Genomic DNA, 113,905 nt, shown 5'->3' with positions numbered 1-113,905 from the left:
TGAGGAGGGCGAGGTCGGCCAGGCGATGGCCCGGCAGTCCAGCTGCAAGGCGGCGACGGCGCCGGCGACCCAGAGCTGAGCGAGGAGTACTTCCGGGGCATGCGGGACCGCTGAGCCGGCAGTGACTGTGGAGCCGGGACGCGAGCCGCGCGCGATGCCTGTGCCGGGAGCGCGGAGGCACGCCCGATAACCGTGCCGGGAGCACGGACGCGCGCCCGATAACCGTGCCGGGAGCGCGGAGGCGCGCCCGATAACCGTGCCGGCGGCGCAGAGACGCGCCCGCTACCCGTGTCGGGGGCGCGGAGGCGCGGCATGCCCGAGCCGGTCGGCGGAGGCGGGCGATATCCGTGCCGGGGCGTGGAGCGGCGGGCGCTGGCCCGGAGCTGGGGTGTGGACGCGCGCGGTGTCCGAGCGGGTCTGCGGAGGCGGGTGATACGCGATCAGGGGTGCGGAGCTGTGCGAGATGCCCGAGCCGCGGTGAGGAGCCGCGCGGTGCCCGAGTCGTGGGGTGGAGCGGCGGGCGATACGTGAGCAGGAGCGCGGAGCCGCGTGATAGCCGAGCCCGAGCCGGAGCGCGGGCCGCGCGAGATGCCCGAGCCGCGGCGAGGAGCCGCGCGGTGCCCGAGTGGTGGGGTGGAGCGGCGGGCGATACGTGAGCAGGGGAGCGGAGCCGCGTGATCAGCCGAGCCCGAATCGGAGCGCGCAGCCGTGCGAGATACTGAACCGCGGCGAGGCGGTGCCCCTGCCAGTTTTGAGAGGGCGCGGTATCCGAGCCGGGGCGCGGAGGCACGCCATACCGTGCGTGATACCCGGCACGGGCGCGTGCGATACCGGTGTCGGCGGCCACAATGGGGGCGTGAGTAACGCCAGCCAGTCACCCCTGTCCCCGCTGCCCTTCTCCGACCGTCCCGATGTGGCCGCCCGGCTCCGGGACGCCCTGCTCGGAGCCTCCTTCACCGCCGACGGGCTGCTCGAACTGCTCGGCGCCCCCGCGTACGCGGCCCTGGCCCGGAGCGAGACCGTGCCCGCGCTCCGGGCGACCCGAGGGGACACGCCGCTGGAGTTGCTCGTCCGGCTGTTCCTCCTTCAGCAGCCCGTGCCGCACACGCGCGTGGCGGACGTCCTGCCCGTCGAGGCCTGCCTGGAGAGCGGCTGGCTGACGCGTGCCGGCGGCGACGGGCTCGCCGCCACCGTGGACGTACGGCCGTACGGCGGGCCCGGCGGCGAGGACTGGTTCATCGTGTCGGACCTGGGCTGCGCGGTCGGTGGCGCCGGCGGGATCGGCCGGCGTGACGAGGGAGTCGTCCTGGGCGTCGGGGGCGCCTCCACGACACTCGCCGGCATCACGGTCCGTACGCCCGTCGCCGCCGCGCTCGACCTCGGCACCGGCTCCGGCATCCAGGCGCTGCACGCCGCCCATCACGCCACGCGCGTGACGGCCACCGACCTCAACCCGCGCGCGCTGCACATCACCGCCCTCACCCTGGCGCTGTCCGGCACTCCGGCCGCCGATCTGCGCGAGGGCTCCCTCTTCGAGCCGGTGCGGGACGACGAGAAGTACGACCTGATCGTCTCGAACCCGCCGTTCGTGATCTCTCCCGGCGCCCGGCTCACCTACCGCGACGGCGGGATGGGCGGGGACGATCTGTGCCGCACGCTCGTTCAGGAGGCGGGGCAGCGGCTGAACGAGGGCGGGTTCGCGCAGTTCCTCGCCAACTGGCAGCACGTGGAAGGGGAGGACTGGCAGGACCGGCTCAGGGCGTGGGTGCCTCGGGGCTGCGACGCGTGGATCGTGCAGCGCGAGGTGCAGGACGTCAATCAGTACGCCGAGCTGTGGCTGCGGGACGCGGGCGACCACCGCGAGGACGTGGCGGAGTACCAGGCGCGGTACGACGCATGGCTCGACGAGTTCGAGGCGCGCAAAGTGAAGGCCGTCGGCTTCGGCTGGATCACCCTGCGCAGGACGGGCGCCGCCGTGCCCTCGGTCACGGTGGAGGAGTGGCCGCATCCGGTGGAGCAGCCGCTCGGGGACACCATCCGGGCCCACTTCGACCGGCTCGACTACCTGCGCGACCACGACGACGCCGCCCTGCTCGAAGGACACTTCCGGCTCGGCGCCGAGGTCGTGCAGGAACAGGTCGGGCTGCCCGGCGCGGAGGACCCCGAGCATGTCGTGCTGCGCCAGAACCGCGGCATGCGGAGGGCGACCCGGGTGGACACGGTCGGCGCGGGCTTCGCGGGCGTGTGCGACGGCACGATGAGCGCCGGTCGCATCCTCGACGCCATCGCCCAGCTGATCGGCGAGGACCCGGTGCTGCTGCGCGACCGTACTCCGGCGCAGATCCGGCTGCTCGTCGAGCAGGGATTTCTGGAGCCGGTCCGCTGAGGGACGCGGCAGGCACCCCTGTCCTGGTCGCCTCGGCAGGCACTCCTGCCGAGGGCGCCACCAGCGCCCCACGCCACCAGCGCCCCACGGCGCACGCTGCGGGCTCACGCCTCACGTCCCACCGGCCCCGTGCACCCCACCACGGGGCCTTCCTCGAGGGGACTCGCCAACAAATTCGAGTCGATTTGAACACCTCGCCCGAAACGGTCCGTGGGGGTCGGAAGTCCCCGATCCGCTGCTGTGTCGCCCCGGCGTTCACCTCCGGTTCGCCTGCCCGCCGCCCGCGCGTGTCAGCCTCCCGTGGCTGGGAAGACGCGGACCGGAGAAAAGGGGCACGGCGAGCCATGGAGAGCGAACCGGCGATCTTCGCGGGAGCGGTGTTCTCCCTGTTCGGAGGCGGACTGCTGGCGTGGACCGTGGCATGCGTCCGCCGGCATCGGCCCGTCGCCCAGGGCGTGAGCCCGGTCGCCTCGGCGACCCTCGCGAGCGTCGCCGCGGTGCTGGCCCTGGCGGCCGGAACCTGGTGCTTCACCCGCCTCTGAGGCCCGTGTCGGCGCCGCGCCTGTGGGTGACCGAGAGGTTGCCCTCCGCATGGGCCCGGGCCGGCTCCGGGCACTCCGGGCGGCAGGAATGGTGGTAGTCGGGTTACCGTTCGAGTGGCCGTTGCGGGCTTTTCCCGTTTGACACGGGGGCGGGATGTACCGTCACACTCCGCAGCGTCACCACGACCCGACCCCGGGAGACGAACCCTGGGGAGGCCCCAGCGTCGACCGGAGAGAAGAGCGAAGTTGTCCCCGACCAGCGAGACCGCACAGGGCGGCCGCCGACTCGTCATCGTCGAGTCGCCTGCCAAGGCGAAGACGATCAAGGGCTACCTGGGCCCCGGCTACGTAGTCGAGGCGAGCGTCGGGCACATCCGCGACCTTCCCAACGGCGCTGCCGAGGTGCCCGAGAAGTACACCGGTGAGGTCCGCCGCCTCGGTGTGGACGTCGAACACGACTTCCAGCCGATCTATGTGGTCAACGCCGATAAGAAGGCGCAGGTCAAGAAGCTCAAGGACCTGCTGAAGGACTCCGACGAGCTCTTCCTCGCCACCGATGAGGACCGCGAGGGCGAGGCCATCGCCTGGCACCTCCAGGAGGTGCTCAAGCCCAAGGTCCCGGTCAAGCGGATGGTCTTCCACGAGATCACCAAGGCCGCGATCCAGGCCGCCGTGGCCAACCCGCGCCAGCTCAACCAGAAGCTCGTCGACGCCCAGGAGACGCGCCGCATCCTCGACCGTCTCTACGGTTACGAGGTCTCGCCGGTCCTGTGGAAGAAGGTCATGCCGCGGCTGTCCGCGGGCCGTGTCCAGTCGGTCGCCACGCGGCTCGTCGTCGAGCGGGAACGCGAGCGCATCGCCTTTCGTTCGGCTGAGTACTGGGACCTGACGGGCACCTTCGCGACCGGCCGCGCGGGAGACCAGTCGGACCCGTCGTCGCTGGTCGCACGCCTGCAGACCGTCGACGGCAGGCGGGTCGCGCAGGGCCGCGACTTCGACTCCCTGGGACAGCTGAAGAGCGCGAACACCCTCCACCTCGACGAGGCGAACGCCCGCGCCCTGGCCGCCGCCCTGGAGAACACGAGCTTCGCGGTCCGGTCCGTCGAATCCAAGCCGTACCGCCGCTCGCCGTACGCCCCGTTCCGTACGACGACGCTGCAGCAGGAGGCCAGCCGCAAGCTCGGCTTCGGCGCGAAGGCGACGATGCAGATCGCCCAGAAGCTGTACGAGAACGGCTACATCACGTACATGCGTACGGACTCCACGACCCTGAGCGACACGGCGGTCGCCGCCGCCCGCGCCCAGGTCACGCAGCTGTACGGCGCCGACTATCTGCCGCCGCAGCCGAGGACGTACGCCGGGAAGGTCAAGAACGCACAGGAGGCCCACGAGGCGATCCGCCCCTCGGGTGATCGTTTCCGCACTCCTGCCGAGACCGGACTGACCGGCGACCAGTTCAAGCTGTACGAGCTGATCTGGAAGCGGACCGTCGCCTCCCAGATGAAGGACGCGACCGGCAACAGCGTCACGGTGAAGATCGGCGGCACGGCGGCCGACGGCCGGGACGTCGAGTTCAGCGCGTCCGGCAAGACGATCACCTTCCACGGCTTCCTCAAGGCCTACGTCGAGGGCGCCGACGACCCGAACGCCGAGCTCGACGACCGCGAGCGCCGGCTGCCGCAGGTCTCCGAGGGCGACGCCCTGAGCGCCGAGGAGATCACGGTCGACGGGCACGCCACCAAGCCCCCGGCCCGCTACACCGAGGCCTCCCTGGTCAAGGAGCTGGAAGAGCGCGAGATCGGCCGCCCGTCGACGTACGCGTCGATCATCGGCACGATCCTGGACCGCGGCTACGTGTTCAAGAAGGGCACGGCGCTGGTGCCGTCCTTCCTGTCCTTCGCCGTGGTCAACCTCCTGGAGAAGCACTTCGGGCGGCTCGTCGACTACGACTTCACCGCCAAGATGGAGGACGACCTCGACCGCATCGCCCGCGGTGAGGCGCAGTCCGTGCCGTGGCTGAAGCGGTTCTACTTCGGTGAGGGCACCGGCGGGGGCGGTGCCGCCGACGCCGGAAACGGCGACGGGGACCACCTCGGCGGCCTCAAGGAACTGGTGACCGACCTGGGCGCGATCGACGCGCGCGAGGTGTCGTCGTTCCCGGTGGGCAACGAGATCGTGCTGCGGGTCGGCCGCTACGGGCCGTACATCGAGCGCGGCGAGAAGGACACCGAGCAGCACCAGCGCGCCGACATCCCGGACGACCTGGCGCCGGACGAGCTGACCGTCGACCTCGCGGAGGAGCTGCTCGCCAAGCCGAGCGGCGACTACGAGCTGGGCACGGACCCGGCCACCGGCCACGCGATCGTCGCCAAGGACGGCCGCTACGGCCCGTACGTCACGGAGATCCTCCCCGAGGGCACCCCGAAGACGGGCAAGAACGCGGTCAAGCCGCGCACGGCGTCCCTGTTCAAGTCGATGTCCCTGGACACGGTGACCCTCGACGACGCCCTGAAGCTGATGTCGCTGCCGCGTGTCGTCGGCACCGACGCCGAGGGCCAGGAGATCACCGCGCAGAACGGCCGCTACGGCCCGTATCTGAAGAAGGGCACGGACTCGCGCTCGCTCCAGTCCGAGGAGCAGCTCTTCACGATCACGCTGGACGAGGCGCTGGCGATCTACGCCCAGCCGAAGCAGCGTGGCCGGGCGGCCGCCAAGCCGCCGCTGAAGGAGCTGGGCACCGACCCGGTGAGCGAGAAGCCGGTCGTCGTGAAGGACGGCCGCTTCGGGCCGTACGTCACCGACGGCGAGACCAATGCGACCCTGCGCTCCGGCGACAGCGTCGAGACGATCACCCCGGAGCGCGGTTTCGAGCTGCTCGCCGAGAAGCGCGCGAAGGGGCCGGCGAAGAAGACCGCGAAGAAGGCGGCCAAGAAGGCTCCGGCGAAGAAGACGACGGCGGCCAAGAAGACCGCGGCGAAGAAGACCACGACCGCGAAGAAGACGACGGCCAAGAAGACCACCACCGCGAAGAAGGCGGCCGCCAAGACGGCGACCGCCTCGGAGCCGGCGGAGGACTGAGGCCCGTTCCGGACCCGTTCGGAATCCGGACTCTCAAGGTCCGGATCTTCGCCCAGGGTTCGGAAAGCGAACGCCCCGGCAACACTTCGGTGTCGGGGCGTGCGCATGCCAGGCCGGGCATCCCGGGGTGTCGGTGGCTCCCGATAGGCTGAACGCATGACGCGAGCCGAGCATCCAACGGCCTCTCAGCCGGCCCCTGACGACGCCCTTGTCGCGGATTCCCGCGAGCGTGCCGTCCGCGCCCTGCTGCGCCGTCCGCAGTTGAAGCGGTTGTGGAGCGCGCAGCTCGTGGGCGGCGTGGGCGACACCCTCGCCCTTCTCGTGCTGGTCGTCCTCGCCCTCCAAGCGGCTGTCGCCGAGGGCTCGTTCGGGGGCGGCTACCGCGGCGTGGCGTTCGCAGTGGCGACCGTTTTCGGAGTGCGCATCCTGGCGACGCTCCTGTTCGGCGCCGTGCTCCTCGGCCCGCTCACCGCGCTCACCTCCCAGGACGGCCCGCTGGACCGCCGCTGGACCATGGTGGGCGCGGACGGGCTGCGCGCGGCGCTGCTCATCGTCGCGCCGCTGTGGATCGACTGGACGCCCGAGGACGCGCTGGCCGTCCTCCTCGTCACGGCCTTCGTGACCGGAGTCGCCGAGCGGTTCTGGACGGTGTGCCGCGAGAGCGCGGCCCCCGCGCTGCTGCCGCCCCCGCCACCGGAAGGCGCGACGGTCCGGCCGCTGCCGGACCACATGGACGCGCTGCGCCGCCTGTCGCTGCGCACCGGCTTCATCGCGATCCCGCTCGCGGCCGTCGCGCTCGTCGTAGCGTCCCTGTTCAACAACCTGCTGGGCGCCGGCATCGACTGGTTCGGGCAGCACCAGGCGGCCCTCGCCTCCTACGTGGCGGCAGGGCTGTTCGCCGCTTCCCTGTCCGTGCTGACCTTCCTGGAACTGCCCGCCACCCGCACCCCGCGCGCGCGGTCGCCGCTCGAGGGGCTGCGCCGCCCGAAGACGACCACCGGCGCCGACAAGGGACGCACCGGCGTGATGCCGCTGCTGGTGCTGGCCTGCGCGGCCGTCGCCGCCGCGGTGTCCGCCGCCGTCGCCGTGGCCGTGCTGCACGCCAAGGACCTGGGCGGCGGCCCCGTGCTCTACGGGCTGTTCGTGGGCGCGCTGACCGGCGGTGTCGTCGTCGGCATCCGTACGGCGCCCTCGCTGCTGCCCGCCCTGTCACGCCGCCGGCTGCTCGCGCTGGCCATCGCCTTCACCGGTGTCGCGCTGCTGGCCGCCGGGCTCGTCCCGGACGTCACCAGCGTGCTGCTGATCCTCGCGCTGGCCGGCGTCGGCGCGGGCATGTCCGCCAACATCGGCCACACCCTGCTCGACCAGGAGACCGAGGAGTACCGGCGGTCCCGTACGACGGAGCACCTGCATGCGGTGGTCCGGGTGTGCGTGGCGCTCGGCGCGGTGATCGCCCCGGTCGTGGCGGCGGGGATCGGGCCACACCGGCTGGAGAGCGGCAAGTTCGTCTTCGCGCACGGCGGCGCGGCCTTCACGCTGATGCTGGCCGGCGCCCTGCTGCTGCCGGTGGCCGCGCTGGTGCTGGCCAAGGTCGACGACCGGTCCGGAGTGCCGCTGCGCCAGGACCTGCGCGACGCGCTGCTCCGCGGCGACGACCCGGACCAGGCACCCGCCGCCTCCGGTTTCTTCATCGCCCTGGAAGGCGGCGACGGAGCCGGGAAGTCCACGCAGGCCGAGGCGCTCGCCGAGTGGATCCGCGGCAAGGGCCACGAGGTCGTGCTGACGCGCGAGCCGGGGGCCACGCCGGTGGGCAAGCGGCTGCGGTCGATCCTGCTGGACGTGTCGAGCGAGGGGCTGTCGCACCGCGCGGAGGCGCTGCTGTACGCCGCCGACCGGGCCGAGCACATCGACACCGTCGTACGACCCGCCCTGGAGCGCGGCGCTGTCGTCATCTCCGACCGGTACATCGACTCCTCCGTTGCCTACCAGGGGGCGGGCCGTGACCTGTCGCCGACCGAGATCGCCCGGATCAACCGCTGGGCCACGAACGGACTGGTGCCGCATCTGACCGTCCTGCTGGACGTCGCGCCGGAGACCGCGCGCGAGCGGTTCACCGAGGCGCCGGACCGGCTGGAGTCGGAGCCGGCCGAGTTCCACGCGCGCGTGCGGGCCGGTTTCCTGACCCTGGCCGCGGCCGACGCCGGGCGGTACCTGGTGGTGGACGCCGGCCAGGAGCCCGAGGCCGTCACGACCGTCATCCGGCACCGGCTCGACCAGGTGCTGCCGCTGTCCGAGGCCGAGATCAAGGCCCAGGAGGAGGCTCGGAAGAAGGCCGAGGAGGAGGCCCGCCGGAAGGCCGAGGAAGAGGCTGCCCGCAAGGCGGAGGAGGAGCGCCTGGAGCGCGAGCGCCAGGAGCAGCTCGCCCGGCTGCGTGCCGAGGAGGAGGAGCGCAAGCGGCGCGAGCTGGAGGAGGCGCAGCGGCGCGAGGCCGAACGGCAGGCGGAGGAGGCCCGGCGGCGGGCCGAGGAAGCGCGGAAGAAGGCCGAGGAGGAGCGGGCCCGGCTCCTCGCGGAGGAGAAGGCCCGCGCCGAGGAGGAAGCCCGGCGCAAGGCCGAGGAGGAGCGGCGCCGCAAGCAGGCCGAGGAAGAGGCACGGCTGCGCGCCGAGGCCGAGGCGCTCCGCCTGGAGAAGCAGCGCAAGGCCGAGGAGGCCCTGCTGCGGGCCGAGGAGGCCCGGCGCCTGGCGGAGGCGGCAGCCGCTGCCGCGGAGGCCGGGCCGAAGAATGCTGCCCCGCGTGGTGCCTCCGGTCCGACGGCCGCTCAGGACGCGGCGACGGTGCCCACGCCCGTGGTGACACCGGGCGGCTCGGCGGACGACACGACTGTGCTGCGCCCGGTGCGGGACGAGGAGCAGGGCCGGGGCGGGACCTCCGGTGGGTCCGACGCCGAGGTGACGGCCGAGCTGCCCAAGCCGCCGGTTCCGCCGGGGGCGGGGGAGGAGACGGAGGTACTGCCGCCGGTTCGCCCCGGCTCCGGGTCCTGGTCCGGATCCGGCTCCGGGGACGAGACCGAGGTGCTGCCCCAGGTGCCCTCCGGGGCGGGCGACGAGACGGCTGTGCTGCCTCCGGTCCGGCCGGGGGACGCGGACGAGACGGCTGTGCTGCCGCCCGTCCGGCCCGGGGACGCCGAGGAGACGGCCGTGCTGCCGCCCGTACGCGGGGACGAACCCGCGGACCGGGTTCCGCCCGGGTACTTCCGGAAGGACGCCCCGGCCGCCCGGCCCGACGGGACCGAGGACCGTACGCGCGAGCTGCCCCAGCTCGACGCCGAGGGCCGACCTCGCCGCCCGCGGTCCGACTGGGCCGAGGAGACGCCGCTGGACGACCTGCCGTCGCTGGCGGACGAGCTGCTCGGACCGCACGAGGACGAGCCCGACGAGGGGCGGGGGCGCCGGGGCAAGGGCGGCCGGGGCCGCTGAGGCCTCCGGCTCCTCCGCCGGGGGAGCCCGGGCCGGCGCAGGAGACGGGCCCCGGGCCGGGCCCGGGGGAGCGGGAGGCGGCAGGCGTTGTCAGTGGTCACCCCCACAATGGATCCCGCACCGTGGAACGTGACGAAAGGGCGGCGTGACCCATGACCGTGTGGGACGACCTCGTCGGGCAGGAGAGGGTGAGCGAGCAGCTGGACGCCGCCGCCCGGGACGCCGACGCCCTGGTCACCGCGGCCGCGGCCGACGCTCCCCCGCCCGAGACCTCGAAGATGACGCACGCGTGGCTGTTCACGGGCCCGCCGGGGGCCGGGCGGAACCAGGCGGCGCGGGCGTTCGCGGCGGCCCTGCAGTGCGTCAGCCCGGACCGTGCCCTCGGCGGCTCCCCGGGCTGCGGCTTCTGCGACGGATGTCACACGGCCCTGATCGGCACGCACGCCGACGTCACCACCGTCGCCGCGGTCGGCACGCAGATCCTCGCCGACGACATGCGCGACACCGTCCGCAAGTCGTTCACCTCGCCGGCGACCGGCCGCTGGCAGGTCATCCTCGTCGAGGACGCCGAGCGGCTGAACGAGAAGTCGGCCAACGCCGTCCTCAAGGCCGTGGAGGAGCCCGCGCCGCGCACGGTCTGGCTGCTGTGCGCCCCCTCCATCGAGGACGTCCTGCCGACCATCCGCTCCCGCTGCCGCCACCTGAACCTGAGCACGCCGTCGGTGGACGCCGTCGCCGACATGCTCGTACGCCGGGAGGGCATCGAGCCCGGCGTCGCCGCCGCGGCGGCCCGCGCGACCCAGGGCCATGTCGACCGGGCCCGCCGCCTGGCCACCGACCCGGCCGCGCGCGAGCGCCGCGCCGCCGTCCTCAGGCTGCCGTTGCGGGTCGAGGACATCGGCGGCGCGCTCAAGGCCGCCCAGGAGCTCGTCGACGCGGCCGCCGAGGACGCCAAGCAGCTCGCGGAGGAGACGGACGCCAAGGAGACCGAGGAGCTGAGGGCCGCCCTCGGCGCGGCCCAGGGCGGCCGGATGCCGCGCGGCACGGCGGGCGTGATCAAGGACCTGGAGGACAAGCAGAAGCGCCGCAGAACACGCACGCAGCGTGACAGCCTCGACCTCGCCCTGACCGACCTCACGGCCTTCTACCGCGACGTCCTCGCCCTCCAGCTCGGCTCCCGCGTGGCCATCGCCAACGCCGACGCCGAGGACGCCCTGGAGCGCCTCGCCCGCGGCAGCTCTCCGGAGTCCACGCTCCGCCGCATCGAGGCGATCGCCGCCTGCCGCGACGCCCTCGACCGCAACGTGGCCCCGCTGCTCGCGGTGGAGGCCATGACGATGGCACTCAGAGCGGGCTGAGCCGACAGAGCTGCCACCGCACGGCACCGCACGGCACCGCGCACGAGTCGCACGAGGCGGACGAGGAATTGACGCCGTAACTCGTACGAGGCACGACACGCACGCTGGGCATCCATTTCGTCGCCCAGAGTTACGCTCGCAGGATGGACACAAGGCGCACCCTCCGCTCCGCCGACCGCTCTGTCTCCCGGTCCGGCGGCCTGCACCGCCGGACCCGTGGCGGAGCCAGGACCGCGGCCGGCCTCCTCGCCACGGCCGCGCTGCTCGTCTCCGCCTGCTCCTCCGGGAGCTCGACGACGTCCGCCACGGCCGCGGCGGAGCAAGCGGCACTGGTCGCGCTGCCACGGGCCACCCCGGCGGCCCTCACTCCGTACTACGGACAGAAGCCGGCTTGGCGCGGCTGCGGCGTCCCCGGCTTCGAGTGCGCCACGATCAAGGCGCCGCTCGACTACTCCAAGCCGGCCGCCGGAGACGTCCGGCTCGCCGTCGCCCGCAAGAAGGCCACGGGCCCGGGGAAGCGGCTGGGCTCGCTGCTGGTGAACCCCGGCGGGCCGGGCGGCTCGGCGATCGGCTACGTCCAGGCGTACGCAGGCATCGGCTACCCGGCCGAGGTCCGTGCCCGCTACGACATGGTGGCGGTCGACCCGCGCGGCGTGGCCCGCAGCGAGCCCGTCAGGTGTCTGAACGGGCCGGAGATGGACGCATACACGCAGACGGACAACACACCCGACGACGCCAGGGAGACCGACGGACTGGTCAGGGCGTTCCGGACGTTCTCCGAGGGCTGCGGCGCGGACTCGCCCCGGCTGCTGCGCCATGTGTCCACCGTCGAGGCGGCCCGGGACATGGACATCGTGCGGGCAGCGCTCGGCGACAAGAAGCTGAACTACGTCGGCGCCTCCTACGGCACCTTCCTCGGGGCGACGTACGCCGGGCTCTTCCCGGAGCGGGCGGGCCGGCTGGTGCTGGACGGCGCGATGGACCCGTCGCTGCCCGCGCGGCGGCTGAACCTCGAACAGACGGCGGGCTTCGAGACGGCGTTCCGGTCGTTCGCGCGGGACTGCGTACGGCACAAGGACTGCCCGCTGGGCGGCGCGGGCACCTCGCCCGAGCAGGTCGGCGAGAACCTCAAGGCGTTCTTCGAGAAGCTGGACGCGCGGCCGGCCACCACCGGCGCCCCCGACGGCCGCCGCCTCACCGAGTCGCTCGCCACGACGGGCGTGATCGCGGCCATGTACGACGAGGGCGCCTGGCAGCAGTTGCGCGAGGCGCTGACCTCCGCGATGAGGAAGAACGACGGCTCCGGGCTCCTCGTCCTCTCCGACGGCTACTACGAGCGGGACGCCGACGGCGGCTACAGCAACCTGATGTTCGCCAACGCGGCCGTGAACTGCCTCGACCTGCCACCGGCCTTCGACACCCCCGACGAGGTGCGCAGGGCGCTGCCCACGTTCGAGAAGGCGTCCCCGGTCTTCGGCGAGGGCCTGGCGTGGGCCTCCCTGAACTGCGCGTACTGGCCCGTGCATGCCACGGGCGAGCCGCACCGCATCGAGGCGAAGGGCGCCGCCCCCATCGTCGTGGTCGGCACCACCCGCGACCCCGCGACCCCGTACCGCTGGGCGAAGGCCCTGGCCGGCCAGCTCTCCTCGGCCCGCCTCCTCACCTACGAGGGCGACGGGCACACCGCGTACGGCCGCGGCAGCTCCTGCATCGACCGCACGATCAACGCGTACCTCCTGCGCGGCACCCCACCCACGGACGGCAAGCGCTGCTCATGACCCCTGCGCCGGCCCGGAGACCCTGCCTCCGGGGCTGGTACGGAGCACCCTCGGAAACTGTGTAGACTTACCGTCGTTGCTGATCGCACCATAGTGCGGACAGCGCGCCGCCTTAGCTCAGATGGCCAGAGCAACGCACTCGTAATGCGTAGGTCTCGGGTTCGAATCCCGAAGGCGGCTCTTCTCAAGGGCCAGGTCAGATGATTTCTGACCTGGCTTTTTGTGTTGGAGGCGACGATCATGGATCCGGCCGCAGTGTCTCCCGCCGCAGCGAGCATCGACCTGCGTCAGTTGCTGATGGCGCTGGGCGACTCGTTGGTGGAGGTGCAGGCCGCTCCCGCCGGGCTGGATGTCGAGGTCCGTGCGGTGTCGCTGCTCGATCCCGAGGACTTGCCGACCGCGCAGCCGGGCGAACTGGTTCTCGTGATCGGTGCCCGTGGCCGGGCCGCTCTTCCCGCGCTGCGGGCCGCCGGGCGGGACGGAGCCGCCGCCGTCGTGGTCAAGCTGGACGCGCCCGGCCAGGCCGCGGCGCTGAGTGAGGCCGCCGCGCAGGCCGGGGTCGCCCTGCTGTCGCTGCGCAGCGAAGCACGCTGGGAGCAAGTGCACGCGCTGGCCCGGGCCGCTCTCGACGACGCACCGCCGGGGGAGCCCGGCATGGGGGCGGAGGAGGGCGACCTGTTCTCGCTCGCCCAGACCACGGCCATCCTCACCAGCGGCATCGTCAGCATCGAGGACGCCGCGAACCGGGTGCTCGCCTACTCCCGCACCACCGACTCCGACGAGGCGGACGACCTGCGGCGGCGCTCCATCCTCGGCTGGCAGGGACCGGAGGGGTATCTGGCGAAGCTGCGCGAGTGGGGCGTGTTCCAGCATCTGCACTCCAGCGACGAGGTGATCGGCATCGACAGCCACCCCGAGCTGGGCATCCGCCGTCGGCTCGCGGTGGCGATCCGGTCCGGGGACCGGCAGCTGGGCACCATCTGGGTGCAGGAGGGCTCGATTCCGCTGTCCGAACGCTCGCGCCAGGCGCTGCTCGGCGCCGCCCGGGTCGCGGCGCTCCATCTCGTACGCCGTCGCCGGGAGCTGTCGGACGATGTGACGCTCACCCGGACCCTGCTGGCCGGACTACTGGACGGGAGCACCGGACCGCAGCCGCTGGCCACTCACCTGGGCTTCGACGCCACCCGCCCGGCCGCCGTGCTGGGATTCTCGTACGGGGCCACAGAGGCGTACGAGTCCGCGGAGGGCGTCGCCGCACCGGAGCTGACCCACTCCGAGGTCACCAACCTGGTCTCCGTGCACATCGCCGCCCGGCACCGCAGCGCCCTGGTCACCCAGGTCGAGTCCCGCATCTATGTGCTGCTGCCCCAGCTGCCCCGCGGGATCGACACGGACACGCTGCGCGGCTGGACCCAGGAGATCACCGAAGCCGCACGCCGCCACCTGGGCCTGCCCCTGCGCGGCTCGGTCGGTTGCCTGGTGCCGGGGCTCGGGGACGTCCCCGAGTCGCGCCGGGAGGCCGACCGCATACTCGACGCCATGGTGAGCGCCGGAGTGACCGTCGCGGTCGCCGCGCTGCCGGACATCCAGGCGGAGGTGCTGATCAGCGAGATACTCACGCTGCTCTCCGCCCACCCCGAGATACGGGATCCCCGGCTGACCGCCCTGGCCGCGCACGACAGCCGGCACCAGGGCCGGCTCGCCGAGACCCTCCTGACGTACCTGAACTGCTTCGGTGACATCCGGGCGGCGGCCGCACAGCTCCATGTGCACCCCAACACGCTGCGGTACCGCCTGCGCCGGACCGAGGAGCTGACCGGCCTCGATCTCAGCCGTCCCGACCAGCGTCTGCTGGCCATGCTCCAGCTGCGGCTGCCGCCCACCGGCTGAACCGGTTCCGCATTGGCCGGTCGTACAGCCATCAAGGGCGAGTTTGTTCAGCCTTCACAAACATTTGGCCCCATGACCCCCCATACGCTTGCGCAAATCCATTTCCGCAAGTGATGCGGCCCACCTCCCACGAGGAGACGGAGCGAAACGCGGACGTGCGGTGACGACCCCGTCACCAGTACGGCATCCGGATTCCGCGAACCGCACCGTGAACGCTTCCGGGAATCGTCAGTGCCCCGAACGTCCCTCCTGACGCCCAGCACGGCACTCCCAACGACCCCATGGATGTCGACATGACTACACGTCCCCCTGGTTCACTGGCCCATGACACCGCTCCCGCCGCCCATGGTCAGCCGCCGGAGCAGCAGGCAGGTCTGCAGGCCGGTCTCAAGAACCGCCATCTTTCCATGATCGCCATCGGCGGAGTGATCGGTGCCGGTCTCTTCGTGGGCTCCGCCTCCGGTGTCGCCGCCGCCGGCCCCGGCATTCTGGTGTCCTACGCACTGGTCGGCGCCCTCGTCGTCTTTGTGATGCGGATGCTCGGCGAGATGGCCGCGGCCAACCCGACCTCCGGGTCCTTCTCGGCCTACGCCGACCGGGCGCTGGGCCGCTGGGCCGGGTTCTCGATCGGCTGGCTGTACTGGTTCTTCTGGGTCGTCGTCCTCGCCGTGGAGGCGACCGCGGGCGCCGTCATCCTGGAAGGGTGGGTGCCGGCCGTACCGCAGTGGGCCTGGGCCCTGATCGTGATGACGGTCCTCACCGCCACGAACCTGGCCTCGGTCGGCTCCTTCGGCGAGTTCGAGTTCTGGTTCGCCGGCATCAAGGTCGTCGCCATCGCGGGCTTCATCGTTCTCGGCGGACTGGCGATCTTCGGTGTGCTGCCCGGTTCCGACCATGCCGCGACAGGATTCGCAAACCTCACCGAGCACGGCGGCTTCCTGCCGAACGGGCCGGGCGCGATCCTCACCGGCATCCTGCTGGTCGTCTTCTCCTTCATGGGCAGCGAGATCGTCACCCTCGCCGCCGGTGAGTCCTCGGACGCACAGCGGGCGGTGGCCAAGGCCACCCGGAGCGTGATCTGGCGGGTCGGCGTCTTCTACGTCGGCTCGATCCTCGTCGTGGTCGCCCTGCTGCCGTGGAACGACCCCGCGATCGTGAAGAAGGGCTCGTACGTCGCGGCCCTCGACTCCATCGGCATCCCGCACGCCGGCGAGATCATGAACTTCATCGTGCTGACCGCCGTGCTGTCCTGTCTCAACTCGGGCCTCTACACCGCCTCCCGGATGGCCTTCTCCCTCGGCCAGCGCGGCGACGCGCCCCGGTCCTTCGTACGGACGAACACGCGAGGTGTCCCGCAGGCCGCGATCCTGGCCTCCGTGGTCTTCGGCTTCGTGGCGGTCGCCTTCAACTACCTGTGGCCGGACACGGTCTTCCAGTTCCTGCTGAACTCCTCGGGCGCGGTCGCGCTCTTCGTGTGGCTGGTCATCTGCTTCTCGCAGCTGCGGATGCGGGGGATCATCCTGCGCGAGAGCCCGGAGAAGCTCGTCGTCCGGATGTGGCTCTTCCCCTATCTGACGTGGGCGACGATCGCGATGATCGCGTTCGTGCTCCTCTACATGCTCACCGACGGCAAGGAGGGCGGCGGCCGGAGCCAGGTGCTGCTCTCGGTGCTCGTCGCCGCGGTGGTGATCGCGATCTCCTTCGTCCGGGAGCGGTCCCGCCGGAAGGAGGCCGTGGAGACGGCCGCGCCGCGGTAGCCACCGCCAAGAGCCCCGGGTCGGACTGAAGTCGGCCCGGGGCTCTCGGCGTTCAGCGGCCGGTCTCCCGTTCCACCGGCAGCCACAGCTCGGCGTCCGCTGTCGTCCCGTCCGCCGAGAGGTCGGTCCGCAGGATCTCCGGGCCGGGGCGGCTGCGGTACGGGTTGGACGGGAACCACTCGGTGAACACGTCCCGCCACAGCTCCTGGATGGCCCGGGGAGCCGGGCCGGAGGTGGTGAAGACCGCCCAGGTGCCGGGCGGGACGGGCAGGGTGGTGGTGCCCGCGGGAGCGTCCGTCGGGGCCGACGCCGCGCTGATCACCGCCTGGTAGTAGTCGAGTTCGGTGCCCTCGGCGCGGCTCGGGTCCAGGTCGTCGCAGACCGCGACGATGCCGTGCGGCTCCTGGTCCGAGAGCTTGCCGAGGCGCTCCAGGGCCTGCTTGTCGATGCCCCGGACGAAGTCGACGATCGCCTGGTTCGGGCCCGAGTGCACGAGCGGGACCCGGGTCTTGAAGCCGACGACGGTGAAGGCCGGGCGGTCCACTATGCGGTACTGCATGCTGCTGCTCCCTTCGATGGTGAGGCGGAAGGTCAGCCGGGGCTGGGAGACGAGCGCGGCGCCGGTGCGCCGGGCCTCGCCCGGTCCTACGCCGTGCATCGCGCGGAACGCCCGTGCGAACGCCTCGCCCGAGCCGTAGCCGTAGCGCACCGCGATCTCCAGCAGCGTCTCGCGGCCCGCGAGCACTTCCGCGCCCGCGACCGTCAGCCGTCGGCGGCGGATGTACTCCGACAGGGGCATACCTGCCAGCGCGGAGAACATCCGGCGCAGGTGGTACTCCGACGTGGTCATGATCCGCGCCAGTTCGGCGCCGTCCACGGACTCGTCGAGGTGGCGCTCGATGTGCTCCATCGCCTGGTTGAGCCGGTCCAGCACGCCCGGTTCCTTCCTCTTCGGTGATCACCACGCTAGGCAGCGCGCACCCCGCCGCACCCGACATCCTGTGCCCGATCGGGTCGGGTGCCGCATCCGCCGAACGGCGTAGGCGCACCGCCGTCCGGCAGGCGTACTTAAAGGGTCTTTACCGTGAACGGCTAGCATCGCCCGGCAACCCGTCAGTTGCCGACCGGGACGAGGTGAGGACATGGGGGCGCCCAGGATCGCCGTCGCCGTGGTGACGATGGGCAATCGGCCCGAGGAGGTCGACGCGCTGCTGCGGTCCGTGGCCAAGCAGGACGTGCCGCCCGAGCGGATCGTGATCGTCGGCAACGGCTGCCCGCTGCCCGAGTTCGCCCGGCGGTTGTCGCTGCCCGGCGAGGTCACCCCGATCGAGCTCGACGAGAACCTCGGCTGCCCCGGCGGGCGGAACGCGGCCCTCGCGCGGCTGCGGGAGTTCGGCGACATCGACGTCGTCGTGGATCTGGACGACGACGGGCTGCTCGTCGACGCCGATGTGCTGCGCCGTGTGCGGGACTTGTACGCCGCCGACGAACGGCTCGGCATCGTCGGCTTCCGTATCGCCGACGAGCTGGGCGAGACGCAGCAGCGGCACGTGCCCCGGATCGGCAACTCGGACCCCCTGCGGGGCGGGTACGTCACCGGGTTCCTCGGCGGCGGGCACGCGCTGCGGATGGCCATGCTCGACGAAGTCGGCGACTGGCCGGCCCGGTTCTTCTTCGCGCACGAGGAGACCGACCTGGCCTGGCGCGCGGCCGACGCGGGCTGGCGCATCCTGTACGCGCCCGAACTGCTGCTCCAGCACCCGAAGACCTCGCCCGCCCGGCACGCCATCTACTTCCGTGTGAACGCCCGCAACCGGGTCTGGCTGGCCCGCCGCCGGCTGCCGTTCGCGCTCGTCCCCGTCCACCTGGGCGTCTGGGTGCTGCTCACCCTCGTACGGAACCGGTCGCGTGCGGGGCTGCGGGCATGGTTCGGCGGGTTCGTGGAAGGTGTACGGGAGTCGGCGGGTGAGCGGCGGCCCATGCGCTGGCGGACGGTGTGGCGGCTCACGCGGCTGGGGCGGCCGCCGGTCATCTGACGCCGAGGACTCCACCAGGCGGCGGGAAGTTGGTGGGGCCCCGGCCGTTCACCTCCGCCGACCGGGACCCGGACCCGGCCGCAGCGGCGACACTCCCCCGAGTTGCGCGTCCAGACGCGCGCGCCGCCGGGCCAGATCCGACGTAGTGATCACATCAGGGTTTGCCAACGGATCGCTAACATGTGGCCAACGGTTCTCCGTTGCGTCGTCTGCCGATTGGCGTGAAGTCGCCGAACCAGGACGGACGACGGCCTGTGGGCGGGGCTGTTCCGGTGGAGAACGTGAGGACGAAGGTGGCGGAAAACCGCTGCACCGGGGGCGGAAACTCGTCAAGGGCGGTGGCGCGGGGAGACGGGGGCGCGAGATGGGGGCATCTGCCTGTTCGGGCAGCGAGGACGGTTCCGGCGAGCGGTGCGGTCTGCGCTTCGGGCTGCTCGGGTCACCGGCGCTGTACTACGACGTCAGCGGGCGCGGCCGGAGTGAGGCGCGGGACGTCGCGAGTCCCAAGTCCCGGGTGCTGCTGGCCGCGTTGCTGCTCGACGCCGGACGGGTCGTCTCCGTCGAGTCGCTCAAGGACGCGCTGTGGGGCGGGGCGTCGCCCGTTTCCGCCCAGGCCTCGCTGCACAACCACATAGCCCGGTTGCGACGGTTGCTCGACGATCCCGAGCGGCTGCGGACCGTGCCGTCCGGGTATGTGCTGCGGGTCGGCGAGGGTGAGCTGGACGTCCACGTGTTCGAGGCCCATGTCGCCGCGGCGCGGGCCGCGCACGCCGGGCAGGAGTGGGAGCGCGTCGTGCGTGAGTGCGCCGCCGCGCTCGCGCTGTGGCGGGGTGCGCCGCTCGCCGGGCTGCCGTCCGAGGTGGGCGGGTACGCCCTCGCACGGCGGTTGCGCGAGGCACGGCTGCTGCTCCTGGAGTGGCGCCACGACGCCGACTTGGCGCTGGGAGGCCCGCGTCTGAACGGGCTCGTGCCGGAGCTGGCGGCGTTGACCGACGAGTACCCGCTGCGGGAGGTGTACCACCGCCAGCTCATGCTCGCCCTGCACCGGACCGGCCGACAGGCCGAAGCCCTGGCCGTCCACCGCGACCTGCGCACCCGACTGGTCGACCAGCTCGGCATCGAGCCGGGGCCGGGGGTGCGGGAGGCGCATGTGGAGGTGTTGCGGGGGGCCGTGGGGAGGTCGCCCTCGCCCGCTCAGCCGCCGCCTGCTCAGCTTCCCCCGTCGCCGGCGCATTTCACGGGGCGTGCCGCCGTACGCGACTCCCTGCGCCGCACCCTCACGACACCGGGACCGCCGTCCCCGAGCGTCCCGGCTGCCCCCAGTGCCCCGAACACCCCGGCTGTTCCGGCCGCCGCCGTCATCAGCGGCATGCCCGGCGTCGGCAAGAGCGCACTCGCGCTGCACGTCGCGCACCAGTTGGCGGAACGTTTCTCCGATGGGCAGCTCTACCTCGACCTGCACGGTGCGACCCCGGGCATGGCCCCTCTCACCCCAGGTCAGGCGCTCACCGCCCTGCTGCGTGACCTCGGGGCCGAGCCCTGCCGCATCCCCGAACGCCCCGACGCGGCATCCGCTCTGCTGCGCTCGCTGCTCGCGCCGACCCGCACGCTCCTGGTGCTGGACGACGCCGCGAGCGCCGCGCAGGTACGGCCGCTGCTGCCGGGCGGCGCCGGGTGCGCGGTGATCGTCACCAGCCGTTCGCCGCTCACCGCCCTCGACGGCGTCGCCCGCTTTCCGCTCGGCCCGCTGTCGGACGAGGAGAGCGCGGCGCTCCTGGTCGCGGCCTCGGGGCGGGACGGACTGGACGGTTCGGAGGCCGCCCGCCGTCTCGTCGAACTCACCGGCCGCCTGCCCCTGGCCCTGCGTGTCGTCGCCGCGCGGCTCGCCGCCCGGCAGGCCCTCACGCCGGAGGTCCTCGCCGGGCAACTGTCCGAAACGGAAGGGCGGTTGCGCCACCTCGAGTACGACGACCTGAGCGTGCGCCGCTCCCTGGCCGTCGCGCACGACGCGCTCGCCGGATCCGAGCGCGAGGCCGACCGGGACGCGGCCCTCACCCTCCGCCGCATCGGGGCGCTCGATCTGCCCACGTACGGCGCACCCCTGCTCGCCCGCCTCACCGGCACGGGCGAACGCCGCACCGAGGCCGCCCTGGACCGACTCGTCGACGTGGCCCTGCTCCAGGAGCCGGCGTACGGCCGCTACGCGCCGCACGACCTCGTCCGCGACTTCGCCCGTGAGCTGGAGGGGGAGGGGGAGGTGGAGGGCACCGACGCCTGCGAAACCGCCCTGAGCTGGTACGCCGCTGTGGCCGAGCGGGTGCTCGTCGCGATCGTCGAGCCCGGCCCCGACCAGGACGACCGTCGCCGCCCCACCGCGGCCCAGCCGCCCGGGCACGCGGCGCACGTCGAGACCATCGCCCCCTTCGGCAGCCCCGAGGAGGCCTTCGCCTGGGGCGACGGGGAGCTGGCGAACATCGTCACCCTGGTCGAGCGGTACGCGGACGACCCGTGCCGGCGGCGCGCGGGCCTCGTCTCCACTCTCGTACGGCTGATCCTGCCCTACGCGCACCGCAGGGGCCGCGTCGCCGAGATGGAGGTGCTCGGCCGGGCCGGTCTGGGCGTGGCGCGGCGGCTCGGGGACGAGGCCGCGGAGGCGTACGCGCTGGTCGACCTCGCCGGCCTGCACTTCCTGACCGGCCGCCGGAGCGACGCCCTCGACCTCAACGACCGCGCGCTGGCCGGCTGGCGACGGCTCGACGACCCGGCCTGGATCCGCCGCTGCCTCAACAACCGCGGCCTGCTGCTCGACGGGCTCGGTCGGCACGCCGAGGCGAGCGAGGCGCTGACCCGGAGCCTGGAGTACGCACGGCAGCTGAACGACCCGTACGGCGAGGCCGTCACCCACAGCCACCTCGGCAACCTCTACGAGCACACCGACCCGCGGGCCGCCATCGAGCAGCACCGGCGTTCGCTCGCCATCGGGGACGAGATCGGCGCCGTGATCGTGCGGCACACCGCGCACTGCAACATCGGCTACGCCCATCTGCGGCTCGGCGAACCGGCCGCCGCCCTCCCGCACTTCGAGGAGAGCCTGCGCATCCTGGGCGGTCACGGCGACTGGCACGGCGAGTCCCAGACCCGGCTCGGACTGGTGCGCGCACTGCGACTGCTGGGCCGCACCGGGCGGGCCGCCCGCGAGTGCGCCGAGCTGCTGGACCGGGCCGACGCCCGCGCCGACCGCTACACCGGCGGTCTCGCCCGCCACCAGCGCGGGCTGCTGCTGCGGGAACGCGGGCAGGCCGCAGCGGCACGCGAGGAGTGGCGCTCGGCTCTCGCGGCACTGGAGGGGACCGACGCGCACGCGGTGGTCACCGAACTCCGCGAGCTGCTCGCTCCCACCGACTGACACCGTGAGCCCGGCTATTGGGCTGTCCGGCTATTTGGCGTCCGCGTAACACTCCACCACCGCCGTCGTGAACGGGAAGCGCACCGGCGTCTCCCCGAAGGTCAGCCGGCCGGCCAGGGCCGCCGCCTCGCGGATCGCCGCGACGACCGTCTCCGTCTCCTCCTCGGGGCAGTGCACGATCACCTCGTCGTGCTGGAAGAAGACCAGCTCGGCCGCCAGGCCCGCGCAGGATCTGCGCAGCGCGGCGAGCAGCAGCAGGGCCCAGTCGGCGGCGCTGCCCTGGACGACGAAGTTGCGGGCGAAGCGGCCGCGGGCGCGGGCGTTGGTGGAGGCGTACCCGGGCACCCACTGTCCGCTGTCGGGCTGCTCCTCGTCGGTGGCCGGAATGCCGGCCTCCTCCGTCGCGTCGTCCGTCCCCCGGGCCGCCGGCGGGCAGGTCCGGCCGAGCCACGTCCGCACGAGCCGGCCCTCCTCGCCGGCCCGGGCCGCCTCGTCGACGTACGCCACCGCCTTGGGGAAGCGGCGTCTGAGCGCGGCGAGGTTCTTCAGGCCGTCGCCGGAGGTCTGGCCGTAGACCGCGCCGAGCACGGCGAGTTTGGCCTGGTCGCGGTCGCCGGAGAAGGCGCGGTCGGAGACGGACTGGTACAGGTCGCTCTCCCGGCCGGCCACCTCCATGAGCCCGGGGTCGCGGGAGATGGCCGCCAGTACGCGCGGCTCCATCTGGTCGGCGTCGGCGACGACGAGCCGCCAGCCGGGATCGGCGACCACGGCCCGCCGGATCACCTTGGGGATCTGGAGCCCGCCCCCGCCGTTGGTCACCCAGCGTCCGGTCACCGTCCCGCCCGCGAGGAACTCGGGCCGGAACCGTCCGTCGCGCACCCAGTCCTGGAGCCAGGACCAGCCGTGGGCGACCCAGATGCGGTACAGCTTCTTGTACTCCAGCAGGGGCTTCACGGCCGGGTGGTCGACGGACTCGATCTCCCAGCGGCGGGTCGAGGCGACCTTGATCCCGGCCTGCGCGAAGGCCTTGACCACGTCGGCGGGCAGATCGGGCCGCACCCGGCGGCCGAACGCCGCGGACACCTCGTCGGCCAGCTCGGCCAGGCGGCGCGGCTCGCCACCGCCCGCGTACCGCTCGCCCAGCAGGTCGTGCAGCACCGCGCGGTGGACCTCGGCCCGCCAGGGCAGCCCGGCGCGGTTCATCTCGGCGGCCACCAGCATGCCTGCCGACTCGGAGGCCGTCAGCAGGCGCATCCGCTCGGGGTGCTCGGCCCGCTCGTGCCGCTTCTGCTGCTCGGCGTATACCGCGAGGAGGTCCGCCAGGGGCAGGTGGACGCCCTGGGGTTCGAACAGGGAGGACTGGGAGCCCGGTTCGGCGGAACGCTGGGGCGGATCGGGCGGTACGGGGCCGCCGCGCAGCCGGGCCAGGGCGGCCGCGGCCGAGCGGGGTTCCCCGTACCGCCCCTCGTGGCCGAGGAGGAGCGTCTCGGCGGCCTCGACGTCGTAGCACCGCTCGACTCGCACCCCCGTGGCGAGCAGGCGCGGGTAGACCTCGGGGGTGGACCGCCACACCCACCGCGTGACGCCGGGACGGCTCCGTACGGCCTCGGCGGGATCCGCCTCCCGCCGCACCGGCCCGGCGGGCAACCCGTCCGGACCGAGGGGGGCGACGTCCACGCCACCGTCCTCGGCCGGAGCGAGCGCCCACCGGTCGGCCATGCTGTGAGTGTGACAGGGGGGTCTGACAACGCCCCCCTGGCGGCCGTCCCGGCCCTGGCGGCCGTCCCGGCCGGGGTCGCCGTCAGCCGCGACGACCGGTCCCGGCCCCTGCGACTGCCCGCAGCTCGGCGGGCCCGTCACGCACCGTCCGTCGTCTCCTTCTGCGCCTGCACGATCTTCTCCAGGACCTCCGCCACGTACCGCTCGGTCCGCTCCTTGCCGATGCCCAGGCCGCTGAGGACGCCCTCGCCGTTCTCGTGCTCCAGCAGGGCGAGCAGGATGTGCTCGGTGCCGATGTAGTTGTGGCCGAGGCGCAGGGCCTCGCGGAACGTGAGCTCAAGGACCTTCTTCGCGGCCTGGCCGTACGGCACGAGCTCGGGGGCCTCCTCGACGGCCGGCGGCAGTGCGGCCGTCGCCGCCTCGCGGACCGTGTCGAGGGAGACGCCCTGCTCGACGAGCGCCTTCGCGGCGAGGCCGTCGGGCTCGGCCAGCAGACCGAGGACGAGGTGCTCGGGCACGCCCTCGGCGTTGCGCGCGGACTTGGCCGCGTTGTGCGCGGCCATCACGGTGTTGCGGGCGCGCGGCGTGTAGCGGTTGAAGCCCTGGCTCGGGTCGAGGTCGGCCGACTCCTTCGGCACGAAGCGCTTCTGCGCGGCCTGCCGGGTGACCCCCATGCTCTTGCCGATGTCCGTCCAGGAGGCGCCCGAACGCCGGGCCTGGTCCACGAAGTGGCCGATCAGGTGGTCGGCCACCTCGCCGAGGTGATCGGCGGCGAGCACCGCGTCCTGGAGCTGTTCGAGGGGTTCCTGGTGCACCTTCTTGATCGCCGAGATGAGGTCGTCGAGGCGTACGGATGACGTGATGTCGGGGTTCGTCGTCATGGTGTCAACCGTAGGTTGCGCCCCGCCGGGTGTCAACCGCGAGTTGACGCCCGGTCCCGCATGCCGGGCTGCCCGTGCCGGCATGGCACCATCGGCCCCGTGAGTACGCCCACCACCGTCGACCGCGCGTTCGAGGCCGCCCTGTACGACACCGGCGAGACGGCCCTCGACACCGGCGCGTCCCTGCTCGCGTCCGACCCGGCGGCCGATGACGAACTCGCCCGGCGCGGTGCGGAGTTCGTGGCGGCGGCCTGGCGGCGCGGCTGGCAGCCGGCCGACGTCCTACGCATCGTGCGGCGCGAACTGGACGACGTACACGTACTCCTTGTGGCGGCACTGATCCGCGCGCAGGCGCCGCACGACCGCCCGCGCGGCCGCCGCTGGAACGCGCAGCTCGCGGAACTCCCCGCCGAGGCCCCGCCCCGCACCGACCGCTTCTCGTACGCCACCGCCGTGCTGGAGCTGTACCGCCTGCTGCTGCGCCTGCCCGTGCTCGAGTCCCTCGACGACTCGCCCGGGGAGCCGAGGACCGAGTCCCGGATGCTCGGCCGGATCCGCGCCTTGCTCGCCAAGGCGGAGGCCACCGGGTTCCCGGAGGAGGCGGAGGCGCTCAGCGCCAAGGCGCAGGAGCTGATGGCCCGGCACAGTGTCGACGAGGCGCTGCTCGCGGCCCGGGCACCCTCGCCCGAGACGCCCGGGGCCTGCCGAATCGGTGTCGAACCGCCGTACGAGCAGGCCAAGGCCGTGCTGCTGGACGCCGTCGCCGCCGCCAACCACTGCCGGGCGGTGTGGAACGAGCCCCTCGGCTTCTCCACCGTCGTCGGCTTCGAAACCGACCTGGAAGCGGTCGAACTCCTCTACACCTCACTCCTCGTGCAGGCCACGACCGCGATGACGAAGGCGGAGGCCGCCCAGCGGGCGGGTGGCCGCAAGCGCACCAAGACGTTCCGGCAGTCCTTCCTCGCGGCCTACGCCCACCGCATCGGCACCCGTCTGGCGGCTGCCGCCGAGACCCAGGTGACACAGGACCTGCTCCCGGTCCTCGCCTCCCGCGACGTGGCGGTCACCGGCCGACTGGACCGGATGTTCCCGGAGACGACCACGACCCGCCTGCGCGGCGTGCGCGACGCGGCGGGCTGGACGGAGGGCGCGCAGGCGGCGGACCGCGCCCAGGTCGACCACCGCCCGCCGCTGCGCTGACCTGCCGTCAGTCGCCCGAGGACTCGAAGCCGCTCACGGAGGCCTGCGCCGCGCCGCCGCTCCCGTCCCGCCTGGCGACCTCGCCGTACGACCACGGCAGGTCGCGTGCGTCCGCGGTGGCGCCCGGCAGGGCGAAGGACGCCTTCCGCACGGGAAGGCTCTTCGGGGAGCCCTTCTCGCCCCGGACGTAGGTGATCGTGAAGGACGTGGTGCCGCCCTTCCCGAGGGTGAGCGTCTGGGCCTTCGCGGTCTGCTCCGGGGATACCGATGTCGTGCTGTCCTCCGCCAAGAGGTCGACGGCGGGGAAGCCCTTCAGGACGCACGCGCCGCCCTGGTTGGTGAGGGTGACGGTGACGTTGCCCGTGTCCCCGGCGGCGGGGGCGGCACCGGCCCCGACCTCCACACCCAAGTCGCCGATCGCGCAGGCCGTACCTCCCGGCCGGTCCGCGTTCTTGGCGTCGTCGCCACCGGTCTTGTCGTCGTCGCAGGCGGTCAGCAGGAGTGTCGCTGCGAGAGCGGCGGCCAGGGCGAGGGGAGGAAAGGTGCGCATGGGGTCCTCTGGTGCGTGATGGCGATGAGCGGTTCCGACGCACGGATCATCTCGGACGCAGGGACCGTCACGCACCTGGGCAGGCCGCCCGCCGGGGCGGCCTCACAAAACCTCCGCCCGGCGAGACCCCGCGCTCCTACCCCAGGCCTCCCGTCGGCAGCCCGGTCGGCAGCTTCCCGCCCTCCGCCTTCTGATACGTCTCCGCGCCGAGACCGCCCTCCCAGGTGACCTTCAGGCTTCTGCCGTTCACGGAGTCGACCATGCCGGTCGCCCGGTCCTTGGAGCCGTCCGTGCACTTCAGGCGGATCATCCGCATCCCGGACTGCTCGCCCGCGGTGCCGGTGCACACGCTGCCGCCGGTGGCGAAGAGCGCGGCCTGCTTTCCGGTGATCACCAGGGCCACGGCCTTGCCGTCGGTCGTGGCGAGCCAGCTGCCCGCGAGCTCGCCCCCGGCCGACCCGTCGGAACCGGAACCGGAGCCCGAGCCGGAGTCGCCGCCCGTTCCGGCGGACGCCGTGGCGGACGGGGCCGGGGTGGACGCCGAGTCGTCCCCGGAGCCGCCGTCACCGCTGCACGCGGACAGGACGAGCGCGCCGGCCAGTCCCGCGGCCGCCGCCGCGACCCGCACCCGCACCCGCCGACTCGCTCCCGGGCGACGCGAGAAGATCACCGAAGTCACTGCAAGCCCCCAAGCTGTAGCCGGCCGACCGGCCCCGGCGGAGCCCGCCGGCCCATGCCGGAACCCGCAGCAAGCTACCAGGGCGGGTCAAGAGGCCCCGGGGCGAACCCCCGAGGGCCTCTTACCGGCAAGCCCCCGGCTCACCAGGACGACTTGCGCACCCCCGGCAGATACCCCGCGTGCGCCTGCCCCCGCAGACTCACCCGGGACAGCCCGAACGCCCGGAAGTAACCGCGCGGGCGCCCGTCCACCGAGTCCCGGTTGCGCACCCGCGTGGCGCTGGCGTCGCGCGGCTGGCTGCGCAGTTCGGCCTGCGCGGCGAGCCGTTCGGCGTCCGTGGACGACGGCCGCCGGATGATCTCCTTCAGCTCGGCCCGCCGGGCGGCGTACCGCGCGACGACCTCCTGCCGCTTGTCGTTCTTCGCGATCTTGCTCTTCTTCGCCATCAGACCTTCACTCCCCGGGCGCGGATCCGGGCGACGGCCGCCTCGACCCCGATCGTGTCGACGGTCTTGATCGCCCTGGCGCTCAGTCGCAGGCGTACGTACCGGCCCTCGCTCGGCAGCCAGTAGCGCTTGGACTGGATGTTGGGGTCGAACCGGCGTGACGTGCGCCGGTGGGAGTGCGAGATGCGGTTGCCGAAGCCGGGCTGGGTGCCGGTCAGCATGCAGTGCGCGGACATGGTGGTGACGTACCTCTCTGACTCAGGAGATGTAAATGGAATTCATTTTCAGTAGCATAGCGGCATGGCACGCAATGAACTCCGGCCGGTCATCAAGCTCCGGTCCACCGCCGGGACCGGCTACACCTACGTGACCCGCAAGAACCGTCGCAACGACCCGGACCGACTGACCCTGCGCAAGTTCGATCCGGTCGTCGGCCGCCACGTCGACTTCCGAGAGGAGCGCTGACCATGCGCAAGGGAATCCACCCGGACTACGGTCCCGTCGTCTTCCGCGACCGTGCCGCGAACTACGCCTTCCTCACCCGCTCGACCATGACGAGCGAGAAGACGATCGAGTGGGAGGACGGCAACACCTACCCGGTCGTCGACGTCGAGATCTCCGACGTCAGCCACCCCTTCTACACCGGCACCGCCCGCGTCCTGGACACCGCGGGACGCGTCGAGCGCTTCGAGCGCCGGTACGGAAAGAAGGGCTGACCCCGTGGCTGTCCCTCCTGGGCTCCCCGTCGTGATCGTCGGCGGGCTGCACGCCGACGCCCGCAGGGCGGCCGTGGCCCGGCTGCTCGCAGACGTGCCCGGCAGCGTCGCGCTCCACCACGACCTGGCGACGGCCGCGGCCGGCACGGTCGTACGGACCATCAGGGACGCCACCGGCGTCCTGGACACGGGGGAGGCGCCGCTCGTCAACGACTGTGCCTGCTGCGCCCTGCGCGAGGACCTGGTCCCGGAGCTGGAGCGACTCGCGGATGCCGGGCGGACGCCCCTGGCCGTCGTCGAGCTGTGGGACTCCGTCGAGCCCAAGGCCATGGCCGAGGTCGTCACCGCCGGCGGGCTCACCGTCACCGGCGTGATCACCGCCGTCGACCCGGCCCTGCTCCTGCCGTACCTCGGCAACGGCGACGACCTGGCCGACGGCGGTCTCGCCGCCGCTGCCACCGACCAGCGCACGGTCGCCGACACCTTCGCCCGCCAGCTGGAGTACGCGCCCGTCCTCGCGATCGCCGAGTCGCCCGAGGCGGACGACGAGGACCGCGAGCTGCTCGCGCAGCTGCACCCGACGGCCCGCCAGGTTCCGATCGGCCACGGTGACCTGGCGGGCGCACCCGCGCCCGGCGCCTTCGCGGCGGATACGGCCGACGGCCTGACCGTGCCGGCCCCGCGCCGCCGCCCGCTCCCGCCGCTGGCCGAGGCCGCCCTGGCCGGCTTCGACGTGGAGTCGGCGGCGGCCGCCCAGCACCCGGCCTGCGCCCTGCTCCCCGCCGAGGCCGACGCGCACGGCGTCTCCACCCTGGTCTGGCAGCAGCGCCGCCCCTTCCACCCGGAGCGGCTCTACGCCGCCCTGGAGGACCTGACCTGCGCGGCGGCCCGCAGCCGGGGCCGGTTCTGGCTCGCCGACAAGCCCGACACGCTGTTCCACTGGGACGCGGCGGGTGGGGCCCTGTGCGTGGAGAGCGTGGGGCCGTGGCTCGCCTCCCTGCCGGACGCGGCCTGGGAGATGGTCCCGCCGGTGCGCCGCGCCGCCGCCGCGCTGGACTGGCACCCCGAGCACGGTGACCGCTGCCAGCACCTGGTCTTCACCTCGCCCGGCCTCGACCGGGACGGCCTGGAGCGGCTGCTGGAGTCCTGCCTGCTGACCGACGCCGAGTACGCGGCCGGGCGTGACGCCTGGCAGCGGCTGCCGCACGCCTTCGACACGCTCCTGGAGGTCTGAACCGACATGCCCCGCAAGATCGACCGCAAGCCCGTCAAGAACCGTCCCAATCCGCTGGACCAGGCCGGGATCGAGTACATCGACTACAAGGACACCGACCTGCTGCGGAAGTTCATCTCCGACCGCGGCAAGATCCGCAGCCGCCGGGTCACCCGCGTGTCGGCCCAGCAGCAGCGGCAGCTGGCCCGGGCGATCAAGAACGCCCGCGAGATGGCGCTGCTGCCCTACGCCGGCCGCTGATGCCGTACGCCGGCCGCTGACCGTCCCAACCCGGGTGAGGTTCCCCACGCTTGACGGGTGGGGAACCTCATGTATCTGTCGCGAGGCCGCACGGGGCGCACGCCGGGCGGTCCGTCAGGGCCTGTCGGCCGACCGCCTGTCCGGCGATGGTCCGACCCCGGCACCGGCCCCGAGGGGGACGTCACGGTCATCCGTGCGGCCCATTTCTCCCTGCTCCCGCAAGCGGCGGTCGTCTTCCGCATGGAGGCCCGCCGGCACTGCCGCAGCCCTCGCCCCCGCGTCCCCAGCTCCCGTTTCTCCCGCAGGCCCCCGCGCCGTTCCTCGCGCCCGCAGCCGAGCGGATGCTCCGCCTCCATCAGACCTCCGCCGAACCCGCCGACTTCGTCGCCGGTGGCCGGGAACGCGCGGCCGGGCAGTCCCGTCAAACAGGCAAGAGCTTTCGGTAAAGCAGTCGTCAAAGCTGTAACCGGAGGACCACCCCGCGTGCACGTGCATCTGCCCATGCATCTGCACATGAACACAGCTATGATCCGGGTCAGTTGACCACTGCATCAATGGCCACACCAGCCAGTGCACCACCGGGGAGCGACCTGTGGACCACGACGTGTACAACGGTATGGCGGCCGCCGGGCTGCGTGGTGTGGCCTGGCAGAAGAGCCGGCACAGCAACTCGCAGGGCTCGTGCGTGGAGTTCGCCCGGCTGCCGGGCGGTGACGTGGCCGTCCGCAACTCGCGCTTCCCCGACGGTCCCGCGCTGGTCTATACCCGTGCGGAGATCGAGGCCATGCTGCTGGGCGTGAAGGACGGCGAGTTCGACCACCTGGTGGGGGGCTGACGCCCCGGCATCCCCTTCGCGAAACGGGGCAATCAGTACTCAACGCGCGGCGACGCGCGTAGAACCGCGGCGCAAGGAAGCGCCGCGGTTTCTCATTCCGCGTGCGGCTCCGAACCGGGCCGCGGCAGCCGGAACAGCGCCCAGACCACCTTGCCGCTGAGCGCGCCCGCGAGCGGATGCCAGCCCCAGCTGTCGCTGAAGGAGTCGACGAGGAACAGCCCCCGGCCCGACTCGGCCGAGAAGTCGTCGGTCTCCCGCGCGACGGGACTGTCGTGACTGGGGTCGCGCACCGCGCACACCAGGCGCTCGGTCCAGCGCATCAGGTGCAGCCGTACGGGAGGCTCCTGGCCGGTGGTGGCGCACCGGGTGCTCGCCGGCAGGCCGTGCCGCAGGGCGTTGGTGACCAGTTCCGAGACCACCAGGCAGACGTCGTCGAAACGGTCGCCCATGTCCCACTGGTCGAGCGTTCTGCGGGTGAACCGCCGTGCTTCGCGCACCGCTTCGTAGCGGGCGGGCAGAGCGCAGGAGGCGGCGTCGGACACGGCCGCGGGGTCCAGCGGCGGAAGGCCCTGCCGTAACGGCTCGAGCATGGTCGATCCATTCGTCCCCATGCGAGGCACTCCCGGGAATTCGCGGTCGGTGCGATGCGGCGGTGGTGCGGGACCATGGTTTCGGATGCGTACAGCAGATGCAAGGGCAGATGCACGTGCACGTGACCGGAATGAGTCATCCCGTACCGCTTGTTGGTCAATTTTTCCGTCATCTTCACGGCCCTGTCTGCCCGTTCGCTTGCCTCTTTCTTGAACCCGCGCGCGTGCGTTCCCTGTCTCGATTCCGTTTCCGTAACCGGACGAGTACTGCTCGGAGTGTTTTAGTGGCAGACTTCGGCCCCTGAAGACGTTGGGGAGGCTGGCGAACGTGAGCGCGGGAGAGCCGGGATCGGTGGTGCGGCGCATGCTGCTCGGATCACAACTCAGGCGACTGCGTGAGGCTCGGGGCATCACGCGCGAGGCGGCGGGCTACTCGATCCGCGCCTCCGAGTCGAAGATCAGCCGGATGGAGCTGGGCCGGGTGAGCTTCAAGACCCGGGACGTCGAGGACCTGCTCACGCTGTACGGCATCACGGACGAGCAGGAGCGCGCCTCCCTGCTGTCCCTGGCGAAGGAGGCCAACGTCGCGGGCTGGTGGCACAGTTACTCGGACGTGCTGCCGAGCTGGTTCCCCACCTACGTCGGTCTGGAAGGCGCCGCCTCGCTGATCCGGGCCTACGAGGTGCAGTTCGTGCACGGCCTGCTCCAGACGGAGGCGTACGCGCACGCGGTGGTCCGGCGGGGCATGCAGGGCGCGAGCGAGGCCGATGTCGAGCGGCGCGTGGCGCTGCGCCTGGAGCGGCAGAAGTACCTCGTCGACGAGCGGGCGCCCGACTTCCACATCATCCTGGACGAGGCCGCCCTGCGCCGCCCCTACGGCGACCGTGAGGTCATGCGCGGCCAGCTCCAGCACCTCATCGAGATCTCCGAGCGGCCCAACGTACGCCTCCAGGTCATGCCGTTCAGCCTCGGCGGCCACTCCGGTGAAAGTGGCGCGTTCACGATCCTCAGCTTCCCGGAGTCCGACCTCTCGGACGTCGTCTACCTGGAGCAGCTCACCAGCGCGCTGTACCTGGACAAGCCCGAGGACGTCGCCCAGTACGAGAAGGCGCTCAAGGAGCTGCAGAGCGACAGCCCGGGCCCTTCGGAGAGCCGGGATCTTCTGCGGGGCCTCCTCCAGCTCTCCTGAAGTACTCCTCCAACTGTCCTGAAACACAAGTACGATGACGTGTGATCAGATCGTGAAGGCGCGATCAGAGGTCTGCCAGGGATCGAGGGATCACACATGTCGTCGTCCTACTTCACCGACCTTGCACAGCAGTACATCGACGGTGAGTGGCGCCCGGGTACCGGCTCCTGGGACATCATCGACTTCAACCCGTACGACGACGAGAAGCTGGCGTCGATCACGATAGCCACGGTCGACGAGGTCGATCAGGCGTACCGGGCGGCGGCCCGCGCCCAGAAGCAGTGGGCCGCGACCAACCCCTACGCCCGGCGTGCCGTCTTCGAGAAGGCCCTGAGGCTCATAGAGGAGCGCGAGGCCGAGATATCCGAGGCGATCATCGCCGAGCTCGGCGGGACGCGCCTGAAGGCCGCCTTCGAACTGCACCTCGCCAAGGAGTTCCTGCGCGAGGCGGTGCAGCTGGCGCTGCGTCCCGAGGGCCGGATCCTGCCCTCGCCGGTGGACGGCAAGGAGAACCGCGTCTACCGCGTGCCGGTCGGTGTCGTGGGCGTGATCAGCCCCTTCAACTTCCCGTTCCTGCTGTCGATCAAGTCCGTCGCCCCGGCGCTCGCGCTCGGCAACGCCGTGGTGCTCAAGCCGCACCAGAACACGCCGGTCGTCGGCGGCTCCCTGGTCGCGAAGATCTTCGAGGACGCGGGGCTGCCCGGCGGTCTGCTGAACGTCCTCATCACCGACATCGCGGAGATCGGCGACGCCTTCCTGGAGCACCCGGTTCCCAAGGTCATCTCCTTCACCGGCTCCGACCAGGTCGGCCGACACGTGGCGACCGTCTGCGCACGGCAGTTCAAGCGCTCGGTCCTCGAACTGGGCGGCAACAGCGCGCTGGTGGTCCTCGACGACGCCGACATCGACTACGCGGTCGACGCGGCCGTCTTCAGCCGCTACGTCCATCAGGGCCAGGTCTGCATGGCCGCCAACCGCGTCCTGGTCGACCGGTCCGTCGCCGACGAGTTCACCGAGAAGTTCGTCGCCAAGGTGAAGACCCTCAAGGCGGGCGACCCGCGCGACCCGGAGACCGTCATCGGCCCGGTCATCAACTCCTCGCAGGCGGACGCCGTCGCGGGCGTGGTCGAGCAGGCCCTCGCCGAGGGCGCCACGGCCCTGGTGCGCGGCGGGCGGACCGACAACCTCGTCGAACCGTCCGTGCTGACCGGCCTGCCCGCCGACTCGGCCCTGCTGCGCCAGGAGGTCTTCGGACCGGTCGCCTTCCTCGTCCCGTTCGACGGCGAGGAGGAGGCCGTACGCCTCGTCAACGACACCCCCTACGGCCTGAGCGGTGCCGTGCACACCGGGGACATCGAGCGGGGCGTCGCCTTCGCCAAGCAGATCGACACGGGCATGTTCCACGTGAACGACGGCACCGTCCACGACGAGCCGATCGTCCCGTTCGGCGGCGAGAAGCACTCGGGCATCGGCCGGCTCAACGGCGACACGATGCTGGACTCCTTCACCACGACCAAGTGGATCTCGGTGCAGCACGGCCGGAGCCGGTTCCCCTTCTGATCCTTTCGGTGTGCCGGGCCCTTGCGGACAGAACCTGACCGCAAGGGCCCGTAGCTTCGTCGGTGTCGGGGGAGAGGCCCCCGGATCCGGCGAAAGGCGGCGGTCATGGTCACTCACGTTCCCGCGGAGGCACACGGCGACGAGCGCGGAGCGCTGCTGGCCTTCATCGAGGAGCAGCGCGGTGGCATCCGGCGGGCGGTGCTGGGGCTGACCGACGAACAGGCGAGCTCCCGTCCCAGCGCCAGTGAGCTGTCCCTCGCCGGGCTGGTCAAGCACGTCGCCGAGGTCGAGCAGATGTGGATCTCCCTGGCCAAGGGCGAGCCGCCGGCCGTCGTGCGGGACCAGGGCAACTGGCACGAGTGCTTCCGGCTGGTCGAGGGTGAGACCGTCGAGTCGCAGCTGGCGTACTGGGAGAAGGTCGCCGCGGAGACGGAGGCGTACATCCGCTCGGTGCCGAGCCTCGACGACACCTTCGCGCTGCCGGCTCAGCCGTGGTTCCCGCCGGACGGCCGGGTCTCCCACCGCTGGCTGTGCCTGCACCTCATCCGCGAGACGGCCCGGCACGCCGGCCACGCCGACATCGTCCGCGAGTCCCTGGACGGCAGGACCGCCTTCGAGCTGGTGGCCGAGGAGCAGCAGGTGGCGGCCGGGTCATAACCTTGGCCGCATGTCAGCGATCCGTCTCCTCGTGCTCGGCGCGGTCCGTATGCACGGGCGGGCCCACGGCTACCAGGTGCGCAACGACCTGGAGTACTGGGGCGCGCACGAGTGGTCCAACGCCAAGCCCGGCTCGATCTACCACGCCCTGAAGCAGATGGCGAAGCAGGGACTGCTGCACGCGCACGAGATCGCCCCGTCCACGGCCGGCGGCCCGCCGCGCACCGAGTACGAGATCACGGGGCAGGGCACCGAGGAGTACTTCCGGCTGCTGCGCGAGGCGCTGGTCACGTACGACCAGCGGGGGGACGTGAAGACGGCCGCCGTCGGCTTCGTCGTCGACCTGCCGAGGGCGGAGGCGGTCGCGCTGCTCAAGGAGCGCACCCTGCGCATCGAGCAGTGGCGGGCCTCCGTTCTGGAGCACTACGTGCCCGAGGAGGGGCCCGGACAGCTGGGCCACATCGGCGAGATCATGAACATGTGGGTCCACACGGCCGACTCCGAGGCCGAGTGGACCCGCGGTCTCATCGAGCGCATCGAGGGCGGCGCCTACACCTTCGCCGACGAGGGCGACCCGTTCGTCGGGATCCTGGCCGAGGGCGAGGAGAACCCGTACGCCACGGGGGAGCCGCACCCCGGGGATGCTCTCTAATCAAATTTGACGAATGGCTCGGGCGGAGTTACGTTCGAGCCTGTAGTCAAGTTTGACTAGCGAGGGAGTCCCTGTGGCCGACACGGCGATCACCGTCGAAGGCGCGGAGAAGAGATACGGCGACAAGAAGGCTCTGGCCGGGCTCGACCTGCGGGTCGCGCGCGGCACGGTGCACGGCGTGCTCGGCCCCAACGGGGCGGGCAAGACCACCCTGGTGAGGATCCTGTCCACGCTGCTGCGCCCCGACGCGGGCCGGATCGAGGTGGCCGGGCACGACGTGGTGCGCGAGGCGTACGCCGTACGGCTGCGCATCGGCCTGCTCGGCCAGCACGCCGCGCTCGACGAGGAGCTCGGCGGGCGGCAGAACCTGGAGCTGTTCGGCCGGCTGCACCACCTGGGCGCGCGGCGGGCACGCGCGCGTGCCGGCGAACTCCTGGAGCGCTTCGGCCTGGCCGACACCGGCCGCAAGGCGGTCCGGCAGTACAGCGGCGGCATGCGGCGCCGCCTGGACCTCGCGGCCTCCCTGATCACCGAACCGGAGGTGCTGTTCCTGGACGAGCCGACCACCGGCCTCGACCCGCGCGGTCGCGCCGAGGTGTGGGACTCCGTCCGCTCCCTGGTCGGCGGCGGCACGACGGTCCTGCTCACCACGCAGTACCTGGAGGAGGCCGACCAGCTCGCCGACTGCATCTCGGTCGTCGACGCCGGCCGGGTCATCGCCGAGGGCACGGCGGACGAGCTGAAGGCCGAGACCGGCGGCGACCGCATCGACGTGGTCCTGCGGGACGCCGGCCAACTGGGGGCCGCAGTCGCCCTGTTGCCTCTCGCCGGGGTCAGCGTCGACACCGACCGCCGCCTGCTGAGCGCCCCGGTGACCGACCGTATGGAGGCGCTCTCCGGGGTCGTACGGGCCCTTCAGGAGGCCGGGATCGAGGCGGAGGACGTCGCGCTGCGCCGCCCGACGCTGGACGAGGTGTTCCTGCACCTCACCGGAGACGACCGCCGAGTGAAGGAGGCCGCGTGACCGCCCACGCCCTGACCGACTCCTGGACGATGACCCGCCGGGAACTCGCCCGCTGGGGACGGCAGCCGGTCCAGCTGGTCGTCAACCTCGTCTTCCCGGTGATGCTGCTGCTCATGTTCGGCTACCTGGTCGGCGGCGGCCGGGGCGTGGGCGGCGAGTACCGCGACTATCTGATCCCCGGCATGCTCGCGCTCACCATGGCCTTCGGCCTGGAGGGCACGATGATCGCCGTCACGCAGGACCTCGACAAGGGCGTCATCGACCGCTTCCGCTCCATGCCCATGACCAATGGAGCGGTACTGGTGGGCCGTTCGGCCGCCGACATGCTCCAGTCGGCGCTGGCCCTGATCGTGCTCATGGGCGTGGGCGCCGCCCTCGGCTGGCGGACCCACGGCACTCCGGCGGCCTTCCTGGGAGCCGTGGGCCTGCTGCTGCTGTTCCGGTTCGCCATGCTGTGGATCGGCATCCACCTGGCGCTGGTGGCCGGGAAGCCGGAGATGGTCCAGGCCGTGCAGATCCTGGTCTGGCCGGTCGGCTTCCTGTCCAACGCCCTGGCCCTGCCCGACACCATGCCCGGCTGGCTCGGCACGGTCGTCGAGTGGAACCCGATGTCCCACACGGCCACGGCCGTACGGGACCTGTTCGGCAGCCCCGGCGCGGAGTCCGGGCACGTATGGGCGGCGATCGTCTGGCCCCTGGCCCTGCTGGCGGTGTTCTTCCCGCTGGCGGTACGGAGGTTCGGGCGGCTGAGCCGCTAGTGGTGGAAGCTGGTGGCCGCGTCCTTGTCCCGGCTGAAGGGGCGCTGCTGCCGGCGCAGCTCCGGCAGCAGGCGTTCCAGGTCCTGCGTGAGAAGCTCGGCGAGGTCGGCCGAGAAGCCGTTGCGGCACACCACCCGCAGCACGGACAGGTCCTCGCGGTTGGCCGGGAAGGTGTACGCGGGCACCAGCCAGCCGCTCTCGCGCAGCCGCCGCGAGACGTCGAAGACGTCGTACGCCGTGACGTCCGGCGCGGTCGTGAAGGCGAACACCGGCAGCTGGTCGCCCCGGGTCAGCAGCCGGAAGTCGCCCAGCGCCTCGATCCGCCCGGCCATGCCCGTGGCCACGTCCCGCGCGGCCTGCTGCACGGCCCGGTAGCCGTCCCGGCCCAGCCGCAGGAACGTGTAGTACTGGGCCACGACCTGCGCGCCGGGCCGGGAGAAGTTGAGCGCGAACGTCGGCATGTCGCCGCCCAGGTAGTTCACCCGGAACACCAGTTCCTCCGGCAGCGCCTCCGCGTCCCGCCACAGCGCCCAGCCGACGCCCGGGTACACGAGGCCGTACTTGTGGCCCGAGGTGTTGATCGACGCCACCCTCGGCAGCCGGAAGTCCCAGACCAGGTCCTCGTCGAGGAACGGCGCGACCATGGCGCCGGACGCCCCGTCGACGTGCACGGGGATGTCGAGCCCGGTCCGCTCCTGCACCGCGTCCAGCGCCGCGCAGAGCTCGGCGACCGGCTCGTAGGACCCGTCGAAGGTCGAGCCCAGGATCCCGACGACCCCGATGGTGTTCTCGTCGCACAGCTCGGCCGCGGCCTGCGGATCCAGGTGGAAGCGCTCGCCCTCCATGGGGACCAGCCGGGCCTCGACCTCCCAGAAGTTGCAGAACTTCTCCCAGCAGACCTGCACGTTCACGCCCATCACCAGATTCGGCCGCGCCCCCGGGTACCGGTCGGCGTTGCGCCGGGCCCACCTCCGCTTCAGCGCCATCCCGGCGAGCATGCACGCCTCGCTCGACCCGGTCGTCGAACAGCCCACGGCCGCCGCCGGATCGGGCGCGTGCCACAGATCGGCGAGCATCGCCACGCACCGCCGCTCCAGTTCGGCCGTGCGCGGGTACTCGTCCTTGTCGATCATGTTCTTGTCCCGGCACTCCGCCATCAGCACCCCGGCCTCCGGCTCCATCCAGGTGGTGACGAAGGTGGCGAGGTTCAGCCGCGCGTTGCCGTCGAGCATCAGTTCGTCGCGCACCAGCTGGTGGGCGGTCACCGGCGCCATGGGCTGGTCCGGGAGCCGGTGCGTCGGCGGGGCCTCGGCCATGTCGCCGAGCGGGTTGGCCGGGCCGTAGAAGGGGTTGACGGACAGGCGGCGTTCGCCGGACCGGCGGGGGCCTTCGTTCAGTGGCATGAGGGGCTCCAGAAGGGTTGGCGGGGGAGGCGTGGGGTCATCGGACCGGCGTCCCGTCCGGCCGGAGCTGCATCTGGGGCCGGCCCGTCACCAGCAGCCAGGCCGGCAGCGAGGCGACGCAGAGCAGGACGAGGATCCCCGGCGAGTCGATCAGCACCGCGGCGACGAACAGGCTGATCCAGCCCTGCCGGGTGATCGCCAGCAGCATCCCGAGCACACCGGCGGACACCCCCACCGACGGATGCACTCCGGACACCAGGGCGTGCGCGCACAGACCGAGGGCGGTGCCGGCGAACACCACCGGGAAGATGCGCCCGCCGCGGAAACCGCAGGACGCGGCGACGAGCAGCGCGGCCAGCTTCACCACCGTCATGACGGCGAACTCCCCGGCCGACCAGCCGTCCGGGTCGTGCGCCAGCTCGGCGACCTCGTCGAGCCCCTTGAACAGCGTCAGATGGCCGCCCAGGGCCGCGAGAGCGCCCAGCACGGCCCCGCCCGCCGGGAGCATCAGCATCGGGTGCCGCAGCCGGCGGAAGACCCCGTGGACGTACGGGAGCGCACGCACGGCGCACATGCCGAGCAGCGCGCCCGCCGCGGCGACCACGACGGCCGCCAGCAGGTCCGCCCAGCCCGGCCGGCCGACGGACGGCAGGTCCAGGTCGAAGCTCGGGCGGTCGATGAGCGTGGCCGTCAGGGCACCGGCCACGGCGGCGGTCAGCGGCGCGAAGAGGTTGTCCCAGAGCAGGCCGCGCGTCTCCTGCCGGGCCAGTACCTCGGAGATGACGAGGGCGGCCCCCACGGGCGTGCCGAACAGGGCGCCGAGTGTCGCCGCCTCCGCCAGCGCCGGCCAGATCCGGCCCGGGGCCCGGGGGATGGCCTTTGCACCCAGCCAGACCGCCAGGCCGACGTTCACGGCGATGATCGGGTTCTCCGGGCCGAGGCTCGGCCCGCCGGCCAGCATCAGCGCCGCCGCCAGCAGCAGCCCGGGCAGCACGACGGGCGGCAGGACCGGCGCGTCCAGCCCCACGGTCGCCGGATCCGGTCCGGCGTGCCCCGGCACCTTCCACACCACAAGGCCGACGGCGACACCGGTCGCGACGAGCACCACGAACATCCACGCCACGGAGTACCGGCCGACGCCCAGTGCGTCCGGCACGGTCTCCCACAGCACGCCCTGAAGCCCCTCGGCGGCGACCTCCACCCCCACCAGGAGCAGGCTGGACATCACGCCGACGGCCACCGCGGGCAGGATCGACGGCAGCAGCACGCGCGCGGGGGTCGACGGAGTGACGGAGGGCGCCTGCTGCTCGGTGTCCTGGACCACGGGCACACGATAAGGGGCTTAAACGGAACAAAACGGAAACACGCCCCCGCCGGGGACTCACTCCCGGGCCAGGACCACCGCCGTGCCGTAGGCGCACACCTCGGTGCCCACGTCCGCCGCCTCCGTCACGTCGAAGCGGAACGCGAGCACACCGTTGGCTCCACGTGCGCGTGCCTGTTCGACGAGTCGCTCCATGGCCTGGTTGCGAGTCTGCACGAGCGTCTTGGTGAGCCCGCGCAGCTCGCCGCCGACCATCGACTTCAGTCCGGCGCCGATCTGGCTCCCCAGGTGCCGGGAGCGCACGGTCAGTCCGAAGACCTCGCCGAGCACCTCCTGCACGCGGTGGCCGGGTACGTCGTTCGTGGTGACGACGAGGACGTCGGGTTGAGGGCCCTGTCCGCCGCCGTATTCATCGATGCCCATGGTTCACAGCTTTGACCGGGACCGCTCACGGTGCATCCTGAGTACGCCCATGGAACCTGGGCCATGACGGCTGCGTTGATACTTTGAAGCAGTCAGCCCCCAGCCCGTACCCCCAGCAGCAGGAGCCACATCCCCGTGACCACGCTTGCGCTCGGCCCCGAGTGGCTCAGCCCGGACTACCTGATCTCGACGTTCAGCCTGCCGGGCATCCTGCTCATCGTCTTCGCGGAGTCCGGTCTCTTCGCGTTCCTGCCCGGCGACTCCCTGCTGTTCACAGCGGGCCTCTTCGTCGCCGAGGGCACGTACATCAGCCAGCCGCTGTGGCTGGTCTGCACGCTGATCGTGCTCGCCGCCGTCATCGGCGACCAAGTGGGCTACATGATCGGCAAGTTCCTGGGCCCGAAGCTCTTCAACCGTCCCAACTCCAAGCTCTTCAAGCAGGAGAACCTGGACAAGGCCCACGAGTTCATGGAGAAGTACGGCCCCAAGGCGATCGTCCTGGCCCGCTTCGTCCCGATCGTGCGCACCTTCGCCCCCATCGTCGCCGGCGCCGGCCGCATGAAGTACCGCACGTTCCTCACGTACAACGTCGTCGGCGGCATCGCCTGGGGCACCGGCGTCACCCTCGCGGGTTACTGGCTGGGCCAGATCGACTTCATCAAGAAGAACGTCGAGTCGATCCTCATCCTGATCGTCCTGCTCTCGGTCGTCCCGATCATCATCGAGTACCTCCGCGACCGCTCCAAGAAGAAGCGCGCCGCGGCCGATGCCCCTGCGGCCCAGCCGCATCCCCCCGTCATGGACGACGCGACGACCCAGCTCCGCCGCATCACCCCGGACGGCCAGCCCCACCAGCAGCCGCAGCAGCCCCCGTACGGCAGCCCGAACGGTTACAACGACCAGCAGTACTACGGCCAGTACCCCCAGGCCCCCGGCTATGGCCAGCAGCAGCCGTACGGCACGCAGCAGGGCGGGGGCCAGCAGCCCTACAACGGGGGTTACTGACAGACGACCCGCGGCCGCTGACGGACCGGAAAGCCCCGAGCCCCTGGGCAACGGGCGCTAGAAACCCCTGGTCCGCTTGGCGGCCCGCCGCTTCTCGGCGGAACCGATCCGCAGGAACATCCGCGAGATCTCGGACCCCAGATTCACCCCGATGGCGATCGCCATGGCCAGGGCCACCGCCTTGGACAGCGACACCAGGCCCGCGTCCACCTTGTTCTGCGCGATCGCGAGCAGCCCGAAGTACGTCGCGGAACCCGGCAGCAACGGCCCGATCGCCGCGGTCGTGTACGGCAGAGCCGAAGCGAACTGGTACCGGGACAGCAACTGCCCGAACAACCCCACCAGCCCCGCGGCCGCAGCCGTGGACGCCACCGGCGAGATGTCCCCGGCATAGTGCATCGCCCCGAACACGATCCAGGCGACACCACCGTTCAGCGTCACCCACACCACGGTGGATCGTTCCTGCTGAAGCAGCACCGCGAACGCCAGCGACAACAGCATCGACGCACCGATCAGCAGCGCCGGCTCGTCGGAGACCCCGAGCGCCGCGTCCGGATTCAGCCGGGCCCCCAGCTGCACGCCGAAGTACAGCACCATCAGCACACCCGCGACGATGCCCACGAAGAAGTACAGGACCTCCAGCAGACGCGCGGCCGCGGTGATGTAAAAGCCGGTCAGCCCGTCCTGCACCCCCGCCACCAGCGCCCGACCGGGCAGCAGCGCGAACAGCCCACCGGTGATGACCGCGGAGGCCTTCACGTCCACGTGGCCGAGGGTCAGCGCGACCCCGATCGCGGCCGGCGGCGTCGCGGCCACCGTGAACTGGTAGAACTCCGGCAGCCCGCGTCCCGCGCACAGCCACGCCAGCCGGTCGCCGAGCATCGCGCCCAGCGCGGCGGCGACGAACACGATCAGATCACCGCCGACGAGCACGGAGGCCGCACCCGCCAGCAGCCCGCTCGCGCCGGTCAGCGCCCAGCCGGGGTAGGGGTGCCGGTTACGGCGGATCTCGGCGAGCCGCCGGTAGGCCTCCTCCAGGGAGACCGCCGTCTCGTCGTCGCTGAGGTCGTCCACCAGTTGGTACACGGCCGCCAGCCGCGTGTAGTCGGTGCCCCGGCGGCGCACGGTCCGCGACGCCGTGACCGGGTCGTCGACGAGCGACGGCTGGTAGGAGATCGCCAGCAGCGTGAAGGTGACGTTGGGCTCGCAGCGGTCCAGGCCGTACGACCGGCAGACGGCGAACATGGCCGCCTCCACGTCCTCGGCGCCCTCACCGCCCGCCAGCAGCAACTCGCCGATACGCAGCGTCAGGTCGAGCACGCGCGGCACAGCGGGCCCCGAGTCGTCGCCACCGCGCTGACTCGGCTCCGGCGCCGGCCGCTCCGCCACCGGCATGCGCAGCATGGTGCGCATCCGGTCCTGCCAGGGCACGTCCTTGGTCAGGCTGACCACGGGGATCCCGGTCGGCGGGGTGAACGCCGACGGTGCGTGCTTCGAGCTGTAGGTGCTCGGCGGCGTGAACGCCGACCCCTCCGGATCCGCCGCCGGCGCATGCGAGACGTCCAGCCCTTCCGGCAGGGCGAACTCGGACGTCACCTCGGACTCCGTACCGGTCACCTTGGGCACGGCAAGGCCCTCGGGGATCGCGAACTCCGACGTCGTCGACATGTCCCCGTCGACGGCGGCCCCGGCCGGAGGCAGGAACGCGCTCCTCGCCTCGTCCGACTTCGGCTTGCGGTCCTCCGCGTCCGTCACTGCCTGGCGCTCCCTGTACGACACGTAAGCCTCAGTACCCCCAGCCTCAGTATGCGCACATACAGGCGAACGGGCCGCACGCGCAGGCGTACGGCCCGTGAGCATCAGAAGGGTCAGTGACCGCCCTGGTCCTTGAAGCGCTTGTACGACCGCTCGATCTCGGCCTCGGCCTCGGTGCGGCCCACCCAGTCGGCGCCCTCGACCGACTTCCCGGGCTCCAGGTCCTTGTAGACCTCGAAGAAGTGCTGGATCTCCAGGCGGTCGAACTCCGAGACGTGGTGGATGTCCCGCAGGTGCTCCACACGCGGGTCCGTGGCCGGCACGCACAGCAGCTTGTCGTCGCCACCGGCCTCGTCCGTCATCCGGAACATGCCGATCGCCCGGCACTTGATGAGGCAGCCCGGGAACGTCGGCTCGTCCAGGATGACCAGCGCGTCCAGCGGGTCGCCGTCCTCGCCGAGGGTGTTCTCGACGAAGCCGTAGTCGGTCGGGTAGGCGGTCGAGGTGAAGAGTCGCCGGTCCAGGCGGATACGACCGGTCTCGTGGTCCACCTCGTACTTGTTGCGCGAACCCTTCGGAATCTCGATCGTGACGTCGAACTCCACCGGTGGCTCCTCCATGATCAACACATAGTTCTGGTGGTTAAGTGTCCCTCACGCAGGTGTGTGATCGCGAAAGGGGCTGGTGGTCGTGCCGGAGCTGCGTCCTTGGCGGGCCGCGAGGCCGCACGCGGTGCGGATCGCGCAGGCCCTACGACCGCGCCTGGCCAGGGCCGCCGCGACCGCGAAACCACGGATCGCGCGGCTCGCCCGAGCCGGAAAACCGCAGGTCGCGCGGGTCACACGGCCGAAGACCTGGCACTACACCGCGGGCGCCGCCACCGCCGGCCTGGCACTGGCCGCCGGTGTGGTGACCGCCGCCGGCCCCTGGGACTCCTCGGGTCAGCGTACGGCCGAGCGGGACCGTGCCGTGGCCCTGGGCCGCGCGGGTGGCACAGATCACGGCCGCGTCCCCGGCGCGCCCGCGCAGCCCCGGCCCGCCCCCAGCGCCGGGCCCGTGCTGACCGGCCTCGGCGGCGTCAGCACCGTGAAGTCCGCCCCGGACGGCAAGGCCCTCGCGAAGACCCTCACGCCCCTGCTGAAGGACCCGGCGCTCGGCGCCCGGCCGGCAGCGGCTGTCGTGGACGTCACGACCGGCAGGCGCCTGTACGGCACGGACCCGGACGCCCCGCTCACCCCGGCCTCGACGACGAAGATCGCCACGGCCGTCGCCGCGCTGTCCGCGATGGGCGCCGACCACCGCCTCACCACCCGTGCCGCGCTGGAACCCGACACGCAGGAAGTCGTCCTGGTCGGCGGCGGCGACCCCACCCTCACGGCCCGCGAGGCCTCCGACGGCTCGGCCGGTCTGCGCCTCCTGGCCGACCAGACGGCCGCCGCCCTGGCCCAGCGCGGCATCCGTGACGTGACGCTCTCCTACGACACGACCCGCTACGCGGGCACCCAGAAGCACCCGATCGGGGTCAACCCCAATCTCGCCCTCGTCAGCCCTCTGATGGTGGACGAGGGCCGCACGGACGACTCGACCAGCGGCCCGGTCGCCCGCGTGACCGACCCGGCCGGGGACGCGGCCCGCCGCTTCGGGGACCTGCTGAGGTCCCGCGGCATCAAGGCCACGTCCCCCGGGCTGTCGAAGGCCACGTCCCGCGCGAAGACCCTGGCCACGGTGGACTCGCCCCCGCTTTCGGCCCTCGTCGAACGGATGCTGACCAACAGCGACAACGACATCGCCGAGGCCCTCGCCCGCCAGACGGCGATCGCCACCGGCCACCGGGCCGACTTCGCCGGCGCCGACCAGGCGATCAACGCGCAGCTCCGCAAGCTCGGCCTGCCCCTCAAGGGGGCGGCCTTCAAGGACGGCAGCGGCCTGAACCGCGCCGACCGCCTGACGGCCGGCCTCCTCACGGCCCTCCTGGCCAAGGCGGCCGACCCCGCCCACCCCGAACTCCGCCCGGCCCTCACCGGCCTCCCCGTGGCCGGCTTCACCGGCACCCTGACCACCCGCTACACGGACGGCGCAGCCGGCGTCGTCCGCGCCAAGACAGGCACCCTGACCGGCGTGAACACCCTCGCGGGCACGGTCGTCGACCAGGACGGCCGCCTGCTGGCTTTCGCCTTCATGGCCAACAACACGACCGACCCGGCAGCGGCCCAGACGGCCCTGGACAGGGCGGCGACGACACTGGCGTCCTGCGGCTGCCGGTAACGACCGCCTGGCCGTGGGGAGCCGTTCCGCCCAGCCGTGGGCAGTCGTTCCGCTGGGGCGGAACGGGTGGGCACGGCCGACAACGCCGAGTACCCGGCAAACGGACCCCAGCCCTTGCCGACTCAGCACGCCGGCTGCAACACCGCCACCCAAATCGCACCCCGAGTTCCACCACCCCCTCGCCGCCCTGCCCCAGCGGCCAGCGCTCACGTACGGTTGACGCATGACGAGCATCGGTGGTGCTTCAACCGGCATGGTCGACTGGAACCTCGCGGTCGCGACCGCGACCCGGCTCGTGCGGCCGGGCCCCGACGTCAGCCGCGACGAGGCCCGGGCCGTCGTCGCGGAGCTGCGCCGGCATGCCAAGGCATCGGAGGGACACGTCCGGGGCTTCACTCGTCTGGGCACGGAGGAGGGCCACGACACCCCCGTCCTGGTCGTCGACCGCCCGGGCTGGATCCGGGCGAACGTCGCCGGCTTCCGGGAACTGCTGAAGCCCCTGCTCGACAAGATGCAGGACCGGCGCGGCAACACCCCCGGCGGCGCGGTCATGAGCGCCGTCGGCGGCAAGGTCACCGGCGTGGAGCTCGGCATGCTCCTGTCCTTCCTGGCCTCCCGCGTCCTCGGCCAGTACGAGACCTTCGCCCCGGCCACGCGCCAGCTCCCGGCCGGGGAGAACGGCGGCGGCCGGCTCCTGCTCGTCGCCCCGAACATCGTGCACGTGGAGCGGGAACTCGACGTCGACCCGCACGACTTCAGGCTCTGGGTGTGCCTGCACGAGGAGACGCACCGCACGCAGTTCACGGCCGTGCCCTGGCTGCGCGACCACCTGGAGGGCGAGATCCAGTCCTTCCTGGCCGAGACCGACGTCGACCCCATGACCGTCCTGGAACGCGTACGGGAGGCCGCCCAGAGCCTCGCCGGGGGCCGCCCCGAGGCCGAGGAGGACGACGGCGGCCGCTCCCTCGTCGAGATCGTGCAGACGCCCGCCCAGCGCGAGATCCTCGGTCGCCTCACGGCCGTGATGTCCCTGCTGGAGGGCCACGCCGACTTCGTGATGGACGGCGTCGGACCGGACGTCGTGCCGACCGTCGGGGAGATCCGCGAGAAGTTCCAGCAGCGCCGCGCCAAGGGCGCCTCCCGCCTGGACCTGGCCCTGCGCAAGCTGCTCGGCCTGGACGCCAAGCTCCGCCAGTACCGGGACGGCGAACGCTTCGTACGGGCCGTCGTCGACGAGGTCGGCATGGACGGCTTCAACCGCGTGTGGACCTCGCCCAACACCCTCCCCACCAAGACGGAGATCGCCAAACCGGCGGACTGGATCGCGCGGATGCACCGCAGGGCCGAGTAGTGAACTACGGCGGGAAGTCGTGAAAGGAAACGGGCCGACGGCAGGCGAACGCCCCTCCAATCACCCGTCCGAGGGACCGTGAGCGAGGGGTAGGCGTGCAATGCTCGGGGAACGGCCCGGTTCTGTCACCATCTACACACTCTGCGTGACCGACACTCGGGTTCACCCCCCGAAAACTTCATGAAGGGAACCGGACATGGGTCCCCATCCTGCGGTCGCGGCGATACGCCTGGCGGTCCGCCGCGTCCTCCACGACCTGCTCACCGAACACCGCACCGCCGCCGCACTCCCGCACGCCCCCTCGCACGAGCCGCCGCCCCCGCCGCTCGTGCTCGTGGCATGCTCCGGCGGCGCCGACTCCATGGCCCTCGCCTCCGCCCTCGCCTTCGAGTCCCCCAAACTCGGCATCAGAGCCGGCGGCGTGACCGTCGACCACGGCCTGCAGCCCGGCTCCGACGTACGGGCTGCGGAAGTCGTCCAGCGCCTGCGCGAACTCGGCCTCGACCCCGTCGACTCCGTCGCCGTGACCGTCGGCCGCGAGGGCGGCCCCGAAGCCGCCGCCCGTGACGCCCGCTACGCCGCACTCGACACCGCCGCCGAACGCCACGGCGCCGCCGCGGTCCTGCTCGGCCACACCCGGGACGACCAGGCCGAAACCGTACTGCTGGGCCTCGCCCGGGGCTCCGGCATCCGCTCCCTCTCCGGCATGGCCGCGGTCTCGGGGGCCGGCGGCCGTTACCGGCGGCCCTTCCTGGAACTCGACCGGCAGACCGCCCGCAAGGCCTGCATGGTCCAGTCCCTGCCCGTCTGGGACGACCCCCACAACGCCGACCCGGCCTACACCCGCTCCCGGCTGCGCCACGAGGGCCTGCCCGCACTGGAGAAGGCCCTCGGCAAGGGCGTCGTCGAGGCCCTGGCCCGTACGGCCCAGCTCTCCCGCGACGACGCCGACGCCCTCGACTCCTGGGCCACCCAGGCCGAGGCCACCGTCCGCGACGCCGCCGGGCAACTGGAGTGCGCGAAGCTCTACGCCCTGCCGCCCGCCGTACGCCGCCGAGTGCTGCGCCGGGCCGCCATCGCAGCCGGTGCCCCGGCCGGTTCGCTGTTCGCCCGGCACCTCGAGGAAGTCGACCGGTTGATCACCGGCTGGCGCGGTCAGGGAGCCATCAACCTCCCCGGCAAGGTCATGGCCCGGCGGCAGGGTGGCAGACTGGTGATTCGGCAAGGCTGAATCACGTCCCCCTCCGAGCAGTCGGTGGAGGGGCCGCTCAGTCAGGGACGACCGAAAGTGATGCGGGTGGACGCGAAAGACATGGGTGCCGACCTTCAGCAGGTACTCATCACCAAGGAAGAGATCGACGCCAAGCTGGCCGAGCTGGCCGCGAAGATCGACGCGGAGTACGCGGGCAAGGACCTGCTGATCGTCGGCGTCCTCAAGGGCGCGGTGATGGTCATGGCCGATCTCGCCCGGGCGCTGTCCACCCCCCTCACCATGGACTGGATGGCCGTATCCTCGTACGGGGCGGGCACCCAGTCCTCCGGTGTGGTGCGGATCCTCAAGGACCTCGACACCGACATCAAGGGCAAGCACGTCCTCATCGTCGAGGACATCATCGACTCCGGCCTGACCCTGTCCTGGCTGATCTCCAACCTCGGCTCGCGCGAGCCCGCCTCCCTCAAGGTGTGCACGCTGCTGCGCAAGCCCGAGGCCGCGAAGGTCGCCATCGACGTGGAATGGGTCGGGTTCGACATCCCCAACGAATTCGTCGTCGGATACGGGCTCGACTACGCGGAGAAGTACCGCAACCTCCCGTTCGTCGGTACGCTCGCGCCCCACGTGTACGGCGGCTGAAACTCCGGCCGGGGTGCCGTGACGGTGATCGGGAACCCCGGCGGGCTTCCCGCCGTTGGAGCATGCGTAGACGGATCGCCAGTCGTCCCGCGCGGCTTCAGGTGACAATGCTGGGGTACCGTCCGAAGAACAGCCTTTATCAAACTCACTATGGCAGGAGGGACGGGGCGGCACCGCTCCGTATGGATGGACGTGAAGCGATACTTCCGTGGGCCGGTCATGTGGATCGTGCTGGCCGTCCTTGCCGTGGTCGTGTTGATGCAGGTCGTCGGCTCGTCCGGCGGCTACAAGACGGTGGACACCGGCCAGGTCGTCCAGGCGATCAATGACAACAGGGTCGAGTCGGCCAAACTGACCACCGGCGACGAGCAGACCATCAAGGCGTCGCTCAAGGACGGCGTAAAGATCGAGGGCAGCTCGAAGATCCAGGCGAGCTATATCGGCGACCAGGGCGTGACGATTGCCAACACGCTCCAGGCGAAGTTCCAGGACAAGCAGATCCCGGACGGCTACACGGTCTCGCCGTCCAAGCAGAACCCGTTCGTCGGGATCCTGCTCTCGCTGCTCCCCTTCGTCCTCATCGTCGTCGTCTTCCTGTTCCTGATGAATCAGATGCAGGGCGGCGGCTCCCGGGTCATGAACTTCGGGAAGTCCAAGGCCAAGCTCATCACCAAGGACACCCCGAAGACGACGTTCTCGGACGTCGCCGGCTCGGACGAGGCCGTCGAGGAGCTCCACGAGATCAAGGAGTTCCTCCAGGAGCCGGCCAAGTTCCAGGCCGTCGGCGCCAAGATCCCCAAGGGCGTGCTGCTGTACGGCCCGCCCGGTACCGGCAAGACGCTGCTCGCGCGTGCCGTCGCGGGCGAGGCCGGGGTGCCGTTCTACTCGATCTCCGGTTCCGACTTCGTCGAGATGTTCGTCGGTGTCGGTGCCTCCCGGGTCCGTGACCTGTTCGAGCAGGCCAAGGCGAACGCCCCGGCGATCGTCTTCGTCGACGAGATCGACGCGGTCGGCCGCCACCGCGGCGCCGGCCTCGGCGGTGGTCACGACGAGCGCGAGCAGACGCTGAACCAGCTGCTCGTCGAGATGGACGGCTTCGACGTCAAGGGCGGCGTGATCCTCATCGCCGCGACGAACCGGCCCGACATCCTCGACCCGGCGCTGCTGCGCCCCGGCCGTTTCGACCGGCAGATCGCCGTCGACCGCCCGGACATGCAGGGCCGTCTGGAGATCCTGAAGGTTCACCAGAAGGGCAAGCCGGTCGCTCCGGACGTCGACCTGTCGGCCGTCGCCCGCCGTACGCCCGGTATGACGGGTGCCGATCTGGCCAACGTGCTGAACGAGGCCGCCCTGCTGACGGCCCGCAGCGACCAGAAGCTGATCGACAACCACATGCTGGACGAGGCGATCGACCGTGTGGTCGCGGGCCCGCAGAAGCGGACCCGGATCATGTCGGACAAGGAGAAGAAGATCACCGCGTACCACGAGGGCGGACACGCCCTGGTCGCGGCGGCCTCGCCGAACTCCGATCCCGTCCACAAGATCACGATCCTGTCGAGAGGCCGCGCCCTCGGCTACACGATGGTGCTGCCGGACGAGGACAAGTACTCGACCACGCGCAACGAGATGCTGGACCAGCTGGCTTACATGCTGGGCGGCCGCGCGGCCGAGGAGCTCGTCTTCCACGACCCGACGACGGGTGCCGCCAACGACATCGAGAAGGCCACGGGCCTGGCCCGGGCGATGGTCACGCAGTACGGCATGACCGAGCGTCTCGGCGCGATCAAGTTCGGCGGCGACAACACCGAGCCCTTCCTCGGACGTGAGATGTCTCACCAGCGCGACTACTCGGAAGAGGTCGCCGCGCTGGTCGACGAAGAGGTCAAGAAGCTCATCGAGACCGCGCACAACGAGGCCTGGGAGATCCTGGTCGAGAACCGCGACGTCCTCGACAACCTCGTGCTGCAGCTGCTGGAGAAGGAGACGCTGGGCAAGGAGGAGATCGCCGAGATCTTCGCCCCCATCGTCAAGCGCCCGCCGCGGCCCGCCTGGACCGGCTCCTCCCGCCGTACGCCGTCCACCCGCCCGCCGGTCCTCTCCCCCAAGGAGCTGGCCCTGACGAACGGGGCGAACGGCGCGACGCCGGCCATCACCACCGCGAAGAGCACCGCGGCGGAGCCCGCCCCGGCGCCCGAGCGAGCCCCGGAGGACCGCCCCGAGAGCTGATCACCGCTCTCCCGGTGGCCCACCGGGCCCGGAATGGATGCCGCGCCCCCCAGGTTTTAGCCTGGGGGGCGCGGCTTTCCGCCATTTGTGCGGGCCGCCCCGTGATGGACACAGGAACGAGGCACCAGATGACCGACCCCGTGATGCTGGACGGCGAGGGCCAGATCGGCGAGTTCGACGAGAAGCGGGCCGAGAACGCCGTACGGGAGCTGCTGATCGCGGTCGGCGAGGACCCTGACCGCGAGGGGCTCCGGGAGACTCCGGCGCGGGTGGCGCGGGCGTACAGGGAGATATTCGCGGGGCTGTGGCAGAAGCCCGAGGACGTGCTGACGACGACGTTCGACATCGGTCACGACGAGATGGTCCTCGTGAAGGACATCGAGGTGTACTCGACCTGTGAACACCATCTGGTGCCGTTCCGGGGCGTCGCCCACGTCGGGTACATCCCAGCCCACAGCGGAAAGATCACCGGGCTGTCCAAGCTGGCCCGGCTCGTGGACGTCTACGCCCGGCGTCCGCAGGTGCAGGAACGACTCACCACGCAGATCGCGGACTCGCTGATGGAGATCCTGGAACCGCGTGGCGTCATCGTGGTCGTGGAGTGCGAGCACATGTGCATGTCGATGCGCGGGATACGCAAGCCCGGCGCCAAGACGCTGACGTCGGCCGTGCGGGGGCAGCTGCGGGACGCGGCGACGCGGAACGAGGCCATGAGCCTCATCATGGCGCGCTGACGCCTCACGTCACACGGTCGGGGCCGCCCCCGTGCCCTCGTGTTCGTCGTCGTCCGGGAGCTTGCAGACGCGCTCCAGGAAGATGGCTGCCGCTATGACGCCGATGCCCGCGAGGACGGAGAAGCCGGCGTAGATGGCCTGGTCGCGGCGGGCGGGGATGTCGAGGGACTCCAGCAGGAAGACGCCGGTGCCGCCGTACATGCCGGAGACCAGGGCGGCGACCAGGGCGCTGGCCTGGCCGAAGACGACCGCGCGGGCCGCCATCATGGGGTCGACGCCCTTGGCGTCGGGCTGACGCTCGCGCTGGGCCTTCAGCCGGGCGCGCAGCGAGAGCGCCGTGGCCAGCAGGACCACGGCGATGAGGGCCAGGACGATGGGGGCGGCCAGGGGGACGCTCGGCAGGGTCCCGACCGAGTTCCACAGGCGGGCGCCCGCCCAGGACAGCACCCCTGCCACGACGAAGACGCCGGCCAGCACCCTGATGCGCAGCTCTTTCACAGTGTCCCTTCGGTTCCCCCGGCTCCGGCCCGGTTGTGCGGCCGTCTCGACCTTAACGGCTACTCGGGCAGCCGGAGTTCCAGGTCCGTGCGCGGCGCCACGCCCTCGCGGGTGACGGAGTCCAGCAGACCGGCGACGGGGCCGCGGCCGGGCAGCTGCGCCTCGGGGTCCAGGTCGTGCCAGGGGGCCAGGACGAAGGCGCGCTCGTGGGCGCGGGGGTGGGGGAGGGTGAGCTGCGGGTCGTCGGAGATGACGTCGGCGTAGGAGACGATGTCGACGTCCAGGGTGCGCGGGCCCCAGTGCTCGTCCCGCACGCGGTGGAAGGCCTCCTCGACCGCGTGCGCGCGCTCCAGCAGCGAGGACGGCGGCAGGGTGGTCTTCAGCACGACGACCGCGTTGAAGTAGGCGGGCTGGCTGCCGGGCTCCACGCCCCAGGGCTCGGTCTCGTAGACGGGGGAGACGGCCTTGATGCGGACGCCGGGGGTGTCCTCCAGGGCGTCGATGGCGCCCTGCAGGGTTTCCAGGCGGTTGCCGAGGTTGGAGCCGAGGGCGACCACAGCCCGTTTCGGATTGCTGAGCGTGGTGTCGGCGGCGTCGACCTTGTCGACGACGGAGGCCGGTACCGGCTGTACGGTCGGGTCGCTGGGACCCTTGAGGAAGGGTGCAGTCATACTCGGCTCCGGGTGATGGTGACGGTCACGTCGTCGAAGGGGACGGTGATCGGGGCATCCGGCTTGTGGACGCAGACCTCGACCTCGTGAACCCCCTCGTGCTTCAGACATACCTGGGCGATGCGCTCGGCGAGCGTCTCGATGAGGTTGACGGGCTCGCCCTGGACGACGGCCACGACCTCCTCGGCCACGATGCCGTAGTGCACGGTCTTCGCCAGGTCGTCGTCGGCCGCGGCCGGCCGGGTGTCCAGGCCGAGGACGAGGTCCACGACGAAGGTCTGGCCCTCCTCGCGTTCCCTCGGGAACACCCCGTGGTGCCCGCGGGCCTTCAGGCCGCGCAGCGCGACACGATCCACGCGAATCACTCCTGCAATCGTCGGTGCCGGCCGGTCCGTGCCGTGTGCGGGCGGCCACCGGCCTCAGTCGAATCTACCTGCGAGCCTGGGCGGGGCCAGGCCTCGGGGGCGTGGGCCCGGACGGGACCCGGCAGGATTCACCCGGTGTTTCCCCTGGAGAACCCGGCGGCTCACGGGCTGGTAGCCGCCCATACCCGCGGGTCCGTGATTCCAACCACTTCCTGGCGCGTACCCACTCACTCGGGGGTGTCGTCCTGCTCGTCCTCGTCGTTTTCGGCCAGAACGGGGGAAGCGTGGTGCGACCAGAGTTTCCACCCCGCGGGCGTGCGCCGGAACACGTTCGTGGCGACCACGAGCTGGCCGACGAGCGGACCGAGCTCCTCGTCGCCCTTGGGGGCGGGGCCGCCGCTGAGGATGTTCTCCGTGCAGGTCACCAGGGCGGTGTCGCCGGTGACGGAGACGTGCACGTCGGTCAGGAAGAACTGGATGTAGTCGGTGTTCGCCATGATCAGCGCGTACGACCGGAGCACCTCGCCGCGCCCGGTGAGCACGGGCCAGCCGGGGTGCACGCAGGAGACCACGCCGCTGTCGGCCGGGTCGTGGTACGTCTCGTCGACGCCCAGGTCGGCGGGGGTCAGCCAGAGCGACGCCAGTTCCTCGAAGTCGCCCTGTTCCAGTGCCTCGTAGAAGGCGGTGTTGGCGGCCTCGACCTGCTCGACGTCGGTGTGCGGGGCGCTCACCGGGTTCCTTCTGCGCCGGTGCGTGCCGCTGCGATGGCGCGGGCGACGCGTACCGCGTCCGACGTGGCGCGTACCTCGTGCACGCGCACCGCCCACGCGCCGGCGTGCGCCGCGAGCGCGGAGACGGCCGCGGTGGCGGCGTCACGTTCGCGTGCGGGCGGTGGCGGGCCGTCCGGGCCGGCCAGGATCCGGCCGAGGAAGCGTTTGCGGGAGGCGGCGACGAGCAGTGGGTGGCCGAGGGCGAGGACCCGGTCGAGGCCGGCGAGGAGCGCGAGGTCGTGCTCGGCGTCCTTGGAGAAGCCGAGGCCCGGGTCGACGACGACGCGGTCGGGGGCGATGCCGCCCGCCAGGACGGCCTCCACGCGCGCGTGCAGTTCGTCGACGACCTCGGTGACGACGTCGGCGTACTCGCCGCGGACGTTGCCGCCCTGGAGGAAGCCGCGCCAGTGCATGACGACGAAGGGGGCCCCGGCGTCGGCGACGGCCGGGATCATGCGGGGGTCGGCGAGGCCGCCGCTGACGTCGTTGACGAGGGCGGCCCCGGCCGCGAGGGCCCGTTCGGCGACGGAGGCGCGCATGGTGTCGACCGAGACGGTGACGCCCTCGGAGGCCAGGCCGCGCACGACGGGGACGACGCGGCGGAGTTCCTCGGCCTCGTCCACCCGGGTGGCGCCGGGGCGGGTCGACTCGCCGCCGACGTCGACCAGGTCCGCCCCCTCGGAGACCAGGTCGAGGCCGTGCTTGACGGCGGTCGTGGTGTCGAAGAAGCGGCCGCCGTCGGAGAAGGAGTCGGGGGTGACGTTCACGACTCCCATGACCGCGCAGCGGTCCCATTCCGGTAGGCCCGCCACGCGCCCGCGTCCGCTCTGGTTGCTCATATGTTCAGCGTAGGCCCAGGGGACGGCCGCCAGGCGCTGCGGCCCGGGTCGGTCCCGGCGGGTCACGCCGCTCTGACGCTCCGTTCCGTCGTCGTGCCGTGGGCGCACGGGCGGCGGCCGGCCGGGCGACGGCGGCGCAGGAAACGCGGCAGCGGCAGCGCCAGGTTGACGAAGCCCTCGGCCTGCATGGCGGCGAAGCCGATGCGGGGCAGGTCGGCGGAGGCCCGGTAGACGACGAAGCGGGGCTCCCAGCGCGGCTGGAACTTGGCGTTGAACTTGTACAGCGACTCGATCTGGAACCAGCGGGAGAGGAACACCAGCAGCCCGCGCCAGGCGCGCAGCACCGGGCCGGCGCCGATCTTCTCGCCGCGGGCGAGCGCAGAGCGGAACATGGCGAAGTTGAGGGAGACGCGCGCGATGCCGAACCTGGGGGCGGCCTGGAGGGCGGCCACGATGAGCAGTTCGTTCATGCCGGGGTCGGCCGAGCGGTCGCGGCGCATGAGGTCGAGGGAGGCGCCGTCGGTGCCCCAGGGCACGAAGTGCAGGATCGCCTTCAGGTCGCCGTAGGGGCCGGGGTGGTCGTCCTGCTTGTGGGCGGTGGCGATGAGGCAGTCACCGTCGGCGGGGTCGCCGACGCGGCCCAGGGCCATGGAGAAGCCGCGCTCGGTGTCGGTGCCGCGCCAGTCGTCGGCGGCGCGGCGGATGCGTTCCAGCTCGGCGTCGCCGAGGTCACGGACACGTCGTACCCGGGTTTCGTAACCGGCGCGCTCGATGCGTTTGACCATCTGGCGCACGTTGCGCATCGCGCGGCCGGCGAGGGAGAAATCCGCGACGTCCACCACCGCCTCGTCGCCCAGTTCGAGGGCGTCGAGCCCGGTCTCGCGGGTCCAGACCTCGCCGCCGGTCTCGGAGCAGCCCATCACGGCCGGTGTCCAGGAGTGGGCCTTGGCCTCGTCCATGAACCGTTCGATGGCGCCGGGCCAGGCCTCGACGTCGCCGATCGGGTCGCCGCTGGCGAGCATCACGCCGGAGACCACGCGGTACGTCACGGCCGCCTTGCCGCTGGGGGAGAAGACGACGGCCTTGTCGCGGCGGAGCGCGAAGTGGCCGAGGGAGTCGCGGCCGCCGTGCTTGGCCAGCAGGGCGCGCAGCTTGGTCTCGTCCTCCTCGGTGAGGTGTGCGGCCGGGTGTTCGGGGCGGAAGGCCAGGTAGATGGTGGTGACGGCGGTGAGCAGCCCGAGGGCGCCGAGCGAGAAGGCGACGGTCCAGGAGGTGTTGCCCTGGTAGTCGACCGGGCCCTCGAAGCCGAACAGGCCGTAGATGACGTGGGTGATGCGGTCGGCCATGCTGGGGTCGCCGACCATGCGCTCGGTGTGGACGCTGACGATGAGCAGGCCGAGCAGCAGCGAACCGGCGCTCATCAGCACGAAGTTGGCCAGCGCCCGCCAGCGGCTGCGCGGGTCGGGCAGGGCGTCGAACTGGTCGCGGTGGCGCAGCAGCGGTGCCAGCAGGGCCAGGGAGATCAGCACGCCCACGATCGAGTGCCGGTACGTGAACTGCGCGACGGCACCGGCCGGCAGCAGGGCCACGGCGGCCCGCCAGGCCCGGCGCTTGCCGCGCTTGAGGCCGTGGGCGAGGAGCAGCAACAGCACGCCGGTGCTGAGGGACAGGGCGGCCGCGAACGGGCCGAGCGCGCCGGGCAGCACCTCGGCGATGGCGTGCATACGGCTGTGCCGGAAGCGCGGGAAGACGCCCGCGGCGATGTCCAGGACGCCCACCAGGGCGCAGGCTCTGCCGACCAGGAGGGGGACGGCCTCGGGGCGTGGTCCGCGCAGCAGGTGGCGCACGCGGTTCATCCGGCCGGTTCCCGCCGTGGCGCCGCCACGACTCGGAACCTCACCCGACATTTCCTCATCTGTCCTGACAGACATCGCATCCCGTAGTTCTGCGAGAGACCTTGGATCCGGTGCCGATTCGGGCATCCGGCGACATTGCGCCCTCTAGGACGGTGTCTCGGGGGAAGAGGTTCACTCCCGTCGTCAAAGCCGTTTCAAAGGCAAAGGAAAGTCCGGGACAAGCCCTCGCGAAAGTGTGCGCGCAGGGAGGCCCCCGGACGGGAAGCGCGGACAGGTAACCACCGATGGGTCTGGGTCTCACGAGCAACAAGGTGCTGGTGCTGGCGGTACTGTCCGCCGTGCTGCTGTTCGCCGGCACGGTCTGGCTGTGGCCGCGCCTGGCCCGGCGGAGCCTGCGGGCGGTGGGCGGGCGGGTCGGCCTGCTGCTCGCCACACAGGTGGCGCTGTTCGCCGCGGTGGGGCTCGCCGCCAACCAGTCCTTCGGTTTCTACGCGAGCTGGGCGGACCTGTTCGGGCAGGAGAAGGACCAGGGCGTGGTCGTCGACCACACGCCCGGCGACGGCCCGTTGGAGGTGGTCGGCTCGCGCCGGGTGCCGGGGGCGGCCGGGGTGAGTGCCCGGGCGGGCGGCCGGATCCAGCAGATCGACATCGTGGGCCGTACGACGCACATCGCCACGCCCGCGTACGTCTATCTGCCGCCGGAGTACTTTCAGCCGCGTTACCGCACCCGTACGTTCCCCGCGGCCGTCGTGCTGACCGGTTACCCGGGCACGGCGTCGGCGCTGGTGGAGAAGCTCCACTACCCGCGCACGGCACTGGAACTGGCCCGGGCGGGCCGGATGCGGCCGATGATCCTCGTGATGCTGCGGCCCACGGTGGCGCCGCCCCGGGACACGGAGTGCGTGGACGTCCCGGGCGGTCCGCAGACCGAGTCGTTCTTCGCCAGGGATCTGCCCGACGCGTTGCGCACGCACTACCGGGTGGCCGAAAAGCCGGGCGGGCTGGGCATCATCGGCAACTCGACGGGCGGCTACTGCGCCTTGAAGATCGCCATGCACCATCCCGGTGTGTATGGCGCCGGGGCCGGCTTGTCCGCGTACTACAAGGCGCCGATCGACGCCACCACGGGCGATCTCTTCCAGGGCGACAAGGGGCTGCGCAATCGCGCCGACCTGTGGTGGTACCTCAAGCAGAGGCCCGCTCCCGACACTTCACTTCTCGTCACCAGCAGCAGGTCGGGCGAGTCCAACTACAAGGACACGATGCGGTTCATAGAACGGGTGGAGGCCACCGGGCGGACGCGGATCTCGTCGATCATCCTGGAAAGCGGCGGGCACAACTTCAACACCTGGCGGCGCGAGATTCCGGCGACGCTGGAGTGGATGGGCGAGCGGCTGAACGGCCGTTGAAAATGATCTTGGGAATTGGGTGAAGGCTCGATTCCGCTCCTTCCCGAGTTCCGGTGCCGTGTGAACGCTTCGGTGGCTTTGTTTTTGCGGGGTGGGTCACCAAGATTCGCCTACGCGCGGTAAGTTTCTGGCCATGCCACGTGGACGTCATCGCCATTCCCCGCCCTTGCACAGGCTGCTGCCCCCGTCGGCGATCGCAGGCGTCTCCCTCGTCTGCGCCCTGGGGCCCTGGGTGTTCACGGAGCCGACGGTGCTCCGCGGTCTGGCCGCGGCCGCCGCGGCGACGGCGGTCGTCGGCGCGGTCGTGCTCCGCCGCTGGGACATCCAGGCGGGCAAACGCGTCGCCGACCTCACGCGCGGGCGGGCGAGCGACGAGTGGCGCTTCGAGGAGCGGGTCGCCGAACTGGAGGCCGACCTCGAGGAGTCCCGCGAGCTGCGCGCGAAGCTGGAGCAGCGGCTGCGGGCCAAGCGCACGGAACTGGCCGGGCTGCGCAACGAGCACGCCTCTCTGCTGCGCCGGTACGCCACTGCCGAGACCGAGCGCGCGAGCGTCCTGGAGGAACGCCGGGTGCTCGAGATCGAGGCGACGGCTCCGGTACGGGCCGCGCTGCCCGCGGGGGCGGACCCGACCGCGGCCGCTCCGGCGGAGGTTGACGAGGCGGCTGCCGCCGCCGGGGCCGAGGGCCTCGCCGTCGAGGAGCAGACGGCGATTCCCGCGGTGTTCTCACCGGAGGGCTCCCGGCTGTTCCTGCGTGCCGCGGTGGCGCTCGCCCGGCTCGACAGCGACTCGGCCCCGGACCCGGACGGGGGCGGCGACGGCGACGGCGTACCGAAGGGCGACGACGCGGAGCCCGCGGGGGACGACCGGAAGGACGGCCAGCGGGAGCAGCCGAACGACGACACGGAGAACGAGGCGCAGGGACAGTCCGATGCGGTCGCCGGGCACGCGCGCGCCACCGCCGGCCCCTCCGCCGCGGCGGCCGGGGCCGAGGCCGAGCGGCTTGCGCAGCCTGCCTCTTCAGGTCACTACACCGTGCCCACCGCTGTGGCCGTGGCACCGCAGACGCCGGTGCGGCGCCCCGTCTCCGAAGGCGGGTTCGACTTCTTCGGCACCAAGCACGAGACGTCACGGGCCGCCCTGGAGGCCGTGCAGAACGAGGACCTGGCCGATGTCGTCGGCCAGGAGGCCCTCGCGCTGCACAAGGCCGAGGCGGAGGCCGGGTACAAGCCCGCGGACGAGGAGTCGCGCGGAATCGGCCAGGTCATCGACCTGACGGCGCACGACGAGACGGAGCAGATCGACGTGCAGGGGCTGCGGAGCGCGGTTTCCTGACGCCCACACTGCCGAAAAGGCCCCCCGGCCGCAGCCGGGGGGCCTTTTCGGCAGTGTGGGCGTCACGCCATCCAGCGGTCCGGCCGCGCGTCCCTGCGCCCCGTCCGTGACCGCTCCGCCTGTGCCGCCAGCAGCTCGCGTGCCTCCGTCGCGTCCCGCAGCCGTGCCCGCACCGTCTTGTTCGCGCCCGTGTCCACACACACGTCGGCCACGCCCCGGGCCCGCTCCCACGGCCCCTGCGTCATCCGTACGCTCTGCACCTTCGCGTGCGGCACCAGCGCCAGGCTCCGCCGCAGCAGCCCGGAGCGCGCCGCGAACACCGCGTCCGTGACGGCGAGCCCGTACCCGCGCCACCACACCGGCACGCACCACCGGGCGCGGCGCGGCGACGGCGACAGGGCCGCCCGCTCCGGCACGGTCACCCCGGGCAGCACGCGCGCGACGACGACCTCCGCGATCTCGCGCGGAGCGACCGGAACCAGCACGGAGTTGGAGGAGCCCGCCACGTCCAGCTCCACGCGCACCCAGCCGCGCCGCCGCCACAGCAGCGGCTCCACGATCCGCACGGTCTGCACCCGCCCCGGCGGCACGGTCTCATGGGCCCGGTCCAGCAGGCCGTGGTCGATGCGCAGCCCGTCGGGGGACTCGGCCACCGTCCAGTCGTACTCGCCGACGAACCGCCCCACGCTGCTCGCGCCAGCCGCGCCCAGCAGCGGCAGGGCGACGGCCAGGACCGTCCACACGCTCTCCGTGGCCAGCCACAGCACCGGCGGCACGACGAGCGCCGCGGCCAGCGACCCCCAGGTCGCCCCGCTCAGCAGCAGCGACACGGCGAGGACGCCGGGCGGCACCCGCAGCATCTGCCGGGACGGCGCCTCCCCGACCTCGTGCGCGGTCTCGGGCGCGAATCCCGCCGCCCGGGCGAGCAGTTCGGCCCGCAGCGCACCCGCCTCGTCCGCGCCCAGGAAGGCCAGCTCGTCCTTCTTGTCGGTGCCTATGACGTCGAGTCTGAGCTTGGCGACGCCCGCGACCCGCGCGAGCAGCGGCTGGGTGACGTCGATGGCCTGGATCCGCTCCAGCCTGATGTGCGCGGTGCGGCGGAAGACGACGCCGGTGCGGATGCGCAGTTCGGTCTCGGTCACCGCGAAGTGCGTGAACCACCAGGAGCAGAAGCCGTACAGCGCCGCGGCCGGGAGGATCACGGCGAGGCCGATCAGCAGCGTGGTCGTGTCCAGCCGCGTCAGATGGCGCTGCGCCCCGTCGGGGTCGTGCACCGCCCAGCCGATCACCACGGCGACCGGCGCCCAGGCCCGCCTCAGCGGTGTGACGGGGTGCAGCCGCCGCTCGGCGATGCCGTTCCCGGCGGCGGCGGACTCAGTGGCCTCGGCGGCGTCGGGCGCTGTCACAGCCCCGCCGATCGGGCCTCGCCCAGCTCGGTGAGCCGGTCGCGCAGCCGTTCGGCCTCGGCCGGGTCCAGGCCCGGGATGGTCGCGTCGGTCGCGGCGGCGGCCGTGTGCAGCTGCACGCTGGCCAGCCCGAAGTGCCGCTCCACGGGCCCGGAGGTGACCTCGACGAGCTGCATCCGCCCGTACGGCACGACCGTCTCCTCGCGCCACAGCACACCGCGGCTGATCAGCAGGTCGTCGGCGCGCTCGGCGTACCGCCAGGAGCGCCAGTTGCGGCCGGTCATCACCCAGCCCCAGGCCATCAGCGCGAGTGGCGGCAGCGCGAAGGCGGCCCAGGCGGGCCCGGCCAGCAGGCCCGGCACCAGCCCGGCGGCCAGGCTGATCAGCCCCAGCCACACCACCAGCAGCAACCGCCGCATCTTCAGCAGCCCGGGCGGCAACGCGATCCACACCGGCTCGCCGTCGACGGCCTCCGCGGCGTCCTGAGTCTTGGCTGCGCCCGGTGTGCCGACGGAGCCTGGTGCGCCGACGGCACTCCGCGTCTCGGCCGCGCCTGGTGTTTTGGCGGCGCCCGGTGTCGTGGTGGCGCTGTGCGTGTCCGCGGCGTCCGGTGTTCTGGCGGCGCCTGCTGTCTTGGCGGCGTCCTGCGTGGCCTCCGCGCCCTCTGCCGGCAGCGCGCTCTGCGCCTCTGCGGCGCCCGGTGTCTTGGCCGCGCCTGCGGCCTCGGCGGCGCCCTGTGTATCCGCTGCGCCGGGTGTCTCGGTGGCGCCCGCTGCCTCGACGGCGCCCTGCGTGGCCCCCGCGCCCTGCGTCTCCGCCGCGCCCTCTGCCCGCAGCGCGCTCTGCGTCTCCGCGGCGCCTGGTGCCTTGGCCGCGCCCGCGGCCTCGGCCTCGGCGGCGCCCTGCGTGGCCTCCGCGCCCGGTGCCTTGGCCGCGCCCGCGGCCTCGGCGGCGCCCTGCGGTCCGGCCGCGCCCGGTATCTCGGCCGCGCTCTGCGTCTCCGCCGCGCCCCCTGCCCCCGCCGCGCTCTGCGTGTCCGCCGTGCCCGGTGTCTCGGCGGCGTCCTGCGTTCCCGCCGCGCCCTCTGTCCCCGCCGGCCCCGTGTCCTGCGGGCTCCCCGTCTCCATGAGGCCAGCGTACGTAGGAGAGACTGTGTCCATGACTCCTACGACGGAGACCATGGTCGGAATCGGCGGCGCCGCGGAGAGCACCGACATGGTGCTCAACATCGGGCCGCAGCACCCGTCCACGCACGGCGTGCTGCGGCTGAAGCTCGTCCTGGACGGCGAGCGCATCACGCACGCGGAGCCCGTGATCGGCTATATGCACCGCGGGGCGGAGAAGCTGTTCGAGGCGCGCGACTACCGCCAGATCATCATGCTCGCCAACCGCCACGACTGGCTGTCGGCCTTCTCCAACGAGCTGGGCGTCGTCCTCGCCGTGGAGCGGATGCTCGGCATGGAGGTCCCCGAGCGCGCGGTGTGGCTGCGCACGCTGCTCGCCGAGCTGAACCGGGTGCTCAACCACCTGATGTTCCTCGGCTCGTACCCGCTGGAGCTCGGCGGGATCACCCCGATCTTCTACGCCTTCAGGGAGCGCGAGGAACTCCAGCACGTCATGGAGGAGGTCTCCGGCGGGCGGATGCACTACATGTTCAACCGCGTGGGCGGTCTCAAGGAGGACCTGCCGGCCGGCTGGACCACGCGCGCGCGTGCCGCCGTCGCCGACGTGCGGTCCCGGATGGACCGGTTCGACGACCTGGTGCTCGGCAACGAGATCTTCCGGGGCCGCACCCGGGGCGTGGGCAGGCTCACGCCGGAGGCCGTGCACGCGTACGGGGTGAGCGGGCCGCTCGGGCGCGCCTCGGGCGTCGACTTCGACCTGCGCCGGGACGAGCCGTACCTCGCCTACGGCGACCTCCAGGACACCCTGAAGGTGGTGACCCGGCAGGAGGGCGACTGTCTCGCCCGCTTCGAGTGCCTCCTGGAGCAGACGCACAACGCGCTGGACTTGGCCGACGCCTGCCTCGACCGGCTCGCCGAACTGCCGCCCGGGCCCGTCAACCAGCGGCTCCCGAAGGTCCTGAAGGCACCCGAGGGCCACACGTACGCCTGGACCGAGAACCCGCTCGGCATCAACGGCTACTACCTGGTCAGCAAGGGCGAGAAGACGCCGTACCGGCTGAAGCTGCGCTCGGCCTCGTACAACAACATCCAGGCGCTGACGGAGCTGCTGCCGGGGACGCTCGTCGCGGACATGGTGGCGATCCTGGGGTCGATGTTCTTCGTCGTGGGCGACATCGACAAGTAGCCGTCACGCGGTGAGCACGTCCGGGATCCCGACCGGCTGCAGCAGCCACCCGAAGTCGCCCAGGCCGCCCGCCGCGGTGAGCTCGGCGGCCTCCCCGGCGCTCGCGAGGGCGCGTACGTAGGCGGCGGGGTCGGCGGACGCCAGCGTGAGCGGGGGGCGTGCGCCGGTCACGCCGAGGGCGCGCAGTGCCTCGCGCTGCGGGAGCAGGCGCCCGCCGGGCAGCGCGCACGCGTCGAGCGCCACATGGGCCGTGATGTCGCACGAGCCGTCCGGCACGGCCGCCATCTCGCGGCCCTCCCGGAAGCCGGTGAGCGTCCCGAACGGCGGCCGCGTCTTTGCCGTGTGCGCGTAGTCCACGGCGACGGCGAGCCCCCGGTCGAGCGTGGCGACCGCCGAGGCCCAGGCCTCGTCCCTGGGCAGGCCGATCTCGGCCCGCAGCCCCGCCTCGCCGGACAGCGGCCACCAGCGCGCCAGCCACCGCGCCTGCGGCCCGTCGACCGGCTCCCCGAGCCGTTCGGTCCCGTCCGGCCGGACGAGCACCAGCCGCGCCACGCCCGCGGAGTCCACCTCCGCGACCTCCACCGGTACGTTGTCCAGCCACTCGTTGGCGAACAGCAGCCCGGTCACGCCCCGCGGCGGCTCGGCCAGCCACTCGATCCGGTGATCCAGGCCCGCCGGCCGCTCGGCGACTTCGACGGCGTACGCGCGCGTGCGGGCCGCCACCTCGGCCGGGAGCGTGGCGAGCACCCCGGCGGCCAGCTCGCCCCGCCCGGCCGCCATGTCGACGAAGTCCAGCGTCGCGGGCCGCCCCAGCGCCTCGTCGACCCGGCACAGCAGCCCCGCCACGGCCCCGGCGAACAGCGGTGACGCGTGCACGGACGTGCGGAAGTGCCCGGCCGGCCCCTCGGCCCGGCGGTAGAAGCCGCCCGGCCCGTACAGGGCCTCCCGAGCCGCCGCACGCCACCCACGCCACTGCGGTGCCTCGCGCTCCCCGGGTCCCTCACCCCTCGTCACTGCTGTCACGGGGCCAGGCTATGCGGACACAACGAACGCAACTCCACCTTGCGGAGTACGCGGGCCCGGTGCGGATCGGCCCTCCGGTTGACCCCTGCACCTATCCCCCTTCCCTACGCTGGGTTACGTGCAGCGCCTCTATGACTTCCTCCGCAGGCACCCGATGTGGGTCGACGGCTCGTGGGCCGTGGTCCTCCTCGGGATTTCCGTGGTCGGCGGAGCGTCGGGCGGATTCGGCTCCCCGGCCGTCGCCGTTCCGCTCTCGCTGCTGTTGTGCCTGGTGGTCGCGCTGCGCCGCCGCATGCCGGAGAAGATGCTGCTGCTCGCGACCGCGGTCGGTCTGGCCCAGCTGATCACCGATGTCCAGATGGGCCCCCACGACTTCGCCATGCTGGTGATCGTCTACACGGTCGCCGCGGAGGGAGCGCGCTGGGCCTCCCGCTTCGCGCTGGTCGCCGGCCTGTGCGCGGCCCCCGTGGCCCACCTGCGCTGGCCGAGCGACCAGACGAGCGTCGCGGCCGGCATCGCCGCGACGGTCTTCATGACCGTGCCCTTCGCCCTCGCCTGGGTGCTCGGCGACTCCATCCGTACCCGCCGCGCCTACTTCGCGCAGCTGGAGGAGCGGGCCGCACGCCTGGAGCGGGAGCGCGAGGCACAGTCCAAGGTCGCCGTCGCCGCGGAACGCGCCCGCATCGCCCGCGAGTTGCACGACGTCGTCGCGCACAACGTCTCGGTGATGGTGGTGCAGGCCGACGGCGCCGCCTACGTCCTCGACGCCGCCCCCGACCAGGCGAAGAAGGCCCTGGAGACCATCTCCTCCACCGGCCGCCAGGCCCTCGCCGAGATGCGCCGCCTGCTCGGCGTGCTGCGCACCGGGGAGCACGAGGAGGGCGGCGAGTACGTGCCGCAGCCCGACGTCCAGCAGATCGAGGACCTCGTCGAGCAGTGCCGCGGGCATGGACTGCCCGTCGACTTCAAGGTCGAGGGCACCCCCCGCCCGCTGCCCAGCGGCGTCGAGCTCACCGCCTACCGCATCGTGCAGGAGGCGCTCACGAACACCCGCAAGCACGGCGGGCCCAACGCGGGCGCGAGCGTGCGCCTGGTGTACTTCGACGACGGCCTCGGCCTGCTCGTCGAGGACGACGGCAAGGGCGCCCCGCACGAGCTGTACGAGGAGGGCGGCTTCGACGGCCAGGGCCACGGCCTGATCGGCATGCGGGAACGGGTCGGCATGGTCGGCGGGACCCTGGACGCCGGCCCGCGCCCGGGCGGAGGATTCCGCATCAGTGCCCTGCTGCCGCTCAAACCCGCCGGCTGACCTCGGCACACGCCCCTCGCTGACACCTGTAACGCTCCCACCTGCAACAGAGACTGGAAGAGGCCCCGATGACGATCCGCGTGATGCTCGTCGACGACCAGGTGCTGCTGCGCACCGGGTTCCGGATGGTGCTCGCCGCCCAGCCGGACATGGAGGTCGTGGCGGAGGCGGGCGACGGTGTCGAGGCCCTCCAGGTGCTGCGCACGACCGAGGTCGACGTGGTGCTGATGGACGTCCGCATGCCGAAGCTCGACGGGGTGGAGGCCACCCGCCGGATCTGCTCGGACACCGACCCGCCGAAGGTGCTCATCCTGACCACCTTCGACCTCGACGAGTACGCCTTCTCCGGGCTGAAGGCGGGCGCCTCCGGCTTCATGCTCAAGGACGTGCCGCCCGGGGAGCTCCTCGCCGCGATCCGCTCCGTGCACAGCGGGGACGCGGTCGTCGCGCCCTCCACCACCCGGCGGCTCCTGGACCGCTTCGCGCCGATGCTGCCGGGCACCGCGAAGCAGCCCCAGCACCAGGAGCTGGAGCGGCTCACCGGGCGCGAGCGCGAGGTCATGGTGCTGGTCGCGCAGGGCCTGTCCAACGGCGAGATCGCGGCCCGGCTCGTGCTGTCCGAGGCGACCGTGAAGACGCACGTGGGCCGCATCCTGACCAAACTGGGGCTCAGGGACCGGGTACAGGTCGTGGTGCTGGCCTACGAGACGGGTCTGGTGCGGGCCGGCGGGCACGGCTGACCCCGAAGCCCGGGCCCGCCTACCTGAGGATCCCCTCCAGGAACTCGCTGCCGAGCCGGGCCACCACCGTCACGTCCAGCTGGTGCAGGACGTAGCGCCCCCGGCGGCGGGTGGTGATCAGGCCCGCCTTCTTCAGCACGGCCAGATGCCGGGATATCTCCGGGGCCGTCATGCCGTGCACCTGCGCCAGCTCGCCGGTGGTGTACGCGCTGCGGGCCAGGTGGCGGCACATGCGCATGCGCACGGGGTGGGACAGCGCGGTCATGCGCAGGGCCAGCTGCTCCAGCGTGGGCGGGGCGGCGAGCTCGGGGGAGCCGACCGGGTAGTGCAGCACCGGCTGCCAGCCGTACCGGTGCAGGACCGCCAGATGGGGCCAGCCCAGGCTCGTCGGGACGAGCAGCAGACCGCCGTCCCCCGTGGTCGTACGGCCCTCGCCCAGCTTGTCGACCGTGATGCAGGCGGCAGCCTCGTCGAGCGTCACCGCCGGGGACACCGCGGCCAGCATCTCGGCCAGGCCCTTGTGCCTGAGCAGGTCCGTCTTGTGCCGGGTGTCGGCCGCGAGTTGATGGCGCAGCCGCGACCAGGCCTCCGCGAAGAACGCCGCGTCGCAGTCCTGCAGGAACTGCCGCAGCCACGCCCGGATCCTGGGCGGGTCGGCCAGCAGCCGCTCGCTGAAGCGCAGCTGCCGCGGCCCGCGCGCGGCGGCCAGGTCCAGGGCGCGCCGGCGCACCTCCGCGTCGGACAGCGCGTCCGGACCGTGCGAGCAGTACGGCAGCGAGCACGTGAACTCCAGCGCCGCGTCCACGAACTGCTCGTCCGTCAGTTTGTCCAGCAGGTCCAGCTCCTCGGCGAGCGTGGCGCCCGGCAGTGTGCTCCGGTCGGCGATACCGGCGAAGGGCATGAACAGGTCCGAGAACGTCGTCCGCCACAGGAAGTCGGCCTCGCACATCCGGTCGGCCAGATGCGGGTCGAGCCGGGCGGTCACGCCCGTCACCCAGCCCTGGAGGCCCGGGTGGTGTCCCGGCTCGGACAGCGCGTGCAGCGCCATGCCCAGCTCGGCCAGGGGCGAGGGCACGACGGCGACACGCTCCTGCCGCAGGCCCGCGATGTCGATGTGCACGCTCATGACCTCATGGTGCACCCCGCCACTGACAACGCCCCCGTCGATTGACGGGCCTCGTCAATCGACGCGACGCCGCCCTCGGCACGGGCGCACTGTGGGACCACCGGGGCAGCCGCGGAGCCTTCGGACCTCCATCACTCCGTCCCGCAGAGGCGATCCACCATGAGCATCACGCAGCAGTACCTCCTCGACACCTACCGCGCCCGGCAGCACCACGAGGCCGCCCCGCCCGCCCCCGGTACGCACGACTGGCAGGTCGTACGGGAATGGCGCGACGAACGGCAGTTCCGGGCGGTCCTCGGCGGGCGCCCGGCCCGTCGGCGGACGCTGATTCGGCACGCCCTGGGCCGGTGGCTGCCCTCCAGGCGCCGCGCTACCGGCTGAGCTGTGCGGGCAGCCGGGTGGCGAACTCGGCGACCGCGGTCTTCACGTCCTCGACGGTCCACTCCAGCCCGGCGGACCGCACCTGCACCTCCGTGCGGGCCAGGCCCGGGCCGGTCCGGTCCCAGGCGAAGGAGAACAGGACGGTTCCGGTCTCCTCGGCCGTCCGAACCGCCGCCTCCGAGAGGACGTCGGCGTCGTACGGCAGCCACACCTGGAAGTCGTGGGTGTGCGGCACCTCCGGGTACACGCGCGCCCACGGCACCCCGGCCGCCGCGAACCCCTCGCGCAGCGCGGCGGCCACCACGCGCGCGTGGGCGACGTACTCCGGCAACCGCGGCAGTTGCCGCTCCAGCCCGACCAGCGCCGACAGGGCTGTCGGGAACTGCTGGAAGACCAGGCCGCCGTACCGGTGCCGCCAGGCCCTCGCCTCCTCCACGAGCTCGGCCGGCCCGGCGAGCGCCGCACCGCCGAACGCCTCCAGGGACTTGTAGAACGACACGTAGACGCTGTCGGCCAGGCCCGCGATCTCCGCCAGGGACCGGCCGAAGTGGACCGTGGACTCCCACAGGCGGGCCCCGTCGAAGTGCACCACTGCGTCCCGCTCCCGCGCGGCCGCCACCACCTCGGTGAGCTCCTCCCAGGAAGGCAGCACGAAACCGGCGTCCCGCAGGGGCAGTTCCAGCATCAGCGCCCCGAAGGGCTCCTCGAAGTCGCGCACCTCGGCGGCGGTGGGCAGCCGCGGCTCGCCGGTCAGGCGCACCGGCCGCAGGCCGCCGACCTCGCTGAACGCGTTCCGCTCGTGCACCTCGGGATGGCTGAGCGCGTGCAGGGCGACGGTCGGGTTGCCGCTACGGCCCGCCCAGCAGCGCAGCGCCACCTGCTGGGCCATCGTGCCCGTCGGGAAGAACGCGGCGGCCTCGGTGCCGAGCAGCCCGGCGACCTTCGACTCCAGTGCCTCGACGACGCCGTCGCCGTACACGTCGGACCGCTCGTCCAGGTCGTACAGGTCCGCCGCCCCGTCCAGCTCCGCCAGCCGCTCCCGGAGCGTCTTGTGGAAGGCGAAGCGCGCGAACACGCGCTGTGCGCCGTCGTGGGCGACCAGCCGCCGCTCCCGGAGTGATCTCCGGTCCTCGTCCGACAGTTGCCCGGTCGCCTGCTCGTCCTGTTCCGCCGTGTCACCCATGGCCCGGATCATCCCGCGCGCGGGTGCGGGCGGGCACCCCGATTTTCCATGGCTGAACGCACACCCTGTGGACAACCGAACGCCCCTCGAACCGATCGCGTTAACATGACGAGAAATCGTCCGGTACCCGGAGCGGACTGGAACGGGAAGGCCGCCGTCGAGTGAACACAACCCCACAGCCAGACCCCAGGGACCGCCCCGCGCGGCTCACCGTCGGCGTCGTCGGCGCCGGCCGCGTGGGACCCGCACTGGCCGCGTCCCTCCAGCTCGCCGGGCACCGCCCGGTCGCCGTCTCGGCGGTCTCCGACGTCTCCAGGCGCCGCGCCGCGCAACTGCTGCCCGACGTGCCGGTGATGCCGCCCGCCGAGGTCCTCCAGCGGGCCGACCTGGTCCTGCTGACGGTCCCCGACGACGCCCTGCCCGAGCTGGTCGCGGGCCTCGCCGACACCGGGTCCGTACGGCCGGGACAGCTGCTCGTCCACACCTCCGGGCGCTACGGCGCGCGGGTGCTCGACCCCGCCCTGCGCGCGGGTGCCCTGCCGCTCGCCCTGCACCCCGCGATGACCTTCACCGGCACGCCCGTGGACGTCCAGCGGCTGGCCGGCTGCTCCTTCGGCGTCACCGCGCCCGACGAGCTGCGGCTGGCCGCCGAGGCCCTGGTCATCGAGATGGGCGGCGAGCCGGAGTGGATCGCCGAGGAGAACCGGCCGCTCTACCACGCGGCCCTCGCGCTCGGCGCCAACCACCTGGTCACCCTGGTCGCCCAGTCCCTGGAGCTGCTGCGCACGGCCGGTGTCTCGGCCCCCGACCGGATGCTCGGCCCGCTGCTCGGCGCGGCCCTGGACAACGCCCTGCGCTCCGGCGACGCGGCCCTCACGGGCCCGGTCGCGCGCGGGGACGCGGGCACGGTCGCCGCGCACGTCACCGAGCTGCGCCGGCACGCCCCGCAGGCCGTGGACGGCTACCTGGCGATGGCCCGCGCGACCGCCGACCGGGCCCTGGCCCACGGCCTGCTGAAGCCGGAGCTCGCCGAGGACCTCCTCGGGGTACTCGCCCACGGGACGGACGGCACCGACGGCACCGAAGGGGACGCCCGATGACCACCACCCTGCTCAGCACCGCCGGTGAACTGCACGCACGCGCGCGTGCGGGCCGCCGCGCCGTGGTGATGACCATGGGCGCGCTGCACGAGGGACACGCCACGCTGATCCGCACCGCGCGCGCCCTCGCCGGGCCCGACGGCGAGGTCGTCGTCACCGTCTTCGTCAACCCGCTCCAGTTCGGCGCGGGCGAGGACCTCGACCGCTACCCCCGGACCCTGGACGCCGACGTGAAGCTGGCCGGGGAGTCGGGCGCGGACGTCGTGTTCGCCCCGGCCGTCGACGAGGTCTACCCCGGCGGCGAGCCCCAGGTCCGCATCACCGCAGGCCCCATGGGCGAGCGGCTGGAGGGCGCCTCCCGCCCGGGCCACTTCGACGGCATGCTCACGGTCGTCGCCAAGCTGCTGCACCTCACCCGCCCCGACGTCGCCCTGTACGGCCAGAAGGACGCCCAGCAGCTCGCCCTGATCCGCCGCATGGTGCGCGACCTGAACTTCGGCGTGGAGATCGTCGGCGTCCCCACCGTCCGCGAGGAGGACGGCCTGGCCCTGTCCAGCCGCAACCGCTACCTCTCGCCCGCCGAGCGGCGCACCGCCCTCGCGCTGTCCAGCGCCCTGTTCGCGGGCCAGGACCGGCACGCCGCGCAGGAGGCGCTGCGCGCCCGGGCCCGCGAGGTGCCCGCCACACGCGCGCGTGCCGAGGCCCTCAGCGCCATAGGCGAGTCGCGCGCGGCAGCGGACGCGCACGCCGTCGCGACGGCTGTCCCGGGCGGCCCGGCCGCCGTGCGCGCCGCCGCCCGCCAGGTCCTCGACGAGGCCGCCCGACTCGACCCGCCGCTGGTGCTGGACTACCTCGCCCTGGTCGACCCGTCCGACTTCACCGACATCGGGGACGACTTCACCGGCGAGGCGGTCCTCGCCGTCGCCGCCCGGGTCGGGGCGACCCGGCTGATCGACAACATCCCGCTCACCTTCGGAACCTTCGGAGCCGCCTCGTGACCACCACAGGCATACGACTGCACGCGCCCGCCCCCGGGTGGTCCATCTCCGCGGACGTGGTCGTCGTCGGCTCCGGCGTCGCCGGCCTGACCGCCGCCCTGCGCTGCGAGGCGGCCGGCCTCACCACCGTCGTCGTCACCAAGGCCCGGCTGGACGACGGCTCCACCCGCTGGGCCCAGGGCGGCATCGCCGCGGCCCTCGGCGAGGGCGACACCCCCGAACAGCACCTGGACGACACCCTGGTCGCGGGCGCGGGCCTGTGCGACGAGGAAGCGGTCCGCCTCCTCGTCACCGAGGGCCCCGACGCCGTACGCCGCCTCATCGAGACCGGCGCCCAGTTCGACGAGTCCTCCGAGGGCGACCTGGAACTCACCCGCGAGGGCGGCCACCACCGCCGCCGCATCGCCCACGCCGGCGGCGACGCCACCGGGGCCGAGATCTCCAGGGCCCTGGTCGAGGCGGTGCGCGCGCGTGGTCTGCGCACGGTCGAGAACGCGCTCGTCCTGGACCTCCTCACGGACGCCGAGGGCCGCACGGCGGGCGTCACCCTGCACGTCATGGGCGAGGGCCAGCACGACGGCGTGGGCGCGGTCCACGCCCCGGCGGTGGTCCTGGCGACCGGCGGCATGGGCCAGGTCTTCTCGGCGACGACCAACCCCTCCGTCTCCACGGGCGACGGCGTGGCCCTGGCGCTGCGCGCGGGCGCCGAGGTGAGCGACCTGGAGTTCGTCCAGTTCCACCCGACGGTCCTCTTCCTGGGCTCCGACGCGGAGGGCCAGCAGCCCCTGGTCTCCGAGGCGGTACGCGGCGAGGGCGCCCACCTCGTCGACGCCGACGGCGTGCGCTTCATGCAGGGGCAGCACGAACTGGCCGAGCTCGCGCCCCGCGACATCGTCGCCAAGGGCATCACGCGCCGCATGCGGGAGCGGGACGCCGACCACATGTTCCTCGACGCCCGGCACTTCGGCGCCGACATGTGGGAACACCGCTTCCCGACGATCCTCGCCGCCTGCCGCGCGCACGGCATCGACCCGGTCACCGAGCCCATCCCGGTCGCCCCGGCCGCCCACTACGCCTCCGGCGGCGTCCGCACCGACTCCCGGGGCCGTACGACCGTCCCCGGCCTGTACGCGTGCGGCGAGGTCGCCTGCACCGGCGTGCACGGCGCCAACCGCCTGGCCTCCAACTCCCTCCTCGAAGGCCTCGTCTACGCCGAGCGCATCGCGGCCGACATCGCGGCGGACGGCCTCCACGCGCGCGTGCCGCAGCCACTCCCGCACCCGGAGATCCCCGAGCACCCCCTGCAGACGCCGGAGGCCCGCTTCACGATCCAGCGGATCATGACGAACGGGGCCGGCGTCCTGCGCTCGGCGGAGTCCCTCGCGAAGGCCGCCGACCAGCTGCAGCAGCTGCACACCGACGCCCGCGACGCCCTCGCCGAGAACGGCAAGACCGCCGAGGCCGGCGTCGACACCTGGGAGGCCACCAACCTGCTGTGCGTGGCCCGGGTCCTGGTCGCCGCGGCCCGGCTGCGCGAGGAGACCCGGGGCTGCCACTGGCGCGAGGACCGCCCCGAGCGCGACGACACCACCTGGCGGCGCCACATCGTCGTACGCCTGAACCCCGACCGCTCGCTGGCCGTGCACACCACGGACACCACACACTTCCCCACGACCCTCCCGCCCAAGGCCCCCCAGGAGCAGTGACCGACGTGAGCACCCCCGACCTTCCCCTGGCCTCGTCCGGAGGCTGCGGCGACGGCTGCGCCTGCGGCGCGGACGACGAGGCATACCTGGAGTGCGGCCTGGACCCCGCACTCGCCCAGCTCCTGGCCGACGCCGGCCTCGACCCCGTCGAGGTCGAGGACATCGCCAACGTGGCCCTCCAGGAGGACCTGGCCCACGGCGTGGACGTGACCACGGTGGCGACGATCCCCGAGGACGCGGTGTCCACCGCCGACTTCACCGCACGCGAGGCGGGCGTCGTGGCCGGCCTGCGCGTCGCCGAGGCGGTCATCTCGGTCGTCTGCGAGGAGGAACTCGAGATCGAGCGCCACGCGGAGGACGGTGACCGCGTCGAGGCGGGCCAGAAGCTCCTGTCGGTCACCACCCGCACCCGCGACCTCCTCACGGCCGAGCGCAGCGCGCTGAACATCCTGTGCCGCCTGTCGGGCATCGCGACGGCCACGCGCGCGTGGGCGGACGTCCTGGACGGCACGAAGGCCAAGGTCCGCGACACCCGCAAGACGACGCCCGGCCTGCGCTCCCTCGAGAAGTACGCGGTCCGCTGCGGCGGCGGCGTCAACCACCGCATGTCCCTGTCGGACGCGGCCCTCGTCAAGGACAACCACGTGGTCGCCGCGGGCGGCGTCGCCCAGGCCTTCACGGCCGTACGGGAACGCTTCCCCGACGTCCCCATCGAGGTCGAGGTCGACACCCTGCACCAGCTCCGCGAGGTCCTGGACGCCGGCGCCGACCTGATCCTCCTGGACAACTTCACGCCGGGCGAGTGCGAGGAGGCGGTCGCCCTCGTGCAGGGCCGCGCCGCCCTGGAGGCCTCGGGCCGCCTGACCCTCGACAGCGCCAAGGCGTACGCGGACACCGGCGTCGACTACCTCGCCGTCGGAGCCCTCACCCACTCCTCGCCGATCCTGGACATCGGCCTGGACCTGCGGCCGGCGGAGTAGGGGAGCGGGTACGGGTCATGCTGCTGACGATCGACGTAGGGAACACCCACACCGTCCTGGGCCTGTTCGACGGCGAGGACATCGTCGAACACTGGCGCATCTCCACGGACGCGCGCCGCACCGCAGACGAGCTGGCGGTCCTCCTCCAGGGCCTGATGGGCATGCACCCGCTCCTCGGCGACGAACTGGGCGACGGCATCGACGGCATCGCCATCTGCGCGACCGTCCCCTCGGTCCTGCACGAGCTCCGCGAGGTGACGCGCCGCTACTACGGCGACGTCCCGGCGGTCCTCGTCGAACCGGGCGTCAAGACGGGCGTCCCGATCCTCATGGACAACCCCAAGGAGGTCGGCGCGGACCGCATCATCAACGCGGTCGCGGCGGTCGAGCTCTACGGCGGCCCCGCGATCGTCGTCGACTTCGGCACGGCGACGACGTTCGACGCGGTCAGCGCGCGCGGCGAGTACGTCGGCGGGGTCATCGCCCCCGGCATCGAGATCTCCGTCGAGGCCCTCGGCGTCCGCGGCGCCCAGCTCCGCAAGATCGAGGTGGCCCGGCCCCGCAGCGTCATCGGCAAGAACACGGTCGAGGCGATGCAGTCGGGCATCATCTACGGCTTCGCCGGCCAGGTCGACGGGGTCGTCAACCGCGTGGCCCGCGAGCTGTCCGAGGACCCGGACGACGTCACGGTCATCGCGACGGGCGGCCTGGCACCCATGGTCCTGGGCGAGTCGTCGGTCATCGACGAGCACGAGCCGTGGCTGACGCTGATCGGGCTGCGGCTGGTGTACGAGCGGAACGTGTCGCGTATGTGAGCCGGGCAGCGGCGCTGGTGCCGGAGCGGGGCGTTGTGCGACACGGCGTTTCGGGATGCCCGGCGCTGGTGCCGCTGAGGGTGGGTCCGCAGCCCGGCGGAGCGGGTGCCGCTGCGCGCACCCCGCCCAGCCGGGTGGTCCCCCGCGCCACACCAACCCGTTATGCGGAATTTGTCTGATTAGCGCGTATCGTCGCAGCATGCCCACGCCATACGGATCCCGCGGCGGCATGGCGTTCGGCGTGGAGGAGCTGCGTGTGCTCCGCCGCGCTCTCGCCCTCGCCCTCCACCCCACCTCCGCCTCGGCCGACGACGTCCAGGACTGCCTCCGCCTCGCACAGTCGCTCGACGAGGCGATGCGGGAAGGAGCCAGGCTGCGCGCCTTCCTCGTGGCCGACCTCGGCCGGTACCGCGCCGCCCTCCCCGGCACCGCCGCCGGCTACCTCACGCTCCTGGACGAGGCACTGGGCGCCGGGTACCGCCCCCACCCCGACGACGTCGCCGCCCTTCGCGCCCTGCGCGGCAACCCCACCGCGGCCGCCCTCCTGGACCGCTGCCACCTGCTCAACGGGCAGCAGCCCCTCCGCACCCGCTCGCACACGCCCTCGCCGGCCACTCGCCCGGCCACACGCCCGGCCGCCCCCGGCACCCCCACCATCCCCGCCTCCCGCACCCGCACGCGCCTCCGTCTCCTCCCTGTCCCTGGAGGCCTCTCCAGCGCCGCCGAGAACACCCCGGAGCAGCATCCCGAGAAGCAGCCCGAGAAGAAGCCCGCGCGGAAGCCGGCGGCCCCGAAGCCTGCCCCCAAGCCCACCCCGGCCCCCGCCCCGGGCACCCCGAAACCCAGCCGTCCGATCCCCACCCCCGGCGAGGTCTTCCCGCGCCGCAAGCCCACCCCGCCACCCCCTTCGAACCCCCAGCAGCTCGCCGCGGGCTGACGTGGCTACTCTGGATCCATGGACTACGTCTCCGCGCTCCTGCCCCCGGTCGTCATGGCCATCTTCTTCATCGGCGTGATCCGGGTGATCGTGAAGACGCAGGGCGGCGCCAACAAGGCCAAGGAGGACGCGGCCGTCGACGCCGCCCTCGCGCGCGTGGAGGGTGCCCGGCAGTCCTCCGCGACGCCCCCGAAGGCCGAAGCCTGACCCGACCCGCTGCCTGCCGCCCGCCCGGCACAGCGCTCCGACGGCGTACGACTCCGTGCGGCCCGCCCCCCTGGTGAGGCCCGCACTTTCGAGTCGTACGCCCTTTTTGCTCCCGTTCGCCGGTGAAGTGCCCGTCCGCCACGCCATTACCCAGATCTCCCACTATTGTTCTGAGGTGTGCCTCGCCCATTGGGAGAACTCGAAGACGCGGTCATGTCGCGGGTGTGGAAGTGGAACCGCCCGGTGACCGTTCGAGAAGTCCTGGAAGATCTTCAGAAGGAGCGGTCCATCGCGTACACCACCGTGATGACCGTTTTGGACAATCTCCATCAGAAGGGCTGGGTGCGCCGCGAGGCGGAAGGCCGCGCCTATCGATATGAGGCGGTCTCCACACGCGCCGCCTACGCGGCCGCCCTGATGAACGACGCCTGGTCGCAGAGCGACAACCCCGCCGCGGCTCTCGTCGCCTTCTTCGGCATGATGAGCGAGGAACAGCGAGAGACCCTCCGCGATGCCGTACGCATCGCTCAGGGCCCGGAAACCCAGAAACCGACCAGATCGTCGGAACTGGCCGTTCCGCCGGAAGGAACGCAACCGCCGGAACGAACCGAACCCCCGGAGAACCCCGCCTCTGCTCAGGACCCCGAGGGGCGATAGCGTCCCGGCATGTCCGCGAAGAGCCCTGAAGCCCCCGCAAAAGCCATCACCGTCCGACGGGCACGTACCAGCGATGTCCCGGCCGTGCGCCGCCTCCTTGACGCCTACGTCCGCAGCGGCATCCTGCTCGACAAAGCAACGGTGACGCTTTACGAGGACATCCAGGAGTTCTGGGTCGCGGAACGGGACGACAACGCCGAGGTCGTCGGCTGCGGCGCCCTGCACGTGATGTGGGAAGACCTCGCCGAAGTGCGCACTCTCGCCGTGAAGCCCGGCCTGAAGGGCGCGGGCGTCGGACACCAGTTGCTGGAGAAGTTGCTGCACACCGCCCGCTGGCTCGGCGTTCGCCGCGTTTTCTGTCTGACCTTCGAAGTGGACTTCTTCGGCAAGCACGGCTTCGTGGAGATCGGCGAGACGCCTGTCGACACGGATGTCTACGCGGAGCTGCTGCGTTCCTATGACGAGGGTGTCGCGGAGTTCCTCGGTCTCGAACGGGTGAAACCGAACACCTTGGGCAACAGCCGGATGCTTCTGCATCTGTGATCGCCGGGACGGACACACAAGCCAGTCGCAAGCCGGTCGCAAGACCGTCGGCCCGGTTCGTCAAGACATATTCCGTACCGCCGCCCTGCCCGGGTGCCCTATGTCCGAAACGCGCACGTTTCCGGACGGAGGCGGGGCTGCCGGTCTCTGCCGAGGGTTTGTGTTTTTCCGGCAAAAGCGGTTTGCTTTCCGAGGTACTGCAGTACTGCATATAACAGGGGACGGCGATACGGCGGACGCCGGCACACCCCGGCCCTGAAGATATCGATGAAAGGAAATCCGGTGGCACAGAAGGTTCAGGTCCTTCTTGTCGACGACCTCGACGGCGGCGAGGCGGACGAGACCGTCACGTTCGCGCTGGACGGCAAGACGTACGAGATCGATCTCACCACCGCTAATGCGGACAAGCTCCGCGGCCTTCTCGAGCCTTACGTGAAGGGCGGTCGTCGTACCGGAGGCCGTGCTGCGGGCGGGCGCGGAAAGGCGCGCGCGGCTTCGAGCGGCAGCCAGGACACCGCGGCCATCCGCGCCTGGGCGAAGGAGAACGGCTACGAGGTCAACGACCGCGGCCGTGTTCCCGCGACCATCCGCGAGGCCTACGAGAAGGCCAACGGCTGAACAGCTTCACTACCGGCCCTGCGCACGCAAGGCCGGCGGCTGGTCGCACGCGCGCCGCAGCCGGACCCGATGGCACTGTGTGGCCACCGTGTTCACCAGCCGTACGAGATCGGGGGCGTCTCCACCGCCCCCCAAGGCCGACAGCGTCGGCAGCGAGGCCTCGACCTCGCATCCCGGCTCGGGGGGCCGCAGCCACACAGCGGCCCCCTGGGAACCGAACCGGCCCAGGGGAAGCGGCCGGCTGCCGGAAAAGCCGGGCTCGGGGTACAGCGCGCCGTCCGCCTCGGGGGCCGACGGCGCGAACGCCTGCCGGGGCACGGGCCCGCCCCGCTCGGAACCCGACGCGATGAACCCGTCGGGGGGCAGCAACCCACCCCTCCCGCGCGACACCGGGCCGTCCGACTCACGGAGGAACGACGCGCCTGCCCCACAGGGCAGCGCCCCACCCGCCTCACAGAAGCCCGAGGAATCTCTCCCGCAGGGCAGCGACCCGCCCCTCTCCTCAGGCAGCGGCCTGCCGCTTTCACGCCGCATCGAGCCGCCCGCCTGGCGGGGCAACAGCGAGTCGGTCTCGCAGGGCAGCGGCCCGCCGATTTCGCGCCGGATCGAGGCGCCCGTGTGGCGCGGCAACAGTGAGTCGGTCTCGTGGGGCAGCGGCCCGCCGCTTTCGCGCCGGATCGAGCCGCCCGCTCCGCGCAAGAACGGCGCGTCCGGCTCGTGGAGGCACGGCGCGTCCGTCTCCCGCAAGAACGGCGCGTCCGTCTCGCAGGGCAGCACCCCGCCCTCCTCGCCCGGCCTCGGGCCGCCCGTCCCGCTGCAGGACCACGCGCCCGCCCCCTGAGGCAGCAACCCCCCGCCCGCCCGCTGAGGCAGCCGCTCGCCCCCGTCGCATGACCGCGGCGGCATATCCCTCCCCGGCGGCCGAGGCGCCTCCATGGTGCCCCCCGCTCCGATCGCCGTCAGGTCGAGCGGCAGCGTCCCCCACTCCAGCCACTCCAGCAGCCCGGGCAGTTCCTCCGCGGTGCCCGCGGCCACCAGGAGCCGCATCCGGTCGCCGAGCACGGCCACCGGAGAGCCCGGGGCCAGGCGCCGCAGGGCAGCGTGGCCCGCCTCGGCCGGCACGTCCAGGACGTCGTAGCGCACCCCCACCACCAGCCGCAGGGGATCGCCGGGCACCGTCGGCCAGCCCAGTTCGTTCTCGTACCACCGCCGGGCCCGACAGCTCGCGTCGAGCGGCCGGCGGGGGAGCGGGACGGGGCGAGGGGCACCGAACATGCCAAGTGCAACAGCCGGAAGGACATGCAGGTTACGCTGGGTGGCGTCACGTGTGCACAGAGTGGCGAAATGGGGGCGTGTGGGGGGTGCGGGGAGGCGCAAGGTTGTTCGCCCGTAGCGGAGGGAACGGGGGCGCTCGGCATGGACTTCCGGTCCGTACGGGTAAGACATCCCTAGTGGGAGGGGGCGACACGCAGGAAAGGCCGTCTCACGTTCGCCATGGGCGTACTGGCGAAGGGGGTAACTGCCTGGCCTGCGGGAACATCGTCTCGCACCATCGGGTTGGAGCAGATGTCGGCGTTCGGGGTCAGGAGGCCAAGGACGGTGTCGGCAGTTGGAATGAGCGGTCCCCGCTTGCGGGACTAAGCTGCGGAAGGACAGGGAGGGGAAGTTCCCCCCACTGCCTGACCGCTCTGAGGAGCGATTAACGATGTTCGAGAGGTTCACCGACCGCGCGCGGCGGGTTGTCGTCCTGGCTCAGGAAGAAGCCCGGATGCTCAACCACAACTACATCGGCACTGAGCACATCCTCCTGGGCCTGATCCACGAGGGTGAAGGTGTCGCCGCCAAGGCCCTTGAGAGCCTCGGGATTTCGCTCGAGGCGGTCCGCCAGCAGGTGGAGGAGATCATCGGCCAGGGCCAGCAGGCCCCGTCGGGTCACATCCCCTTCACCCCCCGTGCCAAGAAGGTCCTGGAGCTGTCGCTCCGCGAGGCCCTTCAGCTGGGCCACAACTACATCGGCACGGAGCACATCCTGCTCGGCCTGATCCGCGAGGGCGAGGGCGTCGCCGCCCAGGTCCTGGTCAAGCTGGGCGCAGATCTGAACCGCGTGCGGCAGCAGGTGATCCAGCTGCTCTCCGGTTACCAGGGCAAGGAGACCGCCACCGCCGGCGGTCCTGCCGAGGGCACGCCCTCCACGTCCCTGGTCCTCGACCAGTTCGGCCGGAACCTCACCCAGGCCGCTCGTGAGTCCAAGCTCGACCCGGTCATCGGGCGCGAGAAGGAGATCGAGCGGGTCATGCAGGTGCTGTCCCGCCGGACGAAGAACAACCCGGTCCTGATCGGTGAGCCCGGCGTCGGCAAGACCGCCGTCGTCGAGGGCCTCGCCCAGGCCATCGTCAAGGGCGAGGTGCCCGAGACCCTCAAGGACAAGCACCTCTACACCCTGGACCTCGGCGCGCTGGTCGCCGGCTCCCGCTACCGCGGTGACTTCGAGGAGCGCCTGAAGAAGGTCCTCAAGGAGATCCGCACCCGCGGCGACATCATCCTGTTCATCGACGAGCTCCACACGCTGGTCGGTGCGGGTGCCGCCGAGGGCGCCATCGACGCGGCTTCCATCCTGAAGCCGATGCTGGCCCGCGGTGAGCTGCAGACCATCGGTGCGACCACGCTGGACGAGTACCGCAAGCACCTGGAGAAGGACGCGGCCCTGGAGCGCCGCTTCCAGCCCATCCAGGTCGCGGAGCCGTCCCTGCCGCACACGATCGAGATCCTCAAGGGTCTGCGTGACCGCTACGAGGCGCACCACCGCGTCTCCATCACGGACGAGGCGCTGGTCCAGGCCGCCACCCTGGCCGACCGGTACATCTCGGACCGCTTCCTGCCGGACAAGGCGATCGACCTGATCGACGAGGCCGGATCCAGGATGCGCATCCGCCGGATGACCGCGCCGCCGGACCTGCGCGAGTTCGACGAGAAGATCGCCGGTGTCCGCCGCGACAAGGAGTCCGCGATCGACTCGCAGGACTTCGAGAAGGCCGCCTCCCTCCGCGACAAGGAGAAGCAGCTCCTGGCCGCCAAGGCCAAGCGGGAGAAGGAGTGGAAGGCCGGCGACATGGACGTCGTCGCCGAGGTCGACGGCGAGCTGATCGCCGAGGTCCTCGCCACGGCCACGGGCATCCCGGTCTTCAAGCTGACCGAGGAGGAGTCCTCCCGCCTGCTGCGCATGGAGGATGAGCTCCACAAGCGGGTCATCGGCCAGAACGACGCCGTCAAGGCGCTGTCGAAGGCGATCCGCCGTACGCGTGCCGGTCTGAAGGACCCGAAGCGTCCCGGTGGCTCGTTCATCTTCGCCGGCCCGTCCGGTGTCGGTAAGACCGAGCTGTCCAAGGCGCTCGCCGAGTTCCTCTTCGGTGACGAGGACGCGCTGATCTCCCTCGACATGTCGGAGTTCAGCGAGAAGCACACGGTGTCGCGTCTCTTCGGTTCGCCCCCCGGTTACGTGGGCTACGAGGAGGGCGGCCAGCTGACGGAGAAGGTCCGCCGCAAGCCGTTCTCGGTCGTCCTCTTCGACGAGGTCGAGAAGGCCCACCCGGACATCTTCAACTCGCTGCTGCAGATCCTGGAGGACGGTCGCCTGACCGACTCCCAGGGCCGGGTCGTGGACTTCAAGAACACGGTCATCATCATGACGACCAACCTCGGCACCCGGGACATCTCCAAGGGCTTCAACCTGGGCTTCGCGGCCTCGGGTGACACGAAGACCAACTACGAGCGCATGAAGAACAAGGTCTCGGACGAGCTCAAGCAGCACTTCCGGCCCGAGTTCCTCAACCGCGTCGACGACGTGGTCGTGTTCCCGCAGCTGACCCAGGCGGACATCCTGCGGATCGTCGACCTGATGATCAGCAAGGTGGACGAGCGCCTGAAGGACCGGGACATGGGCATCGAGCTCGCCCAGTCCGCCAAGGAACTGCTCGCCAAGAAGGGCTACGACCCCGTCATGGGCGCCCGGCCGCTGCGCCGGACGATCCAGCGCGAGATCGAGGACAGCCTGTCGGAGAAGATCCTCTTCGGCGAGCTGCGCCCCGGTCACATCGTGGTCGTGGACACCGAGGGCGAGGGCGAGACCAAGACCTTCACCTTCCGGGGTGAGGAGAAGTCGGCCCTGCCGGACGTCCCGCCGATCGAGCAGGCGGCCGGTGGCACGGGTCCGAACCTGAGCAAGGACGTGTAAGCGTCACGGTCGAACGAGAGGGGCCGGTGCTGAAAGGCACCGGCCCCTCTTGCATGCCCTAAGGCGTATGACCTGCGCTACGACAGCTGCCCGTCGTAGTCCGGCAGCTTGTACGTCTTCTCGGCGTGCCCGCCGGAGAGGTCGGTGGCGCTGTTGCCGATGTTCGCGATGATCGTGTAGCCCTTCTTCTCGACGTCGACGCGCTGGGCCGTCTTGTATTCGGCGACGTTCTTGAAGAGGTCGATGAAGTTCCGGACGTAGAGGCCGGAGACCTGGTAGCCGGCCTGCTTGAGGTTGTACTCGGTGAACGAGTAGATGATGCCCGGGCGGGCGGTCACGAAGAACAGGGCGACGCCGCGCTCCTGGGCGTATCTGGCGGCCTCCAGGACCGGCTTGTTGGCCGGCTGCGGGTAGCTGAAGCCGAAGTCGGTCTCCAGCGTGGTGTTGTCGATGTCGAAGACGATCGCCTGCTTCTCGCCCGGCTTGGCTGCCGCGATCCGCTGCTTCAGATAGGGCAGTGCCTGGTCCATCACCGCCTGGCAGTCCTTCTGCCAGGTCGCGTAGTCGACGTCTGCGGCGGCGGCCGCGGTGACCGCGGTGGGGGCACCGGCGGGGGCCGCGGCGTCGGCCGGTGCGGCCATCGCCACGAGGGCGGCCGCCGAGACGGCGGTCACTGAGGCGCGGCGCAACCAGGGGCGTCGGGTCTGCATGTCGTGGGGGTCCTCTCACGTCCGTGACGCTTCAACATGTCGTGTGCATGTTCGTGGGCGAGGGTGGCGCGAGGGGAACCGTAGGGTTACCGGACGGTAGGTGCATAGAGGCGTGCGCCACATTTCCGGAATGGCCGAAGAGGACCCCCGGTGACATGCCGCACAGGCGATATGTCCGTTACTAGGTGGAATAGTGCTGAACGGGCTGGGAGGAAAGGGATTCTTCCCCCGCAGGGCAGGCCGAACTGCAGTGTGTTGCGCTGATTCGTCCTGAATGGGCCCCATGTCAAGAGACGTAGAACACTGAACCAAGTTACTAACTTGGGCCGTAGATCACCCTTTTGGGAGTTTGTCGGACTTCGGGTTACCAAGGGATGGCCATTCGGCGAGCGACTGTGCGCCGGGTGGTTTTCTCCGTCCCCTTCCCCGCGAGGTTTCGATGTCCCAGCGCGTCACGTCCCGTTCTTCCCGTACGTCCCAGCTCCGCACCCGTGCGACCGTGCTGGCCGCCGGCCTCGGTGTCTCGGTCGCACTGGGAGCAGGGGTCGCGTCCGCCGCCGACACCACGGCCGCGTCCGGTACCGCCAGTGCCGTCCAGGCGCAGGCCGCCGCCCAGGCAAAGGCCGCCAAGGCCGAGGCCGTGAAGGCCGAGAAGGCCGCCAAGGCCGCAGCTGCGAAGAAGGCCGCCGCCGCCAAGAAGGCCGCTGTGAAGAAGGCCGCCAAGAAGGCCAAGCCGTCCTGGGTCGACCCGGTGAAGAAGTACACGCTCTCCGCGAGCTTCGCCCAGGCCGGTGGCATGTGGCAGTCCAAGCACAGCGGGCAGGACTTCGCCGTGCCGAGCGGCACCGAGGTCGTCGCCGCCCATGGCGGCACCGTCGTCAAGGCCGGCGGCAACGGCGCCGGTGACGGCCCCGCGTACGGCAACGCCGTCGTGATCAAGCACGGCAACGGCACGTACTCGCAGTACGCCCACCTCTCGAAGGTCGAGGTGAGGATCGGCCAGGTCGTCAAGACCGGCCAGGAGATAGCCCGCTCCGGCAACACCGGCAACTCGAGCGGCCCGCACCTGCACTTCGAGATCCGTACGACCCCGAACTACGGCTCGGCGGTCGACCCGGTGAAGTTCCTGCGCGCCAAGGGCGTCAAGGTCTGACGACCCGAACCACAGGACCCTAGGAGCCCTGCGCTCCTTCATGGGCCTGGGTCACCAGGTCGGTGGCGACCTCGAGGACGGCTTTGTTCTTGTCCTCGGGGTCGCCTTCCAGGTCCTGGAGCAGGAACATCCCGGCGTGCAGAGTGAAGATCGCGCTGACGCAGCGGACCTGGTCGACCAGGTCGGCCTCGGGGTCGATGATGATGTCGCGCAGGCCGCGGATGCGCTCCTTGAAGGAGTCGCCGATCCGCAGCTCCCGCACCGTCGCCTGGTTGTCGTGCATGAAGCGGAACAGCGGCGCGGCGCCGGCCAGGGTCTCCGCGTAACGGCGGATGATCTCCTGTTTGGTGTCGAGCGTGTGCGGCTGCTGCCGCCCCCACTCGATCAGCTCCTCGATCGGCTTCGTGAGGTCCTCGAAGATGCTGACGAGGATCTCTTCCTTCGTCTTGAAGTGGTAGTAGAGCGCCGCCTTGGTGACCTCCAGGCGTTCCGCGATCTCGCGCAGTGAGGTCTTCTCGTAGCCCTGCTCCGCGAAGAGTTCGAGGGCCACGTCCTGGATGCGCTGGCGGGTGTCCCCGCGGCGCCGCTGCCTGGTGCCGTCCATGGTGCCGCCCATCCTCCTACGCCGCTCCCTTTCCATAAAACTTACTTGACGCCCGGCTAGTTCCGCGGCTAGCTTCCGAGTGTAGTCACTAGCCGGTCGGCAAGTAAGTAGCGGTAGCTGGGGGAGTGGGAAAGCAATGGCGGACACGACGGACACACCGGCGGTCGGCGCCGACACCGAAACCGGGGGGAAACGGCCGAAGAGCGTGCGGGTCGTGCTGCTCGCGCTGATGATCGCGATGATGCTCGCGATGCTCGACAACATGATCATCGGTACGGCGATGCCGACGATCGTCGGTGAGCTGGGCGGTCTCGAACACCTCTCGTGGGTGGTCACCGCGTACACGCTCGCGACCGCGGCCTCCACCCCGCTGTGGGGCAAGCTCGGCGACATGTACGGCCGCAAGGGCACGTTCATGACGTCGATCGTCCTCTTCCTGATCGGCTCCGCGCTCAGCGGCATGGCCCAGAACATGGGCGAGCTGATCGGCTTCCGTGCCGTCCAGGGCCTGGGTGCCGGCGGTCTGATGGTCGGCGTCATGGCGATCATCGGGGACCTGATCCCGCCCCGGGAGCGCGGCAAGTACCAGGGCATGATGGCCGGCGTGATGGCGCTGGCCATGATCGGCGGTCCGCTGGTCGGCGGCACGATCACCGACAACTGGGGCTGGCGCTGGGCGTTCTACATCAACCTGCCCCTCGGCGTGGTCGCGCTGGTCGCCGTCAGCGCGGTGCTGCACCTGCCGAAGAAGCGGTCCGAAGCGCGGATCGACTACCTGGGCGCAGCCCTGCTGACCGTCGGCATCACCGCGATCGTGCTCGTCACCACCTGGGGCGGCACGGAGTACGCCTGGACATCCGCGCGGATCATGGAGCTGATCGGCATCGGTGTCGCCGCGCTCGTCGGGTTCGTGTTCTGGCAGACCAGGGCGGCCGAGCCGGTGGTGCCGCTGCACATCTTCCGCAGCCGCAACTTCACGCTGATGTCGGTCATCGGCTTCATCACCGGGTTCGTGATGTTCGGCGCGACGCTGTTCCTGCCGCTGTACCAGCAGTCCGTGCAGGGTGCCTCCGCGACGAACTCCGGGCTGCTGCTCCTGCCGATGCTCGGCGCGATGCTGGTGACCTCGATGGTGGCCGGCCGGGTCACCACGAACACCGGCCGGTACAAGGTCTTCCCGATTCTCGGCAGCGTCCTGATGACCGTCGGTCTCTACCTGCTGTCCACGATGGACACGGGGACCTCGCGGTTCACGTCCGGTGTCTTCATGGCCGTGGTCGGGTTCGGCATGGGCTGCCTGATGCAGATCACCATGCTGGTCGCGCAGAACAGCGTGGAGATGAAGGACATGGGCGTGGCGTCCTCGTCCACCACCCTCTTCCGTACCCTCGGCTCCTCCTTCGGCGTCGCGATCATGGGCGCGCTCTTCAACAACCGCGTCCAGGACGTCATGGCCGAGCGGGGCGGTGCGCTGGGCTCCAAGATCACCGAGCAGTCGGCGCAGCTCGACGCCAAGAGCCTGGAGAAGCTCCCGGTGCTGGTCCGGGAGGCGTACCAGCACGCGGTGTCCGCCGGTACCCACTCGGCATTCCTGCTGGGAGCCGTGGTGGCCGTGTTCGCCCTGGCGGCGGCCGTGTTCGTCAAGGAGGTCCCGCTCAAGGGCGCGGGCCCGAAGGCGGAAGGCGAGCCGGACGCCCCGGCGGCGCAGCCGCCCGTGGCGGAGACCGTCTGACCGGACCGCATGACGAAGGCCCCCGGGGTTTCCCGCCCCGGGGGCCTTCGTCATGCGGTCGCTCGCACAGACCCCCCTGTCAGACCCTCGTGCCACCATCGGATCCATGGACAAGATGCGGCAGGTGCGCCTCGCCAAGGACGCCATGGACCGGGACTGGGCCGATCCGGACCTGGACCTGGGCGCCGTGGCCGCACACGCCGGGTACTCGCGGTATCACTTCATCCGCGCCTTCAAGGAGGCGTACGGCGAGACCCCCGGGCAGTACCTCACGCACCGCCGCATAGAACGCGCCGAGGACCTGCTGCGCACGGCGAACCTCTCGGTGACGGAGATCTGCCACCTGGTCGGCTTCAGCAGCGTCGGCACGTTCTCGGCCCGCTTCAAGGCCTGGACCGGCCTGACCCCCAGCGAGTACCGGACGAAGCACGTGGGCCGCGGAGCGGCACTCATACCGGGCTGCTACGCCATGCTGTGGGCCGGCGGCTTCCGTTCGGCACCCACCACAGGGCAACAGCGCAATTCCGGAGAAGCGGGCTGACACCCCCGCTGCCTACGGTTGCAGGGCAAGCACCGACCGGCCCCGACCAGCAGGAGCACGCCATGATCAAGGGTCTCGCCATCTCGACCGTCTGGGTCCTCGACCAGGACCGGGCCAAGAAGTTCTACACCGAGAAACTGGGCCTGGAGGTCCGTACGGACATGACCATGGGCGAGGGCGGCATGCGCTGGCTCACCGTCGGCTCGCCGAACCAGCCCGACGTGGAGCTCACGCTGATGGTGCCCGGCGGGCCCGCGATGGACCCGGAGTCCGCCGAGATGCTCCGCAAGCTCGTGACGAAGGGCGCGCTCGGCGCCGGCGTGCTGACCACCGACGACATCCACGGCGACTACAAGAAGCTCAAGGACCGGGGCGTGGAGTTTCTCCAGGAGCCGCAGGAGCGCCCGTACGGCACGGAGGCGCTGTTCCGTGACGACTCCGGCAACTGGTTCTCCTTCACGCAGCCCCGGGAGGGCGGACTCGACCTGGACCAGGACTGGACCTCCTGATCCGGAAGGCCTGGTGGGTCCGAAGGGCTACGACCCCGGCAGCATCGGATAGCTGCCGGTGTTCGTCGGCGCGTGCTCCGGCAGCCACAGCACCGCCACCGCGCCCTCGGCCGGTACGCCCTCCGGCGCCCCCGGCGTGCGGACGTTCCGGAAGGTCAGCCGGGCGCCCAGCACCCGGGCCTGACCGGCCGCGATGGTCAGGCCGAGGCCGTGGCCGTGCCCGGCCCGGTCCTTGCTGCCGGTGCGGAAGCGGCTCGGCCCCTCGGCGAGCAGATCCTCGGGGAAGCCCGGGCCGTGGTCGCGGACGCGGATGACCCGGCCCTCGACGGTGACCTCGATGGGCGGCTTGCCGTGCCGGGCCGCGTTGGCGAGCAGGTTGAACAGCACCCGCTCCAGGCGCCGAGGGTCGGTGGTGACCGCCGACTCGTGCACGATCCGCACCTCGGCGTCCGGGTCCTTGGCCGCCACCCGCCGGGCGACGAACTCGCCCAGCATGATGTCCTGCAGCTCCGCCCGCTCCGAGGCCCCGTCCAGCCGGGCCACCTCCAGCACGTCCTCCACGAGCGTGCGCATGGCCTTCGCCCGGTCCAGCACCAGCTCGGTCGGGCGGCCGGGCGGCAGCAGTTCGGCGGCGGTCAGCAGCCCGGTCACCGGCGTGCGCAGCTCGTGCGCGATGTCGGCGGTGACCCGCCGCTCGGCCTCTATCCGCTGCCTCAGCGTGTCCGCCATGGCGTCCACCGCGCTCGCCAGGTCGTCGGTCTCGTCCCGGACGACCCCGCCCATGGCGTCCCGCACGCGCACGTCCGTCTCGCCGCCCGCGAGCTGGCTGGCCGCGACGGCCGCCTTGCGCAGCCGCCGCGAGAGGTGCCCGCCGATGAGCACGCCGAGCGCGCTGCCGCCCAGGACGACCGCGATGGAGCCGATGAGCAGGGCCTGGTCGAGGTCCTGGAGGATGTCCGAGCTGCGGTCGGTGAAGCCCGAGTGCAGGGACATCACATGCCCGTTCTTCAGCGGCACGGCGGCCCATATGTCGGGCACGTCACCGGGCCGGTCCGCCACGTACGTCGCCCGCTGGCCCGCCTCCACCCGCTGCCGCAGCGCCGGCGGCAGGTTCGGGTCGTCGATCTTGGTGTTGGGGAAGTTCATCCGCCCCGACAGCTCGAAGTTGCGCTGGGCGATCAAGATGCGCTCGTCGGCGAGGTCACGCGCGTTGTCCAGCATCGACACCCGGGCGGCGTTGTGCACGACCAGGCTCAGCGCGACCGCCACCAGCGCCCCGACCAGCGCGATGGCCGCGCTCAGCTTCCATCTGAGGCCCGTGCGGATGCCCGCGCGCTCCAAGCCCGTGGCGACCAGGCGCCGGAAGTGCCCCCTCATAACCCCTGCTCAGGCCTTCAACTTGTAGCCGAAGCCGCGGACCGTCTCGATACGGTCCTGGCCGATCTTCTGCCGCAGCCGCTGCACATGCACGTCGACGACGCGGGTGTCCCCTCCCCAGCCGTAATCCCACACCCGCTCCAGCAGCTTGTCGCGGGAGAGCACGGTGCCCGGCGCCGTGGAGAACTCCAGCAGCAGCCGCATCTCGGTCGGCGTCAGCGCCACCGGCTGCCCGGCCCGGCGGACCTCCATGCCCTCGGTGTCGACCTCCAGGTCCCCGAAGGTCAGCACCCCGCCGCTCGCCGGAGAGGCCGGCTCCTCGCCCCGGCCGCCGCCCGCGTGCCCGAACCGGCGCAGCACCGCGCGGATCCGGGCGACCAGCACGGCACCGTCGAACGGCTTGGTCACATAGTCGTCGGCGCCCGCCTCCAGGCCCAGCACGACATCGATGGAGTCGGCCCGCGCCGACAGCATGATGACCGGCACGGTCGACTCGTCCCGGATACGGCGGCACAGGCTGACCCCGTCGAGGCCGGGCACCATGACGTCCAGCAGCGCGATGTCGGGGCGGTCCGCCCGGAACGCCTCCAGGCCCGACAGCCCGTCGGGCATGGCGGTGACCACGAAGCCGTCCCGTTCCAGGGCGAGCTGCGTGGCCTCACGGATGACGTCGTCGTCCTCGACGAACAGGACGTGGGTCTGGTCTGCCATCCCGGTGCTCTCAGTCCTCGTGTGGTTCGTGGGGTGCGTTCTGTCGCGTTCTCTCTGGGGGACGCGCGATCCGTGTGATGCGTTCACCGGGGGATCGGTCCGAGCGGCCCGATCGGTTCACACGCCCTGCGCCCACGTCAGCTCGCGGGCTCCGGCGAGGGGGTGTCGCCGCCGACCTTCCCGTAGTCGTTGTGGGTGCGGTACTCCTCGTCGAACCGGCCGGAGGTCCATCTGTACGTGATCACGTTCTCCCCGGAGGGGCTCGACACCGGGTCGCCCTTCTCGTACACCTGCTTGGTCACGACCAGGTCGCCCCGGTCGATCTCCGCGTAGACCGGGGTCTCCTCCGCCTTGAACACATTCTTGTACGAGCCGTCCTGCTCGCGGTACACGTAACTGCCCACACCCACAGCGTCACCGCAGGTCAACACGTTGACGACGACGTCGTCGCCTGATCCGCCGGTCAGGTTGCCGTAGGACACGTCGACGGGGTACTCGTCGGCGACGCACGGCTTCAGCTCGCGCTTCACCTCGGGGGAGACCTTCGGGTCGTGCTTGACGAGCCGGACGGCGTCGACCGTTTCGGGCGTCTTCGACGGCGCCGCGGACGGTGTGGCGGGAGCGGCGCCCGCCACCGAGTCGGAGTGGGCCGGTCCCTCGTCACGAGCACCGGTGCCGCCCGCACCGCACGCGGACACGGAAAGGCCGAGGGCGGCGAGCACGGCCAGGGCCGTACTCACCGCCTGGATGCTGCCCGGGGTCCGTGCAGACCCCTCGCCGGTCAGGCCGCGCACCGCTCCCGCTCCTCACGCTCCAGCGCGCGTGCGTCCAGGTCGCGGGACTCCAGCTCCTCGCGGAGCCGGGCGAGCGCCCGGTGCAGCGTGCTCTTGACCGTTCCGGCCGACATGCCGAGGGCGGCGGCCGTCTCCTCCGTGGACATCTGCTCCCAGTGTCGCAGCACGACGACACTGCGCTGCTTCGGGGCGAGCACCTTCAGGACGTCCATCAGCAGGGCGCGGTCCGCGTGCTGCTCGGTGGAGTCGTCGACCGAGGCGTCCGGGAGCTGCTCGGTGGGCACCTCCTCCAGCTTGCGGGCCCGCCACCACTCCGTCCGCGTGTTGATCATCACCCGGCGCAGGTAGGCGTCGGCCAGCCGCTTGTCCTCGATGGTCTCCCAGCGGCCGTACGTCCGGACCAGCGCGGTCTGGAGCAGGTCCTGCGCGTCCGTCGGGTCCGGGACCAGGCGGCGGGCACTGCGCAGCAGCGCGTCCTGCCGCGTGCGGACGTACTCCTCGAACTCGAGCACCTCGCCCTGCGCCATGGTGAACCGCCTCCCGTTTCCCCGTTACGGCCGGCTTCCCGCCGCCCGTGCACTGCCTGTGTTCCTTGGTCGTCCCGTGTCTTCCGGGAACGGAATTGAAGGTACGGAGGCGTTGTCACGGCACTGTCCGAAGCAGCCTTCGGCTAGCACTCGGCTGTCCGTCGGTTGTGTAACGGACGTCGGAACGGGGTAAAACGGTGGGCGCGTTGGGGCGGATTCCGGGTGATTTGTCCGCCCCATGATCACTGTGACGCGCGAACCGCGTCTGTGACCTGCCTGTACGTCAGGCCAGCGGCAGCCGGTACAGCCCGCCCGCCAGCGGCTCCACCAGACCGTCGGCGACCAGGCCGTCCAGAGCGCGGGCACGCTGCACCGGTTCGTGCCACACCCGGTCCAGCGCGGACTGCGACACCGGACCGTCGGCCTCCCGCAACACGGCGAGCAGCCGCCCGCGCACCTGCCGGTCGGTGCCCGCGTACGTCTGGCCGCGGCGCGGCGGCCCGTCGTGCTCCGGCTTGCCCGCCAGCCGCCAGGCACACTGCGCGGCGATCGGGCAGCGGTGGCACGACTCGCTCTTCGCCGTGCACACCAGCGCGCCCAGCTCCATGGAGGCGGCGGCCCAGCGGGCGGCGGTCGGCTCGTCCTCGGGCAGCAGCGCGCGGGCCAGCCTGCGTTCGGCGGCGGTGGTGGCGTTCGGCGGGTACTGCACGCCGGTGACCGCGCGGGCGAAGACCCGGCGCACATTGGTGTCCAGCACCGGGTGGCGCTGCCCGTAGGCGAAGGAGGCGACGGCGGCGGCCGTGTACTCGCCGATGCCGGGCAGCGCCAGCAGCCGGGCGTGGTCGGCCGGCACGTCACCGCCGTGCCGTTCCGTTATCGCGACGGCGGCGCCGTGCAGCCTGAGGGCGCGGCGCGGGTAGCCGAGCCGGCCCCAGGCGCGGACCGCCTCACCCGGCGCCTCCTTGGCCAGGTCGGCGGGGCGCGGCCAGCGGGCCAGCCACTGCTCGTAGACGGGCAGGACGCGGTTCACCGGCGTCTGCTGGAGCATGAACTCACTGACCATCACCCCCCACGCCCCGGCCTCGGGGCGCCGCCACGGCAGGTCACGGGCGTTCTCGTCGAACCAGTCGATGACGGGGGCGTGCAGGTGCTCGCCGGAGGGCGGGCCGGAGGCGGGGTCGGCGGGGCTGGTGTGCGGGGGCTTCGTGGGAGCAGTCATGGCCATTCGATCCTGCCACGCGGGGGCCGCGATCCGGGCACACCACCACTCAGGAGAGACAGGCGTACCTGACGATCGGCAGCAGTGCCGCCCTGCCGCCCGCCTATAGCGTCGGGCGAATGGAACGTCCTCGTCCCACCCGGCTCGGCGGCCACGCCCTGCTCTGGGCGGCCCTCGCCCTGCCCGCACTCACGGCGGACCGGCTCGGGCTGAACGAACCGCGTCCGGCCTGGCAGCAGGCGGCCGGTGTGGCGGTGCTGGCCGTCGCGGTGGCCCTGTCCCGGCGGCTGCCGCTCGCGGCCTTCGGGCTGGTGGCCGCCCTGAGCCTCGCCGCCGCCCCGGCCATGTTCACCGTCTCCTACGGCCCCGCCCTCGGCGTGTTCGCGCTGCTTCTCGGTCTGCGTGCGGGCCGGGCGCGCCGCGCGGTGCTGTGCTTCGCGGCCGTCGGCTGCGCCGGCACCGTCCGGATCGTGCTCGTCGGCGTCGACCCGGCTCCGGAGTGGCTCGTCATGACGGGCACGCTGCTCTTCGGCTGCGTCTTCCCCTGGCTCGGCGGTCGCTACTGGCGGCAGAGCCGCGAGCTGGCCGAGGCGGGCTGGCAGCGCGCCGCCCGGCTGGAAGACGAGGCCCGCCTCGCCGAGGAACGCGCCCGGCTGCGCGAACGGGCCAGGATCGCCCAGGACATGCACGACTCCCTCGGCCACGAGCTGAGCCTCATCGCCCTGCGCGCGGGCGCCCTCCAGGTCGCCCCCGGCCTCGCCGGCGAGCACCGGGCCGCTGCGGCCGACCTGCGCGCGGCCGCCGCCGACGCGACGGACCGGCTGCACCGCATCATCGGCGTCCTGCGCGAGGACGACGAGCCCGTACCGCTGGCCCCGGCGGGCGAGACGCTGGAGCAACTCGTCGCCCGCGCCGCGGAATCGGGCCTGCCGGTGCGCTGGGAGCCCGCCGGGCAGGGCGGCCCGGCCGCGGAGCCGGGCGGGATCGCCGAACGGCTGCTGCACCGCGTGGTCCGGGAGGCACTGACCAACGCGGCACGGTACGCGCCGGGCGCTCCCGTGACCGTGGCGGTGACGGGACGGGCCGCGGGGACGGGGAGGGCCGCGGGGACTTCCGCGGGGACGTCCGTCACCATCACCAACGGCCCGCCGGCCCAGGAGGGTTCCCGCCCCGCCGGCGGTGGTACGGGCCTGCTGGGGCTGCGGGCCGCCGTGACCGCCGTCGGCGGCACGTTCGAGTCGGGACCGCACGGGGAGGGGTTCCGGGTATCGGCATACGTCCCCGACGCCCCCGAGCAGCGGTCCACCGTCAAGCCATCGGGCCCCGCGCCCTTCCGGCACGCCCGCCGCCGCGTCGCCGTCGGCCTCGGCACGGCGGCCGGTGCGGGCGTCGTTCTGGTCGGCGCGGCGTTCGGCTGGTACGCGTACGCGGAGAAGCACTCGGTGCTCGAACCCGCCGCGTACACGGAACTGCGCCTGGGCACCCCGGCGGCCGAGGTCGAACGCGTGCTGCCCGAACGCGACGTGAACGACCCGCCCGACGACCGGGCCCCCGCCCCACCCGAGGGAGCCGACTGCCGCTACTACCGGGCGAGCGGTGAACTGTTCGTCTCCGTCGACCACTTCAGACTGTGCTTCGACGCCGGCCGGCTCGTCGCCAAGGACGTGGTCCCGCGTAGCGGCCTGCGCGGCGAGGGCCGAGAGGAATACGAGGAGCTCTCACAATGATCCGCGTTCTGCTGGCCGACGACGAGGCCATGGTCCGGGCGGGGGTACGCGCCATCCTGGGCAGCAGCGGCGTGACGGACGTCGTCGCCGAGGCGGGCGACGGCCGCGAGGCGGTCGAGCTGGCCCGCGCCCACCGCCCGGACGTGGCCCTGCTCGACATCCGCATGCCGCGCCTGGACGGCCTCACGGCGGCGGAGGAGATCGTACGGACCGTGCCCGGCACGGCCGTCGCGATGCTCACCACCTTCTCCGAGGGCGCCTACGTGACCCGCGCCCTCGGCGGCGGCGCCACCGGCTTCCTGCTGAAGTCCGGGGACCCGTACGAACTCATCGCCGGCGTACGGGCGGTGGCGGCCGGGGCCGCGTTCCTGTCGCCCAAGGTGGCCCGGTACGTCATCGACGAGGGCCTCGGTGGCGGCCGTCTCACCCGAGAGGCACAGGCACGCGCGCGCGTGGCCGTGCTGAGCCCCCGCGAACGCGAGGTGCTCGGCCTGGTCGGCGCCGGCCTCTCCAACCCGGAGATCGCCGCCCGGCTGCACCTCGTCGAGGGCACGGTGAAGGCGTACGTGAGCGCGGTCCTGGACCGGCTGGGGGTGCGCAACCGGGTGCAGGCGGCGATCGTGGCGTACGAGGCGGGTCTCGTGGAGCCGTGACGACTCGGACCGGCCCAGCGTGGTCCTGACGACTCGGACGGGCCCAGCGGAGTCGTGACGACTCGGGCCGGCCCAGCGGTGGGGGCGCGTCCCGGCCCGGCGCCGCGCATGCGGGCCTCCTCAGCGCCGCGCGTGCGAGCCGTACGACGTGACGGGCGCCGCGCCCGGTCCGGTGAACCACCGCACGGCCGGCGCCGGCGAGGTGCGCATCGCCTCGGCCAGCCGCGTCGCCGGGCCCTTGCCCAGCCGTACGGCGACGAGGGCGACGAGCGTGCCCAGCACCAGCCCCGCGAGGACGTCGTGCGGATAGTGCACGCCGACGAAGACCCGGGAGAAGGCCATGAGCAGCGCGAGCGGTGCCGTCAGCCACAGGAGCGCGCGCCGGACCAGGGCCAGGGCGACCGCCGCCGCGCCCGCGATCGTGGCGTGGTTGGACGGGAACGACCAGTCGCCGTGCGGCGGGCACTCGGCGAGGGACGCTGCCGCACCGGCAACCGCCCGGCACGGACGCTCCTGTGTGACCGCGGACTTGAGCACCTCGCTGCACACGTACGCCACGGCCGTGGCCACAGGCGCAAGGACCGCGATCGCGAACGCATGGGGGGTGTCGCGGCGGGCACGCCACCAGGCGGTGGCGAACAGCGCGACGAAGACGAGCAGTCCGGCCTCCGTCCATATGCCGGCCCCGTGCTGTACCCACATCGGGGTGTCATGGGCGAAGTCGGTGATGTCGCGGTAGAGCGCGCTGTCCTCGGAGTTCATGGTCACGGACGGTAGGCGGAGGGTCAGTACCGTCACACCCAGCGATCGTCGCGTGCCGTACCTGTCGAAAGACAGGGGTGGGCCCCGGGATTCCGAGATGATGATCCGGAAAAGTTGTGGCCCGAGCGGCGGGTGGGACCGGCGAACGCGCCGATCTCTCGTAAGGTTTGCGCCGTGGGATCTCTGCGCAATCCGGTCGGGCCGCTTCCCTCCTCCATCTACTGGCGTCGGAGGGTCGTACTGGTGTCTGTGGTCGCCCTGTTGGCGCTGCTGATCACCTGGATCGTGACCATGGGCGGCGGGGGCGGCAAGGACGGCGACAACGGCGCCAACGGCAAGAATCCCGCGCCCTCCATCACACCCGGCCCGTCGAGCTCGGGTCCCGCCATCAGCCAAGCGCCCGGCGGACGCGACGAGTCGGGCGGCGCGGGCTCCGGCGGCGCGTCGTCCGGGTCCGGGGACGGTTCCGGCGACGGCTCGGGTGACGGCTCCGGGGACGGTTCGGGCTCGGGTTCCGGCGACGGCTCCGGCTCGGGCGGCTCGGGTGGCTCCGGGGGGACGAGCGGTGTCGGCGGGTCCGGTGGCGGTACGGCGGTGGGCGGCGTCGGCGTGGGCGACACGCTGCCGGCCGGTTCCACCCTGCCCAACTGCACCGCCAGCGTGGTCAAGTTCAGCCTGCGCAGCCTGCACAACACCTACGACCCCGAGCAGACGCTCACGTTCCTGCTGACCGCGCGGAACATCTCCGGCAGCGACTGCAAGATCGATCTCGGGCCGAAGAGCGCGGTGTTCACGATCACCCCGGCGAGCTCCGACGACGACTACTGGTCCTCCAAGGACTGCCCCAAGGCCGCCGCGCACCAGCTGTACCGGGTGCCCGCGGGCAGCGGCATCACCTACACCGTGAACTGGGACCGCAAGCCGAGCGCCCCCGAGTGCGCCACGCCTCCGGCGGGCTCGGCCGGGACGGGCACGTACCTGGTGGAAGCGAAGGCTCCGGGCTTCGCGAAGGTGCAGACGTCGTTCGTGCTGTCGGCCGACTAGGGCCTGTCGTTTGGATCAGGTCGCAGGGAATCGGCGGCACCTCTTCGGCGCCGGTGAGCGGGGTCTGGTGCGTGCAGCTGCAAGGCGGAGGAGGGCGTCGATGCGGAGCATCGGCAACCGACGACAACGCCGCAGATGCGCGTGCCAGACCCCGCGTCTGCGATCTGATCCAAACGACAGGCCCTAGCACCGGCGGGTCAGACGCCCGAGGGCGGTACCCCTTGCCGGGTACCGCCCTCAGCCGTTTCCAGGGTTCCAGCCGGTGCAGCCGTTCCAGCTCAAGCGCTGGACGTGGGCATCAGACGTAACGCTCCAGGATCGACGACTCCGCCAGCCGCGACAGCCCTTCCCGGACGCTGCGCGCCCGGGCCTCGCCGACGCCGTCCACCGTCTGGAGGTCGTCGACGCTCGCGGCGAGCAGCTTCTGGAGGCCGCCGAAGTGCTCGACCAGGCGGTCGATGATCGCGCCGGGGAGCCGGGGCACCTTGGCGAGCAGGCGGAAGCCACGCGGAGACACGGCGGAGTCCAGTGTCTCGGGCGAGCCGGTGTAGCCCAACGCCCGGGCCACCGTGGGCAGTTCGAGAAGCTCGGCGTGGGTGAGGGCGTCCAGCTCGGCCAGCGCCTCGTCGACCGTGCGGGAGCGCTTGGCGGTGGGCTCGGGCACGTAGTCCCGGACGACCAGCTCGCGCTCGGGCTCCACGCCGGCGATCAGCTCGTCGAGCTGGAGGGCCAGCAGCCGGCCGTCCGTGCCCAGCTCCACCACGTACTCGGCGATCTCCGTGGCGATGCGGCGCACCATCTCCAGGCGCTGGGCGACCGCCGAGACGTCCCGGACGGTCACCAGGTCCTCGATCTCCAGCGCCGACAGCGTGCCCGCGACCTCGTCGAGGCGGAGCTTGTAGCGCTCCAGGGTCGCCAGGGCCTGGTTGGCGCGGGACAGGATCGCCGCCGAGTCCTCCAGGACGCGGCGCTGGCCGTCCACGTACAGGGCGATCAGCCGCATCGACTGGGAGACCGAGACGACCGGGAAGCCGACCTGCTTGCTGACGCGGTCCGCGGTGCGGTGCCGGGTGCCCGTCTCCTCCGTGGGGATCGTCGGGTCCGGGACCAGCTGCACGCCCGCGCGCAGGATCTTCGACAGGTCCGAGGACAGCACGATGCCGCCGTCCAGCTTGCACAGCTCGCGCAGCCGGGTCGCGGTGAACTCGACGTCCAGCACGAAACCGCCGGTACAGAGCGCCTCGACCGTCTTGTCGGAGCCTAGGACGATGAGTCCGCCGGTGTTGCCGCGGAGCACGCGCTCCAGGCCGTCACGCAGGGCGGTGCCGGGTGCCACGGCGCTCAGCGAGGCGCGCATCAGGCCCTCGGTACCGGCACTCCCGCCGGACTTTCCGGGAGCTGATGCCCGGTCGTTGGCTGCCACTGCACTCCTCCGGTCGCAGGTTCTGGGCGCCCCCGTGTCGCGCGCTCGGTTCGCACGGACGGGCGAGACCAGGGCAAAGTCTACCGGCGACCCTCCTCGTCCTGGGGGGCCTCTCTGCGACGGGACCGGGGGAGGACCCGCAGGGCGTCCCCTATGTCCGCTACCTCCAGCACCTTCATGCCCGAGGGAATCTTGCCCGGGTCGCCCGGTACGAGGGCGTGTGTGAAGCCCAGACGGTGGGCTTCTGCCAGCCTGCGCTGCACGCCGGTGACCCGTCTCACTTCACCCGCGAGACCGACTTCCCCGATCGCGACGAGGTTCTTGGGGAGAGGTGTGTCACTCGCGGCGCTGGCCAGGGCGAGGGCGACGGCCAGGTCCGCGGCGGGCTCCGAGAGCTTCACACCGCCGACCGTCGCCGAGTAGATGTCCCGCTTGCCCAAGGCGCTGATCCGGCCGCGCTGTTCCAGCACGGCGAGCATCATCGAGACGCGGGAGGTCTCCAGGCCCGAGGTGGTGCGGCGCGGGGAGGGGATCTGCGAGTCGACCGTGAGCGCCTGGACCTCGGCGACCAGCGGGCGGCGGCCCTCCAGGGTGACGGTCAGGCAGGTGCCCGGGACCGGTTCGGCCCGACGGGTCAGGAAGAGTCCGCTCGGGTCGGCCAGGCCCGTGATGCCCTCGTCGTGCAGCTCGAAGCAGCCGACCTCGTCGGTGGTGCCGTAGCGGTTCTTGACGCCTCGGACGAGCCGGAGGCGGGCGTGCCGGTCGCCCTCGAAGCTCAGGACCACGTCCACGAGGTGCTCCAGGAGGCGCGGGCCCGCGATGGCGCCGTCCTTGGTGACATGGCCCACGAGCAGCGTGGACATGCCGCGCTCCTTGGAGGCCCGGATCAGGGCTCCGGCGACCTCCCGCACCTGGGCCATGCCGCCGGGCGCGCCGTCGATCTCCGGTGAGGCCACCGTCTGCACCGAGTCCATGATCAGCAGCGACGGCTTCACCGCGTCCAAGTGGCCCAGCACCGCCGCCAGATCCGTCTCCGCGGCCAGGTAGAGGTGGTCGTCGATGGCGCCGATGCGGTCGGCGCGCAGCCGGACCTGGCTCGCGGACTCCTCGCCTGTGACGTACAGCGTGCGGTGCTCGTCGCTCGCCGACTTGGCCGCCACGTCGAGCAGCAGCGTCGACTTGCCGACACCCGGCTCGCCCGCGACCAGCACGACCGCGCCGGGGACGAGTCCGCCGCCGAGCACGCGGTCCAGCTCGGGCACGCCGGTGGGGCGGGCGGTGGCCTGGCGGCCGTCCACCTGGCCGATGGGCAGGGCGGAAGTGGTGACCCGGCCCGGCGTCGTCGTACGGACCGCGGGCGCGCCGTACTCCTCGACCGTCCCCCAGGCCTGGCACTCGGGGCAGCGGCCGAGCCACTTCGCCGTCTGCCAGCCGCACTCCGTGCAGCGGTAGGACGGGCGGTCCTTGGTGGTCTTCGTACGGGCAGCCATGGACGAAACCGTAGCCGTCGGCACTGACAACGCGGGGGCCGACCTGGGCGGCCACCTGTGCGCCAGGGCCCCGCCACCCCGCGCCAGCGCCGGAACCACTGGTTCATGTCCCCGATTGAGGGATCGTTTCACCCGTACGGATTAAATGTGCTCAAGCCGCCGTAAGGTGTCACTCCCGGACCCCTACGGTCGCCGAATGATGAGCAGTACTCCGGAGATCTCGACCCGCTCCACCCGCACGGCCGGCCCGCACCGGGCGCACCGGGAAGCGCGTGACCGCGGGGCGGCGCGCACGCTGGCGCAGCGGCCGCCCGCGCGCTACGAGCCCTACCTGGACGGCCTGTTCACCTACTGCCTGTCCGTGCTGTGCGACCACGACGCCGCGACCGCGGCCCTGGGCGACGCCCTCGCCCTCGCCGAACGCCGCGGCAAGCACGTCCCCGACGCCCCCGCCGACCGCCGGGCGTGGCTGTACGCGCTGGCCCGCTGGGCGTGCCTGCGCAAGCTGGCCGAGGCCAAGCAGAAACGTCAGAGCAGCCACGCCGCCGGCCGCACGCAGCCCGCCGGCCGGCCGTCCGGCCCGGACGTCTCCGAGGAGGTCCAGGAGCGGCGGCGGCAGGAACTGGCCCTGCTGGCCTGGCCGGAGGCCGCCGGCACCGCCCCGGAGCAGCGCGAGGCGCTCGAACTGGCCGTGCGCCACCACCTCGCCGCCCACGAGGTCGCCGCCGTCCTGGGCATGGACCTGGCCGCCGCCCGCGACCTGCTCGCCTCCGCCGCCTGCGAGGTCGAACGCACGCGTGCGGCCCTCGCCGTCGTCGAGACCGGGGCGTGTCCGAGCGTCGCGCACCTCGTCGGCGACGACCGGCCCGTGCTCGGCACGGCCCTGCGCCGCGAGCTCGTCCGGCACGTCGACGACTGTCCGCGCTGCCGCCGCACCGCCGAGCGCGCCATCCCCGGCCGCTGGCCCGGCACCAGCGTCACACCCGCCGAACTGCCCGTCCTGTCCGCCCCGCGCGCGGCCCTGCACGTCGCCATGGGCCGCCACGCACGCGCGCGTGGCGCCGGACCCCGCTTCGACCGGCGCGGCTTCCCGATGGACCCCAAGGACCGCGCCGCCCGAAGGGACCGACTTCGCGCGCGTGCCGTCACGACGACCGTCGTCGCCACCGTCGTGGCCGCCCCCGTGCTCGCCCTGTGGGCCGCCTACCGGGGCACCCCCGTCGGCGAGGCCCAGGACGGCCGCTCCGCCTCCGCACGCGAGGCGGACGACCCGTTCGCCCTGGACGGCGAGATGGCAGGCGGCGGCTACGAGAACACCGGCAACGCGAGCACCAGGCCCGGCCCCCGCTTCCGCAAGGACGGCAAGGCCGACGTCTCCGTGGAGGTCCTCGGCGTCGCCGGCGCCGGCCGTACGAGCACCCTGGACGTCACGGCGGACAACAGCGGCGACACCACACTCGTCACCCTGACCGCCACGGGCCCGGCCCCGGTCCGCTGGTCCGCGTCCACGGGAGCGCATTGGCTCTACCTGAGCCAGTCGTCGGGAACGCTCCGGCCCGGGGAGTCGTTGACGATCAAGGTGTACGTCGACCATCTGCGGGAGCCCGCCGGCCCCTGGCACGCGCAGGTGGCGGTCGCACCGGTGGGCGCCGTCGTCCATATCTCGGGCTACGGCACCGCGCCCAGCCCCTCGGGCCCCGGCCCGCGCCCGGACCCCCACCCCAGTGACCCGGGCGATCCGCCTCCGCCCCAGCCCGACCCGACGCCCCCGACCTCGGCCCCACCGGACCCGGCGCCGACCACCCCGCCCCCGTCACCCGACCCGGACCCCACACCCACGGACCCGGACCCGTCGGACCCGACGGACTCGACGCCCCCGCCCTCGGACGGCGACGACCCGAGCCCGTCCACGTCCTAGGCGGTCAGCCGGCCGGATCCGCAGGATGCGGTGCCAGCAACGGCAGCTGCGAAGCGAGCCGCTCCTCGCACAGTTCGACCAGCCGGTCGTAGCCGGCCTTGCCCATCAGTTCGATCAGCTCCGGGCGGTAGGAGACGTACACCGGCTCGCCCGCGCCGTGCGCCGAGGTCGCCGAGGTGCACCACCAGTGCAGGTCGTGACCGCCCGGCCCCCAGCCGCGGCGGTCGTACTCACCGATCGACACCTGGAGCACGCGCGTGTCGTCGGGCCGGTCGATCCACTCGTAGGTCCGCCGCACCGGCAGCTGCCAGCACACGTCCGGCTTGGTCTCCAGCGGCTCGCGGCCCTCCTTCAGGGCGAGGATGTGCAGCGAGCAGCCCGCGCCGCCCGGGAAGCCGGGCCGGTTCTGGAAGATGCACGAGCCCTGGAAGGGGCGCGTCTGCCGGTCGCCGTCCTCGTCCTCGGAGACCCAGCCGTTGCTCGTGCCCTCGGCGTGGTGCTGCCAGATGTCCGGAGTGAGCCTCGCCACATGCTCGGCGACCCGCTTCTCGTCGTCCTCGTCGGAGAAGTGGGCACCCAGCGTGCAGCACCCGTCGTCCGCGCGGCCGGCCTGGATGCCCTGGCAGCCGCTGCCGAAGATGCAGTTCCAGCGAGAGGTCAGCCATGTCAGATCGCAGCGGAAGACCTGCTCGTCGTCCGCCGGATCAGGAAACTCCACCCACGCGCGGGCGAAGTCGAGTCCCTTCTCGTCGGGACCCTTCTCGCCGGAGCGCGGAACGCCCGGTGATTTGTCGCGCTTCGCCTTTTTCGTCTTTGGCACGAGTCCAGGGTACGGGCCTTGTACCCACACCGAGGACGGCGGACGGCACGGCTGGCAGTAGCGTTCCGTACATGAGACTCGGTGTCCTCGACGTGGGATCGAACACGGTGCATCTGCTCGTGGTGGACGCGCACCCCGGCGCGTGCCCGTTGCCCGCGCACTCGCACAAGGCGGAACTGCGCCTCGCCCAGCTCCTCGACGACGACGGCGCGATAGGCCCCCAGGGCGTCGACCGGCTGGTGTCGGTCGTCCAGGAGTCGCTCCAGGCCGCCGAGGACAAGGGCGTCGAGGACCTCCTGACGTTCGCCACCTCCGCCGTGCGCGAGGCCCGCAACGCCGACGACGTCCTCGCGCGCGTGCGCACCGAGACCGGCGTCGAGCTCCAGGTCCTCACCGGCGAGGAGGAGGCCCGCCTCACCTTCCTCGCCGCCCGCCGCTGGTTCGGCTGGTCGGCCGGGAAACTGCTGGTCCTGGACATCGGCGGCGGCTCCCTGGAGATCGCCTACGGCATCGACGAGGAGCCCGACACGGCCGCGTCCCTGCCGCTGGGCGCCGGGCGCCTCACCGCGGGCTGGCTGCCCGGCGACCCGCCCGCCCCGGACGACGTCCGGGCCCTGCGCCGCCACGTCCGGACCGAGGTCGCCCGCACGGTCGGCGAGTTCAGCCGCTTCGGCCCGCCCGACCGCGTCGTCGCCACGTCCAAGACCTTCAAGCAGCTCGCCCGCATCGCCGGCGCGGCCCGCTCCGCCGAGGGCCTCTACGTCCAGCGGGAACTCAAGCGGGAGTCCCTGGAGGGCTGGGTCCCGAGGCTGGCCGGCATGACGGAGGCGGAACGGGCCGAGCTCCCGGGCGTCTCGGAGGGCAGGGCGGGCCAGCTGCTGGCGGGCGCCCTGGTGGCCGAGGCCGCGATGGACCTCTTCGGCGTCGAGCGCCTGGAGATCTGCCCGTGGGCCCTCCGGGAGGGCGTGATCCTGCGCCGCCTGGATCACATGGAGTCGGTGTGACCGAGAGCGAGGGCCCAAAGCCGCACCCGTCTATGGCAAACACCACAACGGCGAACAGGCACCCCGCTCCACCCCGACCACACCCCGTAATCTGTCCTGCATGGCAGAGCCAGCCGTAAGGATCCCGGACGCGAAGGTCGCCCTGTCGACGGCCTCGGTCTACCCGGAGTCGACGGCCACGGCCTTCGAGATCGCCGCGCGCCTGGGCTACGACGGGGTCGAGGTCATGGTCTGGACCGACCCGGTCAGCCAGGACATCGAGGCCCTGCGCAGACTCAGCGACTACCACCAGATCCCGGTCCTGGCCGTCCACGCCCCCTGTCTGCTCATCACGCAGCGCGTCTGGTCCACGGACCCCTGGACCAAGCTCCAGCGGGCCCGCGCGGCGGCCGAGAAGCTCGACGCGAGCACGGTCGTCGTCCACCCCCCGTTCCGCTGGCAGCGCCAGTACGCCAGGGACTTCGTCGCCGGCATCTGGCGCATGGCGAACGAGACGGACGTACGGTTCGCCGTCGAGAACATGTACCCCTGGCGCTACCGCGACCGCGAGATGCTGGCGTACGCCCCCGACTGGGACGTGACGAAGGACGACTACCGCCACTTCACGATCGACCTCAGCCACACCGCGACGGCCCGCAGCGACGCGCTGGCCATGGTCGACCGCATGGGCGACCGCCTGGGCCACGTCCACCTCGCCGACGGCAGGGGCTCGGCCAAGGACGAGCACCTCGTGCCCGGCCGCGGCACCCAGCCCTGCGCCGAGGTGCTGGAGCGGCTCGCCCTGACGGGCTTCGACGGGCACGTCGTGATCGAGGTCAACACCCGCCGGGCCATGTCCGGCGCGGAGCGCGAGGCCGACCTGGCGGAGGCACTGGCCTTCACGCGCCTGCACCTCGCCTCGGCGGTGAAGGTGCCGAGGCGATGAGCGACGTGCCCCCGGCCGGCACCGGCCCGGGCACGGGGGCCACCGCCCGCCGCCGGGGCCGCCCGCCGCGCACGGAGTCGGCCGACACCAGGGACCGCATCCTGACCGCCGCCCGTGAGGAGTTCTCCGAGCGCGGCTACGAGAAGACGTCCGTACGCGGCATCGCCAAGGCGGCCGGGGTCGACTCGGCGCTCGTGCACCACTACTTCGGGACGAAGGAGCAGGTCTTCGAGGCGGCGATCACCCTGTCCTTCGGACCCGCCCTGGACGCGCCGAAGGCCATCGAGGAGGGCCCGCTCGACGGTGTCGGGGAGCGCCTGGCCCGCTTCTTCTTCGGCGTCTGGGAGAACCCGGCGACCCGCGCGCCCCTGCTCGCCATCGTCCGCTCCGCCGTCACCAACGACACGGCGGCCGCCGTCTTCCGCCGTATCGTCGCCACCCAGGTGCTGCGCCGCATCGCGGGACGACTGGACCTGCCGGACGCCGAACTGCGGGCCGAGCTCGCCGCCGCCCAGCTCGTGGGCACCGCGATGCTGCGGTACGTGATCAAGGTCGAGCCCCTGGCCTCGGCGGACCCCGAGCAGATCATCGCGCGCCTGGCACCGGTCGTGCAGGGCCACCTCACCGGGTCCTGAACCGCCGCCGACCGAGACATGCATCCCGTATTCCGGACACTCCGTCCCGCCCTCTGGATGACCGGCGTACGCTCGGTAGCAGTCAGAAATCTCCGAATCCTCTGACGCAGTCTCTGAAGGAGCGAGCGACGATGCCCGAGCTGAGGTCCCGCACAGTCACCCACGGCCGCAACATGGCGGGCGCCCGCGCCCTTATGCGCGCCTCCGGTGTACCGGGTGCGGACATCGGCCGCAAGCCGATCATCGCGGTCGCCAACAGCTTCACGGAGTTCGTGCCGGGCCACACCCACCTCCAGCCGGTGGGCAGGATCGTCAGCGAGGCGATCGTCGAGGCCGGCGGCATCCCGCGCGAGTTCAACACGATCGCCGTCGACGACGGCATCGCCATGGGCCACGGCGGCATGCTCTACAGCCTCCCCTCCCGCGACCTGATCGCGGACAGCGTGGAGTACATGGTCGAGGCCCACTGCGCCGACGCCCTGATCTGCATCTCCAACTGCGACAAGATCACCCCGGGCATGCTCAACGCGGCCCTGCGCCTGAACATCCCGACGGTCTTCGTCTCCGGCGGCCCGATGGAGTCCGGCCGGGCCACGCTCGTCGACGGCACGGTCCGCACGCTCGACCTGGTCGACGCGATGTCCGAGGCCGTGAACGAGAAGATCTCGGACGAGGACATCCTCCGCATCGAGGAGAACGCCTGTCCGACCTGCGGTTCGTGTTCCGGCATGTTCACCGCCAACTCGATGAACTGCCTGACCGAGGCCATCGGCCTCTCCCTGCCCGGTAACGGCTCGGTCCTGGCCACCCACACCGCGCGCAAGCAGCTCTACGTCGACGCGGCCAACACGGTCATGGACATCACCCGCCGCTACTACGAGCAGGACGACGAGACGGTCCTGCCGCGCAACGTCGCCACCTTCGCGGCCTTCGAGAACGCGATGGCCCTCGACATCGCGATGGGCGGCTCGACCAACACGATCCTGCACCTGCTGGCCGCGGCCCAGGAGGCAGGCGTCCCCTTCGGCCTGGAGGAGATCGACGCGGTCTCCCGCCGCGTCCCCTGCCTGGCCAAGGTGGCGCCGAACGTCGCCAAGGACCGCACGTATTACATGGAGGACGTGCACCGCGCCGGCGGCATCCCCGCCCTCCTCGGCGAGCTGCACCGCGCGGGCCTGCTCAACGAGGACGTGCACGCGGTCCACAGCCCGTCCCTGTCCGACTGGCTGAAGACCTGGGACGTGCGCGGCGGTTCCCCGTCCCCCAAGGCGGTCGAGCTGTGGCACGCGGCCCCCGGCTGCGTCCGCTCCGCCGAGGCCTTCTCCCAGTCCGAGCGCTGGGAGGCCCTCGACGAGGACGCCGAGGGCGGCTGCATCCGCTCCGTCGAGCACGCGTACTCCAAGGACGGCGGCCTCGCGGTCCTCAAGGGCAACCTCGCGGTCGACGGCTGCGTGGTGAAGACGGCCGGCGTCGACGAGTCGATCTGGACCTTCGAAGGCCCGGCGGTCGTCTGCGAGTCGCAGGAGCAGGCCGTCGAGAAGATCCTGCTGAAGCAGGTCAAGGAGGGCGATGTCGTCGTCATCCGCTACGAGGGCCCCAAGGGCGGCCCCGGCATGCAGGAGATGCTCTACCCGACCTCGTACCTGAAGGGCCGCGGCCTCGGCAAGACCTGCGCCCTGATCACCGACGGCCGCTTCTCCGGCGGCACGTCCGGCCTGTCGATCGGCCACGCCTCGCCCGAGGCGGCCGCCGGCGGCACCATCGCCCTCGTCGAGGACGGCGACCGCATCCGCATCGACATCCCGAACCGCACCATCGAGCTCCTCGTCGACGACGCCGAGCTGGCCCGCCGCGAGCAGGCGCTGAACGGCGTGTACGCCCCGAAGAACCGCGACCGCAAGGTGTCGGCGGCGCTGCGGGCCTACGCGGCGATGGCGACGAGCGCGGACAAGGGCGCGGTGCGAGACGTCACGAAGCTGGGCTGAGCACTCCACGCACAAGGGCCGCCCCGGTCTCCCGGGAGCGGCCCTTCCGCATACGCACTACCACCCCGACGGATCACGTCCGTTCACGGCGAAGACGGACCCGTCCGGCGCACCGGCATAGACACGGTCGCCCACGAGCACGGGCTCGGGAAGCGCGGCCGGCACCCGGTCCGACCGTTCGCCCAGCCGCGGGGACGTCTGCCCGACGAGCTTCCCGCGCCGCGCGTCGACGGCGAGCAGCCGCCCGTCCGGCGCGGTGACGTACACGTAGCGGTCATCGGCGACCGGCGTCGACCCCCGGACAACCCCCGTCTCCAGACTCCACCGCTGCCTGCGCGCCTCCAGATCGACGGCGACCAGCGCACCGCCCGTCGCCATGAGGTGCACGACGTCCCCGTGCACACTCCCCTCCGCCTGCTGCAACGGAATGCGCAACGGCACCCGCACACTCGCCCGGCGCCGCGGGTCGTAACGGACCACGGTCCGAGCCTCCCCGCGCACGGCGTCGACCGCCACGAACACGACCGCCCCGTCCACAGCCCCGAGAGGCTGCAACGCCCCCTCCAGCCGCGCGTCCCACCGCACGTCGCCCGTGCCCGGATCCACCGCCGTGACCGTCGTGCCGGACCCGTCGCCGGACACACTCGCCGCGTACGCCAGCGGATCCCCGGGGAACGAGACGAAATACGGCACGTCCTGCCCCGGAATCCGATGACTCCACTTCACCTCACCCGAGGCGCTCTCCACCCCGCTCACAGTCCCGTCGGCCGCCGTGAGCAGCAGCATGCCGCCGACGGCCCGCAGCCCCCCGTACGCGGGCAGCTCCTGCCGCCGCTCCACGTCACCCGAACCGGGATCGAGCATCGTCACCCGCCGCCCCTGGCCCAGCCCGGCCGGCACCAGCCCGCCCGACACGACCGGAGCCCCGCTCGGCGGCCCGCTCGCGGCGACCCCGTCCAGGGGATGCCGCCACAGCAGCCGCCCGTCGACAGGATCGAGAGCGAAGACCAGCCCGGTCTGCGCACACAGCAACTTCCCCGCCCCGTACGCACACTGAGGCATGCTTGCCCCGGACAACGGCGGCGCCTCCCACGCCGAGAACGCGGCCGCCGTGGTCCGCGGCGCGGTGACCTCGGGCGCAGGACTCCCGCCCGCGAGGAGCGGAACGGCCGCCAGCACACCGACGACGGCCAGCCCGAGAGCCCCCGCACCGAGGGCGGCCCGCTTGCCGAGCCGCAGCCTGGACCGACGCGACGGCTCCTCGACCCCGGACGGGTCGGCGGCAGAGACCCCGCCGCCCTGCTCCGCAACAGCCGCCTCCTCCTCCACCTCGTCGACCCGCTGGGCCGGTATGAACGCCTGCGTGTCGTACGAGGCCGCCACCGACCGCAACTCCCGCATCAACTCGTCGGGAGAGGGCCGGTCCTCGGGCTCCTTGGCGAGACACCGCAGCACGAGCGGCGCCAGCTCTTCCGGTACACCGGCCAGCTCGGGCTCGTCGTGCACCACCTGGTAGGCGACGACGTACGGACTGTCGGAGTCGAACGGCCCGCGCCCGGTGGCCGCATGCACCATCACGGACCCGAGGGCGAACACGTCGGCGGCCGGCCCGACTTCCCTGGGCCGCCGGAACTGCTCCGGCGCCATGAAGGGCGGCGTGCCGATCAGCTTCCCGGTCTCGGTCCGCAACTCGCTGTCTTTCGGCCGTGAAATGCCGAAGTCGATGACCTTCGGCCCGTCCTCGGCGAGCAGCACGTTGCTCGGTTTCAGGTCCCGGTGCACGACCCCGACCCGGTGGATGTCACGCAGCGCCTCGGCGAGCCCGGCCATCAGCCGACGCAGCTGCGCCGGGGCCATGGGCCCGTTCCGCTTCACCTCCTGGGCCAGCGTCGGACCCGGAATGAACAGCGTGGCCATCCAGGGCCGTCCCGCCTCGGGATCGGCATCCACGACGGGCGCGGTGAAAGCCCCGCTGACCCGCCGCGCCGCTCCGACCTCCTGCCGGAAACGGCCCCTGAACTCGGGGTCCTTGGCGAACTCCGCATGCACGACCTTCACGGCGACCTTCATCCCGGACGTGCTCCGGGCCAGATGGACGACGCCCATGCCGCCCGAGCCCAGACAGGACTCCAGTCGGTAGTGACCGGCGTACTCAGGAAGTTCCGCTTCCGGGCCCGCTCCGACGTTCCGCTGTGGCGCCATGGGACCACCCCCGTGCTGTTCGTCCGCGCGCGCGACGCACGGAGCCTAGTCGATGACTCGTACGGGACAGAGGCGGCTTGCTAGCCTCCGCTGGCGAGTCACGCACAGGTGTTTGATGGCGTGATTCAGGGGAATCAACGGGATCCCATGGCAGCCATGGGATCAACGGGGGAGGTTTTCATGTCAGTAGAAGAGGCCGAGCGCGGCATACACGAGACCGGCAAGCCGCTGGTCACCACGCTGGCCGCGGCGGCCACGTACTTCTCGACCGCACCGGGCGTCCGCCTCAACGTCCGCAGCGGTCCCGGCACCGGCTACCCGATCGTCAAGGTCCTGGCCGAGGGCTCCCGAGTCCCGATCCACTGCCAGACACCCGGCACCACGGTCACGGGCCCCTACGGCACGACGAACATCTGGGACAACATCGCGAGCGGCCAGTACGTCTCGGACGCCTACGTGAACACGGGCAGCGACGGCTACATCCGCCCGCGCTGCGGCTGACCTGCGGCAGCTGAGCCGAGACGCGCGCACCCGCCGACACACGGAAGGGGACGTGTCGGGGGGTGTCCGCCCGCAGCGGTTGGCGCGTCAACGCCAGTCGGTCGGTACGCAACCCCATCGCGCCGTTCCGAGGACGGACACCCTCCGGCGCGGCCCCGACCCACCACCGGCGAGCAGGCGCAAGCGCGCACCCCCACCGAAGCAGCCACAGACCACACCAGCCAAGCCATAATCGACCGGTGAGCGCAGAGAACGGCCCCCTCGCCCCCCGCCCCGAGCCGATCCGCTTCTTCGGCACGACCTGGCTGAACCACGACAACGGCTACACCGCCCGCCGCATGGGTGTCGCCCTCGGCTCGCTGGCCACCGCAGTCGCCTCCTGCCTCGTCCTCCGCCTCGCCTACGAGGGCCTCCAGATCGCCGCGATCGGCAGCTTCGTGACCCTGCTCATGGTCGTGATGTTCGCGGTTTGCAGCGCGATGGCCTTCCGCCACACCTGGGACGGCTTCACCCGCCGCCCCGACCCCGACCGCCAGGCCTCCCTCCGCTCCCTCCTGACCATCGGTTTCGTCGGCTCCCTCCTCGCGTACTTCTTCCGCTCCCTCACCGAGGCCCCCGGCGAAAAGCTCCACCGCGAGGAGTACGAGGCAGCCCGCAAGCACCACGAGAAGCGCACGACCCGCCGCTCGGGCAACCCGTCGAAAAAGCGCCGCTCCGCGTAACTCCCCGGCCTCTCACCGGAATCTCACCGGCTCCCACCCCCACCCCGGCCACCATGGCCGTATGACCACACACTCCTCCGCCCACCACCCCACCCGCACCGCCCGCGCCCACTCCTTCAACACGGCCGCAGCCCAATACGCGGCCAACCGCCCCTCCTACCCCCCAGCCCTCTTCGACGCGATAGAAGCCCTGGCCGACCGGCCCCTCCCCGGCTCCCGCGTCGCAGACATCGGCGCCGGCACCGGCATAGCGACCGCCCTCCTCCACGCCCGAGGCGCGCACGTCATCGCCGTAGAACCGGGCGACGGCATGGCGGCCCAGTTCCGCAGCACCCTCCCCGACGTCCCGATCGTCCGCGGCACAGGCGACGACCTCCCCCTCGCCGACGCATCCCTCGACTTCGTCACCTACGCCCAGGCCTGGCACTGGACCGACCAGGCCCGATCCGTCCCGGAGGCCGTCCGCGTCCTGCGCCCCGGCGGCGCCCTCGCCCTCTGGTGGAACACCGAAGCCCTGGACGTCCCGTGGATCGCCGAAGCCGCCGCCCGCACGGAACGCCACTTCGACATCGACACGGCCGCCGAGCGACGAAACGTCCACGCCCGCGCCGCCGACCCCACCGGCCGCCTCGACTTCACCCGCCGCACGGTCCGCTGGAGCCGCCGCATCCCGGTCGACACCCACCTCGCCAACATCGGCAGCCACTCGGTCTTCCTCGTACACGGCGAGGAACACACGGCGGCCTTCCTGGCCGAGGAACGCGAGCACCTCCTCAAGGCCTTCCCGGACGGCATCGTCGAGGAGGTCTACGACGTGGTCCTCCTCCTGGCTAAGACCCCTGCTTGACGCACCCCGCCCCCAGGAGCGTTATTCATCACATGATGAATAACGCTCCTGACCCACCACGCCCCGGCACCCCCACAGGCACCACCGGCACCACCCCGGAACCCACAGCAACCAACACCAAGAACCCACCGGCCGTCCACGCCGAAAACCTCACCGTCACCCGCGGCCCCCGCAAGGTCCTGCGCAACCTCGCCTTCACCGTCCCCCGCGGCCAGATCACCGGCCTGCTGGGCCCCTCCGGTTGCGGCAAGTCCACCCTCATGCGCGCCATCGTCGGCACTCAGGCCAAGGTCACCGGCACCCTCGACGTCCTCGGCCACCCCGCCGGCCACCCCACCCTCCGCACCCGCATCGGCTACGTCACCCAGGCCCCGTCCGTCTACGACGACCTGACCGTCCGCCAGAACCTCGACTACTTCGCCGCGATACTCGACCCCGGCCGGCCCGCGGCCGACCGCCGCCACGACAACGTCACCCGCGCGATAGCCGACGTCGACCTCACCACCCACGCCGACGCCCTGGCCGGCAACCTCTCCGGCGGCCAGCGCAGCCGCGTCTCGCTGGCCGTCGCCCTCCTCGGCACGCCCGAACTCCTGGTCCTCGACGAACCGACCGTCGGCCTCGACCCGGTCCTGCGCCGAGACCTGTGGACCCTCTTCCACGACATCGCGGCGAGCCGCGGCGCGACACTCCTCGTCTCCTCCCACGTCATGGACGAGGCCGAGCGCTGCCACCGCCTCCTCCTCATGCGCGAGGGCGAACTCCTCGCCGACGACACCCCGGAGGCCCTGCGCACCCGCACCGGCACGGAGACGGTCGAGGAGGCCTTCCTGCACCTGGTGGACGAGGCCAAGGCCGCAGCCCGCACAAAGGAGACGACGCGATGACCCCCACGACCGGTCCCACGACCACTCCCACGGCCACCCCCACGATCACCCCGGCCCCACCACGACCGAGGGCCCTGAACCCCTCCCGAACCACCGCCACCGCCACCCGCGTCCTGCGCCAGCTGACCCACGACCCCCGCACCATCGCGCTGCTGATCCTCATCCCCTGCGTGATGCTGTTCCTGCTGCGCTACGTCTTCGACGGCAGCCCCCGCACCTTCGACAGCATCGGCGCCTCCCTGCTCGGGATCTTCCCGCTGATCACGATGTTCCTGGTGACCTCCATCGCCACCCTGCGCGAACGCACCTCGGGCACACTCGAACGCCTCCTCGCCATGCCCCTCGGCAAAGCCGACCTCATCGCCGGCTACGCCCTCGCCTTCGGCACCCTCGCGATCATCCAGTCCGCCCTGGCCACGGGCCTCGCGGTCTGGTTCCTCGGCCTCGACGTCACCGGCAGCGCCTGGCTCCTCCTCCTGGTGGCCCTCCTCGACGCCCTCCTCGGCACGGCCCTCGGCCTCTTCGTCTCGGCCTTCGCGGCCTCGGAATTCCAGGCGGTCCAGTTCATGCCGGCGGTGATCTTCCCCCAGCTCCTCCTCTGCGGCCTGTTCACACCCCGCGACAACATGCACCCGGCCCTGGAGGCCCTCTCCGACGTCCTCCCCATGTCCTATGCGGTGGACGGCATGAACGAGGTCCTCCACCACACGGACATGACCGCCACGTTCGTACGCGACATCCTGGTAGTCGCCGGCTGCGCCCTGCTGGTCCTCACCCTGGGCGCGGCGACCCTACGACGCAGGACGGCATAGGCCGGCAGCGCCGCCGGGGGCACCACCGACATCCCGCCCAACGGACACCCGAGCCGCCGGCCCCTCCCCGATGCGAGGATGTACCCCGGACGACGCACCCCCGGAGGCACCCCGCGCCATGACCCAGAAAGTCGCAGTCCTCGGCACCGGCAAGATCGGTGAAGCCCTGCTCAGCGGAATGATCCGAGCCGGCTGGACCCCGGCCGACCTCCTGGTCACCACTCGCCGCCAGGAACGAGCCGAAGAACTCCACACCCGCTACGGCGTCACCCCGGTCAGCAACCCCGAAGCCGCGAAGATCGCCGACACCCTGATCCTCACGGTCAAGCCGCAGGACATGGGCACCCTCCTCGACGAACTCGCCCCCCACGTCCCCGACGACCGCCTGGTGATCAGCGGCGCCGCCGGCATCCCCACCGCGTACTTCGAGGAACGCCTCGCACCCGGCACCCCGGTCGTCCGCGTCATGACGAACACCCCCGCCCTGGTCGACGAGGCGATGTCCGTCATCTCCGCGGGCACCCACGCCACCGCCGACCACCTGACCCACACCGAGGAGATCTTCGGCGCCGTCGGCAAGACGCTCCGCGTCCCCGAGTCCCAGCAGGACGCCTGCACGGCCCTCTCCGGCTCCGGCCCGGCCTATTTCTTCTACCTGGTCGAAGCCATGACCGACGCCGGCATCCTCCTCGGCCTGCCGCGCGACAAGGCCCACGACCTGATCGTCCAGTCCGCCATCGGCGCCGCGACGATGCTCCGCGACAGCGGCGAACACCCCGTCAAGCTCCGCGAGAACGTCACGTCCCCCGCCGGCACGACGATCAACGCCATCCGCGAACTCGAGAACCACGGCGTACGAGCCGCCCTCATCGCCGCCCTCGAAGCCGCCCGCGACCGCAGCCGCGCCCTGGCCTCCGGCAACAACACCTGAGCACGACGGGCGTCGGGGACGATCCGCCCCCGACGCCCGCACCACCTCACACCCTCAGCACGTCGGCCCCACCCGCGTCCGCCGCCGCTTCCGGCACGGCAGGCAGCAACCCGATCGCGCGATAAGCGGCATCCACCGTCGGCCGAGCCATCCCGCGAGCCCGCTCCGCACCGTCCCGCAGCACGCGCTCCACATAACCGGGATCCGCACACAACTCCTTGTGCCGCTCCTGCACGGGCCTGAGCACCTCGACCACAGCCTCAGCGGTGTCCTTCTTCAAGTCCCCGTACGACGCGTACGCGCCGCTCAGCTCCTCAGGACTGCCACCCGAGCACGCGGCGAGAATCTCCAGCAGGTTGGCCAGCCCTGGCCGGGCCTCCCGGTCGTACACGACCTCCCGCCCGCTGTCCGTCACGGCCCGCATGACCTTCTTACGCACCACGTCCGGCTCGTCCAGCAGATAGACGATCCCCGGCCCGACGTCATCGCTCTTGCCCATCTTCGACGTCGGATCCTGCAGGTTCATCACCCGCGCCGCCACCCCCGGACGCGTGGCCCGGGGCACCACGAACGTATGCCCGTACCGCTGGTTGAACCGCACCGCCAGATCCCGCGTCAGCTCCACGTGCTGCACCTGGTCGTCCCCCACGGGCACCTCATCGGCCGCGTACGCCAGGATGTCCGCCGCCATCAGCACGGGATACGTCAGCAGCGACAGCCGCACACTCCCGCCCCGCCGCTGCTCCCGCGCGGCCTTCTCCTTGTACTGGATCATCCGCCGCATCTCACCGTCGGTGGCCACACACTCCAGCACGTACGACAGCCGCGCATGCTCGTCCACATGGCTCTGCACGAACAGCGTGCAGAGCTCAGGATCCAGCCCGGACGCCAGCAGCAAGGTCGCCGCCTGCCGGCTCAGCCTGCGCACCCGCGCGGGATCGTGGTCCACCGTCAGCGCGTGCAGATCGACGACGCAGAACAAGGCGTCGGCCTCGCGCTGGTCGACGGCAGCCCAGCGCCGCATGGCTCCCAGGTAGTTCCCCAGCGTCAGATGCCCCGTCGGCTTGACCCCGCTGAAGACCCGTGTCATCTCTTCTCCATCTCATCGCCGGGACCGCCGCCCCGGCGGCCGTCCCTCGGTGGTCCTGGAGGGAGAAACGAGAACGGCCGCCGAAGCGGCGGCCGTTGAATGCATACGTGAGGACGGCCGCCGTCAGGCGGCCCACCACAGCTGGGTACACGTACGCGTCGTCACGCACCCCAGACTACGCCCCCGGGGTGCCGTCCGCCCTTGAGTTGACACGCCCAGACCCCATCCGTAGTGTTCTCCGAGTTGCCCGACGTGAGCGCCGACCCCGGTCGGTCCCCGGGCAGCCAATCCGCAAGTACCACCACTACTCGACGAAGTAGTTCTGTCGTCGTTTCATTGGCATGCGTATTTACGGAATGAGGAATCCACGTTCGAAAGGACGCGGCCCCCGATTGGCTCGGGAGCCAGGGAATCCGCTAAAGTCTCACTCGTCGGAACGGCCCAACGGCCGCGAAGACAAACCCTGCTGACAGGGAATCGGGCCCGAAAGGATCTGATAGAGTCAGAACCGCCGGAAAGGGAAACGCGGAAGCGGGAACCTGGAAAGCACCGAGGAAATCGGGTCGAGAAAAGATCTGATAGAGTCGGAAACGCAAGACCGAAGGGAAGCGCCCGGAGGAAAGCCCGAGAGGGTGAGTACAAAGGAAGCGACCGTTCCTTGAG

At 71.9% G+C, this 113,905-nt stretch carries 102 protein-coding genes, 1 tRNA gene and 2 pseudogenes (1 of these 105 cut by a window edge); 66 read left to right on the top strand and 39 right to left on the bottom strand.

All coding sequences use genetic code 11. The features are described 5' to 3' along the window. The 10 genes from ACH4G3_RS11085 to ACH4G3_RS11040 all read left to right on the top strand — a co-directional run. A protein-coding gene (locus tag ACH4G3_RS11085; RefSeq protein ID WP_397624191.1) for a small secreted protein crosses the window boundary here: on the top strand, positions 1–79 show its end. Its footprint begins 503 nt before the window's first position; 79 of the gene's 582 nt are visible here — the last part of the coding sequence; its start codon lies beyond the left edge, outside the window; it ends in the stop codon at positions 77–79. A 777-nt stretch (positions 80–856) separates the two neighbouring features. Then, positions 857–2,386: a DUF7059 domain-containing protein gene (locus ACH4G3_RS11080; protein ID WP_397624190.1), complete on the top strand. Its 1,530-nt coding sequence runs from the start codon at positions 857–859 to the stop codon at positions 2,384–2,386. A 344-nt stretch (positions 2,387–2,730) separates the two neighbouring features. Beyond that, positions 2,731–2,928, top strand: a complete 198-nt coding sequence (locus ACH4G3_RS11075) for a hypothetical protein (RefSeq protein ID WP_397624189.1) — start codon at positions 2,731–2,733, stop codon at positions 2,926–2,928. Between the two features lie 246 nt (positions 2,929–3,174). Further along, the gene (gene topA / locus ACH4G3_RS11070; RefSeq protein ID WP_397624188.1) at positions 3,175–6,006 is read left to right on the top strand and encodes a type I DNA topoisomerase; all 2,832 of its coding nucleotides are present in this window, start codon (positions 3,175–3,177) and stop codon (positions 6,004–6,006) included. A gap of 156 nt (positions 6,007–6,162) precedes the next feature. Beyond that, positions 6,163–9,483, top strand: coding sequence for a dTMP kinase (gene tmk / locus ACH4G3_RS11065; RefSeq protein ID WP_397624187.1), 3,321 nt, complete (start codon positions 6,163–6,165; stop codon positions 9,481–9,483). Positions 9,484–9,635: 152 nt separating this feature from the next. Then, entirely contained in the window at positions 9,636–10,841 is a 1,206-nt protein-coding gene (locus ACH4G3_RS11060) for a DNA polymerase III subunit delta' (RefSeq protein WP_397624186.1), read from the top strand. Positions 10,842–10,984: 143 nt separating this feature from the next. Continuing rightward, positions 10,985–12,619, top strand: a complete 1,635-nt coding sequence (locus ACH4G3_RS11055) for an alpha/beta hydrolase (RefSeq protein ID WP_397624185.1) — start codon at positions 10,985–10,987, stop codon at positions 12,617–12,619. A gap of 106 nt (positions 12,620–12,725) precedes the next feature. Then, positions 12,726–12,799, top strand: a tRNA-Thr gene (locus ACH4G3_RS11050). Between the two features lie 60 nt (positions 12,800–12,859). Next, positions 12,860–14,509 (top strand): PucR family transcriptional regulator, encoded by a 1,650-nt coding sequence (locus ACH4G3_RS11045; RefSeq protein WP_397624184.1) that lies wholly within the window; start codon positions 12,860–12,862, stop codon positions 14,507–14,509. 293 nt (positions 14,510–14,802) lie between these two features. Further along, positions 14,803–16,266 (top strand): amino acid permease, encoded by a 1,464-nt coding sequence (locus ACH4G3_RS11040; protein ID WP_397624183.1) that lies wholly within the window; start codon positions 14,803–14,805, stop codon positions 16,264–16,266. Between the two features lie 52 nt (positions 16,267–16,318). Here ACH4G3_RS11040 and ACH4G3_RS11035 read toward each other — a convergent pair whose 3' ends face one another. Continuing rightward, a complete protein-coding gene (locus ACH4G3_RS11035; protein ID WP_397624182.1) occupies positions 16,319–17,200 on the bottom strand; it encodes an AraC family transcriptional regulator in 882 nt (293 codons plus the stop codon). Between the two features lie 208 nt (positions 17,201–17,408). Between ACH4G3_RS11035 and ACH4G3_RS11030 the strand changes: the two genes are divergently transcribed. Together ACH4G3_RS11030 and ACH4G3_RS11025 are read left to right on the top strand one after the other, a co-directional pair. Then, the gene (locus tag ACH4G3_RS11030; RefSeq protein WP_397624181.1) at positions 17,409–18,302 is read left to right on the top strand and encodes a glycosyltransferase family 2 protein; all 894 of its coding nucleotides are present in this window, start codon (positions 17,409–17,411) and stop codon (positions 18,300–18,302) included. Between the two features lie 364 nt (positions 18,303–18,666). After that, positions 18,667–21,708 carry an AfsR/SARP family transcriptional regulator gene (locus tag ACH4G3_RS11025; RefSeq protein ID WP_397624180.1) on the top strand — a complete coding sequence of 1,014 codons (3,042 nt, stop codon included), beginning with the start codon at positions 18,667–18,669 and terminating at the stop codon, positions 21,706–21,708. A gap of 30 nt (positions 21,709–21,738) precedes the next feature. Here ACH4G3_RS11025 and ACH4G3_RS11020 read toward each other — a convergent pair whose 3' ends face one another. Together ACH4G3_RS11020 and ACH4G3_RS11015 are read right to left on the bottom strand one after the other, a co-directional pair. Further along, on the bottom strand, positions 21,739–23,427 hold the full coding sequence (locus ACH4G3_RS11020; RefSeq protein WP_397624179.1) for a bifunctional 3'-5' exonuclease/DNA polymerase: 1,689 nt from the start codon (positions 23,425–23,427) through the stop codon (positions 21,739–21,741). 137 nt (positions 23,428–23,564) lie between these two features. Next, positions 23,565–24,308 carry a Clp protease N-terminal domain-containing protein gene (locus tag ACH4G3_RS11015; protein ID WP_397624178.1) on the bottom strand — a complete coding sequence of 248 codons (744 nt, stop codon included), beginning with the start codon at positions 24,306–24,308 and terminating at the stop codon, positions 23,565–23,567. A gap of 99 nt (positions 24,309–24,407) precedes the next feature. Between ACH4G3_RS11015 and ACH4G3_RS11010 the strand changes: the two genes are divergently transcribed. Next, positions 24,408–25,508, top strand: a complete 1,101-nt coding sequence (locus ACH4G3_RS11010; protein ID WP_397624177.1) for a DUF2786 domain-containing protein — start codon at positions 24,408–24,410, stop codon at positions 25,506–25,508. Positions 25,509–25,515: 7 nt separating this feature from the next. Here ACH4G3_RS11010 and ACH4G3_RS11005 read toward each other — a convergent pair whose 3' ends face one another. The 4 genes from ACH4G3_RS11005 to rpmB form a co-directional block, all read right to left on the bottom strand. Then, positions 25,516–26,058 (bottom strand): DUF4232 domain-containing protein, encoded by a 543-nt coding sequence (locus ACH4G3_RS11005; RefSeq protein ID WP_397624176.1) that lies wholly within the window; start codon positions 26,056–26,058, stop codon positions 25,516–25,518. Positions 26,059–26,194: 136 nt separating this feature from the next. Then, positions 26,195–26,728, bottom strand: a complete 534-nt coding sequence (locus ACH4G3_RS11000; protein ID WP_397624175.1) for a hypothetical protein — start codon at positions 26,726–26,728, stop codon at positions 26,195–26,197. A 149-nt stretch (positions 26,729–26,877) separates the two neighbouring features. Further along, entirely contained in the window at positions 26,878–27,183 is a 306-nt protein-coding gene (gene rpsN / locus ACH4G3_RS10995; protein ID WP_397624174.1) for a 30S ribosomal protein S14, read from the bottom strand. Continuing rightward, on the bottom strand, positions 27,183–27,419 hold the full coding sequence (rpmB, locus tag ACH4G3_RS10990; protein ID WP_086561587.1) for a 50S ribosomal protein L28: 237 nt from the start codon (positions 27,417–27,419) through the stop codon (positions 27,183–27,185). The genes rpsN and rpmB overlap by 1 nt, the downstream gene beginning before the upstream one ends. Before the next feature lie 64 nt (positions 27,420–27,483). Between rpmB and rpmG the strand changes: the two genes are divergently transcribed. The 5 genes from rpmG to ACH4G3_RS10965 all read left to right on the top strand — a co-directional run bounded on the left by rpmG (position 27,484) and on the right by ACH4G3_RS10965 (position 30,208). After that, positions 27,484–27,648, top strand: a complete 165-nt coding sequence (rpmG, locus tag ACH4G3_RS10985; protein WP_010044249.1) for a 50S ribosomal protein L33 — start codon at positions 27,484–27,486, stop codon at positions 27,646–27,648. 2 nt (positions 27,649–27,650) lie between these two features. Next, on the top strand, positions 27,651–27,899 hold the full coding sequence (locus ACH4G3_RS10980) for a type B 50S ribosomal protein L31 (protein WP_059419097.1): 249 nt from the start codon (positions 27,651–27,653) through the stop codon (positions 27,897–27,899). A gap of 4 nt (positions 27,900–27,903) precedes the next feature. Then, the gene (locus ACH4G3_RS10975) at positions 27,904–29,133 is read left to right on the top strand and encodes a CobW family GTP-binding protein (RefSeq protein WP_397624173.1); all 1,230 of its coding nucleotides are present in this window, start codon (positions 27,904–27,906) and stop codon (positions 29,131–29,133) included. Between the two features lie 6 nt (positions 29,134–29,139). Next, a complete protein-coding gene (gene rpsR / locus ACH4G3_RS10970) occupies positions 29,140–29,373 on the top strand; it encodes a 30S ribosomal protein S18 (protein ID WP_338782044.1) in 234 nt (77 codons plus the stop codon). Positions 29,374–29,989: 616 nt separating this feature from the next. After that, positions 29,990–30,208 (top strand): DUF397 domain-containing protein, encoded by a 219-nt coding sequence (locus ACH4G3_RS10965; RefSeq protein WP_050810297.1) that lies wholly within the window; start codon positions 29,990–29,992, stop codon positions 30,206–30,208. Positions 30,209–30,300: 92 nt separating this feature from the next. On the opposite strand, the gene ACH4G3_RS10960 is transcribed toward ACH4G3_RS10965, so the two are convergent. Further along, complete coding sequence (locus ACH4G3_RS10960; protein WP_020271513.1) at positions 30,301–30,798, bottom strand: ATP-binding protein; 498 nt, start codon at positions 30,796–30,798, stop codon at positions 30,301–30,303. Between the two features lie 364 nt (positions 30,799–31,162). Here ACH4G3_RS10960 and ACH4G3_RS10955 point away from each other — a divergent pair, with 364 nt between their 5' ends. The 6 genes from ACH4G3_RS10955 (at position 31,163) to ACH4G3_RS10930 (ending at position 36,638) form a co-directional block, all read left to right on the top strand. After that, on the top strand, positions 31,163–31,987 hold the full coding sequence (locus ACH4G3_RS10955) for a helix-turn-helix domain-containing protein (protein WP_051185528.1): 825 nt from the start codon (positions 31,163–31,165) through the stop codon (positions 31,985–31,987). Between the two features lie 96 nt (positions 31,988–32,083). Beyond that, entirely contained in the window at positions 32,084–33,547 is a 1,464-nt protein-coding gene (locus ACH4G3_RS10950; RefSeq protein ID WP_397624172.1) for an aldehyde dehydrogenase family protein, read from the top strand. 105 nt (positions 33,548–33,652) lie between these two features. Beyond that, on the top strand, positions 33,653–34,204 hold the full coding sequence (locus ACH4G3_RS10945) for a DinB family protein (protein ID WP_397624171.1): 552 nt from the start codon (positions 33,653–33,655) through the stop codon (positions 34,202–34,204). A 10-nt stretch (positions 34,205–34,214) separates the two neighbouring features. Beyond that, positions 34,215–34,856 (top strand): PadR family transcriptional regulator, encoded by a 642-nt coding sequence (locus tag ACH4G3_RS10940; RefSeq protein ID WP_397624170.1) that lies wholly within the window; start codon positions 34,215–34,217, stop codon positions 34,854–34,856. A 73-nt stretch (positions 34,857–34,929) separates the two neighbouring features. Continuing rightward, the gene (locus ACH4G3_RS10935; RefSeq protein ID WP_397624169.1) at positions 34,930–35,880 is read left to right on the top strand and encodes an ATP-binding cassette domain-containing protein; all 951 of its coding nucleotides are present in this window, start codon (positions 34,930–34,932) and stop codon (positions 35,878–35,880) included. Further along, positions 35,877–36,638, top strand: a complete 762-nt coding sequence (locus ACH4G3_RS10930) for an ABC transporter permease (protein WP_397624168.1) — start codon at positions 35,877–35,879, stop codon at positions 36,636–36,638. Before ACH4G3_RS10935 ends, ACH4G3_RS10930 begins: the two co-directional genes overlap by 4 nt. Here the strand turns inward: ACH4G3_RS10930 and ACH4G3_RS10925 are convergent. The 3 genes from ACH4G3_RS10925 to ACH4G3_RS10915 are packed head-to-tail and all read right to left on the bottom strand — an operon-like array spanning position 36,635 to position 39,788. Beyond that, the gene (locus tag ACH4G3_RS10925; protein WP_397624167.1) at positions 36,635–38,041 is read right to left on the bottom strand and encodes a glutamate decarboxylase; all 1,407 of its coding nucleotides are present in this window, start codon (positions 38,039–38,041) and stop codon (positions 36,635–36,637) included. The genes ACH4G3_RS10930 and ACH4G3_RS10925 overlap by 4 nt on opposite strands. A gap of 37 nt (positions 38,042–38,078) precedes the next feature. Continuing rightward, entirely contained in the window at positions 38,079–39,365 is a 1,287-nt protein-coding gene (locus tag ACH4G3_RS10920; protein ID WP_397624166.1) for an ion channel protein, read from the bottom strand. A 57-nt stretch (positions 39,366–39,422) separates the two neighbouring features. Further along, positions 39,423–39,788, bottom strand: coding sequence for a YbjQ family protein (locus ACH4G3_RS10915; RefSeq protein ID WP_306965027.1), 366 nt, complete (start codon positions 39,786–39,788; stop codon positions 39,423–39,425). Between the two features lie 135 nt (positions 39,789–39,923). On the opposite strand from ACH4G3_RS10915, the gene ACH4G3_RS10910 reads away from it, so the two are divergent. Beyond that, positions 39,924–40,793, top strand: coding sequence for a DedA family protein (locus ACH4G3_RS10910; RefSeq protein WP_397624165.1), 870 nt, complete (start codon positions 39,924–39,926; stop codon positions 40,791–40,793). A 57-nt stretch (positions 40,794–40,850) separates the two neighbouring features. Here the strand turns inward: ACH4G3_RS10910 and ACH4G3_RS10905 are convergent, their stop codons facing one another. Together ACH4G3_RS10905 and ACH4G3_RS10900 are read right to left on the bottom strand one after the other, a co-directional pair. Continuing rightward, the gene (locus tag ACH4G3_RS10905; protein ID WP_397624164.1) at positions 40,851–42,548 is read right to left on the bottom strand and encodes a threonine/serine exporter family protein; all 1,698 of its coding nucleotides are present in this window, start codon (positions 42,546–42,548) and stop codon (positions 40,851–40,853) included. Between the two features lie 113 nt (positions 42,549–42,661). Beyond that, on the bottom strand, positions 42,662–43,153 hold the full coding sequence (locus tag ACH4G3_RS10900; protein ID WP_031487466.1) for an inorganic diphosphatase: 492 nt from the start codon (positions 43,151–43,153) through the stop codon (positions 42,662–42,664). Positions 43,154–43,232: 79 nt separating this feature from the next. Here ACH4G3_RS10900 and dacB point away from each other — a divergent pair, with 79 nt between their 5' ends. The 6 genes from dacB to folE all read left to right on the top strand — a co-directional run bounded on the left by dacB (position 43,233) and on the right by folE (position 50,976). Next, entirely contained in the window at positions 43,233–44,813 is a 1,581-nt protein-coding gene (gene dacB, locus ACH4G3_RS10895) for a D-alanyl-D-alanine carboxypeptidase/D-alanyl-D-alanine endopeptidase (RefSeq protein ID WP_397624163.1), read from the top strand. Positions 44,814–45,036: 223 nt separating this feature from the next. Continuing rightward, on the top strand, positions 45,037–46,164 hold the full coding sequence (locus tag ACH4G3_RS10890; protein WP_397624162.1) for a zinc-dependent metalloprotease: 1,128 nt from the start codon (positions 45,037–45,039) through the stop codon (positions 46,162–46,164). A 196-nt stretch (positions 46,165–46,360) separates the two neighbouring features. Then, the gene (tilS, locus tag ACH4G3_RS10885; protein WP_397624161.1) at positions 46,361–47,395 is read left to right on the top strand and encodes a tRNA lysidine(34) synthetase TilS; all 1,035 of its coding nucleotides are present in this window, start codon (positions 46,361–46,363) and stop codon (positions 47,393–47,395) included. Positions 47,396–47,455: 60 nt separating this feature from the next. Then, positions 47,456–48,016: a hypoxanthine phosphoribosyltransferase gene (hpt, locus tag ACH4G3_RS10880; protein WP_020270244.1), complete on the top strand. Its 561-nt coding sequence runs from the start codon at positions 47,456–47,458 to the stop codon at positions 48,014–48,016. Between the two features lie 186 nt (positions 48,017–48,202). Beyond that, a complete protein-coding gene (gene ftsH / locus ACH4G3_RS10875) occupies positions 48,203–50,242 on the top strand; it encodes an ATP-dependent zinc metalloprotease FtsH (protein ID WP_397624160.1) in 2,040 nt (679 codons plus the stop codon). 128 nt (positions 50,243–50,370) lie between these two features. Next, positions 50,371–50,976: a GTP cyclohydrolase I FolE gene (gene folE, locus ACH4G3_RS10870; protein WP_020270242.1), complete on the top strand. Its 606-nt coding sequence runs from the start codon at positions 50,371–50,373 to the stop codon at positions 50,974–50,976. A 9-nt stretch (positions 50,977–50,985) separates the two neighbouring features. On the opposite strand, the gene ACH4G3_RS10865 is transcribed toward folE, so the two are convergent. From ACH4G3_RS10865 to ACH4G3_RS10840, 6 genes are all read right to left on the bottom strand, one after another. Further along, the gene (locus ACH4G3_RS10865) at positions 50,986–51,474 is read right to left on the bottom strand and encodes a DUF3180 domain-containing protein (protein WP_397624159.1); all 489 of its coding nucleotides are present in this window, start codon (positions 51,472–51,474) and stop codon (positions 50,986–50,988) included. 59 nt (positions 51,475–51,533) lie between these two features. Next, positions 51,534–52,145, bottom strand: coding sequence for a 2-amino-4-hydroxy-6-hydroxymethyldihydropteridine diphosphokinase (gene folK, locus ACH4G3_RS10860; RefSeq protein ID WP_397624158.1), 612 nt, complete (start codon positions 52,143–52,145; stop codon positions 51,534–51,536). Beyond that, complete coding sequence (folB, locus tag ACH4G3_RS10855) at positions 52,142–52,501, bottom strand: dihydroneopterin aldolase (protein WP_397624157.1); 360 nt, start codon at positions 52,499–52,501, stop codon at positions 52,142–52,144. Before folB ends, folK begins: the two co-directional genes overlap by 4 nt. A gap of 236 nt (positions 52,502–52,737) precedes the next feature. Then, the gene (locus ACH4G3_RS10850) at positions 52,738–53,241 is read right to left on the bottom strand and encodes a nuclear transport factor 2 family protein (RefSeq protein WP_397624156.1); all 504 of its coding nucleotides are present in this window, start codon (positions 53,239–53,241) and stop codon (positions 52,738–52,740) included. Continuing rightward, on the bottom strand, positions 53,238–54,119 hold the full coding sequence (gene folP / locus ACH4G3_RS10845; protein WP_397624155.1) for a dihydropteroate synthase: 882 nt from the start codon (positions 54,117–54,119) through the stop codon (positions 53,238–53,240). The genes ACH4G3_RS10850 and folP overlap by 4 nt, the downstream gene beginning before the upstream one ends. A gap of 62 nt (positions 54,120–54,181) precedes the next feature. Next, positions 54,182–56,026 carry a phosphatidylglycerol lysyltransferase domain-containing protein gene (locus ACH4G3_RS10840; protein ID WP_397624154.1) on the bottom strand — a complete coding sequence of 615 codons (1,845 nt, stop codon included), beginning with the start codon at positions 56,024–56,026 and terminating at the stop codon, positions 54,182–54,184. Between the two features lie 239 nt (positions 56,027–56,265). On the opposite strand from ACH4G3_RS10840, the gene ACH4G3_RS10835 reads away from it, so the two are divergent. Then, complete coding sequence (locus ACH4G3_RS10835; protein WP_397624749.1) at positions 56,266–57,384, top strand: alpha/beta hydrolase; 1,119 nt, start codon at positions 56,266–56,268, stop codon at positions 57,382–57,384. A gap of 133 nt (positions 57,385–57,517) precedes the next feature. Beyond that, complete coding sequence (locus ACH4G3_RS10830; protein ID WP_397624153.1) at positions 57,518–58,717, top strand: hypothetical protein; 1,200 nt, start codon at positions 57,518–57,520, stop codon at positions 58,715–58,717. A 62-nt stretch (positions 58,718–58,779) separates the two neighbouring features. Here the strand turns inward: ACH4G3_RS10830 and ACH4G3_RS10825 are convergent, their stop codons facing one another. Then, the gene (locus ACH4G3_RS10825; protein WP_397624152.1) at positions 58,780–60,123 is read right to left on the bottom strand and encodes a PH domain-containing protein; all 1,344 of its coding nucleotides are present in this window, start codon (positions 60,121–60,123) and stop codon (positions 58,780–58,782) included. Then, complete coding sequence (locus ACH4G3_RS10820) at positions 60,120–60,575, bottom strand: PH domain-containing protein (protein WP_354737980.1); 456 nt, start codon at positions 60,573–60,575, stop codon at positions 60,120–60,122. The genes ACH4G3_RS10825 and ACH4G3_RS10820 overlap by 4 nt, the downstream gene beginning before the upstream one ends. A 706-nt stretch (positions 60,576–61,281) precedes the next feature. Here ACH4G3_RS10820 and ACH4G3_RS10815 point away from each other — a divergent pair. Continuing rightward, positions 61,282–62,433 (top strand): NADH-quinone oxidoreductase subunit D, encoded by a 1,152-nt coding sequence (locus ACH4G3_RS10815; protein WP_397624151.1) that lies wholly within the window; start codon positions 61,282–61,284, stop codon positions 62,431–62,433. A gap of 3 nt (positions 62,434–62,436) precedes the next feature. Here ACH4G3_RS10815 and ACH4G3_RS10810 read toward each other — a convergent pair whose 3' ends face one another. Further along, a complete protein-coding gene (locus ACH4G3_RS10810) occupies positions 62,437–63,456 on the bottom strand; it encodes an SAM-dependent methyltransferase (RefSeq protein ID WP_397624150.1) in 1,020 nt (339 codons plus the stop codon). A 118-nt stretch (positions 63,457–63,574) separates the two neighbouring features. Between ACH4G3_RS10810 and ACH4G3_RS10805 the strand changes: the two genes are divergently transcribed. Both ACH4G3_RS10805 and ACH4G3_RS10800 read left to right on the top strand, forming a co-directional pair. After that, a complete protein-coding gene (locus ACH4G3_RS10805) occupies positions 63,575–64,765 on the top strand; it encodes a sensor histidine kinase (protein WP_397624149.1) in 1,191 nt (396 codons plus the stop codon). A 68-nt stretch (positions 64,766–64,833) separates the two neighbouring features. Further along, positions 64,834–65,505, top strand: coding sequence for a response regulator transcription factor (locus ACH4G3_RS10800; protein WP_397624148.1), 672 nt, complete (start codon positions 64,834–64,836; stop codon positions 65,503–65,505). Positions 65,506–65,524: 19 nt separating this feature from the next. Here the strand turns inward: ACH4G3_RS10800 and ACH4G3_RS10795 are convergent, their stop codons facing one another. Continuing rightward, positions 65,525–66,631 (bottom strand): DUF5937 family protein, encoded by a 1,107-nt coding sequence (locus tag ACH4G3_RS10795; protein WP_397624147.1) that lies wholly within the window; start codon positions 66,629–66,631, stop codon positions 65,525–65,527. A gap of 159 nt (positions 66,632–66,790) precedes the next feature. On the opposite strand from ACH4G3_RS10795, the gene ACH4G3_RS10790 reads away from it, so the two are divergent. Next, positions 66,791–67,012, top strand: coding sequence for a hypothetical protein (locus ACH4G3_RS10790; RefSeq protein WP_397624146.1), 222 nt, complete (start codon positions 66,791–66,793; stop codon positions 67,010–67,012). Here ACH4G3_RS10790 and ACH4G3_RS10785 read toward each other — a convergent pair. After that, positions 67,002–68,195, bottom strand: a complete 1,194-nt coding sequence (locus ACH4G3_RS10785) for a threonine aldolase family protein (RefSeq protein ID WP_397624145.1) — start codon at positions 68,193–68,195, stop codon at positions 67,002–67,004. The genes ACH4G3_RS10790 and ACH4G3_RS10785 overlap by 11 nt on opposite strands. A 161-nt stretch (positions 68,196–68,356) precedes the next feature. On the opposite strand from ACH4G3_RS10785, the gene ACH4G3_RS10780 reads away from it, so the two are divergent. From ACH4G3_RS10780 to ACH4G3_RS10735, 10 genes are all read left to right on the top strand, one after another. Further along, positions 68,357–69,295, top strand: a complete 939-nt coding sequence (locus ACH4G3_RS10780) for a Rossmann-like and DUF2520 domain-containing protein (protein WP_397624144.1) — start codon at positions 68,357–68,359, stop codon at positions 69,293–69,295. After that, positions 69,292–70,293, top strand: coding sequence for a pantoate--beta-alanine ligase (panC, locus tag ACH4G3_RS10775; protein ID WP_397624143.1), 1,002 nt, complete (start codon positions 69,292–69,294; stop codon positions 70,291–70,293). The genes ACH4G3_RS10780 and panC overlap by 4 nt, the downstream gene beginning before the upstream one ends. Next, entirely contained in the window at positions 70,290–71,999 is a 1,710-nt protein-coding gene (locus tag ACH4G3_RS10770) for an L-aspartate oxidase (protein ID WP_397624142.1), read from the top strand. Before panC ends, ACH4G3_RS10770 begins: the two co-directional genes overlap by 4 nt. Before the next feature lie 5 nt (positions 72,000–72,004). After that, on the top strand, positions 72,005–72,979 hold the full coding sequence (gene nadC, locus ACH4G3_RS10765) for a carboxylating nicotinate-nucleotide diphosphorylase (RefSeq protein WP_397624141.1): 975 nt from the start codon (positions 72,005–72,007) through the stop codon (positions 72,977–72,979). A 17-nt stretch (positions 72,980–72,996) separates the two neighbouring features. Further along, the gene (locus ACH4G3_RS10760) at positions 72,997–73,794 is read left to right on the top strand and encodes a type III pantothenate kinase (RefSeq protein ID WP_010044343.1); all 798 of its coding nucleotides are present in this window, start codon (positions 72,997–72,999) and stop codon (positions 73,792–73,794) included. A gap of 229 nt (positions 73,795–74,023) precedes the next feature. Then, positions 74,024–74,731 (top strand): hypothetical protein, encoded by a 708-nt coding sequence (locus ACH4G3_RS10755; RefSeq protein WP_397624748.1) that lies wholly within the window; start codon positions 74,024–74,026, stop codon positions 74,729–74,731. An 18-nt stretch (positions 74,732–74,749) separates the two neighbouring features. After that, positions 74,750–74,938, top strand: coding sequence for a hypothetical protein (locus tag ACH4G3_RS10750; protein WP_338782107.1), 189 nt, complete (start codon positions 74,750–74,752; stop codon positions 74,936–74,938). 213 nt (positions 74,939–75,151) lie between these two features. Beyond that, a complete protein-coding gene (locus ACH4G3_RS10745; protein ID WP_397624747.1) occupies positions 75,152–75,595 on the top strand; it encodes a BlaI/MecI/CopY family transcriptional regulator in 444 nt (147 codons plus the stop codon). Positions 75,596–75,604: 9 nt separating this feature from the next. Next, on the top strand, positions 75,605–76,138 hold the full coding sequence (locus ACH4G3_RS10740) for an amino-acid N-acetyltransferase (protein ID WP_397624140.1): 534 nt from the start codon (positions 75,605–75,607) through the stop codon (positions 76,136–76,138). A 282-nt stretch (positions 76,139–76,420) separates the two neighbouring features. Beyond that, a complete protein-coding gene (locus ACH4G3_RS10735) occupies positions 76,421–76,756 on the top strand; it encodes a histone-like nucleoid-structuring protein Lsr2 (RefSeq protein ID WP_020270127.1) in 336 nt (111 codons plus the stop codon). A 9-nt stretch (positions 76,757–76,765) separates the two neighbouring features. On the opposite strand, the pseudogene ACH4G3_RS10730 reads toward ACH4G3_RS10735, so the two are convergent. Further along, positions 76,766–77,014, bottom strand: a pseudogene (locus tag ACH4G3_RS10730) (SCO3374 family protein); the annotation flags it as partial. A gap of 525 nt (positions 77,015–77,539) precedes the next feature. Further along, positions 77,540–78,031, bottom strand: a pseudogene (locus ACH4G3_RS10725) (SCO3374 family protein); the annotation flags it as partial. Between the two features lie 430 nt (positions 78,032–78,461). Between ACH4G3_RS10725 and ACH4G3_RS10720 the strand changes: the two are divergent. Next, positions 78,462–80,987 carry an ATP-dependent Clp protease ATP-binding subunit gene (locus tag ACH4G3_RS10720; protein ID WP_397624139.1) on the top strand — a complete coding sequence of 842 codons (2,526 nt, stop codon included), beginning with the start codon at positions 78,462–78,464 and terminating at the stop codon, positions 80,985–80,987. 77 nt (positions 80,988–81,064) lie between these two features. Here ACH4G3_RS10720 and ACH4G3_RS10715 read toward each other — a convergent pair whose 3' ends face one another. Next, positions 81,065–81,697, bottom strand: coding sequence for an HAD family acid phosphatase (locus ACH4G3_RS10715; RefSeq protein WP_397624138.1), 633 nt, complete (start codon positions 81,695–81,697; stop codon positions 81,065–81,067). A 439-nt stretch (positions 81,698–82,136) separates the two neighbouring features. On the opposite strand from ACH4G3_RS10715, the gene ACH4G3_RS10710 reads away from it, so the two are divergent. Next, on the top strand, positions 82,137–82,850 hold the full coding sequence (locus ACH4G3_RS10710) for a M23 family metallopeptidase (protein ID WP_397624137.1): 714 nt from the start codon (positions 82,137–82,139) through the stop codon (positions 82,848–82,850). A 19-nt stretch (positions 82,851–82,869) separates the two neighbouring features. On the opposite strand, the gene ACH4G3_RS10705 is transcribed toward ACH4G3_RS10710, so the two are convergent. After that, a complete protein-coding gene (locus tag ACH4G3_RS10705; protein ID WP_397624136.1) occupies positions 82,870–83,466 on the bottom strand; it encodes a TetR/AcrR family transcriptional regulator in 597 nt (198 codons plus the stop codon). Between the two features lie 124 nt (positions 83,467–83,590). On the opposite strand from ACH4G3_RS10705, the gene ACH4G3_RS10700 reads away from it, so the two are divergent. The 3 genes from ACH4G3_RS10700 to ACH4G3_RS10690 all read left to right on the top strand — a co-directional run bounded on the left by ACH4G3_RS10700 (position 83,591) and on the right by ACH4G3_RS10690 (position 86,236). Next, positions 83,591–85,186 (top strand): MDR family MFS transporter, encoded by a 1,596-nt coding sequence (locus ACH4G3_RS10700; protein ID WP_397624135.1) that lies wholly within the window; start codon positions 83,591–83,593, stop codon positions 85,184–85,186. 106 nt (positions 85,187–85,292) lie between these two features. Then, positions 85,293–85,727, top strand: a complete 435-nt coding sequence (locus ACH4G3_RS10695; RefSeq protein ID WP_397624134.1) for a helix-turn-helix transcriptional regulator — start codon at positions 85,293–85,295, stop codon at positions 85,725–85,727. Between the two features lie 62 nt (positions 85,728–85,789). Continuing rightward, positions 85,790–86,236: a VOC family protein gene (locus tag ACH4G3_RS10690; RefSeq protein WP_397624133.1), complete on the top strand. Its 447-nt coding sequence runs from the start codon at positions 85,790–85,792 to the stop codon at positions 86,234–86,236. A 27-nt stretch (positions 86,237–86,263) separates the two neighbouring features. Here the strand turns inward: ACH4G3_RS10690 and cseC are convergent, their stop codons facing one another. From cseC to ACH4G3_RS10665, 5 genes are all read right to left on the bottom strand, one after another. Continuing rightward, complete coding sequence (cseC, locus tag ACH4G3_RS10685; protein ID WP_397624132.1) at positions 86,264–87,613, bottom strand: two-component system sensor histidine kinase CseC; 1,350 nt, start codon at positions 87,611–87,613, stop codon at positions 86,264–86,266. Between the two features lie 9 nt (positions 87,614–87,622). Then, entirely contained in the window at positions 87,623–88,324 is a 702-nt protein-coding gene (gene cseB / locus ACH4G3_RS10680) for a two-component system response regulator CseB (RefSeq protein ID WP_397624131.1), read from the bottom strand. Between the two features lie 137 nt (positions 88,325–88,461). Continuing rightward, the gene (locus ACH4G3_RS10675) at positions 88,462–89,118 is read right to left on the bottom strand and encodes a hypothetical protein (protein WP_397624130.1); all 657 of its coding nucleotides are present in this window, start codon (positions 89,116–89,118) and stop codon (positions 88,462–88,464) included. Beyond that, entirely contained in the window at positions 89,106–89,645 is a 540-nt protein-coding gene (locus tag ACH4G3_RS10670) for a SigE family RNA polymerase sigma factor (RefSeq protein WP_010048809.1), read from the bottom strand. Before ACH4G3_RS10670 ends, ACH4G3_RS10675 begins: the two co-directional genes overlap by 13 nt. A gap of 283 nt (positions 89,646–89,928) precedes the next feature. Then, positions 89,929–90,864: an HhH-GPD family protein gene (locus tag ACH4G3_RS10665; RefSeq protein ID WP_397624129.1), complete on the bottom strand. Its 936-nt coding sequence runs from the start codon at positions 90,862–90,864 to the stop codon at positions 89,929–89,931. Positions 90,865–90,983: 119 nt separating this feature from the next. Here ACH4G3_RS10665 and ACH4G3_RS10660 point away from each other — a divergent pair, with 119 nt between their 5' ends. Together ACH4G3_RS10660 and ACH4G3_RS10655 are read left to right on the top strand one after the other, a co-directional pair. Then, a complete protein-coding gene (locus ACH4G3_RS10660) occupies positions 90,984–92,591 on the top strand; it encodes a sensor histidine kinase (RefSeq protein WP_397624128.1) in 1,608 nt (535 codons plus the stop codon). Continuing rightward, on the top strand, positions 92,588–93,244 hold the full coding sequence (locus ACH4G3_RS10655) for a response regulator (protein WP_397624127.1): 657 nt from the start codon (positions 92,588–92,590) through the stop codon (positions 93,242–93,244). Before ACH4G3_RS10660 ends, ACH4G3_RS10655 begins: the two co-directional genes overlap by 4 nt. 120 nt (positions 93,245–93,364) lie before the next feature. On the opposite strand, the gene ACH4G3_RS10650 is transcribed toward ACH4G3_RS10655, so the two are convergent. After that, positions 93,365–94,006, bottom strand: coding sequence for a phosphatase PAP2 family protein (locus ACH4G3_RS10650; protein ID WP_397624126.1), 642 nt, complete (start codon positions 94,004–94,006; stop codon positions 93,365–93,367). A gap of 174 nt (positions 94,007–94,180) precedes the next feature. On the opposite strand from ACH4G3_RS10650, the gene ACH4G3_RS10645 reads away from it, so the two are divergent. Continuing rightward, on the top strand, positions 94,181–95,050 hold the full coding sequence (locus ACH4G3_RS10645; RefSeq protein WP_397624125.1) for a hypothetical protein: 870 nt from the start codon (positions 94,181–94,183) through the stop codon (positions 95,048–95,050). A 298-nt stretch (positions 95,051–95,348) separates the two neighbouring features. On the opposite strand, the gene disA is transcribed toward ACH4G3_RS10645, so the two are convergent. Both disA and radA read right to left on the bottom strand, forming a co-directional pair. Further along, positions 95,349–96,473: a DNA integrity scanning diadenylate cyclase DisA gene (disA, locus tag ACH4G3_RS10640; protein WP_274818155.1), complete on the bottom strand. Its 1,125-nt coding sequence runs from the start codon at positions 96,471–96,473 to the stop codon at positions 95,349–95,351. 80 nt (positions 96,474–96,553) lie between these two features. After that, positions 96,554–97,963: a DNA repair protein RadA gene (radA, locus tag ACH4G3_RS10635; protein ID WP_397624124.1), complete on the bottom strand. Its 1,410-nt coding sequence runs from the start codon at positions 97,961–97,963 to the stop codon at positions 96,554–96,556. 196 nt (positions 97,964–98,159) lie between these two features. Here radA and ACH4G3_RS10630 point away from each other — a divergent pair, with 196 nt between their 5' ends. Further along, positions 98,160–99,881 carry a BACON domain-containing protein gene (locus ACH4G3_RS10630; protein ID WP_397624123.1) on the top strand — a complete coding sequence of 574 codons (1,722 nt, stop codon included), beginning with the start codon at positions 98,160–98,162 and terminating at the stop codon, positions 99,879–99,881. Between the two features lie 4 nt (positions 99,882–99,885). Here the strand turns inward: ACH4G3_RS10630 and ACH4G3_RS10625 are convergent, their stop codons facing one another. After that, positions 99,886–100,701: a DUF3109 family protein gene (locus tag ACH4G3_RS10625; RefSeq protein WP_397624122.1), complete on the bottom strand. Its 816-nt coding sequence runs from the start codon at positions 100,699–100,701 to the stop codon at positions 99,886–99,888. Between the two features lie 71 nt (positions 100,702–100,772). Between ACH4G3_RS10625 and ACH4G3_RS10620 the strand changes: the two genes are divergently transcribed. From ACH4G3_RS10620 to ilvD, 4 genes are all read left to right on the top strand, one after another. After that, complete coding sequence (locus tag ACH4G3_RS10620; protein ID WP_397624121.1) at positions 100,773–101,705, top strand: Ppx/GppA family phosphatase; 933 nt, start codon at positions 100,773–100,775, stop codon at positions 101,703–101,705. A 100-nt stretch (positions 101,706–101,805) separates the two neighbouring features. Beyond that, positions 101,806–102,630 (top strand): sugar phosphate isomerase/epimerase family protein, encoded by an 825-nt coding sequence (locus ACH4G3_RS10615; RefSeq protein WP_397624120.1) that lies wholly within the window; start codon positions 101,806–101,808, stop codon positions 102,628–102,630. Further along, complete coding sequence (locus ACH4G3_RS10610) at positions 102,627–103,265, top strand: TetR/AcrR family transcriptional regulator (RefSeq protein ID WP_397624119.1); 639 nt, start codon at positions 102,627–102,629, stop codon at positions 103,263–103,265. Before ACH4G3_RS10615 ends, ACH4G3_RS10610 begins: the two co-directional genes overlap by 4 nt. A gap of 131 nt (positions 103,266–103,396) precedes the next feature. Then, positions 103,397–105,250: a dihydroxy-acid dehydratase gene (gene ilvD / locus ACH4G3_RS10605; protein WP_397624118.1), complete on the top strand. Its 1,854-nt coding sequence runs from the start codon at positions 103,397–103,399 to the stop codon at positions 105,248–105,250. A gap of 57 nt (positions 105,251–105,307) precedes the next feature. On the opposite strand, the gene ACH4G3_RS10600 is transcribed toward ilvD, so the two are convergent. Beyond that, positions 105,308–107,452, bottom strand: coding sequence for a serine/threonine-protein kinase (locus ACH4G3_RS10600; RefSeq protein ID WP_397624117.1), 2,145 nt, complete (start codon positions 107,450–107,452; stop codon positions 105,308–105,310). Between the two features lie 180 nt (positions 107,453–107,632). Between ACH4G3_RS10600 and ACH4G3_RS10595 the strand changes: the two genes are divergently transcribed. The 6 genes from ACH4G3_RS10595 to proC all read left to right on the top strand — a co-directional run bounded on the left by ACH4G3_RS10595 (position 107,633) and on the right by proC (position 112,152). Continuing rightward, positions 107,633–107,953, top strand: a complete 321-nt coding sequence (locus ACH4G3_RS10595; RefSeq protein WP_397624116.1) for an SH3 domain-containing protein — start codon at positions 107,633–107,635, stop codon at positions 107,951–107,953. Positions 107,954–108,192: 239 nt separating this feature from the next. Continuing rightward, positions 108,193–108,675 (top strand): EamA/RhaT family transporter, encoded by a 483-nt coding sequence (locus ACH4G3_RS10590; protein WP_397624115.1) that lies wholly within the window; start codon positions 108,193–108,195, stop codon positions 108,673–108,675. Between the two features lie 61 nt (positions 108,676–108,736). Then, positions 108,737–109,522, top strand: coding sequence for a class I SAM-dependent methyltransferase (locus ACH4G3_RS10585; RefSeq protein ID WP_397624114.1), 786 nt, complete (start codon positions 108,737–108,739; stop codon positions 109,520–109,522). Between the two features lie 32 nt (positions 109,523–109,554). Then, entirely contained in the window at positions 109,555–110,409 is an 855-nt protein-coding gene (locus ACH4G3_RS10580; protein WP_397624113.1) for an ABC transporter ATP-binding protein, read from the top strand. Next, positions 110,406–111,221, top strand: a complete 816-nt coding sequence (locus tag ACH4G3_RS10575) for an ABC transporter permease (RefSeq protein ID WP_397624112.1) — start codon at positions 110,406–110,408, stop codon at positions 111,219–111,221. The genes ACH4G3_RS10580 and ACH4G3_RS10575 overlap by 4 nt, the downstream gene beginning before the upstream one ends. A 118-nt stretch (positions 111,222–111,339) precedes the next feature. Next, positions 111,340–112,152, top strand: coding sequence for a pyrroline-5-carboxylate reductase (gene proC, locus ACH4G3_RS10570; RefSeq protein ID WP_397624111.1), 813 nt, complete (start codon positions 111,340–111,342; stop codon positions 112,150–112,152). 46 nt (positions 112,153–112,198) lie between these two features. On the opposite strand, the gene trpS is transcribed toward proC, so the two are convergent. Then, on the bottom strand, positions 112,199–113,242 hold the full coding sequence (gene trpS / locus ACH4G3_RS10565) for a tryptophan--tRNA ligase (RefSeq protein ID WP_397624110.1): 1,044 nt from the start codon (positions 113,240–113,242) through the stop codon (positions 112,199–112,201). Positions 113,243–113,905: the final 663 nt, after the last annotated feature.

The sequence above is a fragment of the Streptomyces afghaniensis genome (genome assembly GCF_044327915.1).
Lineage (GTDB): Bacteria > Actinomycetota > Actinomycetes > Streptomycetales > Streptomycetaceae > Streptomyces > Streptomyces afghaniensis.
The sequence above is the reverse complement of the archived record's forward strand: the minus strand, read 5'-3'. Positions and strand labels throughout refer to the sequence as shown.

Excerpts from the sequence above, each read along its gene's own strand:
- trpS (WP_397624110.1), bottom strand. The coding sequence starts at position 113,242 with ATGACACGGGTCTTCAGCGGGGTCAAGCCGACGGGGCATCTGACGCTG.
- ACH4G3_RS10620 (WP_397624121.1), top strand. The coding sequence starts at position 100,773 with ATGAGACTCGGTGTCCTCGACGTGGGATCGAACACGGTGCATCTGCTC.
- ACH4G3_RS10830 (WP_397624153.1), top strand. The coding sequence starts at position 57,518 with ATGCCACGTGGACGTCATCGCCATTCCCCGCCCTTGCACAGGCTGCTG.
- ACH4G3_RS11020 (WP_397624179.1), bottom strand. The coding sequence starts at position 23,427 with ATGGCCGACCGGTGGGCGCTCGCTCCGGCCGAGGACGGTGGCGTGGAC.
- ACH4G3_RS11040 (WP_397624183.1), top strand. The coding sequence starts at position 14,803 with ATGACTACACGTCCCCCTGGTTCACTGGCCCATGACACCGCTCCCGCC.
- ACH4G3_RS10915 (WP_306965027.1), bottom strand. The coding sequence starts at position 39,788 with ATGGGCATCGATGAATACGGCGGCGGACAGGGCCCTCAACCCGACGTC.
- ACH4G3_RS10965 (WP_050810297.1), top strand. The coding sequence starts at position 29,990 with ATGGCGGCCGCCGGGCTGCGTGGTGTGGCCTGGCAGAAGAGCCGGCAC.
- ACH4G3_RS10600 (WP_397624117.1), bottom strand. The coding sequence starts at position 107,452 with ATGGCGCCACAGCGGAACGTCGGAGCGGGCCCGGAAGCGGAACTTCCT.
- ACH4G3_RS11015 (WP_397624178.1), bottom strand. The coding sequence starts at position 24,308 with ATGACGACGAACCCCGACATCACGTCATCCGTACGCCTCGACGACCTC.
- ACH4G3_RS10760 (WP_010044343.1), top strand. The coding sequence starts at position 72,997 with ATGCTGCTGACGATCGACGTAGGGAACACCCACACCGTCCTGGGCCTG.
- ACH4G3_RS10790 (WP_397624146.1), top strand. The coding sequence starts at position 66,791 with ATGAGCATCACGCAGCAGTACCTCCTCGACACCTACCGCGCCCGGCAG.
- ACH4G3_RS11075 (WP_397624189.1), top strand. The coding sequence starts at position 2,731 with ATGGAGAGCGAACCGGCGATCTTCGCGGGAGCGGTGTTCTCCCTGTTC.
- ACH4G3_RS10960 (WP_020271513.1), bottom strand. The coding sequence starts at position 30,798 with ATGCTCGAGCCGTTACGGCAGGGCCTTCCGCCGCTGGACCCCGCGGCC.
- ACH4G3_RS10585 (WP_397624114.1), top strand. The coding sequence starts at position 108,737 with ATGACCACACACTCCTCCGCCCACCACCCCACCCGCACCGCCCGCGCC.
- radA (WP_397624124.1), bottom strand. The coding sequence starts at position 97,963 with ATGGCTGCCCGTACGAAGACCACCAAGGACCGCCCGTCCTACCGCTGC.
- ACH4G3_RS10795 (WP_397624147.1), bottom strand. The coding sequence starts at position 66,631 with ATGAGCGTGCACATCGACATCGCGGGCCTGCGGCAGGAGCGTGTCGCC.
- rpsR (WP_338782044.1), top strand. The coding sequence starts at position 29,140 with ATGCCCCGCAAGATCGACCGCAAGCCCGTCAAGAACCGTCCCAATCCG.
- rpmB (WP_086561587.1), bottom strand. The coding sequence starts at position 27,419 with ATGTCCGCGCACTGCATGCTGACCGGCACCCAGCCCGGCTTCGGCAAC.
- ACH4G3_RS10700 (WP_397624135.1), top strand. The coding sequence starts at position 83,591 with ATGGCGGACACGACGGACACACCGGCGGTCGGCGCCGACACCGAAACC.
- ACH4G3_RS10710 (WP_397624137.1), top strand. The coding sequence starts at position 82,137 with ATGTCCCAGCGCGTCACGTCCCGTTCTTCCCGTACGTCCCAGCTCCGC.
- ACH4G3_RS10720 (WP_397624139.1), top strand. The coding sequence starts at position 78,462 with ATGTTCGAGAGGTTCACCGACCGCGCGCGGCGGGTTGTCGTCCTGGCT.
- ACH4G3_RS10665 (WP_397624129.1), bottom strand. The coding sequence starts at position 90,864 with ATGACTGCTCCCACGAAGCCCCCGCACACCAGCCCCGCCGACCCCGCC.
- cseC (WP_397624132.1), bottom strand. The coding sequence starts at position 87,613 with ATGAGGGGGCACTTCCGGCGCCTGGTCGCCACGGGCTTGGAGCGCGCG.
- ACH4G3_RS10840 (WP_397624154.1), bottom strand. The coding sequence starts at position 56,026 with ATGTCGGGTGAGGTTCCGAGTCGTGGCGGCGCCACGGCGGGAACCGGC.
- ftsH (WP_397624160.1), top strand. The coding sequence starts at position 48,203 with ATGGACGTGAAGCGATACTTCCGTGGGCCGGTCATGTGGATCGTGCTG.
- ACH4G3_RS10980 (WP_059419097.1), top strand. The coding sequence starts at position 27,651 with ATGCGCAAGGGAATCCACCCGGACTACGGTCCCGTCGTCTTCCGCGAC.
- ACH4G3_RS11025 (WP_397624180.1), top strand. The coding sequence starts at position 18,667 with ATGGGGGCATCTGCCTGTTCGGGCAGCGAGGACGGTTCCGGCGAGCGG.
- ACH4G3_RS10575 (WP_397624112.1), top strand. The coding sequence starts at position 110,406 with ATGACCCCCACGACCGGTCCCACGACCACTCCCACGGCCACCCCCACG.
- folK (WP_397624158.1), bottom strand. The coding sequence starts at position 52,145 with ATGACTGCACCCTTCCTCAAGGGTCCCAGCGACCCGACCGTACAGCCG.
- ACH4G3_RS10705 (WP_397624136.1), bottom strand. The coding sequence starts at position 83,466 with ATGGGCGGCACCATGGACGGCACCAGGCAGCGGCGCCGCGGGGACACC.
- ACH4G3_RS10925 (WP_397624167.1), bottom strand. The coding sequence starts at position 38,041 with ATGCCACTGAACGAAGGCCCCCGCCGGTCCGGCGAACGCCGCCTGTCC.
- ACH4G3_RS10745 (WP_397624747.1), top strand. The coding sequence starts at position 75,152 with ATGTCGCGGGTGTGGAAGTGGAACCGCCCGGTGACCGTTCGAGAAGTC.
- ACH4G3_RS10695 (WP_397624134.1), top strand. The coding sequence starts at position 85,293 with ATGGACAAGATGCGGCAGGTGCGCCTCGCCAAGGACGCCATGGACCGG.
- ACH4G3_RS10955 (WP_051185528.1), top strand. The coding sequence starts at position 31,163 with ATGCTGCTCGGATCACAACTCAGGCGACTGCGTGAGGCTCGGGGCATC.
- ACH4G3_RS11055 (WP_397624185.1), top strand. The coding sequence starts at position 10,985 with ATGGACACAAGGCGCACCCTCCGCTCCGCCGACCGCTCTGTCTCCCGG.
- ACH4G3_RS10890 (WP_397624162.1), top strand. The coding sequence starts at position 45,037 with ATGACGAGCATCGGTGGTGCTTCAACCGGCATGGTCGACTGGAACCTC.
- ACH4G3_RS11060 (WP_397624186.1), top strand. The coding sequence starts at position 9,636 with ATGACCGTGTGGGACGACCTCGTCGGGCAGGAGAGGGTGAGCGAGCAG.
- ACH4G3_RS10740 (WP_397624140.1), top strand. The coding sequence starts at position 75,605 with ATGTCCGCGAAGAGCCCTGAAGCCCCCGCAAAAGCCATCACCGTCCGA.
- ACH4G3_RS10690 (WP_397624133.1), top strand. The coding sequence starts at position 85,790 with ATGATCAAGGGTCTCGCCATCTCGACCGTCTGGGTCCTCGACCAGGAC.
- hpt (WP_020270244.1), top strand. The coding sequence starts at position 47,456 with ATGCGGGTGGACGCGAAAGACATGGGTGCCGACCTTCAGCAGGTACTC.
- ACH4G3_RS10755 (WP_397624748.1), top strand. The coding sequence starts at position 74,024 with ATGGCGTTCGGCGTGGAGGAGCTGCGTGTGCTCCGCCGCGCTCTCGCC.
- ACH4G3_RS10785 (WP_397624145.1), bottom strand. The coding sequence starts at position 68,195 with ATGGGTGACACGGCGGAACAGGACGAGCAGGCGACCGGGCAACTGTCG.
- ACH4G3_RS10715 (WP_397624138.1), bottom strand. The coding sequence starts at position 81,697 with ATGCAGACCCGACGCCCCTGGTTGCGCCGCGCCTCAGTGACCGCCGTC.
- folE (WP_020270242.1), top strand. The coding sequence starts at position 50,371 with ATGACCGACCCCGTGATGCTGGACGGCGAGGGCCAGATCGGCGAGTTC.
- panC (WP_397624143.1), top strand. The coding sequence starts at position 69,292 with ATGACCACCACCCTGCTCAGCACCGCCGGTGAACTGCACGCACGCGCG.
- tmk (WP_397624187.1), top strand. The coding sequence starts at position 6,163 with ATGACGCGAGCCGAGCATCCAACGGCCTCTCAGCCGGCCCCTGACGAC.
- ACH4G3_RS11045 (WP_397624184.1), top strand. The coding sequence starts at position 12,860 with ATGGATCCGGCCGCAGTGTCTCCCGCCGCAGCGAGCATCGACCTGCGT.
- rpsN (WP_397624174.1), bottom strand. The coding sequence starts at position 27,183 with ATGGCGAAGAAGAGCAAGATCGCGAAGAACGACAAGCGGCAGGAGGTC.
- ACH4G3_RS10750 (WP_338782107.1), top strand. The coding sequence starts at position 74,750 with ATGGACTACGTCTCCGCGCTCCTGCCCCCGGTCGTCATGGCCATCTTC.
- ACH4G3_RS10670 (WP_010048809.1), bottom strand. The coding sequence starts at position 89,645 with ATGGCGCAGGGCGAGGTGCTCGAGTTCGAGGAGTACGTCCGCACGCGG.
- ACH4G3_RS10800 (WP_397624148.1), top strand. The coding sequence starts at position 64,834 with ATGACGATCCGCGTGATGCTCGTCGACGACCAGGTGCTGCTGCGCACC.
- ilvD (WP_397624118.1), top strand. The coding sequence starts at position 103,397 with ATGCCCGAGCTGAGGTCCCGCACAGTCACCCACGGCCGCAACATGGCG.
- rpmG (WP_010044249.1), top strand. The coding sequence starts at position 27,484 with ATGGCACGCAATGAACTCCGGCCGGTCATCAAGCTCCGGTCCACCGCC.
- ACH4G3_RS10815 (WP_397624151.1), top strand. The coding sequence starts at position 61,282 with ATGACTCCTACGACGGAGACCATGGTCGGAATCGGCGGCGCCGCGGAG.
- ACH4G3_RS10630 (WP_397624123.1), top strand. The coding sequence starts at position 98,160 with ATGATGAGCAGTACTCCGGAGATCTCGACCCGCTCCACCCGCACGGCC.
- ACH4G3_RS10950 (WP_397624172.1), top strand. The coding sequence starts at position 32,084 with ATGTCGTCGTCCTACTTCACCGACCTTGCACAGCAGTACATCGACGGT.
- ACH4G3_RS10655 (WP_397624127.1), top strand. The coding sequence starts at position 92,588 with ATGATCCGCGTTCTGCTGGCCGACGACGAGGCCATGGTCCGGGCGGGG.
- ACH4G3_RS10615 (WP_397624120.1), top strand. The coding sequence starts at position 101,806 with ATGGCAGAGCCAGCCGTAAGGATCCCGGACGCGAAGGTCGCCCTGTCG.
- ACH4G3_RS11005 (WP_397624176.1), bottom strand. The coding sequence starts at position 26,058 with ATGCGCACCTTTCCTCCCCTCGCCCTGGCCGCCGCTCTCGCAGCGACA.
- ACH4G3_RS11030 (WP_397624181.1), top strand. The coding sequence starts at position 17,409 with ATGGGGGCGCCCAGGATCGCCGTCGCCGTGGTGACGATGGGCAATCGG.
- folP (WP_397624155.1), bottom strand. The coding sequence starts at position 54,119 with ATGAGCAACCAGAGCGGACGCGGGCGCGTGGCGGGCCTACCGGAATGG.
- ACH4G3_RS10940 (WP_397624170.1), top strand. The coding sequence starts at position 34,215 with ATGTCAGCGATCCGTCTCCTCGTGCTCGGCGCGGTCCGTATGCACGGG.
- ACH4G3_RS10945 (WP_397624171.1), top strand. The coding sequence starts at position 33,653 with ATGGTCACTCACGTTCCCGCGGAGGCACACGGCGACGAGCGCGGAGCG.
- ACH4G3_RS10650 (WP_397624126.1), bottom strand. The coding sequence starts at position 94,006 with ATGAACTCCGAGGACAGCGCGCTCTACCGCGACATCACCGACTTCGCC.
- cseB (WP_397624131.1), bottom strand. The coding sequence starts at position 88,324 with ATGGCAGACCAGACCCACGTCCTGTTCGTCGAGGACGACGACGTCATC.
- tilS (WP_397624161.1), top strand. The coding sequence starts at position 46,361 with ATGGGTCCCCATCCTGCGGTCGCGGCGATACGCCTGGCGGTCCGCCGC.
- ACH4G3_RS10610 (WP_397624119.1), top strand. The coding sequence starts at position 102,627 with ATGAGCGACGTGCCCCCGGCCGGCACCGGCCCGGGCACGGGGGCCACC.
- ACH4G3_RS10660 (WP_397624128.1), top strand. The coding sequence starts at position 90,984 with ATGGAACGTCCTCGTCCCACCCGGCTCGGCGGCCACGCCCTGCTCTGG.
- ACH4G3_RS10580 (WP_397624113.1), top strand. The coding sequence starts at position 109,555 with ATGATGAATAACGCTCCTGACCCACCACGCCCCGGCACCCCCACAGGC.
- proC (WP_397624111.1), top strand. The coding sequence starts at position 111,340 with ATGACCCAGAAAGTCGCAGTCCTCGGCACCGGCAAGATCGGTGAAGCC.
- ACH4G3_RS10595 (WP_397624116.1), top strand. The coding sequence starts at position 107,633 with ATGTCAGTAGAAGAGGCCGAGCGCGGCATACACGAGACCGGCAAGCCG.